Origin of the sequence: Pseudomonas sp. CFBP13528, assembly GCF_005233615.1 — a bacterium.
Taxonomy (GTDB): Bacteria; Pseudomonadota; Gammaproteobacteria; order Pseudomonadales; family Pseudomonadaceae; genus Aquipseudomonas; species Aquipseudomonas fluorescens_AM.
Genome location: NZ_QGAJ01000002.1, coordinates 339503 through 454845, shown reverse-complemented (window position 1 = coordinate 454845; position 115343 = coordinate 339503). Strand labels below are relative to the sequence as shown.

90 protein-coding genes (1 of these 90 cut by a window edge) are annotated in these 115343 nt (G+C 61.7%); 37 read left to right on the top strand and 53 right to left on the bottom strand.

Annotated features, from left to right (window positions below):
* Positions 1-681: 681 nt before the first annotated feature.
* Positions 682-2094, bottom strand: coding sequence for an amino acid permease (locus tag PspCFBP13528_RS05530; RefSeq protein WP_065951775.1), 1413 nt, complete (start codon positions 2092-2094; stop codon positions 682-684).
* A 559-nt stretch (positions 2095-2653) separates the two neighbouring features.
* On the opposite strand from PspCFBP13528_RS05530, the gene PspCFBP13528_RS05525 reads away from it, so the two are divergent.
* The 4 genes from PspCFBP13528_RS05525 (at position 2654) to PspCFBP13528_RS05510 (ending at position 21673) form a co-directional block, all read left to right on the top strand.
* Positions 2654-5752: a transglycosylase domain-containing protein gene (locus tag PspCFBP13528_RS05525; protein ID WP_101218387.1), complete on the top strand. Its 3099-nt coding sequence runs from the start codon at positions 2654-2656 to the stop codon at positions 5750-5752.
* Positions 5753-5938: 186 nt separating this feature from the next.
* A complete protein-coding gene (locus PspCFBP13528_RS05520; RefSeq protein WP_137199776.1) occupies positions 5939-11044 on the top strand; it encodes a DUF6543 domain-containing protein in 5106 nt (1701 codons plus the stop codon).
* 182 nt (positions 11045-11226) lie between these two features.
* Positions 11227-16071, top strand: coding sequence for a DUF6543 domain-containing protein (locus PspCFBP13528_RS05515; protein WP_137199775.1), 4845 nt, complete (start codon positions 11227-11229; stop codon positions 16069-16071).
* A gap of 421 nt (positions 16072-16492) precedes the next feature.
* Complete coding sequence (locus PspCFBP13528_RS05510) at positions 16493-21673, top strand: DUF6543 domain-containing protein (protein WP_137199774.1); 5181 nt, start codon at positions 16493-16495, stop codon at positions 21671-21673.
* A 53-nt stretch (positions 21674-21726) separates the two neighbouring features.
* On the opposite strand, the gene PspCFBP13528_RS05505 is transcribed toward PspCFBP13528_RS05510, so the two are convergent.
* The 5 genes from PspCFBP13528_RS05505 to PspCFBP13528_RS05485 form a co-directional block, all read right to left on the bottom strand.
* Positions 21727-23004: a hypothetical protein gene (locus PspCFBP13528_RS05505; RefSeq protein WP_137199773.1), complete on the bottom strand. Its 1278-nt coding sequence runs from the start codon at positions 23002-23004 to the stop codon at positions 21727-21729.
* A 7-nt stretch (positions 23005-23011) separates the two neighbouring features.
* Entirely contained in the window at positions 23012-23467 is a 456-nt protein-coding gene (locus tag PspCFBP13528_RS05500; protein ID WP_241669064.1) for a CS1 type fimbrial major subunit, read from the bottom strand.
* A gap of 56 nt (positions 23468-23523) precedes the next feature.
* The gene (locus PspCFBP13528_RS05495) at positions 23524-24264 is read right to left on the bottom strand and encodes a molecular chaperone (protein WP_137199771.1); all 741 of its coding nucleotides are present in this window, start codon (positions 24262-24264) and stop codon (positions 23524-23526) included.
* 61 nt (positions 24265-24325) lie between these two features.
* Entirely contained in the window at positions 24326-26845 is a 2520-nt protein-coding gene (locus PspCFBP13528_RS05490; protein ID WP_137199770.1) for a CS1-pili formation C-terminal domain-containing protein, read from the bottom strand.
* Between the two features lie 100 nt (positions 26846-26945).
* Entirely contained in the window at positions 26946-27443 is a 498-nt protein-coding gene (locus PspCFBP13528_RS05485; RefSeq protein WP_137199769.1) for an adhesin, read from the bottom strand.
* 606 nt (positions 27444-28049) lie between these two features.
* Between PspCFBP13528_RS05485 and PspCFBP13528_RS05480 the strand changes: the two genes are divergently transcribed.
* A complete protein-coding gene (locus PspCFBP13528_RS05480) occupies positions 28050-28817 on the top strand; it encodes a siderophore-interacting protein (RefSeq protein ID WP_137199768.1) in 768 nt (255 codons plus the stop codon).
* 59 nt (positions 28818-28876) lie between these two features.
* On the opposite strand, the gene PspCFBP13528_RS05475 is transcribed toward PspCFBP13528_RS05480, so the two are convergent.
* Together PspCFBP13528_RS05475 and PspCFBP13528_RS05470 are read right to left on the bottom strand one after the other, a co-directional pair.
* Complete coding sequence (locus PspCFBP13528_RS05475; RefSeq protein ID WP_137199767.1) at positions 28877-29503, bottom strand: Pr6Pr family membrane protein; 627 nt, start codon at positions 29501-29503, stop codon at positions 28877-28879.
* 4 nt (positions 29504-29507) lie between these two features.
* On the bottom strand, positions 29508-29741 hold the full coding sequence (locus tag PspCFBP13528_RS05470; RefSeq protein WP_024073644.1) for a VF530 family protein: 234 nt from the start codon (positions 29739-29741) through the stop codon (positions 29508-29510).
* Between the two features lie 169 nt (positions 29742-29910).
* Here PspCFBP13528_RS05470 and PspCFBP13528_RS05465 point away from each other — a divergent pair, with 169 nt between their 5' ends.
* Both PspCFBP13528_RS05465 and PspCFBP13528_RS05460 read left to right on the top strand, forming a co-directional pair.
* Positions 29911-31929, top strand: coding sequence for a TonB-dependent receptor (locus tag PspCFBP13528_RS05465; protein WP_137199766.1), 2019 nt, complete (start codon positions 29911-29913; stop codon positions 31927-31929).
* Positions 31930-32399: 470 nt separating this feature from the next.
* Positions 32400-34817 carry a glucose/quinate/shikimate family membrane-bound PQQ-dependent dehydrogenase gene (locus tag PspCFBP13528_RS05460; RefSeq protein ID WP_101218369.1) on the top strand — a complete coding sequence of 806 codons (2418 nt, stop codon included), beginning with the start codon at positions 32400-32402 and terminating at the stop codon, positions 34815-34817.
* A 116-nt stretch (positions 34818-34933) separates the two neighbouring features.
* On the opposite strand, the gene PspCFBP13528_RS05455 is transcribed toward PspCFBP13528_RS05460, so the two are convergent.
* From PspCFBP13528_RS05455 to PspCFBP13528_RS05420, 8 genes are all read right to left on the bottom strand, one after another.
* Complete coding sequence (locus tag PspCFBP13528_RS05455) at positions 34934-36109, bottom strand: PotD/PotF family extracellular solute-binding protein (RefSeq protein ID WP_137199765.1); 1176 nt, start codon at positions 36107-36109, stop codon at positions 34934-34936.
* On the bottom strand, positions 36106-37080 hold the full coding sequence (locus tag PspCFBP13528_RS05450) for a GTP-binding protein (protein ID WP_101218367.1): 975 nt from the start codon (positions 37078-37080) through the stop codon (positions 36106-36108). The genes PspCFBP13528_RS05455 and PspCFBP13528_RS05450 overlap by 4 nt, the downstream gene beginning before the upstream one ends.
* A 112-nt stretch (positions 37081-37192) precedes the next feature.
* Positions 37193-37495 carry a hypothetical protein gene (locus tag PspCFBP13528_RS05445; RefSeq protein ID WP_065951759.1) on the bottom strand — a complete coding sequence of 101 codons (303 nt, stop codon included), beginning with the start codon at positions 37493-37495 and terminating at the stop codon, positions 37193-37195.
* A 13-nt stretch (positions 37496-37508) separates the two neighbouring features.
* Positions 37509-38258 carry an SDR family NAD(P)-dependent oxidoreductase gene (locus PspCFBP13528_RS05440; protein WP_101218365.1) on the bottom strand — a complete coding sequence of 250 codons (750 nt, stop codon included), beginning with the start codon at positions 38256-38258 and terminating at the stop codon, positions 37509-37511.
* Positions 38259-38395: 137 nt separating this feature from the next.
* Positions 38396-39157: an SDR family NAD(P)-dependent oxidoreductase gene (locus PspCFBP13528_RS05435; protein WP_065951757.1), complete on the bottom strand. Its 762-nt coding sequence runs from the start codon at positions 39155-39157 to the stop codon at positions 38396-38398.
* 10 nt (positions 39158-39167) lie between these two features.
* On the bottom strand, positions 39168-40508 hold the full coding sequence (locus PspCFBP13528_RS05430) for an MFS transporter (RefSeq protein ID WP_065951756.1): 1341 nt from the start codon (positions 40506-40508) through the stop codon (positions 39168-39170).
* Between the two features lie 143 nt (positions 40509-40651).
* Positions 40652-41530: a polysaccharide deacetylase gene (locus PspCFBP13528_RS05425; RefSeq protein ID WP_065951755.1), complete on the bottom strand. Its 879-nt coding sequence runs from the start codon at positions 41528-41530 to the stop codon at positions 40652-40654.
* Between the two features lie 11 nt (positions 41531-41541).
* A complete protein-coding gene (locus PspCFBP13528_RS05420) occupies positions 41542-42876 on the bottom strand; it encodes an amidase (protein ID WP_137199764.1) in 1335 nt (444 codons plus the stop codon).
* A gap of 332 nt (positions 42877-43208) precedes the next feature.
* Here PspCFBP13528_RS05420 and PspCFBP13528_RS05415 point away from each other — a divergent pair, with 332 nt between their 5' ends.
* The 5 genes from PspCFBP13528_RS05415 (at position 43209) to cmoB (ending at position 49188) form a co-directional block, all read left to right on the top strand.
* Complete coding sequence (locus PspCFBP13528_RS05415) at positions 43209-44198, top strand: GntR family transcriptional regulator (protein WP_065937203.1); 990 nt, start codon at positions 43209-43211, stop codon at positions 44196-44198.
* A gap of 159 nt (positions 44199-44357) precedes the next feature.
* Positions 44358-46775, top strand: coding sequence for an endopeptidase La (gene lon / locus PspCFBP13528_RS05410; RefSeq protein WP_065951753.1), 2418 nt, complete (start codon positions 44358-44360; stop codon positions 46773-46775).
* Positions 46776-46964: 189 nt separating this feature from the next.
* Entirely contained in the window at positions 46965-47354 is a 390-nt protein-coding gene (locus tag PspCFBP13528_RS05405; RefSeq protein WP_137199763.1) for a protease inhibitor I42 family protein, read from the top strand.
* 137 nt (positions 47355-47491) lie between these two features.
* Positions 47492-48235 (top strand): carboxy-S-adenosyl-L-methionine synthase CmoA, encoded by a 744-nt coding sequence (gene cmoA, locus PspCFBP13528_RS05400; protein ID WP_137199762.1) that lies wholly within the window; start codon positions 47492-47494, stop codon positions 48233-48235.
* Positions 48232-49188: a tRNA 5-methoxyuridine(34)/uridine 5-oxyacetic acid(34) synthase CmoB gene (gene cmoB / locus PspCFBP13528_RS05395; RefSeq protein WP_065951750.1), complete on the top strand. Its 957-nt coding sequence runs from the start codon at positions 48232-48234 to the stop codon at positions 49186-49188. Before cmoA ends, cmoB begins: the two co-directional genes overlap by 4 nt.
* A 142-nt stretch (positions 49189-49330) precedes the next feature.
* Here the strand turns inward: cmoB and tadA are convergent, their stop codons facing one another.
* From tadA to lptF, 10 genes are all read right to left on the bottom strand, one after another.
* Positions 49331-49825 carry a tRNA adenosine(34) deaminase TadA gene (tadA, locus tag PspCFBP13528_RS05390; protein ID WP_137199761.1) on the bottom strand — a complete coding sequence of 165 codons (495 nt, stop codon included), beginning with the start codon at positions 49823-49825 and terminating at the stop codon, positions 49331-49333.
* Positions 49825-51207 (bottom strand): multicopper oxidase family protein, encoded by a 1383-nt coding sequence (locus tag PspCFBP13528_RS05385; protein ID WP_137199760.1) that lies wholly within the window; start codon positions 51205-51207, stop codon positions 49825-49827. Before PspCFBP13528_RS05385 ends, tadA begins: the two co-directional genes overlap by 1 nt.
* A gap of 250 nt (positions 51208-51457) precedes the next feature.
* The gene (pdxJ, locus tag PspCFBP13528_RS05380; protein WP_137199759.1) at positions 51458-52201 is read right to left on the bottom strand and encodes a pyridoxine 5'-phosphate synthase; all 744 of its coding nucleotides are present in this window, start codon (positions 52199-52201) and stop codon (positions 51458-51460) included.
* A 51-nt stretch (positions 52202-52252) separates the two neighbouring features.
* A complete protein-coding gene (gene recO, locus PspCFBP13528_RS05375) occupies positions 52253-52942 on the bottom strand; it encodes a DNA repair protein RecO (RefSeq protein ID WP_057724727.1) in 690 nt (229 codons plus the stop codon).
* Between the two features lie 150 nt (positions 52943-53092).
* A complete protein-coding gene (gene era, locus PspCFBP13528_RS05370) occupies positions 53093-53995 on the bottom strand; it encodes a GTPase Era (RefSeq protein ID WP_005785147.1) in 903 nt (300 codons plus the stop codon).
* Complete coding sequence (gene rnc, locus PspCFBP13528_RS05365) at positions 53988-54677, bottom strand: ribonuclease III (RefSeq protein WP_003188856.1); 690 nt, start codon at positions 54675-54677, stop codon at positions 53988-53990. Before rnc ends, era begins: the two co-directional genes overlap by 8 nt.
* Before the next feature lie 144 nt (positions 54678-54821).
* Positions 54822-55676: a signal peptidase I gene (lepB, locus tag PspCFBP13528_RS05360; protein ID WP_065951746.1), complete on the bottom strand. Its 855-nt coding sequence runs from the start codon at positions 55674-55676 to the stop codon at positions 54822-54824.
* Between the two features lie 5 nt (positions 55677-55681).
* A complete protein-coding gene (lepA, locus tag PspCFBP13528_RS05355) occupies positions 55682-57481 on the bottom strand; it encodes a translation elongation factor 4 (RefSeq protein ID WP_065951745.1) in 1800 nt (599 codons plus the stop codon).
* Positions 57482-57635: 154 nt separating this feature from the next.
* On the bottom strand, positions 57636-58715 hold the full coding sequence (gene lptG / locus PspCFBP13528_RS05350) for an LPS export ABC transporter permease LptG (RefSeq protein ID WP_101218352.1): 1080 nt from the start codon (positions 58713-58715) through the stop codon (positions 57636-57638).
* Positions 58708-59826, bottom strand: a complete 1119-nt coding sequence (lptF, locus tag PspCFBP13528_RS05345; protein ID WP_137199758.1) for an LPS export ABC transporter permease LptF — start codon at positions 59824-59826, stop codon at positions 58708-58710. The genes lptG and lptF overlap by 8 nt, the downstream gene beginning before the upstream one ends.
* Positions 59827-60109: 283 nt before the next feature.
* On the opposite strand from lptF, the gene PspCFBP13528_RS05340 reads away from it, so the two are divergent.
* The 5 genes from PspCFBP13528_RS05340 (at position 60110) to rlmF (ending at position 66869) form a co-directional block, all read left to right on the top strand.
* Positions 60110-61597 carry a leucyl aminopeptidase gene (locus PspCFBP13528_RS05340; protein ID WP_137199757.1) on the top strand — a complete coding sequence of 496 codons (1488 nt, stop codon included), beginning with the start codon at positions 60110-60112 and terminating at the stop codon, positions 61595-61597.
* A 147-nt stretch (positions 61598-61744) separates the two neighbouring features.
* Positions 61745-62173 (top strand): DNA polymerase III subunit chi, encoded by a 429-nt coding sequence (locus tag PspCFBP13528_RS05335; RefSeq protein WP_065894843.1) that lies wholly within the window; start codon positions 61745-61747, stop codon positions 62171-62173.
* Positions 62174-62180: 7 nt separating this feature from the next.
* Positions 62181-62555: a DNA polymerase III subunit chi gene (locus PspCFBP13528_RS05330; RefSeq protein ID WP_065951742.1), complete on the top strand. Its 375-nt coding sequence runs from the start codon at positions 62181-62183 to the stop codon at positions 62553-62555.
* A 211-nt stretch (positions 62556-62766) separates the two neighbouring features.
* The gene (locus tag PspCFBP13528_RS05325) at positions 62767-65613 is read left to right on the top strand and encodes a valine--tRNA ligase (RefSeq protein ID WP_101218346.1); all 2847 of its coding nucleotides are present in this window, start codon (positions 62767-62769) and stop codon (positions 65611-65613) included.
* Between the two features lie 239 nt (positions 65614-65852).
* Complete coding sequence (rlmF, locus tag PspCFBP13528_RS05320) at positions 65853-66869, top strand: 23S rRNA (adenine(1618)-N(6))-methyltransferase RlmF (RefSeq protein WP_137199756.1); 1017 nt, start codon at positions 65853-65855, stop codon at positions 66867-66869.
* Between the two features lie 183 nt (positions 66870-67052).
* Here the strand turns inward: rlmF and PspCFBP13528_RS05315 are convergent, their stop codons facing one another.
* Positions 67053-67334 carry an HU family DNA-binding protein gene (locus PspCFBP13528_RS05315; protein ID WP_005785131.1) on the bottom strand — a complete coding sequence of 94 codons (282 nt, stop codon included), beginning with the start codon at positions 67332-67334 and terminating at the stop codon, positions 67053-67055.
* A 396-nt stretch (positions 67335-67730) separates the two neighbouring features.
* On the opposite strand from PspCFBP13528_RS05315, the gene yejK reads away from it, so the two are divergent.
* Together yejK and PspCFBP13528_RS05305 are read left to right on the top strand one after the other, a co-directional pair.
* Entirely contained in the window at positions 67731-68735 is a 1005-nt protein-coding gene (gene yejK, locus PspCFBP13528_RS05310) for a nucleoid-associated protein YejK (protein ID WP_003171997.1), read from the top strand.
* Positions 68735-69085 (top strand): glutaredoxin family protein, encoded by a 351-nt coding sequence (locus PspCFBP13528_RS05305; RefSeq protein WP_065951738.1) that lies wholly within the window; start codon positions 68735-68737, stop codon positions 69083-69085. The genes yejK and PspCFBP13528_RS05305 overlap by 1 nt, the downstream gene beginning before the upstream one ends.
* Before the next feature lie 135 nt (positions 69086-69220).
* Here PspCFBP13528_RS05305 and PspCFBP13528_RS05300 read toward each other — a convergent pair whose 3' ends face one another.
* From PspCFBP13528_RS05300 to PspCFBP13528_RS05275, 6 genes are all read right to left on the bottom strand, one after another.
* A complete protein-coding gene (locus PspCFBP13528_RS05300) occupies positions 69221-71461 on the bottom strand; it encodes a TonB-dependent receptor (RefSeq protein ID WP_137199755.1) in 2241 nt (746 codons plus the stop codon).
* A gap of 158 nt (positions 71462-71619) precedes the next feature.
* Positions 71620-72597, bottom strand: coding sequence for a FecR family protein (locus tag PspCFBP13528_RS05295; RefSeq protein WP_137199754.1), 978 nt, complete (start codon positions 72595-72597; stop codon positions 71620-71622).
* Positions 72594-73172, bottom strand: coding sequence for an RNA polymerase sigma factor (locus PspCFBP13528_RS05290; RefSeq protein WP_065951735.1), 579 nt, complete (start codon positions 73170-73172; stop codon positions 72594-72596). The genes PspCFBP13528_RS05295 and PspCFBP13528_RS05290 overlap by 4 nt, the downstream gene beginning before the upstream one ends.
* Before the next feature lie 7 nt (positions 73173-73179).
* Positions 73180-73506 carry a DUF3325 domain-containing protein gene (locus tag PspCFBP13528_RS05285; protein ID WP_137199753.1) on the bottom strand — a complete coding sequence of 109 codons (327 nt, stop codon included), beginning with the start codon at positions 73504-73506 and terminating at the stop codon, positions 73180-73182.
* Positions 73507-75081: a PepSY-associated TM helix domain-containing protein gene (locus tag PspCFBP13528_RS05280; protein WP_137199752.1), complete on the bottom strand. Its 1575-nt coding sequence runs from the start codon at positions 75079-75081 to the stop codon at positions 73507-73509.
* A complete protein-coding gene (locus PspCFBP13528_RS05275) occupies positions 75078-75380 on the bottom strand; it encodes a DUF3649 domain-containing protein (RefSeq protein ID WP_065951732.1) in 303 nt (100 codons plus the stop codon). Before PspCFBP13528_RS05275 ends, PspCFBP13528_RS05280 begins: the two co-directional genes overlap by 4 nt.
* 170 nt (positions 75381-75550) lie before the next feature.
* On the opposite strand from PspCFBP13528_RS05275, the gene PspCFBP13528_RS05270 reads away from it, so the two are divergent.
* From PspCFBP13528_RS05270 to fecA, 3 genes are all read left to right on the top strand, one after another.
* Positions 75551-76039: a sigma-70 family RNA polymerase sigma factor gene (locus PspCFBP13528_RS05270; protein WP_065894835.1), complete on the top strand. Its 489-nt coding sequence runs from the start codon at positions 75551-75553 to the stop codon at positions 76037-76039.
* Positions 76036-76977: a FecR family protein gene (locus PspCFBP13528_RS05265; RefSeq protein WP_065951731.1), complete on the top strand. Its 942-nt coding sequence runs from the start codon at positions 76036-76038 to the stop codon at positions 76975-76977. Before PspCFBP13528_RS05270 ends, PspCFBP13528_RS05265 begins: the two co-directional genes overlap by 4 nt.
* 90 nt (positions 76978-77067) lie before the next feature.
* Entirely contained in the window at positions 77068-79404 is a 2337-nt protein-coding gene (gene fecA, locus PspCFBP13528_RS05260) for a TonB-dependent Fe(3+) dicitrate receptor FecA (RefSeq protein ID WP_137199751.1), read from the top strand.
* 385 nt (positions 79405-79789) lie between these two features.
* Here the strand turns inward: fecA and PspCFBP13528_RS05255 are convergent, their stop codons facing one another.
* Positions 79790-80662, bottom strand: coding sequence for a LysR family transcriptional regulator (locus PspCFBP13528_RS05255; RefSeq protein ID WP_137199750.1), 873 nt, complete (start codon positions 80660-80662; stop codon positions 79790-79792).
* 104 nt (positions 80663-80766) lie between these two features.
* On the opposite strand from PspCFBP13528_RS05255, the gene PspCFBP13528_RS05250 reads away from it, so the two are divergent.
* Positions 80767-82278, top strand: a complete 1512-nt coding sequence (locus tag PspCFBP13528_RS05250; RefSeq protein WP_101218329.1) for an MFS transporter — start codon at positions 80767-80769, stop codon at positions 82276-82278.
* A 52-nt stretch (positions 82279-82330) separates the two neighbouring features.
* Here the strand turns inward: PspCFBP13528_RS05250 and PspCFBP13528_RS05245 are convergent, their stop codons facing one another.
* Positions 82331-82741 carry an HPF/RaiA family ribosome-associated protein gene (locus PspCFBP13528_RS05245; protein ID WP_016978251.1) on the bottom strand — a complete coding sequence of 137 codons (411 nt, stop codon included), beginning with the start codon at positions 82739-82741 and terminating at the stop codon, positions 82331-82333.
* A gap of 213 nt (positions 82742-82954) precedes the next feature.
* Positions 82955-83902: a LysR substrate-binding domain-containing protein gene (locus PspCFBP13528_RS05240; RefSeq protein WP_065951727.1), complete on the bottom strand. Its 948-nt coding sequence runs from the start codon at positions 83900-83902 to the stop codon at positions 82955-82957.
* Between the two features lie 137 nt (positions 83903-84039).
* Between PspCFBP13528_RS05240 and PspCFBP13528_RS05235 the strand changes: the two genes are divergently transcribed.
* Both PspCFBP13528_RS05235 and PspCFBP13528_RS05230 read left to right on the top strand, forming a co-directional pair.
* A complete protein-coding gene (locus tag PspCFBP13528_RS05235) occupies positions 84040-85416 on the top strand; it encodes an L-serine ammonia-lyase (protein WP_137199749.1) in 1377 nt (458 codons plus the stop codon).
* A gap of 314 nt (positions 85417-85730) precedes the next feature.
* Positions 85731-86048, top strand: coding sequence for a DUF3509 domain-containing protein (locus tag PspCFBP13528_RS05230; protein WP_137199748.1), 318 nt, complete (start codon positions 85731-85733; stop codon positions 86046-86048).
* Here PspCFBP13528_RS05230 and PspCFBP13528_RS05225 read toward each other — a convergent pair.
* Positions 86045-86533, bottom strand: coding sequence for a phosphate-starvation-inducible PsiE family protein (locus PspCFBP13528_RS05225; protein WP_057724703.1), 489 nt, complete (start codon positions 86531-86533; stop codon positions 86045-86047). The genes PspCFBP13528_RS05230 and PspCFBP13528_RS05225 overlap by 4 nt on opposite strands.
* Before the next feature lie 313 nt (positions 86534-86846).
* Here PspCFBP13528_RS05225 and PspCFBP13528_RS05220 point away from each other — a divergent pair, with 313 nt between their 5' ends.
* Positions 86847-87107, top strand: a complete 261-nt coding sequence (locus PspCFBP13528_RS05220; protein ID WP_065951725.1) for a YebG family protein — start codon at positions 86847-86849, stop codon at positions 87105-87107.
* A 59-nt stretch (positions 87108-87166) separates the two neighbouring features.
* On the opposite strand, the gene PspCFBP13528_RS05215 is transcribed toward PspCFBP13528_RS05220, so the two are convergent.
* The gene (locus PspCFBP13528_RS05215) at positions 87167-88186 is read right to left on the bottom strand and encodes a Glu/Leu/Phe/Val dehydrogenase dimerization domain-containing protein (protein WP_101218327.1); all 1020 of its coding nucleotides are present in this window, start codon (positions 88184-88186) and stop codon (positions 87167-87169) included.
* Positions 88187-88373: 187 nt separating this feature from the next.
* Here PspCFBP13528_RS05215 and PspCFBP13528_RS05210 point away from each other — a divergent pair, with 187 nt between their 5' ends.
* Positions 88374-89177, top strand: a complete 804-nt coding sequence (locus tag PspCFBP13528_RS05210; protein WP_137199747.1) for a transglutaminase family protein — start codon at positions 88374-88376, stop codon at positions 89175-89177.
* On the opposite strand, the gene PspCFBP13528_RS05205 is transcribed toward PspCFBP13528_RS05210, so the two are convergent.
* The 4 genes from PspCFBP13528_RS05205 to hmgA form a co-directional block, all read right to left on the bottom strand.
* Positions 89174-90505, bottom strand: a complete 1332-nt coding sequence (locus PspCFBP13528_RS05205; RefSeq protein WP_065951722.1) for an aromatic acid/H+ symport family MFS transporter — start codon at positions 90503-90505, stop codon at positions 89174-89176. The two genes, PspCFBP13528_RS05210 and PspCFBP13528_RS05205, sit on opposite strands and share 4 nt — an antisense overlap.
* Positions 90506-90657: 152 nt before the next feature.
* Positions 90658-91293, bottom strand: coding sequence for a maleylacetoacetate isomerase (gene maiA, locus PspCFBP13528_RS05200; protein ID WP_065951721.1), 636 nt, complete (start codon positions 91291-91293; stop codon positions 90658-90660).
* 12 nt (positions 91294-91305) lie between these two features.
* Positions 91306-92592, bottom strand: a complete 1287-nt coding sequence (gene fahA / locus PspCFBP13528_RS05195) for a fumarylacetoacetase (protein WP_065951720.1) — start codon at positions 92590-92592, stop codon at positions 91306-91308.
* Positions 92593-92595: 3 nt separating this feature from the next.
* A complete protein-coding gene (hmgA, locus tag PspCFBP13528_RS05190) occupies positions 92596-93879 on the bottom strand; it encodes a homogentisate 1,2-dioxygenase (RefSeq protein ID WP_137199746.1) in 1284 nt (427 codons plus the stop codon).
* A gap of 118 nt (positions 93880-93997) precedes the next feature.
* Between hmgA and PspCFBP13528_RS05185 the strand changes: the two genes are divergently transcribed.
* Positions 93998-94777: an IclR family transcriptional regulator gene (locus tag PspCFBP13528_RS05185; protein WP_137199745.1), complete on the top strand. Its 780-nt coding sequence runs from the start codon at positions 93998-94000 to the stop codon at positions 94775-94777.
* A 1-nt stretch (position 94778) separates the two neighbouring features.
* On the opposite strand, the gene dacB is transcribed toward PspCFBP13528_RS05185, so the two are convergent.
* The 6 genes from dacB to PspCFBP13528_RS05155 all read right to left on the bottom strand — a co-directional run bounded on the left by dacB (position 94779) and on the right by PspCFBP13528_RS05155 (position 101523).
* Complete coding sequence (dacB, locus tag PspCFBP13528_RS05180) at positions 94779-96236, bottom strand: D-alanyl-D-alanine carboxypeptidase/D-alanyl-D-alanine-endopeptidase (RefSeq protein ID WP_137199744.1); 1458 nt, start codon at positions 96234-96236, stop codon at positions 94779-94781.
* A gap of 229 nt (positions 96237-96465) precedes the next feature.
* Entirely contained in the window at positions 96466-98880 is a 2415-nt protein-coding gene (locus PspCFBP13528_RS05175) for a TonB-dependent receptor (RefSeq protein ID WP_137199743.1), read from the bottom strand.
* 119 nt (positions 98881-98999) lie between these two features.
* Positions 99000-99272, bottom strand: coding sequence for a GIY-YIG nuclease family protein (locus PspCFBP13528_RS05170; protein ID WP_065951715.1), 273 nt, complete (start codon positions 99270-99272; stop codon positions 99000-99002).
* A 36-nt stretch (positions 99273-99308) separates the two neighbouring features.
* Complete coding sequence (locus tag PspCFBP13528_RS05165) at positions 99309-99779, bottom strand: nuclear transport factor 2 family protein (RefSeq protein ID WP_065951714.1); 471 nt, start codon at positions 99777-99779, stop codon at positions 99309-99311.
* 91 nt (positions 99780-99870) lie between these two features.
* A complete protein-coding gene (locus PspCFBP13528_RS05160; protein WP_065951713.1) occupies positions 99871-100506 on the bottom strand; it encodes a response regulator transcription factor in 636 nt (211 codons plus the stop codon).
* Between the two features lie 198 nt (positions 100507-100704).
* The gene (locus tag PspCFBP13528_RS05155) at positions 100705-101523 is read right to left on the bottom strand and encodes a response regulator (protein WP_065951988.1); all 819 of its coding nucleotides are present in this window, start codon (positions 101521-101523) and stop codon (positions 100705-100707) included.
* A 406-nt stretch (positions 101524-101929) separates the two neighbouring features.
* Here PspCFBP13528_RS05155 and PspCFBP13528_RS05150 point away from each other — a divergent pair, with 406 nt between their 5' ends.
* From PspCFBP13528_RS05150 to PspCFBP13528_RS05115, 8 genes are all read left to right on the top strand, one after another.
* Complete coding sequence (locus PspCFBP13528_RS05150) at positions 101930-102553, top strand: DUF1120 domain-containing protein (protein WP_137199742.1); 624 nt, start codon at positions 101930-101932, stop codon at positions 102551-102553.
* A 25-nt stretch (positions 102554-102578) separates the two neighbouring features.
* Positions 102579-103199 carry a DUF1120 domain-containing protein gene (locus PspCFBP13528_RS05145; protein ID WP_065951710.1) on the top strand — a complete coding sequence of 207 codons (621 nt, stop codon included), beginning with the start codon at positions 102579-102581 and terminating at the stop codon, positions 103197-103199.
* Positions 103200-103211: 12 nt separating this feature from the next.
* Positions 103212-103829: a DUF1120 domain-containing protein gene (locus PspCFBP13528_RS05140; RefSeq protein WP_065951709.1), complete on the top strand. Its 618-nt coding sequence runs from the start codon at positions 103212-103214 to the stop codon at positions 103827-103829.
* Between the two features lie 3 nt (positions 103830-103832).
* Positions 103833-104516, top strand: coding sequence for a DUF1120 domain-containing protein (locus PspCFBP13528_RS05135; RefSeq protein ID WP_065951708.1), 684 nt, complete (start codon positions 103833-103835; stop codon positions 104514-104516).
* Positions 104517-104550: 34 nt separating this feature from the next.
* A complete protein-coding gene (locus PspCFBP13528_RS05130; RefSeq protein WP_137199741.1) occupies positions 104551-105255 on the top strand; it encodes a fimbria/pilus chaperone family protein in 705 nt (234 codons plus the stop codon).
* A gap of 116 nt (positions 105256-105371) precedes the next feature.
* Positions 105372-107807 (top strand): fimbria/pilus outer membrane usher protein, encoded by a 2436-nt coding sequence (locus tag PspCFBP13528_RS05125; RefSeq protein WP_178084415.1) that lies wholly within the window; start codon positions 105372-105374, stop codon positions 107805-107807.
* Between the two features lie 11 nt (positions 107808-107818).
* On the top strand, positions 107819-108958 hold the full coding sequence (locus PspCFBP13528_RS05120; RefSeq protein ID WP_065951705.1) for a DUF1120 domain-containing protein: 1140 nt from the start codon (positions 107819-107821) through the stop codon (positions 108956-108958).
* Between the two features lie 25 nt (positions 108959-108983).
* Entirely contained in the window at positions 108984-109628 is a 645-nt protein-coding gene (locus tag PspCFBP13528_RS05115) for a DUF1120 domain-containing protein (RefSeq protein ID WP_065951704.1), read from the top strand.
* Here PspCFBP13528_RS05115 and PspCFBP13528_RS05110 read toward each other — a convergent pair.
* Complete coding sequence (locus PspCFBP13528_RS05110; RefSeq protein WP_065951703.1) at positions 109625-110890, bottom strand: CynX/NimT family MFS transporter; 1266 nt, start codon at positions 110888-110890, stop codon at positions 109625-109627. The two genes, PspCFBP13528_RS05115 and PspCFBP13528_RS05110, sit on opposite strands and share 4 nt — an antisense overlap.
* 150 nt (positions 110891-111040) lie before the next feature.
* On the opposite strand from PspCFBP13528_RS05110, the gene PspCFBP13528_RS05105 reads away from it, so the two are divergent.
* Entirely contained in the window at positions 111041-111259 is a 219-nt protein-coding gene (locus PspCFBP13528_RS05105) for a hypothetical protein (RefSeq protein ID WP_342671430.1), read from the top strand.
* Between the two features lie 56 nt (positions 111260-111315).
* Here PspCFBP13528_RS05105 and PspCFBP13528_RS05100 read toward each other — a convergent pair whose 3' ends face one another.
* From PspCFBP13528_RS05100 to PspCFBP13528_RS05085, 4 genes are all read right to left on the bottom strand, one after another.
* On the bottom strand, positions 111316-112080 hold the full coding sequence (locus PspCFBP13528_RS05100; RefSeq protein WP_003171943.1) for an amino acid ABC transporter ATP-binding protein: 765 nt from the start codon (positions 112078-112080) through the stop codon (positions 111316-111318).
* An 11-nt stretch (positions 112081-112091) separates the two neighbouring features.
* Positions 112092-113189: an amino acid ABC transporter permease gene (locus PspCFBP13528_RS05095; protein ID WP_137199740.1), complete on the bottom strand. Its 1098-nt coding sequence runs from the start codon at positions 113187-113189 to the stop codon at positions 112092-112094.
* 10 nt (positions 113190-113199) lie between these two features.
* Complete coding sequence (locus PspCFBP13528_RS05090) at positions 113200-114381, bottom strand: amino acid ABC transporter permease (RefSeq protein ID WP_065951701.1); 1182 nt, start codon at positions 114379-114381, stop codon at positions 113200-113202.
* A gap of 72 nt (positions 114382-114453) precedes the next feature.
* Positions 114454-115343: the 3' portion of an amino acid ABC transporter substrate-binding protein gene (locus PspCFBP13528_RS05085; RefSeq protein WP_016978213.1), read on the bottom strand. Its footprint extends 142 nt past the window's final position; the window shows 890 of its 1032 coding nt (coding positions 143-1032); its start codon lies beyond the right edge, outside the window; the stop codon is at positions 114454-114456.

Genomic DNA, 115343 nt, shown 5'->3' with positions numbered 1-115343 from the left:
TAAACCACGCTGGCCGAACGCAGGCTTGAATTCGTGGGTAACCCGGCAGGACGCCGGGTTAGCCGCCCCGCGCCATGGATGGCGCGTGGCGGCGGCCCACGGATTCAAGCCTGCGTTCGGGCACACCGAGCCTAGGCGAGGTGCCGAGTGGTGGGGCAAGAGCCTTTTTGGTTACTTTTGGCTGGGCCGGCATTCCGGGCTCTTTTCCAAAAGTGACCCGCTGTAAAAGCGGAACCGATAGCAGCCGTTACCGCAGAAACGGATATGTACTCGGTCTGATCCAACATCCTGGTCGGCCCGGAGGCCGCCATCGGGGGCAAGCCCCCTCCCACATTTGAACCGGGATCGACCCAACATCCTGATCGGTCCTGAGGCCGCCATCGGGAGCAAGCCCCCTCCCACATTTGAACCGGGATCGACCCAACATCCTGATCGGTCCTGAGGCCGCCTTCGGGAGCAAGCCCCCTCCCACATTTGAACCGGGATCGACCCAACATCCTGATCGGTCCTGAGGCCGCCTTCGGGAGCAAGCCCCCTCCCACATTTGAACCGGGATCGACCCAACATCCTGATCGGTCCTGAGGCCGCCATCGCGGGCAAGCCCCCTCCCACAGGAGATCTACTGATCGGCATTAGGGCAAGCCTGCTCCCTATTTCCCGGCTCCGGTTCGGCCTAAGGATTCAGGCAACTGAACGCCCCGTCGCCTGGGTCGGCTGCAACTTGAACACGTAATACAACACCGTCAACAGCACCAGGAACGCAGGGCCGACGTACAGCGCCACGCGGGTGTCCGGGAAGTACGCCATCAGTCCCACGACCAGCAGCAGGAACGCCAGCGCCAGGTAGGAACTGACCGGGTACAGCCACATGCGGTATTTGAGGGCCGCTTGCTCGGCCGGGCTCAAGCCCTTTCGGAATTTGAGCTGCGCCAGCAGGATCATCAGCCAGGTCCAGATCGCGCCGAAGGTGGCGATGGAGGTCACCCATACGAACACCTGGTCCGGCACCAGGTAGTTGAGCAGCACGCCCAACAGCAAGGCAAAAATCGACAGCAGCAACGCTTTACGTGGCACGCCATTGCTGGACGTGGTGCCGAAGGTGGCCGGAGCCTGGCCATTCTGCGCCAGGCTGTAGAGCATGCGCCCGGTACTGAAGATGCCACCGTTGCAGGACGACAACGCGGCGGTAATCACCACGAAGTTGATGATACCCGCGGCGGTCTTGATGCCCAGGCGTTCAAAGGTCATCACGAACGGGCTGCCCTGGGTGCCGATTTCATTCCACGGGTAGATCGACAGGATCACGAACAACGCGCCCACGTAGAACAGCAGGATGCGCCAGAACACCGAGCCGATGGCGCTGGGAATCGTCTTCTGCGGGTTGCGCGCTTCACCGGCGGTGAGGCCGATCATCTCCACGCCCAGGTAGGCGAACATCACCATCTGCAACGACATCAATACGCCCTGTACGCCGTTGGGCATGAAGCCGCCATGGGTCCACAGGTTGGAAATGCCCAGCGCCACGCCGTCATTGCCGAAGCCGAAGGCAATGATGCCGACGCCGCCGATCACCATGGCAATGATGGTGACGATCTTGATCAAGGCGAACCAGAACTCGAACTCACCGAACGCCTTGACCGCGATCAGGTTGATGGTGCCCATGCTGATCAGCGCCGCCAGGGCCCAGATCCAGCGGGGGGTGTCGGGGAACCAGACGCCCATGTACACCGCCACGGCAGTGATTTCCGCGACGCAGGTCACCAGCCACAGGAACCAATAGTTCCAGCCGGTGAGAAAGCCCGCCAACGGGCCGAGGTAATCCTGGGCATAACGACTGAACGAACCGGCGACAGGGTTGTGCACGGCCATCTCACCGAGGGCTCGCATGATCACCAGGATTGCCAGGCCGCCAATGATGTAGGACAGCATGATCGCCGGGCCGGCCATTTCAATGGCCTTGGCCGAGCCGAGAAACAGGCCGACGCCGATGCAGGCACCGAGGGCCATCAGGCGAATATGCCGTTCACCGAGTTCGCGTTTGAGCGGGCCGCCTTGAGCGGTCTCGCCAGGGGGCAGTGGTTTGCCAACAGGCATAGGGATACAACCTCGTTTTTATTGGATTTATCCACCGAGCCTGCGGCGTAAGAACGGGGGGTTCAGACACCGGCTTGGCCGAGTTTGCCTCGTGGGCAAACCTACCTGGCGCACGGAGTGGGACAGGTCGGCGGGACGTGCAGTATAAAAAGCTCCCGATAGGGCTTTTCACTCAATAAACAGCAATATTTGGCGATATACCCCGAAAAAACCGGCTGCCACGGAGGTGCGCTAGTGGTCTAGACCGGCCTTCTCGGCGCAAAACGGCGCGGAGTATTGCATACCTTTGAAGGGGTGGGACATGTCGAGCCCGGTGCAGGTGAGAATCCCCGACCACCGTGTGCACACGAGTCATTCACTACCGCAGGCCGCAGAGACAGCCGTCGTCAAATCGCCTCGTGGATCAGCAATCGAGCCGCAGGCGTGCATGACGGCTCCCACGGCACTGCTACCACAGGGCCTTCTGCGCGATCTTTAACCAACAAACCTCATGGCGCAGGCAATCCGCGTCTACGCTTCAGACAGGTCCGATCAATCTGCAAGCATGGATCAATCGACTATGGGCGCTCTGTGGCAAACCGGTCCCGTCAAGGCTGAACTCGACAACGACAGCCCGTCTCCAGCGTCTTTGCCTGCAAAAAAACATCCCTGGCGCCGCCTGGGTTGGCTGATCCTGGTAATGGCCTTGATCGCCCTGGGCTTTGCCGCACACCGGGAAATCCACACCGCCCGCTGGCAGGCGCGCGAATTCAGCCAGTGGGCCGCCACATTGACCTACAGCGTGGCTCCAGGCGCCAGCGATGCGATGGTGTATCCCGGCGCCGGGCCGTTCGACCGACGCCTGGGCTACAGCGACCTTGGAGAATTCCTGCCGCGCTTGCTCAAGCGCAACTACCTGATCCAGTCCCAGGCGCGCTTCTCCGAGGCGCTGATGGACTACAGCCGCCACGGGCTATTTATCCCCTACGCCGAGAAAATCCAGGCCGGGTTGACCCTCACCGATTGCCGCGCCGCACCGCTGTATCAGTTCAACTACCCGACCCAGTTGTATGCGCGCTTCGATGACATTCCGTCGCTGATGGTCAACAGCCTGCTGTTCATCGAAAACCGCGAGTTGCTGGCGCCTGTTCCCGCGCAGGCCAACCCGGCGGTGGATTGGCCGCGCTTTGCCAAGGCCGCGTGGTCACAGCTCGCCCGTCAATTGCACTTGCCTGGGCAGACCGCGGGCGGCAGCACCCTGGCGACGCAACTGGAAAAGTACCGCCATTCGCCCGAAGGCCTGACCCTGTCGGGCAGCGAAAAGATCCGCCAGATGCTATCGGCCAGCGTGCGTGCCTACCAGAATGGCCCGAACACGCTTGTCGCCCGGCAGAACGTGGTGCGCGATTACCTGAACAGCGTGCCTTTGTCGGCCGTGCCCGGGCATGGCGAAGTGCATGGCATGGCCGAAGGCTTGCGCGTGTGGTACGGCGCCGACTTCACCCAGGTCAATCGGGCCCTGCTCGACACGGCATCGACGCCAGCCAGCCTGGACGCGCGTGGCCTTGCATTGCGCCAAGTATTGTCGCTGATGATCGCCCAACGCCGCCCTTCCCATTACCTGGCCAAGGGACGCGACGAACTGGCGCGACTCACCGACAGCCACCTGCGCCTGTTGGCGCAGAACGATCTGATCGAGCCAAAACTGCTCAAGGCCGCGCTGGCGGCGCGTGTCACCTACCGCGACTGGCAGCAACAGCCGACCGTCCAGCCCATCGACACCAACAAGGGCATCAGCGTCGCCCGCAGCCGCCTCGCCGCGCTGCTCAACCGACCGCTGTACGACCTTGATCGCCTGGACCTTTCCGCCACCAGCACCTTGCAGGGCGAGCTGCAAACCCAGGTCACCGACTACCTCAAGCAATTGGCCGACCCGACCTTCGCCGGTAAGACCGGCCTGCTCGGCGAACGCCTGCTGACGCCCGCCAGCACCGCCCAGGTGCGCTACAGCTTTACCCTGTTCGAGCTGACTGCGCAGGGTTCGCGGGTGCGGGTGCAAACCGACAATACCGACCAACCCTTCGACATCAACGAAGGCAGCAAGCTGGAACTGGGCTCCACGGCCAAGCTGCGGGTACTCACCACTTACCTGCAAATCATCAGCGAACTGCATGAGCGCTATGCCGCGCAAACACCGGCCGCCCTTGAAAAAACCGAGATCGCCGAGCAGGACCGTATCAGCCGTTGGGCCTTGGACTATCTGATCCACGCCGCGGACAAATCCCTGAGCCGCATGCTCGCCGCCGCCCTCGACCGTACTTACTCGGCCAGCCCCAGCGAAGGCTTTTTCACCGGTGGCGGCCTGCACCACTTCCACAATTTCCGTCACGAAGACAACGGCCGCAACCCGACCTTGCGCGATGCATTACGGGAGTCGATCAACCTGCCGTTCATTCGCCTGATGCGCGACCTGGAACGTTACGTCACCTACACAGGCCCCAATAACAGCGCGCAGTTGCTCAAGGATGACGACGACCCACGGCGCCAGGAATACCTGGCCCAATTTGCCGACCGTGAAGGCACCACCTTCCTCCTCAAGTTCTGGAGGAAATACCAGAAGAAAGACACCCAGGCACGCCTCGATACCTTTCTCGACAGCCTGCACCCCACGGCGATTCGCCTGAGCGCCGTGCACCGCTACCTGTTTCCCGAGGCCGACCAGGACACGTTCAACCGTTTTGTGCGCTCACACCTGGGCACTGCCAAAACCAGTGACAAACTGACCGACGAACGCTTGCGGCGGCTGTACGCAGACTACGGCCCCGGCACCTATGATTTGCCCGACCAGGGCTATATCGCCAAGGTCCACCCGCTGGACCTATGGTTGCTGGGCTACCTGCTCAACCACCCCGACGCGACCTTTGGCGAGGTCGTCAAGGCCAGCCAGTTCGAGCGTCAGGAGGTGTACAGCTGGCTGTTCAAGAGCCGCCATCAGCGTGCGCGCGACAGCCGTATCCGCACCATGCTGGAGGTTGAAGCCTTCCTGGATATCCACCAACGCTGGCGGGCCGTGGGCTATCCCTTCGATCACCTGGTGCCATCGCTGGCCACCGCCATCGGCAGCTCCGGCGACCGCCCTGCCGCATTGGCCGAGCTGATGGGGATCATCCTCAATGACGGCGTGCGTGCGCGGGCAGTACGCATCGACAGTCTGCACTTTGCCGCCGATACGCCTTATGAAACCCGCGTGATCAACGACCCGGCCGAGGGCAAGCGGGTGATGCCGGTAGAAGTGGCGCGGGCCCTGCGAGGGGCTTTATCCCAAGTGGTGGATGCCGGTACAGCGAAACGCGTGGCCGGCAGTTTCAAACTGGACGACGGCACACCGCTAGCCATGGGCGGCAAGACCGGAACCGGCGACAACCGCATCGAAGCCATCGGCGCCGGCGGTCGGGTACTCAGTTCCAAGGCGATAAACCGCACTGCCACCTTTGTGTTCTTTATCGGTGACCACCACTTCGGCACGCTCACCGCCTTCGTCCCAGGCAGTTCGGCACAAACCTTCAAGTTCACCTCGGCGCTGCCGGTGCAAGTGCTCAAAGGCATGGCGCCCATTCTGCTGCCGTACCTGAAGCCAGGCAGCCAGACGCTGTGCCAGCCCGTGGCCGGGCAATACTGAAAACAGGCGTCGGGCAAAAGGCCGCGCACTCTTCGCCCGGTCGGGCCACCGCGCTAGGAGTGAACGCCTGACGATGCCATGCCAGATTTCTTCGGTGTGATAGAGCCATCGACGCTACAGCCTGCCGGGCACCCAGCATCAATAGACTGTTACTGCCCGGCGCTCCCTTGCGCGAGCCTAATCTGAGTGTCCGCCCCACTGCAGAAATACGCCATGACCGCCATTGCCCCCGCCACACACGAAGATAAGGGCCAGCACTACGACGTCATTCGGGAAGCCTTGCCCGACTGGGTCACCAAGCTGTCGATATCACGCATCAGCGCTTTGAAAGCCAGCCGCAAAACGATTGCGCCCTGGTATAAAAGTGCCTCCTCCCACCAGCATCAATTATTGAAAACCGCGGTTGCCGAACATTGGAAAACCCAAACCCTCGTCGACCAGAAACTCGCCCCGATCACCGATCTCAAAGGCTTCGCCGAGCCGTTGTTAACAGCCGCGCTGAAACAGCAGTACAACCTTGATGTCGATGTGCGCAGTACCTGCCTGCGGCTCTATGCCCCGGCTGACCGGCCATGGTGGGTCATGGATTTTGGCGGTGGCGTGCAAAGCCGTACGGTGTCGCTGCTGGACGCGGCACTGCACAACTTTGCCGACAGCGAGGCGTTCACCGCCGATTCGCAATTTATCACCCTGCCCGACGCCTTGGGTCATTTCGAAGTCCTCCCCCTCAAAGCCCGGCTGTCGATCCAGCAGTTCAAAGCGCTGGTTCGCAACCTGGACATCGGCGCCCAGTACCAACAGCATCTTGAGAACTATCTCGGCCGCACCGCCCCGGTGGTCGAAGGCGTGCTGCGCGCCCGGGTGATGCTCAACCAGCAGGCCGCCCTCACGGTGGCCGCGCGCATGGCGTTGATCAAGGGCGATATCCAGGCGTTGGATCATGCGTTGATCACGGGTTTGATCAAGGGCCAGCAACACCTGATGCTCGACGGCAAGGCCGCGTACTGCCATGACCTCAGCCTGATGGACGCCACCTTGACCGGCGTGGTGCTGATTGCCGCCGACCTGGAAGTCAGTCGCCAGGCAACGCCCGTGATCGCCTATATTCCGGATGACCCGCAGCACCCACTCAAGCGCTATCCCTCGACGGTTGCGTTCATGCAGGCACTGACGGGGCAACTGCGCCAGCCCGACTATCAGCAATTTTTCAGCCGGTTTGTCGAGCATCAGTACCAGGGGCACTTTTTCAGCCAGTTGGACACGCGTTTGAGCCAGGTGAAATGGCATCAGCGCGCGCCCGGCGATCCACAGCCGACCTGGCGTGACACGCCCCTCGACAACCCCAACCTGCAGTTCAGCGGGACGCGTGTGCGCACGCCACTGTGGGAGCATCTGTATCAGCAAAGCCTCAATAAAATCCTCAACGATGCCCGTGAACTTGCGATCGCAACCGCCTACGCGGACCGCATGGCACGTTGGGCCTGGTGGGATAATCTGGAAAAAATCCTCTCGGACATTCTCAACGCGGCGCTGCTAGTGGTGACCCCCTTCGTTCCGTTTCTGGGCGAATTGATGCTGGCCTATACCGCTTATCAACTCGCGGACGAAGTGTTCGAAGGGCTGTTGGATTGGGCCGAAGGCCGAGGGCTGGAGGCCATTGAACATGTGGTCGGGGTCACGGAGAACGTGGTGCAACTGATCGCATTCGGTGCCGCCGGGCACCTGGCCCATCTCAAGCTGTCCGCCTTTGTCGAGGGTTTGAAGCCTGTGACGCTGGCTGATGGCAAAACCCGTTTGTGGCATGCGGACTTGAGCCCCTATGAACAAAAAGCCGTAACCCTGGCCCCCGCCTCGAAACCCGATGCCCAAGGGTTTCACTGGCACGCCGGCAAAAAAATCCTGCGCCTGGAGAACAAACATTACGAGGTCAGCCAGGAACCCGACACTGGCCGGCACCGGATCGCCCATCCACAACGCCCGCACGCCTATCGTCCCGAGGTGGTGCTTAACGGTCAGGGTGCCGTGATGCTGGAGGGCGAAGAACCCAGGGCCTGGGACGACTCACAACTGCTCCAGCGCCTGAGCCCCATCACCGCCACCTGGCCACCTGCACGCCTGCAGCAGTTAGGCGATATCAGTGGCACCGAACCCGGCGCGCTGAGGCATATGTACGCCGAAAACCAGGCACCGCCGCCGCTATTGACCGATACCCTGAATCGCTTCGAACTGCGACAGCACATCGACACGCTCAGTGAACCGTCCGCCGACAACGGTGAAGCCGCTTATTGGTCCGCCGACATGGTAACGCGAATGCCTGGCTGGCCGGCCGATAAAGCCATCGCGGTGTTCGAAGCAGCCGACCTGAGCGGCGAGCCGATGCACCATGGCGCAATGCAGGCAACGCAGGCGTCGACGCTGGCCATCAGCCGTGAAGCGTTATTGGCAGGCCGGTTAACCCCACGAATCGTAGACTTTCTGGACAACGCCGAGCTTACCGCTCTACTCGGCAAGCCCTTGCCCGCCGACAATGAGGCGCGGGCGCAAACCCTGCGTGAACAGCTGAGCCGTTACGTCGCCACACGCAAGGACGATATCTTCGAGCACCTGTACGGTTTCAAACGCCAGTCAAACAGCGCCCACGGGTTGCTGCTGCAACGCCAGTTCCCCGAGCTGCCCGACAGCCTGGCCCGAGTGATACTCAACCAGGCCCGCCCGGCGGAAGTGCAGTTGATGAACGACGAGAAGCGCTTGCCGCTACGGCTCAAGCATCAGGCCAGGGAATTACAGTTCGAAGCGCGAACCACCCACGCGTACGAAGGTTTCTACCCGGGCAACGCGCCCACACCCGATACCGAACGGCTGCTGCTCAACGCGGTGAGAATCCACAGTGACGCGTTCGCCAACCTGCGCCTGAGCATCCGCGAGCAAGTGCCCAGCGGGCACCTGCGTTGCCAGGTCGGTCCGGACGAGGCGGCGACCGATGCGCTGCTGGTACGCACAGCGCCTGGGCAATACGCACGCCATGAAGCCGGCGTCGCTAGCACCTTGGACTTGTATGAAGCCGTGCTACAAGCCCTACCCCGTGGCACCCTGGGCTTCGCGCCGGGTGATGGCGAGGCGTTGCGCCAGTGGCTCACACGCACCCTGCAACCACCTGCCGAACGCCGCACGGTGTTGGCCGAACCGCCGGTCTTCAGCGTCGCCCCCCTAGAGATCCAACATCTGCTGCAAAAGCCGATGTTCAGCGCCCTGCGCCGTAGACTGGGGCGCGCCAGCGTAGACGAGCGCCTCAAGTCGCTGTATCCGACGCTTTGCGAAGAAGATGTAGCGGCCTATGCCCTGTCGCTGGACTCGGCCGAGGGACAGCGTCTGCTCACTGAGCTTGAAACCGAGAAAAAGCACCTGCTCAAGGCACTCAACCATTGGCAGGGGCTGCCGGCTGCCGGCACTCAAAGACGTCGCGCAACACTCCCGGAGCAGTTGTTCAGGAAGCGAGTGACTGCGCTCATACAGAGCAGTTGGGAACAATCGGCCAAGGGGTACGAAACGGATTTCGGCGAACGCCGAGTGGGCAGTGAACTGGACCTGCGTGGAGAAACCATCTACGGGTTTGTGCAAAACTTCCCCCGATTGGACACCGCGTTGAACCACATCACCAACCTCAACCTGGCAGGCACCGACTTCACTGATGCCGACAGCCCGTTCCTGCACAATTTCCCTAACCTGCGTATGCTGGATATCACCGGCAAGCACCTGAAGACTTTTCCATCGGCCATCAGCGGTATGCGTCGACTCACCCATCTGGGCCTGTCCGAAAACCCGATTCGCTGGCGTGCGCAGAACCTGGAACACCTCAGGCAATTACACCACCTGAGGGTATTGATCCTTTCGCACAATGAACACTTGATCACACCGGCGGACATCAGCCGCATGCCGGAATTGCGCATACTGGCGCTCAACAACACGCAAATCCGCGATTGGCCCATAGGGCTGTTCGAGCTGCCCCGCTCTCCCGACTTCAACCTGAATTTGCTGAATACACCGATCACCCAGGTACCGATCGTCGAACCCGGCTCGGCGCAAGCCGAACTGGTGACACGGGCACGCCTGGACAACAACAAGCTGGAGCAAGACGCCGAGGATCGGCTGGTCAGTTACCGGCGCGCCGCGGGCCTGGATCCTTATCGCACCTATCCCCCCCGAGGCAAGCTGGACAGTCAATTCTGGTTCGAACACCTGACACCCGAAATACGCCAGGGATGGCAGGAAATCTGGGACGATCTCGAACGGGAACATGGCTCACAGGGTTTTTTTGAAGTCATCAGAAGCCAGCGACAACCCGCCCCCGACATCGTCCACGACCCGGACGATCTGGCGCGCTACAACCAGAACCTCAGACAATTGCGCACCAATGTCTTGCGCCTGCTAAGGGCCGCCGACAGTGACGAGCAAACCCGTACCGCGCTGTTCAACCTGAGCGCCATGCCGACCCACTGCGCCGATGCGGGCGCCCAGCTGTTCAACGCCATGGGGATCGAAGCCATGAAGCTGGAGGCATGGCGCGAGCCCACTCCTCAAGCCCGCACCGGTGCGCTGGTACGGCTGGCCAGACAAAAGGCGCGGCTGGACAAGGTCAACCAGATTGCCAGACACGATATCCAGACTCGCCTCAACACCCCCGCACTCAATGAGGATGGCAGCGAAGGCCCCCCGTTGCGGCTGACCACCGAAGTCGTCGACGGTGTTCCGGGCACCCTGGATGAAGTCGAAGTGTACAGCGCCTACCAGACCGGCCTGAAGGAGCGCCTGGATCTGCCTTGGTTGGCGGACCACATGCTATACCGCGATGCCGGCGATGTCGCAGCCTGGCAACTGGCCAATGCCTACGACAAGGTCATCGAGGAGGAGCAAGGCGATGGGCTGGTGAACCAAATGCTTGAGCAGTATTTCTGGCGCGACTATTTGCTCAATACCCGTCCCGAGGCGTTCCGACAGATCAAATGCCAGCATGAACAGGCCAGTGAAAGCATCGACGATTTGCGCCTGGCTCAACAGGCTTGGGCCGCCCATGAACAACTGCCACCGGCGCGCAAAAGTTCGACCACCAGCACCGAACTCCGACAGCGTCTGCTCGACCTGGCAGACGCACTGAATGTCGCCCATGAGCAAGTCCTGACCGGCGAGCCTATGACGGAAGAACGGTACTTGAGCCTGTTTCTCAAGAGTTTCTACGACGAACAGGAACTGGGCCGCCGCCTGACTCGTGAGGCCATGGTTGCCGTCGGGTTTTGACCCTCAGCAGGCACCAGGCGTGCCCCTGGTACCTGCAAAAACCTGAACTCAACGCAGAGATGAAAGGCCCATGCAGTGGTTATGTATGGCCGCTGCATTACCCTGGGTAAGTAGTGTAGGTCGAGTCGATTGTTCGATTCACGTGGGGTGCCGTCACCCTCTCTCTACAGGAAACCCAGGTTATGTCGTCACTGCCCCTTCCGCCAACCGAAGACCTGCTACGTCGGTTACCGGTATGTCTCACGGCCATTGAGCATCTGCTCGATGCCCAGCCGGACTTCGCCGCGCTGATGGCCGCCCATTTGCGCCAGGCACTGGCCGACCTTGTGCCCGACACCCCGCTTGATCCCGATGCAGTTTTTCTGAACGAGTATGTGTACGACAGCCCGACGACGGACGCTCCAGACCGCCTCGAACCAAAGCCCCGGGTTACCCGCACGCGTAATCTGACCCAGGTCCTGCAAGAAGCTATTGCCACCGGAAAAATACCGACCGAGCATGCCAAGGAACCGCAAACCGGCGTAGTCGAGCAGGCAGTGGGCTTCTACTCACGCGCTCACGACGCTGGTCGCGACGGCGAACTATCAGCCCTTGAAGTCACGGCCTTCAATCAACTGATCAGCAACCTGCAACACGACAGCCAGGCGCTCTACTTGCGCGAGCTCGACGTGTTCTGGACGTCTGCCCAGGCAACCACCGGCGCCCTCAGCGTGTCCGAAGCCATCAGTCAAAAACAACGCATCGTGTTTGTACTTGAGTCGGATCTGACCACCTACGACGCCCTGCAAGAGGTCGCCCAGGCCGAGCAGGCGTTGCAGGAAAAGCCCACGGACACTCAAGCCCTGACGGACGTTGCCGCAGCCAAGGCCCACCTGAAGGTGTACACCGAGGGCCGGCAGCTGATCGACAACCTGGTGCTCCATGAGACCTCGGGCACCGCCACACGCCCGCAGGTGGTGGCGATCACGTTGTACTCGACGGGCCAGCCCGACTGGTCGGCGGCGCTGAACGGCTGCTTCGTACTCACCGAGCGACTGCACGGCACGCGCCCGACGGTCCTCTACACCCCGCAATTGGGCGTTGAGGTATTCGAGCAGTTCTCCACCATGGAGAACACCCTGCGCAGACGCCTGGTGGCAGGTGCCGAAAAAGGCCGTCTGCTCACCAACATTGCACTCAGCCAGCGGCGCCTTGTGGACGAAGGGTTACGCAGTGGGCAGAACCTGCGCTACACGCCGATCACCGGCCCCGTATTCAGGGCGTGCCTGCAAGCCCAGCGTGACCAGCAAGAGGCCGATATCGATCAAGCCTTCAGCGCCACACCTACCCGGTTTGACACACTGGCGGCCGCGCTGGGCGCCCCCCTGGCACTGCCGCTCAAAGGCAGCCCGAGCTTGAACGCCCGCGTGCCTGCAGCGGTAGACCCGACGACCCTGCCGGCCCTCGCCCACACACCGCCGGACCCTGAACAGCAGGCGCAGTTGATACAGCTTTGGCACTCACTCAACCAGCAGATCGAGTACGTACTGGCCCCCGACAAACATCCTTCGCTGGAGGGTGTGTTGTCAGCCCTGCTCAAGGAGACCTTCCCACAACAGGCCCAAGAAACCGGTTTATATGTCAACCGCTACCGCATCGACGGCGACGGTCAGCGCCATTTTGAATCTTCGCAAAGCCTGTTGGAGGCGCTTTGCGCTTTATTACGCTGGGAGGATGAACCCCAGGAACAAGCGAATCACACCGAAGGTGTCTTCAGCAGCGCCACAGCCTTCAGTGCTGCCGACCAGATCGCGTATACCGGTACACTCACAGCCCTGGCGCAAACCCTGCTGGCCACGTTGAGCGCACACATCACCACTTACTGGCACACGCCCATAGCGCCTGAATTGGCCTGCCCACAAGCCAGATTGATAGAGGTGCACCGTCAAGCCCTGGATGTACAGGCGCGCCTGGGCATGGCCGACAATACGTTGAGCCCGCAGGCCAGACGGTTGATTGATCGCGTGCTGCAATGCCCAACCCTGGCCCGTCGTGAAGCCCGCTTCAGCCACGGAAACCGCCCAGGGGTGTATCAATTAACGCTGAACACCGGTGATGCACAGGGCGTACGCCTGGCCGGCAGCTTCGTCCTGACCTCCAGCGACGGCTCCAGCCCGGTACATCCCCATTGGCCCAATGGTCATAAAAATCTCAGTACCCATAAAGCTGGAGAGGGTACGGTCGTGCTGTTTACCCCGAGCCAGGGCTTTGAAGAATTTGCCACCCTGCAAACACTGCACGACACCCTGAAGGCCCGCATCGATGCCGGTGACGACACGGGCAGATTATTGATCGCCAGCGTGCCGCTGTTGGTACTGCGCGGCAAAACCGGGTTATGGGGCAGTGACCTGCGCAACACCTTTGCACCGATAGCCAGTGATTTTGTCGCCGACAACATTCAAGCGTTACTGGACAAGCAGCAGTCCGACATCGAAGCCATCCTGGGCCTGTCCGAGGGTAAACCCGATCCGCAGAGCAATGGCCGTGTAGAACTGGTCGAGCTGTTGGACATGGCAGAGCCCTTTGTGGCACGCAACCAGCGGCTGTTGGAGCATTGGCGATCGGACTGGGAGAAGCGCCTGAGCCCAGCGGACCAGAAGGCGCTGCAAGACCACCTGCGCAGCGCAGACGAGAAACAGAACGAACTGAGCAAACAGTGGCACGCGCTGATTCCCACACTGGCCGGGTACGCCAGGCAACGGGTGCTGTTGAAGATACGCGCGTTGCTGCCAGACCATCGCGCACAGGACATTGACCCGGACCAGACGATGGTCATCCGTACCACGCGAACCCGTATCAGTGCCGGTGCCGGTTTTGGCTCAGTGCATGAACGAGTGGTGCCAAGTCGCGTCAGCCTGACCAACCTGCTGCTGCAAAACAACAAGCCATGGAGCAGGAGCTTATCCTGGACAGAGGACGACACATTGCAAGCCAACCTGACCACCGCGCAGGGCAACTGGCTGCGTAACGCCCAAGGTGAAGTCATCACCGTGGACAAGGAGCGCCTCCAAGCGTGGGTCAAAGAGCTGAATATCGGTCACGAGTACACCGAGAACATCCTCAAAAAACACCTCGCACCCCACACCGATACGGCCGTGAAAAAAGCCTGGATGGCGAGCCAGGCGGCCGCCCTGGACTATGCAGCCTTGTTGGCTCGCTTGAGTCCGGATGCCTACAGCACAGTATTGGCCAGTGACCCCGTTCAAAACAAAGGCGCCGCCTGGGTGGCGGCCGTACTCGCCGCCACAGACCCCAAGGTACGCCAACCGGTCGACGGGCAGGCAATCGTCGCCAATGCCCTGATGTTCAATCCCGCCAGCGACGCGCCCGAGGGGCGCGGTGGGCAGACCGTGAACGGGGTTTTGATACTCTCCACCGCCGTCGATGAAATGCTGGTGCTTTATACCCCGCATGCGCCCGACAGCGTGGAGCTCAGGGAAGTCGCCAGCGAGGCTGAGCTGATCAAGCTGATGCGCACTTCGGCCTGGCAGGCTTACCTGCTGGCACGTTTACCGGCGAACACGCGCTTGCTCAATCATCGCCTGGTCGCCCATCCAGGCGATGTGCTGGAGGGCTTGTACCGGCAGAATTACCTGTATTTGCTGGACAAAACCGATACTGAAAGCGTGACCAATGAGGAATTGGCCTACCAATCCACGCTTAACAAAGTGATGTTCGGCATTGAAGTCGTCATGACCGTGCTCGGCGGGTTCCCCTGGGGTGGGCATCTGACCTCTTCGGCCTTGCGCTGGGTGGGCCGAATGGGCAAGACCACGGTCCAGGCCCTACGCAAAGTGGGGCAAAGCGTTGCAGGGTTGATTGTACGTCGCGGCGGGAAGGGCCAGGTTCTGTTCGAGTTCGCAACGGCCACCACCACTGTCACTGGCGCCATTCGCACCGCCGGTATTGGTATCAAGCCGTTACAGATGCTACTGCGGCCCGCAAGAAACACGCGCAAGCCCGACCTGACGGCCTATGAGTCAGCCTTCCGACAAGAGTCTCCGGCCCTGGTGGTCAAGGATGGCATTCCGGCCGGCTCATCGTTGTCCGAAGGCACAGGCATCTATCGCACACCGAGCAATCCCCCCACCTGGTTGGTCCGCGCCGCCGATGGGCAGGGTAAAGAGCAGGTATTTCGGATTCAGAATTCGTTCAAGCTCTACGACCCCCATGGGTTGGTGGCCCCGGTACTCACCCCCCGCGCAGGCGTCACGCCTTTCAAGCTGCGTAAACTGGCCAATCAACGCTGGGAGTTGGACACGTTGAACCGCGTGCCCGGCGGAGGGCCAAAAGTCGACAGCACCGTCACCGTTGCTCTTAGGGATTGGAACGCGCAGGTCGTGGCCAATGCCCAGTCAGCCAATCCGCTGACAACGCTCAACCCAGCCGATTTTTTCAAAAGCCGAGCGATCGCAGTCAAGACCTGGAACAAATATGTAAGGCAAAGCGGCGAGATAAACGCCGCGGGTTTAGCCAAAATCGGCCCCGCGCCCGCACAAGGGTACGCAAAGTTTACCGACGACCTTTTCAAGACGTGGACAGGCCTGGGTGATGAAACCTCGCAAGCAGCGCAGGCCTTTGTCAGGGCCCATCATATCAGCCCAACCGTGTGGGCAAGGTACGTGACGAAGGGCGGCAAGTTGACCGAGCCAGGCATGACCCGATCAATAAGGCTGGCCAATCTTCCATCGGGTAAGAGAAGCAAGATCACCGATCAACACCTTCTGGACTGGGACAGGCTGTACCTGCGACCGGAAGTCCCGAGAACCGCGCCCATCACAAAAGCGCAAGTGATGAAATATGCATTTGATAATGGCCTTCACATCGACTCCTGGATGAAATACGTATCCCCCAAGGGAGGCGCTTTCCTCAGGCACAACCCGGCTCAATCGGCGCGACTTGAGCGCCTGGGAATTCCCTCCACTGCGCCGCAGACAGCCCCTCTCGACCTCTCAGCGGCAGGCCCGTCCGCCCAGGCTCCGGCCTGAACGCGCGTGCTTGACCCGCACCTTCACCCGCGCTTTCACCCGCGCTTTCACCCGCACTTTCACCCGCACTTTCAATAGTTACCGCCGACACAACCCGCCCCCACCCCATGCTGATAGTTCACTCCATCAGCATGAGGACCTTGCCAATGAGCACGTCGAACACACCAGCAGCATCACCGACGCCTCAAGAAATACGTACTCACCTGCTTGAAATCGATCCAGCGCTGCGTACTCAAACCCAGGCGCCTGCCGTATTCCCCTCTGAACGGCCTGCACGGCAAAAGCTGAATGCTGCCTGCCTTCTGATCGCTACCCGACGCCTATCGGCTCAAGCGCCACTCGCTGCCAATTTTTCACGTTCATCCCTGCCCGGCCTGAGTGCCGTGCGGCCCTTGGCTGTTCCTCTAAAGGCAACCTGACCATGTTATTCGAGTCTCCTTATCACCACGCTGCAAGCCATGCAGAAAAGGGTATTCACTTTGACTTTATCAAGCGTGCAATACCCGATTGGCTCAGTTCGACAACGCTGGCCCGCGCTCGCGCGGTGCAGGCCGCGAGCCCTTACGTCTATACACGAATCACCTCCATCGACGAAGCCCTGAACAGTGTTTCCAAAGAGGCCATGGCCGCGCATTGGACCTCCAGGAACACCGTGGATGAAACATTCAAGTACGTAAAAGACGTTTATACCTTCGCCGAGCCCCTGCTCAAAAAAGCCTTACGGGAATACGGCAACATTGATGTAAAAAACACCTTTATTCGTCTTTATGCCCCCGCTAAAAACGGCTGGTGGGCCATTGGCGTACGCAAAGGCGTAACCAGCCGGACCGTATCGTTATTGGACGCAGCCCTGCATAATTTTTCTGCCAGTGAGCAATTTTCCGACGTTGCGTTCTTGTCCAAGGCGGACGCTCAAGGCCAGCAGGACATTCTCCAGCTCACCTCGCGCACCAGCGGCCAACCCTTGACCGCACTGGGCTTTAAAAGGCTGTGCCGCAGCCTGAATATCGGCCTGCAATACCAGACGCGGCTATTGAAAGTCCTGGGGTTCAACAATCAGGTGCAGGCCGACAAATTACGCCTCAAGGTGATTGCCTGCGATAAGGCAGCGCTGAAAAACGCCGCCTGTATCGCCCTGTCGCAACAGCATATCCAAGACGATGCCCGGCGCTTGCTCTTCGACATCGCTGAGGGCAAGCCGGCCCCGGCCCTGGGTGGCATTGCGGTGCAGTACTACAACCTGAGCCTGCTGGATGCGCAACTGAGCGGCATTGTGTTGATTGCCGCGCCACAAGGCAGCGATAAACACATCAAACGCTTGATTGCCTATATCCCCGAGGACCCCGAGCATCCGTTGAAGGAGTACGCCTCACCGGTCGCATTCATGAACGCGTTGACGCGCCAATTGCGCGACAGTCCCTCGCCTCAGGATGAAACAGGCCAAACGCCGACCAAGGCCACCTACCGGCAATTCTTCAGTCAATTTATCGACCACAAACAACGCGGGCACTTTTTCGCTGAACTGCAACGCCGCTTGTACACAGTGCAGTGGCATCAGAAGGCACGCACCGACAGCGGCCCCAGCTGGCAAACCCTCAAGGTCGACACGCCGCAGTTGCACTTCAGCGTGCAAGACATCTTTGACGATTACCAGAACCGCCCGCCCTCAGGCCACTCCGAGCCCGATACGCTGTGGCATTACCTGTATCGGGTCAGACTCAACAAGATCGTCAACGATACCCGGGAAATTGCCATCACCACCGCCTATGCAGACCTGATGGCGCGCTGGGCCTGGTGGGACAACCTGAGCAAGATCCTGTCGGACATCTTTAACGCCGCGCTGCTGGTGGTCACCCCGTTCGTGCCGTTCCTGGGAGAGTTGATGCTTGCCTACACCGCCTACCAGGTGGCCAACGATGTGTTCGAAGGTATCGTTGACTGGGCGCAGGGCAAAGGGCTGGAAGCTGTCGGTCACGCCATGGCGGTCGTGGAGGCGGTGGTGCAGTTGGGCGGTTGGGCGGCGGCAGGAACTCTCGGCCAGACCCTCACCCTCAAGCTATCGCCATTCGTCGAGAGCCTGCACCCGGTGGAGCTGGCCAGCGGCGAAAAACGCTTGTGGAACCCTGACCTCTCGCCCTACCTGCAGAACATCAGCCTGCCCAAAGACACCCGGCCTGACGCACAGGGTGTGTATCAACACGCTCGAAAACAATGGCTGGTACACGCCGACAAGCACTACCAGATCGAACCGGACAAGCAACTGCTGCACCATCGCATCGTGCACCCCGGCCGGCCGGAGGCCTATCAACCGAAGGTGCGACTCAATGGCAACGGCGCCTGGGTGCGTGAAGGTGAACAGCCGCGCAGTTGGGACGACACTGCGCTGATGCGCCGTATCAGCGCCACCACTCAGGGGCTCACCCCTGAACAGCTCGAACAGGTGCGTACCATCAGTGGCAGCGAGCCCGACCATCTACGCCATATGTACCTGCGCAACCGGCCGACCCCACCGCTGCTGGCCGATAGCATTGAGCGTTTTCGCGCCGGCCGGTTGGCCGACGAATCCGCCCGCAAGCTGCGCACGGGCCAGACACTGGAGCCGTACTCCTACTGGTTCGAACAGGCCGTCACCGACCTGCCCGGCTGGCCGCCAAGCAAGGCCCTGGAGGTGTTTCACAACAGCGACCTGAGCGGCGAATCGCGCAAGTATGGCGATGCCACCGCCCTGCCGGCCGACACGCTGGCCCTCAGCCTGGCCGACGTAATGGCTGCCAAACTGCCGGAGCGTGTCCTGGGTTTTCTCGACGAACAGCAGGTCAATACGTTGCTGGGCGAAACCTTGCCCAAGGCACAACAGGACCAGGCGCTGCGCAATAAACTGGCGGACTACGTAGACGGCTTTGGCGGGCACATCGCCAATAGTCATTATCAACTGGGCCAAGCCAGCAGCGATCCGCACATCGCCCTGCTGCGCCAGACCTGTCCCGAACTGCCCCTGAGCAGCGCCAACGCCCTGCTCAAACAGGCATGGCCCGAAGAACTAAAGGCAATGACAGACGAACAGCGCCTGCCCCTGCGCCTCAAAACCCTGGCTGGGGAGCTGGACTTCGACACCCAGGCGAGCCGCGCAGTCGAAGGGCTCTACCCGCCGCAGCAACCGTCTGCGCAGAGCGAACGGCTGGTGCTCCACACCCTGCGCCTGCACAGCGATTCGCTCAGCAACCTGAGAATCGACATTCGTGAAAACAGCCCCATCGGCGCCTTGCGCTGCAGCGTCGGTGAAAGCGACGCCTCCCACGCCCGCACCTTGGTGCGCGACGCCCAAGGGAATTATCGGGTGTTCGACGCTGATGGCAAATCGCTGAACCCTGCAGCAGACCTGTACGAGTCCCTTCTCTGGACCCTGGCGCAGGTTCCGGACCGCACCCCGCCCTTTGCCGGCAGCGAAGGCGAGAAGCTCAGGCAATGGGTCATCAACCACAATCAGGCCCCGGCCGAGCGACGCCTGGCATTGGCTGAACCGCCCGTGCGGATGCGGCCCGGCCCCGAGACCGAGGTGCTCCTGGGCGGAGGCGTATCTTGCAAAATGAGCCGAACCGACAGCTATGACAGGCAGCCCAAAACGATTGAGGAGCGCATCAAGCTGTTGCTCCCCAACGTCAGCGACGAGGGCCTGCCACGCTTATCGCACACGCTGTCGACGCTCGAAGGCCAGCAAAAACTGGAGCACATGGAGTCACAAAAAGAACAATTGTTCAAACAGCTCGATACCTACATCAAAGGCCCGACGCGCTGGGAAGGCACGCCCCTGGAGCCCGAAGTGCGCCACCGCCGGGCAGAATTGGCAACCACCCTGTACGACGGCTGGAGCAACAGCCTGACGGTTCACCTGGACGAAAGCTTCGGCCACCGTCGCGGCATCGCCCTCGACTTGTTCAACACCAATATGCCCGATGAGCTACCGACCCTTAGCGTGCCGCTGAACCACATCAGCGACGTGGACCTGCGCGGTTGCGAGTTTGCAGACAGTCACGCCGCCTTTCTCGACAACTTCCCTCATCTGCGCGACCTGGACCTGAGCGATAACCGCATCACCAAGCTGCCCGAGACCCTCGGCAACCTCAAACGCCTGCGGCGCTTGCACCTGGAAAAAAATGCCCTGGTGCTGGATGACTCGGCCATTGCCACGCTCAAGCGCCTCAAGCGCCTCAAACAGCTTGAGATGGCCGGCAACCCATTGGGACAACCCCCGGATATCAGCCAGATGCCGAACTTGACCTTGCTGAACCTGCGCAATACACACATCAAGGATTGGCCTGCCGGGCTCGTGGGCCAATCCCGCCCCCGGGGCTTCCTATTGGACCTGAGCGAGAACCCGATTACCCAGTTACCGCATGTCAGGCCAGGCTCGGATGATGCCCACATTATCGCCCGCACCCGGTTGGACCAGAGCAAGCTCACCTTGGACTTTCAGGACTTGCTTGCTCAATACCGCGAGTCCGCAGGGCTGGACCCGCTGCGTTCCTACGCCCCCAAAGGCGACAGCGCGCCCTGGCTCAGCTACATCAGGCCTCAAGAGAGGGAGCGGCATCGGCAACTGTGGAATGACATTGAAAAGGAACCCGGCTCCCAGGGCCTGTTTGAAGTGATCAAATCCCTCGAAGAGCCGGATGCGTTTCAAACCGAAGGTGATCGCCTGGCCTACCAGAGCAATCACCCTGATTTGAGCCGGCGCGTCTGGCGTCTGCTGAGGGCGGTCGAGGTTGACGCTCCACTGCGTGACCGCGTGTTCAAAGATACCCGCTACCCTGGGTTGTGCCCCGACGCAGGCGCGCAGATTTTCCAGAAACTGGGCGTCGAAGTACTCGCCAGCGAAGCGTATCGCACCAGCACCTCGCCAGAGGAACTCGAGGCCAGGCTGGCGGTACTGGCCCGCGGCGCCGCCCGCGACTCGCTGATGGGCAATGCCATTGGTGAGGATGTCGCCCACCGTCTCAAACCCAAAGAACTGGGTGGGCTCGGTCAACGGCTATGGTCGGTGGTGATCAACGGCGAGCATGGCGAGGTCGACGAAGCCGGCATTCACCTGGCCTATCGCACCACATTGGCCGAGCGCCTGGACCTGCCATGGCTCAGCGACCATATGGTCTACCGCCAAGAAGCTGATGTGACGCTTGAGCAGATCGAAACCGTTGCCAATGCGGTGACCCTGCAGGAAGCAGGCGACGGGCTGGTGAACCAGATGCTGCTGCAAAGCGGTTGGGAGGACTACCTCACGCAGCACAACACTATCGCCTACCGGAACAATGAAACCACCTTCGACCTGAAATTCGCCCAGCTCGACGCGTTGCAAACGCTGCAAGGGCAATACGCAGCCTCGCAGAACCTGCCCGAGGCCGACCTGGCCTCCCTGCGGGTACAACTGCGCAACCTGGCACAGGCGCTGGAGGTGGACGAAGCCGGCGTGTTGTCCGGCAACCCCATGAGTTCGACGCAATACGACACAACGCTCAACGAGCTGGGGTACCGTCACAACCAGTGGCTGCGGGACCTGACCCGCGAGGCGTTGACGCGCGCCGGGGAGCGTAAGAACCGGGAGTAAGTCCAATCGCGGCACCGCCCCTCCCACAGGCGAGGGGCGGTGCCTGGTCATGCCTACACCTCGGAATCCCAGATCACCGTGATGTTGCCCGAGTAGGTCCGCGACTCACCCACCTTGAGCATCTTCTCCACCTCGTCGCGCCCAATCTCGAAATGCAAGGTGCTGGGCTTGCGTTCCACGTACTGGGTCGGCTGGAACAGCTCCGTGCCCACGCCATCGCGGCGCAGCGGCTGACGGCTGACCGGGCGCCCGACCGGGTCGGTGAGACCGAAGGGCAAGGTCACACTGACGTTCACCGGCACCGTCTCACCGGAAACGCTATCGCGAACCCGACAGTCGTTGTCGGCTTCGGCGTACTGGCAATCGAGGCCCATCTTGAAGCGCGAGGAGGCATAGAGGTTAACGGTCTGGTCCCTGAACAACCGGGTCGGTTTGCGGCCCTGGTTCAACCAGGCTTGCCAGCCACCTTGGGGGACCAACTCGATGTTCGTGCCACCGGGTGGGATGTCCACCTTGAGTTCATGTTGCACGTCCAGGGTGAAGTCCAGGGTGATCTGGCCATCACTGGAGGGTGTCATGTTATCGCCGAAGTCGAAATCCGCACCCGCGCCGCCGACGGAGTAAGTGATGCTGCCCACGTATTGCCCGCTCGCCATGCCCAAGGGGTTGGGCGTAATCAATTCGTAGGCGTACTCCATGCTGAAGTAATTGAACCAGGCAATGTCGACTGAGGGCACACGACTGCAGGCGCCGGCATCGCGGGGTACGACCCAGAAAAAAGACGCATAGCTAGCCGATGCAGCCAGATGCCGGGTGCTTAAACAGGGAGTGGGCGCGGTCGACCACTGGCTTCCCCAACTGGCTCCAGGTTGTGCCCATGCAGAAACGCCCGGAGGCCTGGGCATAGTCCAGAGCGACCCGACACCGGCAATACGCACCTGTACGGTTTCCAACTCCCCGGTCTTGGTGTGGCGTACGTCCACATTGCGGAACGATGAGGGCACCTTGAAATAAGCCCCGGCGCGCGGGTCTGAGTGGTTGGCGACAATCGGCACGTGCGAACTGGCTTTAAAGCTATCGAAGCGCAGGCTGAAAATACCCAGCGCCTTGCATTGCGCCGGTATGTGGGCCAGGCAAATAGAGCTTTGCGCGGTGGTGTTGTCGAACTTGTTTTGCATGGGGTTGGCCGGGTTGGGCTTGAACAACGCGGTGATGTACTGAGTATCGGCACTCGCAGGTACCGCGAGTGCCCCCCACAACGTACTCGTCAAACCGACGGCAACTGCCGTTTGCTTCAATGTCTTCAGGGTCATCGTTAATCTAGTCGTCATAGAGACCTCAAGGACTCAACGCATCAAAAATGATGTGCACACTGCCAAAGTACTGGCCCGGTACGTAATCCTTCTCGGGCTGTACGGCGGCGATCAGCAGCGGCACACGTTTACCGGCCTTGGCCTCGTCCGCCGGCACCACCTGGGTATCGTTCTGGTCCAGGCGGTGACCGTTGAAGGTCACCTCCAGGGCGATCAAATCGGTGCCGTTGGACAATACGGGCGCAAACGCTAGGCGCGCATTGATGCCCCCGAGAACGTTCTTCACATCGAAGCTTTCGCGCAACGGGGTGAGGCGTCCGCTCACCGTGTTGTAGTGCATGACCTGCTCGCGCTCGAGAAAGCCCGGATTGACCGGCAGCACGTAAAAGGCGCTGGAGGGCACTTGCACCGAGACATGGAACACCGCTTCTTCACGAGCGGCGAACGCTGAAACACTGAGCAGGCTCAGAATGCTCCACACCCTCACTCGCCACCTTGAGCGCACGCTCCTCAAGCGAGGCTCTCGCATCGCGCTGTTCACCCTTTCACCTCATGATTTTTGTGTGCGTCGCCTTCCACCAACTTGAACCGGTACTCGCGGCCCTGCTCTTTGTCGAAGCTAAAGGTACGCCCCGGCAACACATGATTTTTGGTGGTGGGGTAACAGTCATCGGGCTTGCCGGCCACGCAGCTTTTGAACTCATCGACCTCGATCACGCTGTTGCCGTTATTGCGCACGACATATTTGGGGCCGCCGTTTTCAATCCGGGTGTCAAAACGGGTGTCCCGGGGTCGCACGAAAAACACCGTGCCGTAACCGGCCAGTACGTTGACGCCAGCCTGCAAGGTGTTTTGGTAAGCTTCACGCTCTTGCTCGGAGACAGCGAACGCATCTTCCTTCTCAGGTACCACGGGGATATAACGCACGCGGAAGTAACGCTCTTTGCTCCGCTCGCCCATGTACACCAAGCGTGTACCCTGCATGCCGTTGGCCGGCACGATCAGCCGGGCCGGGCTGGCCATCAATCCATCACGGGCGCTGCTGTCGTTCTGAGACTCAAGCGGCACTTCCTTGGCCACGCCTCGCTCGTTGTAGAGGATTTCCAGAATCTCGACCTTTACGAACGCGGTGCTGGTGCCGCCGTTGAAAATGCGCTTGAGGTAGGTGCTTTTATCACCGTCCAGGTAGTCATATACCACCCCGACATTGATACTGGGGCCGGCCAGGACCCCTGGGGCCAACAGGCAAAAACCAATGACTGACAGCAATCGTTTCATTGTTGTGAACCTCATCGAATAACAGGCGCAGGCGGTCAACCACCTGCTCATTTCAGCACCATCAGCCAGCAGCACCCGGCGCCACCAGGGCATCGGCCAAGGTGTCTTGGCTACAGCGCAAATCACCGATCATCAGCACATCGTTCTCGCTGCGGGCCTTGCTCGGGTCAAGGCGGAACTGGCACAGCAACTCGGTGCCGCGGCGTACTTCCAGGGTCGGCGAACCGGCGTTCATTTCCATGGAGAAGAAGCCGTCTACCTCGCTGACGCCACGGCTGGCGTGGTTGATGATGTGATGGCCCTTGAGCGGCTGGCCTTGAGGGTCGATCAAGCGGCCCAACACAGTCACGGTTCTCATCACGCTGATCTTGCGGTACTCCACGCCGCCCTTGTTCAGGTGGTAGGGGGTTCGCGCGGGCTGGATGACGGCGGCGGGTGGGTGGTTGCCTTCAAAGTCGAAGGCCACCGAGCTGCTCTTGTAGGCGGTAATGGGCACGAAGTTGCGGCCTGGCCGCAACGCCACGCTGAAGCCGCTCATGTCATCGGCGCGCAGGGCGATGTCGTCCACATCGGTCTCCACATCAATGATCATTCCCGAGCCGCTGCCCTGGTACTGACTGGTCATCACCATTTTCTGCGCGCCCACGGCGAGGGTGCTGTTGAGGTTGAGGCCACCGGTCAAATCGCCGTTATAGGACGATCGCTGGGCAAAGGCATCACCCAACAGGGTATCGGTGGCAAAGCTGGTCATGCTTGACAGGCCCACGCCGTAGACATCGGTCAGCGCGGTGATCGAGACGCTCTGCAGAGTGTGGTCCTTGAGGTCTTTGCGGTAAGTCAGCGACGCGTTGTTGTCACGCTGGCCTTCACGTGCGGTACGCGACCCGACACTGCCGGACCAGCTTTCTCCCGGGCCGCCAAGGGACAGGTTGAGGGTCAGGTCGACGCCACGGTTGCGCTTGTCGCTGACGCTCCCAGTGGAAGGACGATCAAACACCGACAGGCGCCAGTTGGCATCGCTGCCGAACAACATGTCTTGACGGGTCCAGCCCAGGTCCAGTCCCACCCCTTCGACATTGCCCTGGCTGTGGGATACGCGGGCGTTCACCGAATTGCGGTTGGCCAGCCGGTGGTTGATCGACAGCGACGAGGTGCTGGTCTGGCCGACAAAGGTGTTGCGTTGGCGAAGGCGAGTACCGTCGGGCAGGGTTTCATAGGTGTTACGGGTATCGAGCCAGCTACGGTTGTGGCTCGCAATCACGCTGCCCATGCCGTAGCTGTAGAGCCCTTGCACGTCCATGCCGGTGCCGTAGTCGCGGGTCTGGTAGAAGTTGGCATAGACACTGGCGCCCTGGGCAATGCTCCAGTCGATGGAGCTGCCCAGTTGCAGACGGTCCTGCACCTGGCGTCCCGACAAACCGAGCACCACGCGCGGATGCAGCAGGTAGTTGACCGAGGCGCCGGCGGTCATGTCGCCCTTGTCGCGTTGCTCCCAGTTGTTGAGCAGCGTGCTTTCACGCCCGGCAAACAGGTTGTAGCGCCAGCGCTCGTCATGGTTGCGCCAGTTATTGGGCTTGTACACCAGCTCCTGGGTGGTGGACGTCACCTGACCGTCTTCGATCAGGCGCACTTGCACTTCATAGATACCGCCCGGCAAAGGCCGCGTGTCGAGGGTCTGCAAGCCGGCCGGCACTGGCTGGGTGTTGATCAACAAACCATTGCGATAGATCTCTACCGAGCCCTGGCGATTGGAGGTGACGTAGATCGGGTAGACGCTGGGCTTGGGGTTGTTCATCGCCAGGCTGTCGGAGCTGCCGACCATCACCCCGACGGCGATGTCCGGTGCCGCGCCGAACGAACGGACTTGGCGGTTCAGTCCTTCGGAGTTGGGGGTGAAATACCCCAGGCGCAGGAACTGGCCCTCGAACTCACGTTGGGCGTAGGCCGAATAGAGTGCGTGGTAAAGCTGGGTGTCCGGCCCGCCAAGGCGCGCCAGTTGAAAATTCAGGGTCTGGCTCCAGTTGCCCAGGCTGCTACTGGCTTCGATGCCGTAACGCCCACCCAGGTCCTGGTTCTGTCCGCCATTGAGGTTCAGCTGGTTGTTGATAATCAGCCCGGTGCTGCCGCCGTCGGGTTGGGTGTAATACTGCTGTGGGGCAGCATCCCGCTCGGCATTTTCGGTGAGAATGGAAACCAGCGAGTTTTCCAGGTTGTAATGCACCGCCAGCAGCTGTTCAGGGCAGTTTTGAGTGCATTGGCCCAAGGGAATACCGGGCGTGAGGTAGTTCTCCCACGTATCACGCTCAGTGCCCGTGATCGGGCTGTCGCTGTGGTCAGTGAACTCCAACAAGGTGATCCGGTCATCGCGGGTCAACACAATCATTGCTTCGCCCACGAACTGTTGATCCCGCTCGACCCGTACCGCCAACGGCACATCAAAGAAATGCTCTTCGAAATCGCTCGGTAAACCTTTGGCCTGAGACAGCAAACTGCGCGGGGTGTAATTGTTATCAGGCGCGGCCATAACGACCGGACAAGTAACCAGCGCTATCGCTGTCACGAGAGGTCTAAAAGGGAACATGAACTCAATTCTCTGTTGACGAACTGCGGATTAATTGAAAGCCGGCTGCGCGAAGCAGCCGGCGCTTTCAATAAGGCATGGCCTTATTTAAACCGAGTGATCAAAACGTGGTGCGCGGTACATCATCAAAGATCACGGTGTAGCTGGCATCGAACCGGCCATTATCGGTGTCCTTCGGCTTGGCCGGGGTAATCACTAGATCGGCCTGGGTACCTGGAGTGGAGGTAGGGTCATCGACCACTTCCTGAGGAGTGTCGGTCAGCACGACACCGTTGAAGGTATTGGTGACTGCGATGCTGCTGGTACCGTTGTACAGCGCTGCAGCACTTGGGCCGCCTTGGATAAAGGCGTGAACCGAGCCAGCCGTGTTCTTCACGTCGAACGTTGCTCGCAGCGGGCTCAATTCACCGCTCACCGGGTTAAAGCCCATGACCTCGGCCTTACCGAAGTTCGGGTCCCGAGGCTGGGCATGGAATTGCTTGGTCGGAATGGTGGCACTGATGTTGATAACGGTGCTGGCATCGTTGGCAGCCATAACAGCCGAAGAACCCAAAACCGCAACTGCCAGAGGGAGTGAAACGGCGAACTTCTTGAACATGATCATTACCTGTTTTTTAGCATGGGTTGAATCACTGTACGTTTGCGTCAAGGGCAAACGCGCAGAGCTAAGCGTCGACTTCCAGTTAACTACTGCAACGCCCCACTATGATCGAGCAATTAAAAAAACCGGTATGCAGGCTACGTCCTTATACAACGTAGCTTATGGAAGAGACACTCGAGTGAAAAAGATGGCTTTTTGCCAAAACTTTAAAAACAGCTGTAAGATCAGTCTTACAAATAGAAACGTGCGAATAATTTCAATCGTAATACTATGATAATGCGCTCTACATTCACACAGACAAACTTAAATACCTGCACGTGTATTGAGCAATCACTCTAACTGAATAACTACTCTAATAACAGGCCAGTTGATCCCTATACGAACGTGCTCCGTCAGGTCGAAAGCCTGTTCGTCGAGGAGGGTCCAGCCTGCTCCGGGTGAATGGGTCATGACGCCGGGCGTGAAAAAAATCTACACATTCGCCCCCACCGTTCGTATCTTCTTAAGTCGAACAGACGGTTACGCCTGAATGGGCAGGGAAGTGAGCGAGCGTTCGCCAACATTCATCAGACGTTGCCCAGCCATTGCCGACGGGAAATTCCAATGAACACTCAAGCCATCCATCGCGTTACCCATGAAATCAAACGTCGCCGCCTGCAAGTCCTACGGGTGGTCGACCTCACGCCGCGCATGCGTCGCATCACCCTGAGCGGGCCGGAGCTGGCAGGCTTTATCAGCCTGGGCAGTGACGATCACATCAAGCTGCTGTTCCCGCAGAACGCCGCCGAGCAGGCGGCGCTGGACAGCCCGACGTTCACCCTCAAGGCCGACGGCCCACAACCTGCAATGCGCGATTACACGCCACGGCGTTTCGACCTGAGCACCGGCGAACTGGACATCGACTTCGTGCTGCACGGCGATGGCCCCGCTTCGACCTGGGCCGAACAGGTGCAGGTCGGCCAGCCCCTGTATGTCGCTGGGCCACGGGGCTCGATGATCGTGCCGGACATCTTCGACAGTTACCTGCTGATTGGCGATGAAACCGCCCTGCCCGCCATTGGGCGACGCCTGGAAGAATTACCCGCCGGGCGCAAGGCGCTGGCGGTGGTTGAAATTGCCGATGCTGCCGAACAACAGTCACTGCAAAGTGCGGCGGATGTTGAAATCATCTGGGTACTGCGCGGCCAGGATGATCTGCTTGAGGTGGTGCGCAACCTGACGCTGCCCGGCGGCACGCTGTACAGCTTTGTCGCCACCGAAACCAAGCTGTCGCGTCAGGTGCGGCGGGTGTTGCTGGATACGCACAAGGTCAATGAGGAGTACCTCAAGGCCGTGGGTTACTGGCGCGCTGAAGGCAGCGACGAAGACTGACCTGGACGCGATCACACTGTGGGAGGGTTCAAGCCCCTCCCACAATGGCTGTGCCCGCCTTAAACCGAGGCAGGTTTGACAAGCCTGTCCAACCCAATCACGGCCAGCGCAATCATCAGGAAACCCAACAGAATCCCCCCGGCATTCACGAGCACCTGTGGGTAACCCAGGCTGCCCACATCCAAAAACGGATATTGATACTGCCCAAGCAAATGCCCGCGCAGCAGCACATAAGCGAAGTACACCAAGGGGTAAATCACCCACCCGGCAATGTGCTTGAACCGCAGGGTGCCCTTGGGCACGCACCGCCACCAATAGATCAGAAACAGCAACGGCATCACGTCATGCAGCAATTCATCGGCGATGAACTGAAAGCCCTCCGGGCTCCATAAGTGCCGCAGCAGCAGGTTGTAGGCCAGGCTCACCAGTACGATGCTGGCGGCAATCGCGCTGCTGATAACCGGCGCGAGGAAAAACCGCTTGCCGGCGGAGTCGCGCTTGACCAGCCAATAGCTCAGCACCACGACGACCAGGGTATTGGTCAACACCGTGAAGAAACTGAAGAAGCTGATCAACCCGCCCAGCAGGCTCGCGCCGCTGGACCAGCGCGAATACAGAATCAGGTATTGCTGGATCGCCAGCCCCACCCAACCGGCGAGTGCGGCCGTCGCGACATAACGCTTCATGGGCTCAGTCCAGCGGGCGTTTGGTGCGCATCAGCTTGACGTACAAGCCTTCGACTTTTTCACGGGCCCACGGGGTCTTGCGCAGGAAGGTCAGGCTTGACTTGATGCTGGGGTCGCTTTTGAAGCAGCGGATATCAATGCGTTCGGCCAGGCCGGCCCATTCGTAGTGTTCCACCAGGGTGGTAAGGACGTGTTGCAAAGTCACGCCATGAAGTGGGTCGTTGCTTGTCGCGGTCATGCCAGGCCTTTTGCGAGAGAGGAAACACAGCCGCGCACCTTAGCCGACGGGGCGTAACGGTGGAAGCACTGCATTGAATATAGCCGTCCGGCAAAAGTTCCTCTTTTCAGTGAAAAAAGAGATGTTATATTGTAACAACTCTTATTGAAGTTCTGCCAAGGAATGTCCGATGTCCCGCTCTTCTCTCTGGCGCTTGTCCCCCCTCGCCGCCGCCCTGTTGATCGGCTCCCAGGCCCACGCCCTGGAACTGCCTCCCCAAGTCGTCACCGGCAACCCGCTGGGCAGCGAACAGCTCGCCTCGCCTACCACCGTGCTGGAAGGTGACGACCTGACCCTGCAACAAAAAGGCAGCCTTGGCGAAACCCTGAACAAGCAGCCGGGGCTGTCGTCGTCGTACTTTGGCCCCGGTGCCAGTCGGCCGATCATTCGTGGCCAGGACGGCGACCGTATTCGCCTCCTGCGTAACGGGGTGGGCGCGCTGGATGCGTCGTCGCTGTCCTACGACCATGCCGTGCCGCTGGACCCGATCAATGTCGAGCGCATTGAAATCGTACGCGGCCCAGCCGCGCTCCTGTACGGCGGCAGCGCCATCGGCGGCGTGGTCAATACCTTCGACAACCGCATCCCCACCGAGGCCATCGAAGGCATCCACGGTGCCGGTGAGTTGCGCTACGGCGGCGCTGACACCACCCGCAGCAGCGCGGGCAAACTGGAGGCCGGCAACGGCACCTTCGCCTTGCACCTGGACGCCAACGCGCGGGAATTCAACGACTTGAAAATCCCGGGCTACGCGCGTAGCCGTCATGCCCCTGCAACCGAGGATGGCCCCGGCAAAAATGGCCGCCTGGGCAACAGCGACGGGCGCCAGGATGGCGGCGCGGTGGGTGGGTCCTACACCTGGGATGATGGCTACGCGGGGCTGTCCTACAGCAACTACGACAGCAACTACGGCTCCCCCGCCGAGCAGGACGTGCGCATCCGCATGCAACAGGAGCACTACGCGTTCGCCTCCGAGATCCGCAACCTGCAAGGCCCGTTTACCTCGGTCAAGCTCGACGCGGGCTACACCGACTACCAGCACCGCGAGATCGAAGGCGGCGAAACCGGCACCACCTTCAAGAACAAGGGCTATGAAGCGCGGGTGGAGGCCCGTCACCAGCCTATGGGCCCGTTCGAGGGTGTGGTCGGCGCACAAGTGACCCGCAACCAATTCTCGGCCCTGGGTGAAGAAGCCTTCGTCCCCCAGACCGATACCAATGCCGGCGCGCTGTTCATTCTTGAGCAAATGCAAGCCACCGAGCGCCTCAAGCTCAGCCTTGGCGGGCGCCTGGAACACACCAACGTCGATCCGGACGCCAAGGGCAACGCGCGCTTTGCCAATGCCGACAAGGCCAGTGACTTCACCGCAGGCAGCCTGTCCTCCGGCGCGGTCTACAGACTGACGCCGATCTGGTCCCTGGCCGCCACGTTGGGCTACACCGAGCGTGCCCCCACGTTCTACGAGCTGTACGCCAATGGTGCCCACGTCGCCACCGGCACCTACGAGCTGGGCGATGCCAACCTGTCCAAGGAAAAAGCCGTGTCCAGCGACCTGGCCCTGCGCTTCGACAACGGCACCCATAAAGGCAGCTTCGGCGTGTTCTACAGCCGCTTCTCCAACTACATCGGCTTGCTCGGCACTGGCCGTACGCTGAACGACGAAGGTGAAGAGGACGCCAGCGGTATTCCCGAGTACACCTATTCCGGCGTACGCGCGCGTTTCGCCGGCTTCGAAGCCCAGGATCACTGGAAACTCGGCGAAGGCGCCTACGGCAAGTTCGCCCTGGAGCTGTCGGGCGACTACACCCGCGCGACCAACCTGGACACGGGCGAAGCCCTGCCGCGCATTGCGCCGCTGCGCTTGAACAGCGGTTTGCTCTGGGAACTGGACCGCTGGCAGGCGCGTATCGACGTGGAACATGCCGCCGGCCAGGGGCGCGTGCCGAGCAATGAAAGCGGCACCGATGGCTACACCACCCTGGGTGCGAGCGCGGGTTACCACTTCAATGTGGGTGGCAGCCAGTGGCTGGCATTCGTCAACGGCGAAAACCTGACCAACCAGACGGTGCGCTACGCCAGCTCGATCCTGCGCGACATCGCGCCGGCGCCGGGGCGCAGTGTGCAGTTCGGCATCCGCACTACCTTCTAACCGCCCCCTCACCCCCCTGTAGGAGCGAGCTCGCTCGCGAAAAACGGCAACGATAACGCGTGCTTCCTGAACACACGCGGCGCCAGTGGTTTTTTCGCGAGCAAGCTCGCTCCTACAGAGACAGAGCCTCCCATCAGGCTATTCAGGCAGCGACTATCTGTCACTGTTACCAAATCTGAAATGATGCATCTTGCGATTCACCCTTCCTCAAACAGCCCCGCCGCATTATCCTTCGCAACAATCTGAAACGCTTCACCTGCCGGCCGCCCCATTTTGCCGAATTTCCCTGTACGAAAAGACAGCGCTGTCTGAAATAGACCTGCGCCTGGGTGGTTATTGCTCGCCTGTGGGTAACCCGGTTATCCACGGAAAAATCCAAAAAAAACGATGAACCAAGCCCGCGCCGAATCGTCATCTACAGTGAGTGAAGCACGGGGTTACATAATTCCAACGTAACGGAGAAACACACTATGAGCACTGATGGTGCCTCAAGCCCAAGCCGCCTGCTGCCCAGGTTGCTAGGCGTCTTGCTGCTGATCATGGGGCTGGCCTTGCTGGCCGGTGGTGTCAAGCTGAGCATGCTCGGCGGGTCGTGGTACTACCTGCTGGCCGGTATCGGCATCGCCCTGACCGGCGTGTTGCTGCTGGCCACCCGCCGCGCCGCGCTGGGCCTGTACGCATTGGTGCTGTTCGCCAGCACCGTGTGGGCACTGTGGGAAGTCGGCCTTGACTGGTGGCAGCTGGTGCCGCGCCTGGCCCTGCTGTTCGCCCTGGGCATCGTCATGTTGCTGCCGTGGTTTCGCCGTCCGTTGCTGCATGGCCAGGCCGCGCCGCTGGGCACCGGCGCGCTGAGCGCCGCCGTGGTGCTGGCGGGCGCTACCGCCCTGGCCAGCCAATTCACCAACCCCGGTGAAATGGTCAAGACCGGCCAACTGAACCGCGACACGGTGGCCGGCATGACCAACACTGCGCCGAGCCAGGCTGACGGTGACTGGAATTCCTATGGCCGCTCGGCCTTCGGTGACCGTTACTCGCCACTGGCCCAGATCACCCCGGCAAACGCGCACAAGCTGGTGCCGGCCTGGACCTTCCGTACCGGTGACATTCCCGGCGCGGGCGATCCCGGTGAAACCACTGCGGAAAACACCCCGCTGAAAGTCAACGGCATGCTTTACGTGTGTACCCCGCACAGCCAGGTGATTGCCCTGGACCCGGACACCGGCAAGGAAATCTGGCGTTTCGACCCGAAGATCAGCACCCAGGGTGCCGAGAACTTCAAGGGTTGGGCGCACATGACCTGCCGTGGCGTGTCGTATCACGATGACGCCGCCTACGCTTCCGAGCAGAAGCCAACCGGCAAGGCCAGCCCGGCCGCCGTACCGAACGCCTGCCCGAAACGCATCTTCGTGCCGACCGCCGACACCCGTCTGATCGCCCTGAACGCCGACACCGGCAAGATGTGCGAAGACTTCGGTGACAAAGGCCAGGTCGACCTGCGCGCCAATATCGGCAGCTTCGCCCCAGGGGGTTACTACTCCACCTCGCCACCGGCCGTGACCAAAAACCTGGTGGTCATCGGCGGTCACGTGACCGACAACGTTTCCGTCGACGAGCCAAGCGGCGTGATCCGTGCGTTCGACGTGCACACCGGCAAGCTGGTGTGGAACTGGGACAGCGGCAACCCGCACGACACCACCCCGTTGGCCGAAGGCAAGACCTACACCCGCAACTCGCCGAACATGTGGTCCATGTTTGCCGTGGATGAAAAACTCGGCATGCTCTACCTGCCGATGGGCAACCAGATGCCCGACCAGTACGGCGGCGACCGTACCGAAGACTCCGAGAAGTACGCGGCCGGCCTGACCGCCCTGGACATCGCGACCGGCCATGTGAAGTGGACCGTCCAGTTCACCCACCACGACCTGTGGGACATGGACGTAGGCGGCCAGCCGTCGCTGATCGACATCAAGACCGCTGCCGGCGTCAGGCACGCGGTGATGGCATCGACCAAGCAAGGCAGCATCTACGTGCTGGACCGCGCCACCGGCTGGCCGATTGTGCCTTTCAATGAAATCCCGGTACCACAGGGCGCCGTCGCGGGCGATCGCACCGCGGCTACCCAGCCCAAGTCCGAGCTGAACTTCATGCCACCGCCCCTCAAAGAGCGTGACATGTGGGGCGTGACGCCGTTCGACCAACTGATCTGCCGGATCGACTTCAAGTCGCTGCGCTACGACGGCCCGTTCACCCCGCCGTCGCTGCAAGGCTCGATCGTGTACCCAGGCAACTTCGGCGTGTTCGACTGGGGCGGCATTTCGGTTGACCCGGTGCGCCAGATCGCCTTCGTGAACCCGAGCTACATGGCGTTCAAATCGAAACTGATCCCGGCGGCCGACATTGCCAAGCAAGGCCCACGCGTCAGCGAAACCGAAGGCGTACAGCCAAACAAAGGCGCGCCGTACGGTGTGATCCTCGAAGCGCTGCTGTCGCCAATGGGCCTGCCGTGCCAGGCGCCGGCATGGGGTTATGTGGCAGCGGTCGACCTGACCACCAACCAGACCATCTGGATGCACAAGAACGGCACCGTGCGTGACAGCTCGCCGATCCCGATCCCGCTGACCATGGGTGTGCCGAGCCTGGGCGGTACGTTCACCACCGCCGGTGGCGTCGCGTTCCTCAGCGGCACCCTCGACCAGTACCTGCGTGCCTATGACGTGAAAAACGGCAAGCAACTGTGGGAAGGCCGCCTGCCTGCAGGCGCGCAAACCACCCCGATGACCTACACCGGCAAGGACGGCAAGCAATACGTGCTGGTCGTGGCCGGCGGTCATGGCTCCCTGGGCACCAAGCAGGGTGACTACGTGATGGCGTTCAAACTGCCGGAATAAGCAAGACTGGCGGTATTAAAAAGGCGGTTACCTTCAACAGGTAACCGCCTTTTCTTTGCGCCACTGAATGCTCGTTCCCTTGCTCCGCGTGGGAATGCATCCCGTGACGCTGCGCGTCAGCCTCGCCGGGCCCGCATGAAATCCCCCCAGCGCCGCACCAGGTAGTTGTGCTCATCCATGACCGAATTCCATACCGCAATATGCCCCATGCGCTGTTCATAGGAGCCGCCGTCGCGCACTTCGCCAATATCGATCAGCGGCAGGCCATCGCTGCCCGGCAGTTGCTCTCGCGCAGGCTTGCCCGCGTACCAGTAATCCCACTCCGCACGGCTCAAGTGATCGCGACTGCGCGCCGGATTACCAATGTAATAGCCCTGCCGAGCCATCACCGCCCCGGGCCAGCCCGACAGCCACCAATTCAAGTAAGCATAGGCCGCATCCAGCACCGCGCCCTGGGCATGGCGCGATAACGACAAGCCACCAAACCAGGCCCGATAGCCTTCACGTGGCACCGCCAGGCGGTATTTCACCCCGGCGCGGTGCAGGCGCATCAAGGTCGGCGACCACAGGCTCTGGATATCGATGCTGGGGCTGAGCATCAATTGCGCGGCTTCTTCGTCATCGGACCAGAACGCCGCAAAGTGCCCTTCCTTCTGCTTGCGCACCAGGATGTCGGCCAGCAAATCGATCTCTTCGATGCTCATGTTGCCAATGTCCTTGAAGCTGGCCAGCCCTGCCCCCTGCACCGCCAGCGCGGCGTCCAGGGCGCCGATGGCGGCGTCGCTTTGCAAGGCCGTGCGCGCACGCCACGCGGGGTCCAACAGCCAGCCCCAGCTTTCATTGCCGTGGCAAAACCCGTCGGGCATACGCTCGGGACGGTAGGCAAAGCTGTCGGCGTTGTGGGTCAGGGGCAGCATGCTGATGCGCTCGGTAACCGTGCTGCCCAGGCTGCCATCGTGCTGCACGAACAACCGCTCGCTGGGCACGCTGCCGCTGCCCAGGCGGTCATCGGGCGACAGACGTCCGCGCTTGGGCAGGTCATTGATCTCGTGCCACAACGCGACGCGCCGGGTGTCGATGGGTTGGATCGCCCGGGCCGGCCACACGAAATCGACATTGTGAAACCACTGGTCGTACAGGTCGTAGCTTTCGGGCTGCATCACCGCGATGCGCTGGGCTTGTTCGACGTCGTGTACCTGATACACCAGGCGGATACCCAGTTCCTGCTCGGCCCGCACGCGCAGGCATTCGAGCAAGGTGACCGACGTGCCGAGGACCCTCAACGTGATCATGCTGCGAACCGCCGCGAGAACACATCAAAGGAGCGGCGCAACAGCGCAGGGTCGAGGCCGCGCAGGATAAACACCAGGCGCGATTGCCGGTCGCTGCCCGGCCACGCAGGCAGATGCACCGGCGCATGCAGGCAGTGCTGCACGCCATGAATGACGATGGGGGTGTGACTGGCGTTCACGTTGAGCAGCCCTTTGACACGAAGGATTCGTTCGCCGTGGCATCTTAACAGCATCGACAACCACACCCCGAAACCGACCCAATCCAAAGGCTGGTCGAAGGTCAGGCTGCACACTTGCGCGGTGCCGTGGCTGGCCGTGGTGGTCTGATGCAACTGCCAGCGGCTGACTTCAATGGCGGGTTCGGCGCTGCGCAGGCCTTCGCCAAGCAGCAGTTGGTCGCCGCTGTGAATGGCATGGGTATCGAGGATCGGCGTGCCGGCATTGAGTGCCCGCAAATGCGCGCGCAGTGCCGTGCAGTCGCCCGCCAGGTCGGTCTTGCTCAACAGCAAGCGATCCGCCGCCGCCACCTGGGCCAGCCATTCCGGGTGCAGGCGTTCCTGCAGCACGGCGTGGCTGGCGTCCACCAGGGTAATCACCAGGCCGATGTGAAAGCGCCCGCGCAGTTGCACGTCGTTGTTCAAGGTGGCGAGGATGGGCGCCGGGTCGGCAAGGCCAGTGGTTTCCAGGATCACCCGCTTGAATGCCGGGATTTCACCGCGCTCGCGACGTTGCAGCAAGGTCAGCAGCGCCTCCTTCAGCTCGCCACGGATCGAGCAGCACACGCAACCGCTGGGCAGCAGCACCGTGTCCGGCGCGATGTCTTCCACCAGCAGATGGTCGATGCCGACGTCGCCGAATTCGTTGATCAGCAACGCGGTGTCGCCCAGGCTTTCACCCTGCAACAGGCGCTTGAGCAAGGTGGTCTTGCCGCTGCCGAGGAAGCCGGTGATGACGTTGAGAGCGATGCTCATTTTTATACCTCCGCCCCTTGCAGGAGCGAGCTTGCTCGCGAAGCACTCAGGGACACCGCGTTTATCCAGGATGCACGCGTTATCGTTGAGGTTTTCGCGGCCAAGCCCGCGCCTACAGTGGGTTGCATTCCAAATGGTCGAGCAGTTTGGGGTCGAGGGGATCCAACGGACGACCGAGCATGTTCTGCGCCGCCTGCCACAGCTGATCCAGGCCGCTGGCCAGTTCCTGTTTGCCAGTGGCGCCCAGCAACAGATACGACGCGCCCTGGAAGTCTTCGACTTTGAGCCGAAACACCGCCAGCACCTGGTTGATCGCCGCGATCCGGCGCAGGCGTTCACGACGCCTGGGCAGCTCGTCGCCCAGGGGGTCGCTCCAATGCAGGTCTTCGCCGAGCAATCCGCAGAGTCCGCACATGATTACACCCCGCTCATGGCATGACATCGCCGGCGTTCGGGCCCAGGGTCTGGCCGACGAACAGATTGCCGCCGGGCTCGCTGGCCAGCAGCACCGCCGTCGGCGCCACTTCGTCGGCCAGCCCGAAGCGGCCCAGGGGCAGCTCCCTGGCCTTGGCCCGCTTCCAGTCAGCGCTGATGCCGCTGACCAATGGCGTCTCGATGGGGCCGGGGGCGATGGCGTTGACCAGCACATTGTCCTTGGCCACTTCCAGCGCCAGGGACTTGGTAAAGCCAATCACGCCGGCCTTGGCGGCGGCGTAATGCGTCAGTTCGGCGCCGCCCTTGATGCCCAGTTGCGAGGCGACATTGATGATCCGCCCCCAACGCTGCGCAACCATGTGCGGCAAGGCGCGCTGGCTGGCGACGAAGACGCTGGTGAGGTCGACGCGCAGCATGTCGTTCCACATCGCGATGGACAGGTCGACGCAGCGCGCCTGGGTGAGCATGCCTGCGTTGTTGACCAGGATATCGATACCGCCCAAGTGCTCGACGCAACAGTCGACACTGGCCTGGGCGCCTTCGACGGTGCCGACGTCAGCCAGGCATTCGAACACCTCGGCACCGAGGTTGCGGCAGGTGATCGCGGTTTCGGCGAGGCTGGCGGCGTTGCGGTCGGCCAGCACCAGGCGTGCGCCTTCAGCGGCGTACGCACGGGCGATAGCGGCACCGATGCCGCTGCCGGCGCCGGTGATGACGGCGCGGCGGTGGGTGAGTTGAGGCATGTAAATAATCTCCCGAATAAACACAGTTGCGATGTGGGAGGGGGCTTGCCCCCGATAGCGGTGGGTCAGTCACAGCTGTTTTTCTGAGCCACAGCCATCGGGGGCAAGCCCCCTCCCACATTTTTGATCCAGTACAGTCAGTCGGGCCAGCGTACGGTCAGGCCACCGTCGATGACGATGCTCTGCCCGGTCAGGTAACTCGATGCATCACTGGTTAAAAACTGCACCAATGAAGCCACCTCATCCGCACGCCCTACCCGTCCCAGCGGGATCGCTTTCGCCGCTTTCGCCAACCCTTCCGGCCCCAGCGAGTTCTTCGCATCCAATGACTGCGGCGTCTCGATCAACCCTGGAATCACCGCATTACAGCGTATGCCCTTTGCCGCCAACTCCACCGCCAGCGAGCGGCACAACCCCGGCACGCCGGCCTTGGCGGCCGCGTAATGCGAATGCTCTTGCCAGCCATACACGCCTCCGGCAATCGACGAAATCGCCACCAACGCGCCGCCTTCGTGCATATGCCGGGTCGCCGCGCGAAAGGTGCGCATGACCCCCGTCAGGTCGACATTGAGCATCTCGTCCCACAGCGCATCGGTCATCTCCAGCAACGGCGCGCGACGCAGCAACCCGGCGTTGGCCACGGCGTAATCCAGCCGACCAAAACGCTGCACGCCCTGCGCGGCCAGTGCATCCACCGAGGCGGTATCGCCCACGTCCAACGGCAACATCAGGCATTCGCCGCCGGCGGCCTGCACCAGGCTGACGGTGGCCTGCGGGTCATGGGGGTCCGCCGGGTAATACCCGCCGACCACCGCCACACCGTGGCGCGCATAGGCCACGGCGAGGGCTTGGCCGATGCCGCTGGCGGCACCGGTAATCAAGGCAACGTTACGGTTCATCATTGACTCCTTACTGAACGGTTTCCGGACGCACATGGCGCGCGGCAAACATCAACAGGCCGGACAAGAAGCACGGCACGGCGCCAAACCACAGCGCGGCGGTCTGCCAGTCACTGCCGGCGGACAGCACCTGGGTTGCACCAAAGCCTGCGACCACCGCACCAATCGGGCCCATGGCATGGATGATCGCGCCGCCAGTGGCGCGGATGCTGGTAGGGAAACTCTCGCTGATAAAGAACAGCGCCGCCGAATATGGCCCGATCAGGAAGAACAGGCCCAGGCTGTACAGCCCGACCACCATCGCCATATTGCTCGGGCCGAACAGCATCCCGGCGAACGCCAGACCACCGAGCATCCAACCCAGGCCGATCACGTTGCGACGGCCGATCTTGTCGCCCATCCAGCCGTGGCTCAAGTAGCCGCAATAACCCACCAGGTTCGACAGCACGAGGATGATCAGCGAGTTCTCGAACGAGATATGGTGCACGCTGACGATCACCGAAGTCCCCAGCACGCTGAACACCTGAATCGCCGCCCAGTTGAGCAACAACGCGGCGCCGATCACCAACGTGGCACGGCGAGCCGGCCCACGGAACGCGGCCTTGAGACCGGCCTTGCTGTGCTCGTCATAGTCCACGCCATAGGTCTGCGCGACGTTCTGCGCGTCGCTCACCGCGCCGCTTTTACGCAGCCGGCTGATGCGTTCGTGGACCTGGAACTGCGGGCTCTCCTTGAGCTTGCGCGCCATGATCGCGATCACCACAGCCGGGATCGCCGCAAAAATGAAGCAGCCCTGCCAGCCGATGATCGGCAGCAACAGCGCGGTCAACCCGGCGGCGATCAACGCGCCGACCGGCCAGCCGCCCTGCACCAGGCTGTAGATGAAGCCGCGACGCTTGGTCAGCCGCGGGTCTTCGGAGGCGCCGTACAGCTCGGTCAGGTAGGTGGCGTTGACGGTTTCCTCGGCATAGCCCAGGCCGCCCAGCGAACGGATCAGGATCAGCGGCGACTTGCCCCACGCCCCGCCTATCGCAGTCAGCGCCGAGCACAACGCGGAACCGGCCACGGTGAAGATAATCCCTTTGCGTCGCCCCAGCTTGTCCACGATCGGTCCGATGGCCAGGGCGACCACGGCGGTGCCCACCGCCACCCAGGTCGCAATCTCGGCCTGCTCCACTTCACCCCATCCAAAGTGCCGGCCAATCTCCGGCAGCAGGGTGCCGAACAGGATGAAGTCGTACACCGCAAACACCCAGGCGAAAAACGCGATCCAGGTGGCGAAGCGCACCTCCCGGGAAGTCAGCTGCCGGGGTTTCCAGCCAGTCAGGTCAAGCTTGTTGTAGATGGACATAGATCGCGCCTCAGGGGGATTGATGGGCCCTGTAGGAGCGAGCTTGCTCGCGAAAAACCGGAGAGCGCCGCGTGCATTCAGGATGCCCGCGTCATCGTTGACGATTTTCGCGAGCAAGCTCGCTCCTACAGGGTGACGCAGGTTCAGGTACGCGGCTGGCGGCGGATGAAGTCATCGGCAATTTCGTCAAAGGTGACGAAGCGCACGCCGGCATGGCTCTGGATGTGTTCGATCAGACGCTCGAGCATCAGCAGCACTTGCGGGCGGCCGGACACGTCGGGGTGGATGGTCATGGTGAACACGGCGTGTTCGTGTTCGCGGTAGACCCAGTCGAACTGGTCGCGCCACATTTCTTCCAGGTGACGCGGGTTGACGAAGCCGTGGCTGTTGGGGGCTTTCTTGATGAACATCATCGGCGGCAGGTCGTCGAGGTACCAGTTGGCCGGGATCTCCACCAGGTCGGTTTCTTCGCCGCGCACCAGGGGTTTCATCCAGGTATCGGGGTGCTGGCTGTAGTCGATCCTGGTCCAGGTATCGCCCTTGCGCACGTAGTAAGGGTGGAAGTCGTTGTGCATCAGGCTGTGGTCGTACTTGATGCCTTTTTTCAGCAGCAGTTCGTTGGTGACCTTGCTGAACTCCCACCACGGCGCCACGTAGCCGGTGGGGCGCTTGCCGGTGACCCGGGTGATCAGTTCGATGGACTTGTCGAGAACGATTTCTTCCTGCTCGGCGGTCATCGCGATCGGGTTTTCGTGGCTGTAGCCGTGCACGCCGATCTCGTGGCCGGCGTCGGCCACGGCCTTCATCTGCTCGGGGAAGGTTTCCATCGAGTGACCGGGGATAAACCAGGTGGTGCGCAGGCCGTAGCGTTCGAACAGTTTGAGCAGGCGTGGCGCGCCGATTTCACCGGCGAACAGGCCGCGAGAGATGTCGTCCGGCGAGTCTTCACCGCCGTAGGAACCGAGCCAGCCGGCGACGGCGTCAACGTCGACGCCAAATGCACAGAGGATGTCTTTAGCCATGGAGTGTCTCCTTAAATTGTCATTACGGATTCAACGCACAACGCTGCGCGCAGCAGGCGTGCGTCTTCTCCCGTCGGGACGCTGAGCAGCAACCCGGTGGGCAGCCCCTGGGCATCGCAGCCGCTGGGCAGGGTGACGCCTGGCATGTCGAGCAAACTGCCGGGCATGGTCAGGCGCAGGGTGGCGAGGTTGGTTTGAACGAACAGGTCATCGTCAGCTTCAAGCGCGGCTAACGGCGGGGCCACGTGGGCAACGGTCGGCGTAATCAGGACGGCGCCGTCGAGATCTTCGATCAGTTGCTGTTGCAGGCGGCGGCGGGAGTCGGTCAGGTGGATCAGTTGGCTGGCCGGCAGTGAACGCGCGGCTTCCAGGCGGCGGCGCACGCGGGGGTCGAGTTGATCGGCGTCGCGGCTGTCGAGCAACGCCTGGTGCAGGGCGAAGGCTTCGAAGGCGCCGAGCCAGCCATGGTGCTTGATCAGTTCCAGTGTCGCCTGGAAGGCCGGGCATTCGCGCGCTTCGACCAGCGCGCCGTGGGCCTTGAGTTGCGCGACCGCGCGCAACAGGTTGTTGCCCACGGCGGGTTCGACGTCCTGCTGCGCCAGCACGAAGCGCTGGCCCTTGAGGCTGCGGGCGATGGAGGTCTGGCTCTGGGTGTGGCTGCGGCCATGCAGCAAGTCGTCGACGGCCAGGGCGTCACGCACGCTGCGGCTTATCGGGCCGAGGCTGTCGAGGCTGTGCGCCAGTGGGAACACGCCATCGCGGCTGTAGCGCCGACTGCTGCTGCGGTAACCCACCAGGCCGTTGAACGCCGAGGGAATGCGGATGGACCCGGCAGTGTCGGTGCCCATGGCGATGGGCACGATGCCGGCGGCAACGGCCACGGCCGACCCCGAGGAAGATCCGCCGGGGATGCGCGGTTGATCATTGCCATGGGGATTGTGCGGGGTGCCGAAATGGGGGTTCAGGCCCAGGCCGGAATAGGCCAGTTCGCTGAGGTTGGTCTTGCCGACGCTGACCATTCCGACACGACACAGCCGGCCGACGGTGGGTGCATCGAGCAACGCGACGGGCGCATGGCGGCGATAGGCGGCGCCCGCCGTGGTGATGCTGCCAGCCACGTCGAACAGGTCCTTCCAGGCCAGCGGCACGCCATCGAACCTGCTCAACGGCTGGCCGGCGCGCCAACGTGCGGCAGAGGCTTGCGCTTCACGACGGGCGCGCTCGGGCGTCAGGCTGATAAATACCGACGGGACCTGGCTGGCTTTGTCCAGTGCCTGTTCGAGGGCTTGCACAGGGTCGCTGCGACCACTGGCGAAGTCCTCGGCCATTGAAGTGGCGTCTGACATCGGGATGACCCTCAAAACGTACATATTAATAAAATGTACATTTTGTAAAGGCAGCTTTCGTGCCAGTCTGTGCTCAACCAATTTTGCGCAGACAGCGGTTTGCGGCCAGAGCCGCGAGGTAGAGGGTGTTTGACCAGGTAAAAAATCTGCGCAGGCGCTTGCTCAGGCGCCTCAACGAAATAATGTACTTTTTAGTAATAAGTACATTTTGGTGCAAAAAGTAACAGGTCGACTTTCCAAGCCCCAAAAACGTGCCGCCGACGTGGCGCAGAGTGACAGGCGCATCTATGAGAGAATCCCCGGTCAACGGTCCCTCCACCTCTGAGAACGCAATGAAAGCAGTGTCCGCCTCGGCCTCCCGTTACGCGATGATTCACAAAGTGATGCGCGACGCGATCGTCAACGGCACCGCCCGCCATGGGCTGGTGTTGCTCGAAGCGCCGCTGGCCGAGTTGTTCGGCACCAGCCGCGTGCCGGTGCGCAAGGCCCTCGACCTGCTGCATGACGAAGGCTTGATCTGCCGCTTCAACGGCCGGGGCTACCTGATCAATCCGCAAGGCCTGGCCATGGAGCCGTTGCGCCTGCCCCTGAGCCATGCGCACCTGGGTCTTAACGGCGAGGACGAGCTAGTGGACACGCGGCCGCTGGGCGAACGCATCGTCGAGGAAATCGGCGCAGCGTTGTCCACCTGCATTGCCTTCGGCCACTACCGCCTGGACGAGCAAGCCGCCGCCGACCACTACGGCGTCAGCCGCGCGGTAGTACGTGAAGCGCTGATGCGCCTGCGCGACCGTGGCCTGGTGGAAAAAGAGCCCTACTCCCAATGGCTGGCCGGGCCTTTGACCGCGCGGGAAGTCACCGAAGACTACGAACTGCGCGCCTGCCTTGAGCCCGAAGCCCTGCGCCAGAGCGCGCCCAACCTCGATCGCGAGCTGCTTGAAGCCATGCTGCAACGCGTGCTGGACGCCCAGGACAGTGCGCAGTGCAGCCTGGAGGCCATCGAGCAGATCGAGGAAGACTTGCACCAACGCTGCCTGGCCGGCCTGCAGAATCGCAAGATCGCGGCGCTGATTCGACAGGGGCAGAGCCCGATGATCATCAGTCGGATTTTTTATCGGTTGCTGGGGATTGGCGCCGATCCGGCGATGTTGGCCGAACATCGACTGATTCTGGAGTTGTTGCTGCACGGCGCGTTTGATGCGGCGGCGCTGAATCTGCGTGAGCATTTGCAAAGGGCCAGTCAAAGGATGTTGCAGCGGTTGAAAGTGTTGTCGGTACTGCCCGAACAACCGCTACCCGCCTACCTGCACAAAATCAGCTGACCCAACACAGACCCAATGGGGCGGGGGGCTTTCCTCCTCCCACACTAGTCCAGCGTCGTTCTGATAATTTCATGCAATATGTTGCTATCTCACCCCCACCATTGAAACCACCACAGCCCTGCCCCATCTAAGCACCATACTTCCTGATGCAGGTGCCCCATGAGCGACCAGCAAGACATCCCTGATTACGACTTGAACGACTACGCCGACCCCGAAAACGCTGAATCCTCGTCCAACACCGGCCTGGCCCTGCCTGGGCAGAACCTGCCGGACAAGGTTTACATCATCCCGATCCACAACCGGCCGTTTTTCCCGGCGCAAGTGTTGCCGGTGATCGTCAACGAAGAGCCCTGGGCCGAGACCCTGGAACTGGTGAGCAAATCCGACCACCACTCCCTCGCCCTGTTTTTCATGGACACACCGCCCGAAGACCCACGCCATTTCGACACCTCGGCCCTGCCGCTGTACGGCACGCTGGTCAAGGTGCACCACGCCAGCCGCGAGAACGGCAAGCTGCAATTCGTGGCCCAGGGCCTGACCCGCGTGCGTATCAAGACCTGGCTCAAGCATCACCGCCCGCCGTACCTGGTGGAGGTGGAATACCCGCACCAGCCGAGCGAGCCGACCGACGAGGTCAAGGCCTACGGCATGGCGCTGATCAATGCGATCAAGGAACTGCTGCCGCTCAACCCGCTGTACAGCGAAGAGCTGAAGAACTACCTCAACCGTTTCAGCCCCAACGACCCGTCGCCGCTCACCGACTTCGCCGCCGCGCTGACCTCAGCCACCGGTAACGAGTTGCAGGAAGTGCTCGATTGCGTGCCCATGCTCAAGCGCATGGAGAAAGTGCTGCCGATGCTGCGCAAAGAGGTCGAAGTCGCGCGTCTGCAGAAAGAGCTGTCCGCCGAAGTGAACCGCAAGATCGGCGAGCACCAGCGCGAGTTCTTCCTCAAGGAACAGCTCAAGGTCATCCAGCAGGAGCTGGGCCTGACCAAGGACGACCGCAGCGCCGACGTCGAGCAATTCGAGCAGCGGCTGGAAGGCAAAGTACTGCCGGCCCAGGCGAAAAAACGCATCGATGAAGAACTCAACAAACTCTCCATCCTCGAAACCGGCTCGCCGGAATACGCAGTGACGCGCAATTACCTGGACTGGGCCACCTCGGTGCCGTGGGGCGTGTATGGCGAAGACAAACTCGACCTGAAACACGCGCGCAAGGTGCTGGACAAGCACCACGCGGGCCTGGATGACATCAAGAGCCGTATCCTCGAATTTCTTGCGGTGGGTGCCTATAAAGGCGAAGTCGCCGGTTCCATCGTGCTGCTGGTGGGCCCGCCGGGCGTGGGCAAGACCAGCGTGGGTAAATCCATCGCCGAATCCCTGGGCCGGCCGTTCTACCGGTTCAGTGTCGGCGGCATGCGTGATGAGGCCGAGATCAAGGGCCATCGCCGCACCTACATCGGCGCCCTGCCCGGCAAGCTGGTGCAGGCGCTCAAAGATGTGGAGGTGATGAACCCGGTGATCATGCTCGACGAGATCGACAAGATGGGCCAGAGCTTCCAGGGCGACCCGGCGTCGGCGTTGCTCGAAACCCTCGACCCGGAACAGAACGTCGAATTCCTCGACCACTACCTGGACCTGCGCCTGGACCTGTCCAAAGTGCTGTTCGTGTGCACCGCCAACACCCTGGACTCGATTCCCGGCCCGCTGCTCGACCGTATGGAAGTGATTCGCCTGTCGGGCTATATCACCGAGGAAAAAGTCGCCATCGCCAAGCGTCACCTGTGGCCCAAGCAACTGGAAAAAGCCGGCGTCTCGAAAAACAGTCTGAGCATCAGCGACGGCGCCTTGCGTGCGCTGATTGATGGCTATGCGCGGGAAGCCGGTGTGCGTCAGTTGGAGAAACAACTGGGCAAATTGGTGCGCAAGGCCGTGGTCAAGCTGCTGGATGAGCCGGATTCGGTGATCAAGATCGGCAGCAAGGACCTGGAAAGCTCCCTGGGCATGCCCGTGTTCCGCAATGAACAGGTACTGTCCGGCACCGGCGTGATTACCGGCCTGGCCTGGACCAGCATGGGCGGCGCCACCCTGCCGATCGAAGCGACGCGCATCCACACGCTCAATCGCGGCTTCAAGCTCACCGGCCAGTTGGGTGAAGTGATGAAGGAGTCCGCAGAAATCGCCTACAGCTTCATCAGCTCGAACCTGAAGTCGTTTGGCGGTGATCCGAAGTTCTTCGATGAAGCCTTCGTCCACCTGCACGTGCCGGAAGGTGCCACGCCCAAAGACGGCCCGAGCGCGGGTGTGACCATGGCCAGCGCGTTGCTGTCACTGGCACGCAACCAGCCGCCAAAGAAAGGCGTGGCGATGACCGGCGAACTGACCCTGACCGGGCATGTGCTGCCGATTGGCGGAGTGCGCGAAAAAGTGATCGCGGCGCGGCGCCAGAAGATTCACGAGCTGATCCTGCCGGAGCCCAACCGTGGCAGCTTCGAAGAGCTGCCGGAGTACCTGAAGGAAGGCATGACCGTGCACTTTGCCAAGCGCTTTGCGGATGTGGCGAAGGTGCTTTTCTGACAGTTATGTAGTGCCTGAGCTGGCCTCATCGGGGGCAAGCCCCCTCCCACACTTGAATGTATTCACAAATCAACATGTGAGAGGGGGCTTGCCCCCGATGCGGCCAGACCTGCCAACACACCCCCTCCTGTCACACCCTGTCTCATCTTCGGTTATGCTCGCCCTTCGTCGTGTATAAACGGAGCCCCCATGACCGCAGCCCGCCTGCTTCTCCCCCTGAGCCTTGCCCTGCTCGCCGCGTGCGCCAGTGCGCCGAAGCAAAACGTCACCGTGGACAACCAGAGCGCCTGCCCGCTCCCGCTTAAAGCCGGACAAAATCTGATCCTCACCCTGCCCAGCAATCCCACCACCGGCTATCGCTGGGCTATCCAGGATTCCGCCGGCGGCGTGTTGCGCGCGCTGAGCCCAGAGGTGTACAGCAGCAGCGAATCCGGCGTGATCGGGGGTGGTGGCCAGTCGACCTGGCGCTTCCAGGCATTCGCCGCCGGCCAGGGCCGTTTGCGCCTGACCTCGCAGCAACCGTGGGAACCGGAAGCCGAACCCGTCGAGATCTTTGAATGCGCGATTACGGTGAACTGATGGGTCAAGGCTGTGGTGACGTGCTGATTCCGGCACCGCGTTCATCCAGAATGTCTGCGTAATCGTTGACGACCATCGCAGGCAAGCCAGCTCCTACGCTAAAATGCCGGCCTTTCCCCTTCGTCGCCGGAACAACCGTGAGCAAAGAACCCGATCGCCTATTCGCCCAGCCCCTGCCCCAGGTGCCGGACTTCGCCTTTAACGAGGACGTGGTGCGGGTGTTCCCGGACATGATCAAGCGCTCGGTGCCCGGTTACCCGACCATCGTTGAAAACCTCGGCGTGCTCGCCGCCCGGTTCGCCCAGCCCAACAGCGTGCTGTATGACCTGGGCTCATCCCTGGGCGCGGTCACCCAGGCCCTGCGCCGCCATGTGCGCACCGAGGGTTGCCGGGTGATCGCGGTGGATAACTCGACGGCGATGGTCGAACGCTGCCGCCAATACCTCAATGGCCAGGACTCGATGTTCGAGGAATTGCTGCCGGTGGAGGTGATCGAAAGCGATATCCTCGCCCTGCACTTCCAACCGGCCTCAGTGGTGGCGCTGAACTTCACCCTGCAATTTATCGCACCCGATGAGCGCCTGGCGCTGCTCGGGCGCATCCGTCAGTCGCTGCTGCCGGGCGGCGCACTGATCCTCTCGGAAAAGCTGCGTTTCAACGATGGCGAAGAACACGCGTTGCTGACCGACCTGCATATCGCGTTCAAACGCGCCAACGGCTACAGCGAACTGGAAATCGCCCAGAAGCGCAGCGCCATCGAAAATGTCATGAAGCCCGACAGCCTCGAAGAACACCGCGAACGCCTGCTGGCGGCCGGGTTCTCGAAAGTCGTGCCGTGGTTCCAGTGTCTTAACTTTGCCTCGTTGATTGCCTTGCCATGATTGATTTGTCTCCCCTCGCCCGCCACCTGGTCGGTACTCCCCTGGCCGTGTGGGCCCAGGGCCTGCAAGCGCAGCTCGATAGCAAGATGGAAAAAGGCCACGGCGACCTCGAGCGCTGGCAGAGTGCCTTGGACGCACTGCCGAAGATCCAGCCCAGTGAAGTGGACCTGTTGAACGGCCTGGTGCTGGACACTGATTGCGACGACGAGACTCGCGCACAGATGCACACCGCGCTCATGGGGCTGAGCCCTTGGCGCAAAGGCCCGTTCCACCTGTTCGGCGTGCATGTTGACACCGAATGGCGCTCGGACTGGAAATGGTCCCGCGTGGCGCCGCACCTGGACTTGAAGGGCAAGCGCATCCTCGATGTGGGTTGCGGCAACGGCTATTACATGTGGCGCATGCTCGGCGCCGGCGCCGACAGCGTGATTGGCGTAGACCCCAACTGGCTGTTCTTCTGCCAGTTCCAGGCGGTGCAGCGCTACCTGTCCGAACCCAGGGCCTGGCACCTGCCGTTCCCGTTCGAAGACTTGCCGGCAAACCTTGAGGGCTTCGACACGGTGTTTTCCATGGGCGTGTTCTATCACCGACGTTCGCCGATCGAACACTTGCTGGCGCTGAAAGACACGCTGGTCAAAGGCGGTGAGCTGGTGCTGGAAACCCTGGTGGTGGAAGGCGATCAGCAGCAAGTGCTGGTGCCGGAAGACCGCTATGCGCAGATGCGTAACGTGTGGTTCCTGCCCTCGGTGCCGGCGCTGATGCTGTGGCTGCGCCGCGCGGGATTCAGCGATGTGCGCTGCGTGGATGTGAGCGTGACCACGGTCGAGGAACAACGCGGGACAGCGTGGATGAAGTACCAGTCGCTCAGTGATTTCCTCGATCCCGAAGATCACAGCAAGACCATTGAAGGGCTGCCGGCGCCGATGCGGGCGGTGATCATCGCCAGGAAATAACGGTGAGTTATCACTGAATATATGGAGATCCAAATGTGGGAGGGGGCTTGCCCCCGATAGCGGTGTATCAGCCATGGATGTGGTGACTGACACTCTGCTATCGGGGGCAAGCCCCCTCCCACACTTTTATCCTCAGTGTTCTTTAGAGTGGAGGCTTGGCCCGGCGAGCCTTGAAGAATTCACTCAACACGGTGCCGCACTCCTCGGCCAGCACCCCACCTTCAAACAGGACCCGATGGTTGAGAAAGCCCTGGGTAAAAAACTGCCCCTGGCTCTGCACGATCCCGGCCTTGGGCTCCAGTGCGCCGTACACCACCCGCGCAATTCGCGAATGCACGATCAGGCCCGCGCACATGCTGCACGGTTCCAACGTCACATAGAGGGTGCTGCCCGGCAGGCGGTAATTGCTGACGGCGTGGGCGGCCGCGCGGATTGCGACCATCTCGGCATGGGCACTGGGGTCATTGCCGCTGATCGGGGAGTTGAAACCGCGGCCGATGATCTCACCGTCCTGCACCAGCACCGCGCCCACCGGCACTTCACCCAGCGCGGCGCCCTGGGCGGCGAGTGCCAGGGCTTCGCGCATGAAGTCCTGGTCGCGGCTGCGGTCGATGATCGCCGGGCGAATCTGGCGCATCACGCCACCTCGATGGCGGCCATCAGGCCGGTTTCCATATGGTCGATCACATGGCAGTGGAACATCCACACCCCCGGGTTATCCGCCACCAGCGCCACTCGGGCGCGTTCGTTCTTGCCCAGCAGGTAGGTGTCGGTGAAGTACGGGATGACCTTGTGGCGGTTCGACGCAATGACCTTGAAACTCATGCCGTGCAGGTGGATCGGGTGCTGGTACTGGGTCATGTTCTTCAGTTCGAAAATATAGCTCTTGCCCTTTTCGAGCCTGGCGATGGGCCGGTCGGCGCAGGTCTTGTCGGTGATGTCCCAGGCCTGGCCGTTGATCTGCCACAGGCTCGGCGGCTTGCCGTTGTCGACGTTGACCGACACCGAACCGACCCATTCGAAATTGAAGTTGAGTTTCTCGGCATTGGCCAGGTCCGGTTCGGCAACCGGGTTGGCCGGCAGCGCCGGGGGCCATTCGGTGGGCGCGTCGGTGTTGGCCACCGAGCGGAACGTGCCCAGGCGCACCGGACCATTGCGGATCGACAGCTCTTCGCCGGCGGGCGGCGCCTTGATCGCCAGGCAGATACGCATGCCAGGGCCCAGCCAGTATTCCTTGCCCAGCGGGCGCGGCTCGATGGGGTTGCCGTCCAGCGCGTAGATCTGCGCGTCGACATCCGGAATGTTGATGCGATACGTCAGGGTGTTGTCGAGGTTGAGCAGGCGCACACGGGTAATCTGCCCGGCCGGCAGGTCGATCACGGCCTGGGACACACCATTGATGGTGGATAAACGCCCCGCCGTACCGCCGCGCGCCGCCTCACGGGGAATGCTGAAGGCGACAAAGGCGCCCTCTTCGTCCACGTGCCAGCTTTTCAGGCTGAGGGTACGTTCGTGCTTGAAACCGGTGGGCTCGCGCTCCTCGATGATCAGCGGTCCGACCAGACCACGGCCGAGTTCTTCGCTGCTGTTGACGTGCGGGTGATACCAGTAGCTGCCGGCGTCGGGCACACGGAACTTGTAGTCGAAGTATTCCCCGGGCAGTACCGGCAATTGCGAGACGTAGGGCACGCCGTCCATTTCCAGCGGCAGGCGGATGCCATGCCAGTGGATGGTGGTGGCGACCGGCAGGTGGTTGATAAAACGCACCCGCAGCCACTCGCCCTGGCGTACCCGCAACTCGGTGCCGGGCGCCGAGGGGCCGAACGCCCAGGCCTGGGTGGTGTGGCCCGGCACCAGTTCCACGTCCAGAGGGGCGGCAATCAGTTGGTAGTCGCTTCCTGCGTTGGCATCGGCGACCTTGCCCAGCCAGTAGCGATAGGCGCCACCCGCGCCCACACCGACTACTGCCAGGCCGGCAAGGCCACCGAGAATCTGTCGACGGGAAAACGATTGGGACACAGCAACCTCACGTATCTACCGCAGGCCAAGGCCCGCAAAGGGCAGATACGATACACCTGCGGGGCCTAAACAGTAAGGGTTCGCATTGCCGCACAGCGAAATTGCGGAGGTTAATGAAGATCAAAAATGTGGGAGGGGGCTTGCCCCCGATGGCAGTGTGTCAGTCAGCCTATTCTTACCTGATACACCGCCATCGGGGGCAAGCCCCCTCCCACATTTTGAACTCCACTGAGTCTTAGAGTGTGTTCGCTCAGGTTCTGGCGGCCGCCAGAATCAGGGCCTTCATCTCGGCCACGGCGCCTTTGAAACCGACGAACAGCGCATGGGCCACCAGCGCATGGCCGATGTTCAATTCGTTGATGCCCTTGATCGCCGCCACGGCTTCGACGTTGTGGTAGTGCAGGCCATGGCCGGCGTTGACGATCAGGCCTTGGCCAAGCCCGCAGTTCACGCCGTCGATGATGCGTTGCAGCTCTTCAGCCACTTCGGTCGGCGTGGTGGCATCGGCGTAGCGGCCGGTGTGCAGTTCGATGGCCGGGGCGCCGACGCGGCGTGAGGCCTGGATCTGACGCTCGTCGGCGTCGATGAACAACGACACTTCGCTGCCGATCTTTGACAGGCGCTCCACGGCGGCCTTGATCCGCGCTTCCTGGCCGGCCACGTCGAGACCGCCTTCGGTGGTCAATTCCTGGCGGGTTTCCGGCACCAGGCAAATGTGCGCCGGGCGGATGCGCTCGGCGAACTGCATCATTTCTTCGGTGACGCCCATTTCGAAATTCATGCGGGTCTGCAGCACATCCTTGAGCAGCAGCACGTCGCGCTCCTGGATGTGGCGGCGGTCTTCGCGCAGGTGCACGGTGATGCCGTCGGCGCCCGCTTCTTCGGCGTCCAGCGCGGCCTTGACCGGGTCAGGGTAACGGGTGCCCCGAGCCTGGCGCAGGGTGGCGACGTGGTCGATGTTGACGCCAAGAAGAATGCGATTGCTGGTGGTCACGGAAGCGCTCCTGAAAAGGGAAAGAATCGGTGCACAGCATACACGGGGATGTCAGGGCTTTCGAAACAACTCGCGACTGACCAGCGGCCGTCCGCCCAGGTGTACGGCCAGCGCCTGGCGCATCAGGCGCTTGGCGGCGGACAAGGCACCGGGGGCGGTCCAGTCCGCTTCACTCATGGCCAACAACTCGGCGCCCTGGAACAGGCCGGGTTGCAACAGGTACACGCGCTCAAGGCCCGCGTCCACTTGCAGGCGATACAGGCCGTCGGCGGCGACAGGGTCACCGTGCAGGTCGTTGTGCAATTCAAAACCGTAGCCCAGGTCATCCAGCAGGCGCCATTCAAAGGCCCGCAGCAGCGGCTCCAGGGGGCGGCCTTCAGCGAGCGCGAGCAAGGTGGCGGCGTAGTGATCGAAGACGGCCGGGTGCGGGTCTTCGGCGGGCAGCAGGCGGATCAGCAGCTCATTGAGGTAGAGCCCGCTGAACAGCGCATCGCCATTGAGCCAGGCGGACGTGCCGACGCTTTCCAGGCGGCCGACGTTCTTCAGCTCGCCCTTGCCGCGAAATTCCACGTCCAGGGCCACGAACGGCCGCGCCAACGTACCGGCCTTGCCCCGCGCGCTGCGCAGAACCGCGCGCAGACGGCCCTGAGGCGTGAGGAAGTCCACCAGGGCGCTGGTCTCACGGTAGGCGCGGCTGTGCAGCACGTAGGCGAGCTGGCTGGGAGGTGGGGATTGCGACATGAGTTCTCGATTTTGAAAACAACATCAACCTAATGTGGGAGGGGGCTTGCCCCCGATGGCAGTGTGTCAGTCACTTATCTATTCACTGACCCACCGCTATCGGGAGCAAGCCCCCTCCCACATTTTTCAGCCCTGCGGTGCATTCAAGCCTTACAGGTCGCCGTAGCCCAGGGAGCGCAACGCGCGCTCATCATCGGACCAGCCACCCTTAACCTTCACCCACAGGTTCAGCATGATCTTGGAATCGAACAGCAATTCCATGTCCTTGCGCGCCTCGGTGCCGATGCGCTTGATGCGCTCGCCCTTGTCGCCAATGATGATTTTCTTCTGGCCGTCACGCTCAACGAGGATCAGCGCATGGATGTGCAGGGTTTTGCCCTGCTGCTTGAACTCTTCGATTTCAACGGTGATCTGGTACGGCAGCTCGGCGCCCATCTGGCGCATGATTTTCTCGCGCACCAGTTCGGCGGCAAGAAAGCGACTGCTGCGGTCGGTGATCTGGTCTTCCGGGAAGAAATGCTCGTTCTCCGGCAGGTACCCGGCGATTACGCGCTCCAGGGCTTCGAGGTTGTGGCCGTGCTGCGCCGAGATCGGCATGATCTGGGCATTCGGCAGTTGTTCCTGCAGCCAGGTCAGGTGCGGCATCAGTTCGGCTTTGTCTTCGATACGGTCGGTCTTGTTCAGCGCGACGATCAATGGGCCGGTGACGTACTGCACGCGTTCGAGGACCATCTGGTCTTCGTCGGTCCACTTGGTGCGGTCGACCACGAAGATCACCACGTCGACGTCTTTCAACGCCGCCGAAGCGGTCTTGTTCATGTAGCGGTTAAGCGCCTTTTCACCGCCCTTGTGCATGCCCGGGGTGTCCACGTAGACCGCTTGGACGTTGCCTTCGGTCTTGATGCCCAGCATGTTGTGGCGGGTGGTCTGCGGCTTGCGCGAAGTGATCGCAAGCTTCTGGCCGAGGATGTGGTTGAGCAGCGTGGACTTGCCCACATTGGGGCGGCCGACGATGGCAACATAGCCACAGCGTGTTGCGGTTGAATCAGTCATGGCCATTCTCCACGCCCAGGGCAATCAGTGCTGCAGCGGCCGCTACCTGTTCGGCAATACGACGGCTCACACCCTGACCTCGGCTTTTTTCGTTCAGTAAGGTGATTTCACATTCCACGAAGAACACGCGGCAATGCGGCTCGCCCTGGATATCCACCACTTCATAGCGTGGCAGTTCGCAACCGCGCGACTGCAGGTATTCCTGCAGGCGGGTCTTGGGATCCTTGTTGGTGTCGACCAGCGTCAGGCTTTCGATTTCCGAAGCCAGCCAGGCGACCACGCGCTCCTTGGCCGTCTCCATCCCTGCATCGAGGTAGATCGCACCGATCAAGGCTTCCAGGGCATCAGCCAGGATCGACTCGCGACGGAAACCGCCGCTTTTCAACTCACCGGAACCGAGGCGCAGGTACTCGCCCAGGCCGAAACCGCGGGCCAGCACGGCCAGGGTCTCGCCTTTCACAAGGCGGGCGCGCAGGCGCGAAAGCTGGCCTTCGCGCGCTTGCGGGAAACGCTCGAACAGCGCCTCACCGGCGGCGAAATTGAGGATGGCGTCACCGAGGAATTCCAGGCGCTCGTTATTGCGCCCTGCAAAGCTGCGGTGGGTGAGGGCAAGGACCATCAATTCCTGGTCCTTGAAGGTGTAGCCGAGCTGGCGCTCGAGACGACTGAGAGAAACGGTCACGGTTTATCCATATCTAGTTGGTGGCACCGGCGGCCATCGACGATTGACGCAGTGTTCAAATTCAAATCCTGATGGGTACCGGGCATGGGAAAATGTCCTAGCCCCAGAAAAGCATTCGGCGCTGTGATCACAGCGCCGCCTGTATTACTTGATCAGCCCCACCCGCGAGAAGTTCGGCAGGTGGCTGAGCTTGGGTTCCGGCCAACTCATCCAGACCGCGAAGGCTTTGCCGACGATATTCTCGTCGGGCACCATGCCCAGCAGGTCCTTGGGAATATTGGGGTCGTCCCAGTAGCGGCTGTCGTTGGAGTTGTCGCGGTTGTCGCCCATCATGAAGTAGTGCCCGGCCGGCACTTTCCACTGGCCATCGGGCATCGCGCGGTAGCGGCTCATTTCCTTGCGGATCTGGTGCTCAACCGCACCGAGTTTTTCCTGGTACAGCTCGGCGCTGCCCAAGGTGTTCGGCTCGGCGCCCAACAGTTGTTCGGCCACCGACTCACCGTTGATGAACAGGCGCTTGTCGCTGGTGTAGCGGATCACGTCGCCCGGCAGGCCGACCACACGCTTGATGTAGTTGACGTTCGGGTCGCTCGGGTAGCGGAACACCATCACATCACCGCGCTGCGGGTCACCGACTTCAATGACCTTCTTGTCGATCACCGGCAAGCGGATCCCGTAGGAAAACTTGTTCACCAGAATGAAGTCGCCCACGTCCAGGGTAGGCTTCATCGACCCCGAAGGGATCTGAAACGGCTCCACCAGGAACGAACGCAGCACCAGCACGATGAACAGCACCGGGAAGAACGATTTGCCGTATTCAACCAGCAAAGGCTCTTTGTTCAGCTTCTCGACCACCACGGCATCGGGCTGGCTGACGCTGCCCTGATAGGACGCGATAGCGGCACGCCGACGCGGGGCGAAGAACACCAGATCGAGCAACGCCAGGAAACCACAAACGGCAACGGCGATGACCAGCAACAGCGGGAAATTTAGCGACATAGGACCTAACTATCCAACCTGAGCACCGCAAGGAAGGCTTCTTGTGGAATTTCCACATTGCCCACTTGCTTCATGCGTTTTTTACCGGCCTTTTGCTTCTCAAGCAGTTTGCGCTTACGGCTGACGTCGCCACCGTAGCATTTGGCCAGTACGTTCTTTCTGAGTGCCTTGACGGAGGTCCGCGCAATGATCTGCCCGCCAATGGCGGCCTGGATCGCAACGTCGAACATCTGACGCGGAATCAGCTCTTTCATCTTCTCGGTCAACTGGCGACCTTTGTAGTGCGCATTGTCCTTGTGCACGATCAGTGCCAGGGCATCAACCTTGTCGCCGTTGATCAATACATCCAGCTTCACCAGATTAGCCGACTGGTAACGGTCGAAATGGTAGTCCAGCGAAGCATAGCCGCGACTGGTGGATTTGAGACGATCGAAGAAGTCCAGGACCACTTCGTTCATCGGCAAATCGTAGGTCACTTGCACCTGGGTGCCGAGGAACAGCATGTCGTGCTGCACGCCACGCTTTTCGATACACAGGGTAATGACGTTGCCCAGGTGTTCCTGCGGTACAAGGATATTGGCGCGTACGATCGGTTCACGCATGTCTTCGATCGAAGACAGATCTGGAAGCTTGGAGGGGTTATCGACGTAAATCGTTTCACCGGTTTTCAGCGCCAGCTCGAAAATAACCGTTGGCGCGGTGGTGATCAGGTCCAGGTCGTATTCGCGCTCCAGGCGCTCCTGGATGATCTCCATGTGCAGCATGCCGAGGAACCCGCAACGGAAGCCGAAGCCCAGGGCGTCGGAGCTTTCCGGGGTGTACTGCAACGACGAGTCGTTGAGGGTCAGCTTTTGCAGGGCTTCGCGGAAGTCTTCAAAGTCGTCGGAGCTGACCGGGAACAGACCGGCATAGACCTGTGGCTGGATGCGCTTGAAGCCAGGCAGCACGTCGACATCCGGCGTGGAGCTCAGGGTCAGGGTGTCACCGACCGGCGCACCGTGGATGTCCTTGATACCGGCGATGATGAAGCCTACTTCGCCAGCTTTCAGATCAGTGGTAGCGGTGTGCTTGGGGTTGAACACGCCGACGCTGTCCACCAGGTGGATCTTGCCGGTGGACTTGACCAGGATCTTGTCGCCCTTCTTCACGCGGCCATGGCGCACGCGCACCAGGGAGACAACGCCCAGGTAGTTGTCGAACCAGGAGTCGATGATCAACGCTTGCAGCGGATCGTCGTAGTTGCCGGTCGGCGCGGGGATGGTCTTGACCAGGCGCTCGAGCACTTCATCGACGCCCAGGCCGGTCTTGGCGCTGCACTCGACGGCGTCGGTGGCGTCAATGCCGATGATTTTTTCGATCTCTTCCTTGACGCGGTCCGGATCGGCCTGTGGCAGGTCGATCTTGTTCAGCACCGGCATCACTTCCAGGCCCTGCTCGATGGCGGTGTAGCAGTTGGCCACGGATTGGGCTTCAACGCCCTGCCCCGCGTCCACCACCAGCAGCGCGCCTTCGCAGGCGGCCAGGGAACGGCTGACTTCATAGGTGAAGTCAACGTGGCCCGGGGTGTCAATGAAGTTGAGCTGGTACTTGATACCGTCTTTGGCGGTGTAGTACAGAGTGACGCTGTGGGCCTTGATGGTGATCCCGCGCTCGCGTTCGAGGTCCATGGAGTCCAGGACCTGGGCTTCCATTTCACGCTCGGCAAGGCCGCCGCACATCTGGATGAATCGATCGGCCAGCGTCGACTTACCATGGTCAATGTGGGCGATGATGGAGAAATTGCGGATATGACTCAAATCACTCACGGATCAACACTCAAAAAGGCTGCAGGCAGATTGCCCGCTGAAAAATAGCCGGGAATTGTACCTGATGCTCGGGCCAGACGTCATCTTTGCTGACGAACACAAAAAAGCCCCGTTTCCACGGGGCCCAATGTTGTAGGAGCGAGCTTGCTCGCAATCAGCCGGCTCGGCGCAGCAACCAGAACCCGGCCACGGCGCAGATAAAGGTCGGCACCAGCACCGCAAATAACGGCGAGAAGCCGAATACCAGGCTCGACGGCCCCAGCAGGTCCTGGGCGATGCGGAAGGTGAAGCCCACCAGCACCCCGGTGAATACCCGCTGGCCGAGGGTCACGGAACGCAACGGGCCGAAGATAAAGGAGATCGCCATCAACACCAGTGCGGCGGTGACCACCGGTTGCAGCACCTTGACCCAGAACGCCAGCCAGTAGCGGCCATTGTTCAGGCCCTGGTCCTTGAGGTAGTGGATATAACTCCAGAGACCCGAGATCGGCAAGGTTTCCGGCACCATGATCACCGTATTGAGCAGCTCCGGCTTCAGCGCGATATCCCAGGTCTGGGTGGGGGCATTGACCACTTCGGTACTGGCACTGAACCCCTGGCCCACATTATGGAACAGCGTGGTGGTGACCTCGCTCAGCTGCCACTGCGCGCCATCGTATTGTGCGCGTTTGGCGAAGCTGGAGCTGAGCATGTGCCGCTCTTTGTCAAACGTGTAGCGCGTCACCCCGATCAACAGCCCGCCGGGCTGCACGGCGTTGATGTGGATGAACTGGTCGCCCTGGCGGTGCCACAGGCCGTGCTTGGAACTCTGCGCATCGCCCGAACCCTGGGCCAGGGCGCGATTGGCCTGGGCGGTGGCTTCGGACGGTGGTGCGACGTATTCGCCGATCAGCACGCTGCACGCCATCAGCAGCAGCATCGGCTTCATGACGGCCCAGACGATCCGCCCGATGGACACGCCCGCCGCGCGCATGATGGTCAATTCGCTGTTGCTGGCCAGGGTGCCCAGGCCGATCAGGCAGCCGATCAGGCCGGCCATCGGCATCATGTCGTAGAGACGACGCGGCGCGGTCAGCGCCACGAAGCTCAGTACGTCGGTGACGGTATAGGTATCGGTGACGTTGCCCACTTCATCGATGAAGGCAAACAGCGAGGCCAGGCCCAGAATGATGCCCAATACCGCCAGGATGGCGATCAGTACGCTGCTACCAATGTAGCGATCGAGCTTAGCCACGAGCCAACTCCTTCAGGCCACGACGGCTCTTCATTTTCAAACGGATAGGCTCCCAGTAGAGCAGCCCCAGGCCGATCACCAGGAAAATCCCGTGCACCCACCACAGGCCCAGGGCGGGCGGCAGCTTGCCCTTCTCCAGGGAGCCACGGGCGGAGATCAGGATGGTCAGGTAAGCCATATACAGCAGGATCGCCGGCAGCAGCTTGAGGAATCGGCCCTGGCGTGGGTTGACGCGCGACAGCGGCACCGCCATCAAGGTCACGATAAACACCAGCAGCGGCAGGGACAGGCGCCATTGCAGCTCGGCGATGGAGCGCAGTTCCTGGCTGCCGAACAGCGATGCGGTGGGCAGCGCGTCGCGGTCGGTGACTTCGTCGCTGATATCGGGTTTGGGCAGCATGACGCCGTAGGAGTCGTATTTGATCACGCGGTAATCGGCCAACCCAGGGCTGCCATCGTAGCGATAGCCGTTGTCCAGGATCAGGTAGCGACTGCCATCGGGACGCACTTCCTGGCGGCCACCGTCGGCCACCAGAATCGAAATACCACGGTCTTTCTGGTCCTTGCCGAGGTTTTTCTGGGAAATGAACACGCCGCTCAGGTTGGAACGGTCTTCGGTCATTTCTTCGGTATAGGTCACTCGCGTACCGTCGTTGAGTGCCTGGAAGCGCCCGGGCTCGAGGGTATCGAACTCGGTCATCGCGTCCTGCTTGTTCAGCAGCAACTGGAACTGCATGGCGCCCTGGGGTGCCAGGCTCAGGCTCAACCAGGCCACGACCAGGGCAACGCCGGCGGCCGGCACCATGGTCATCGCCAGCAGACGCTGCTGGCTCATGCCGGTGGCCGACAGCACGGTCATCTCGCTTTCGAGATACAGCCGGCCATATGCCAGCAGAATGCCAAGGAACAGGCCGAGCGGCAGGATCAGTTGCAAAAAGCCCGGCAGGCGAAAGCCCATGATCAGGAACAGAGAACCCGGATCCAGGGCGCCCGAGGCCGCCTGCGCAAGGAATTTGACGAAACGACCACTCATGATGATGACCAGCAATACCGCACTCACGGCACTCAGGGTCAACAGGACTTCGCGGGATAGATAACGGAAGACGATCAAACCAGACACTCCAGGGTTGTCAGGCTAAGGCGGCCAAACAAGCAAGCATACCGAGTCGACCCGTTTGCGCGGGCCGGCTAAAAAGATGGCGCATTATCCTGTGATTGACCGCGCCTGTCACTGCGCAACCTCATGCGCACGCACAAAGCGTGCTTCGAGGGTTGTCAGGCTTCGCCTGCGAGGTTCAAACTGCGGCCTTTGTCGCTGGCGGTTTACAAGGCTGCCACGCTTTAAAGCCTGGGTACAAACGCCAGGCTCACCGACCTTTATAAGGGACCCGAAAATGGAATTGGTTGTAAAAAGCGTTAGCCCCGAAACGTTGAAAACCGCCACCCTCGTGGTCGCTGTCGGCGAAGGCCGCAAACTCGGCGTTGCCGCCAAGCAACTGGATGAACTGAGCGGCGGCGCCATCAGCGCCGTGCTCAAGCGCGGCGACCTGGCCGGCAAAGTCGGCCAGAGCCTGCTGTTGCAGAGCCTGCCCAACCTCAAGGCCGAGCGCGTATTGCTGGTGGGCGTGGGCAAGGACGCCGAACTGGGCGACCGTCCGTTTCGCAAGCTCATCAGCGCCATCCTCACCACGCTTAACGGCCTGGGCGGCAGCGACGCGGCACTGGCACTCGATGAAATCGTCATCAAGGGCCGTGACAGCTACGGCAAGACCCGCCTGCTGGCCGAAAGCCTGGTGGACGGCGGCTACGTCTTCGACCAGTTCAAGAGCCAGAAGGCCGAACCCCGCGCCCTGAAGAAAATCACCCTGCTGACCATCAAGGCCGCGCAGGCTGAAGTCGAGCGCGCCGTGACCCACGCTACCGCGATCGCCAGGGGCATGTCGTTCACCCGCGACCTGGGCAACCTGCCGCCGAACATCTGCCACCCCACTTACCTGGGCGAACAGGCCAAGGCGCTGGGCAAGGAGTTCAAGGGCCTCAAGGTTGAAGTGCTGGACGAGAAGAAGATCAAGGAACTGGGCATGGGCTCGTTCTATGCCGTGGGCCAAGGCAGCGACCAGCCGCCCCGCCTGATCGTGATGCAATACAACGGCGGCAAGAAGTCCGAGAAGCCTTACGCCCTGGTGGGCAAAGGCATCACCTTCGACACCGGCGGCATCAGCCTCAAGCCGGGCGCCGGCATGGACGAGATGAAGTACGACATGGGCGGCGCCGCCAGCGTGTTCGGCACCCTGCGTGCCGTGCTGGAACTCAAGCTGCCGATCAACCTGGTGTGCATCCTGGCCTGCGCCGAGAACATGCCGAGCGGCGGTGCCGCCCGTCCAGGCGATATCGTCACGACCATGAGCGGCCAGACCGTGGAAATCCTCAACACCGACGCCGAAGGCCGCCTGGTGCTGTGCGACGCCCTGACCTACGCCGAACGCTTCAAGCCGCAGGCGGTGATCGACATCGCCACCCTGACCGGCGCCTGCGTGGTTGCCCTGGGCGCCCACACCTCGGGCCTGCTGGGCAACAACGACGAGCTGATCGAGCAACTGCTCAGCGCCGGCAAGGCGGCCGACGACCGCGCCTGGCAGTTGCCGTTGTTCGATGAGTACCAGGAGCAACTGGACAGCCCGTTCGCCGACATCGCCAACATCGGCGGCCCGAAAGCCGGCACCATCACCGCAGCCTGCTTCCTGTCGCGGTTCACCAAGAACTTCAACTGGGCGCACCTGGACATCGCCGGCACCGCATGGGCCAGCGGCAAGGACAAGGGCGCAACCGGCCGTCCGGTGCCCCTGCTGACCCAATACCTGCTGGACCGCGCCAAGGCCTAAGCGGCCCCCGCGCCCTTTGTAGGAGCGAGCTTGCTCGCGAAGATCGCCAACGATAACGCGCACATTCTGGATGAGCGCGGTGTCCTCAGGTTTTTCGCGAGCAAGCTCGCTCCTACAGGGGCAACCAGGCCAGCACCAGGAACCGCAATGACCCAAGTCGACTTCTATATATTGCCCAGCGCCGACCCGTCCGCGCGCCTGGACTTTGCCTGCAAGCTCACTGAAAAGGCCTGGCGCATGGGCCATCGCATTTACCTGCATTGCAGCGATGCCGCCCAACGTGAGGACCTCGATGCCCGTCTATGGCGTTTCAAGGGCGAAAGCTTCGTACCCCACGGCCCCGCTGAATCGGAACCCGATGGCGTGGTAGTGCTGGGTTTGGGCGACAGTTGCGGCGACCACCATGACCTGCTGGTCAACCTTGACCTGAAAGTACCGGCCTTCGCCAAGGCATTCGCCCGCGTGGCGGAAGTGGTGGTGGAAGACCCGGCTATTCGTCAGGCCGCGCGGGAGAGTTTCCGTTTCTACCGCGAACAGGGCTATCCTCTGCAGGATCACCGGCTACAACGACTTTGAGTACATGATGGACACGCCCAACCCGCTGAAAAAAGACGACCACCTGCTGGACGACCTCGAGTCGATCCGTCAGTTGCTGGGTGATGATGGCTTGCAACCGCCGCTGTTGACCGAAACGGCCGACGGCGAGGTACAGATTCCGCTGTTGTTCGACATGGTCGGCAACAAGCCTGCTGCGCCGGAGCCAGCCATTACCGAGCCCGCCCCCGCTGCCCAAAAAGCCCCCGACGCCCTGCTGCTGCACCTGGACAACGAACTGCGCGCCGCCGCGCAATTGATCATGCAGGACGTGATCGATGATTTTTCGCCGCATATTGAAGCCGAGATCAAACGGCGCATGGATGCGCGGATGGAGCGGCTGCTCAGCCAATACCAATCCTGAACCAAACCGACATCCCCTGTGGGAGGGGGCTTGCCCCCGATAGCAGTGCGTCAGCCGTCTATTTGAAGCTGACCCACCGCCATCGGGGGCAAGCCCCCTCCCACATTTGGTTGCATACACCTTAAGCCCTGTCTTCGCCTCGCCCTGCGCTCTATCCCCCGTTATACTTGCCGGCTTTCCTGAATAAATGCCAACTAGGGTCCCGCCGCGCATGGATAAGACCTACCAGCCCCACGCTATCGAAACTTCCTGGTACAACACCTGGGAGTCCGAAAACTATTTCGCCCCACAAGGTGCGGGCGACTCGTACACCATCATGATTCCGCCACCGAACGTCACTGGCAGCCTGCACATGGGCCATGGCTTCAACAATGCAATCATGGATGCGTTGATCCGTTTCCGCCGCATGCAGGGTCGCGACACCCTGTGGCAACCGGGTACCGACCACGCCGGTATCGCCACCCAGATGCTGGTGGAACGCCAGCTGGAAGCCACCGGCCAGAGCCGTCATGACCTGGGCCGCGAGAAGTTCCTCGAGAAAATCTGGGAATGGAAAGACCAGTCCGGCGGCAATATCAGCCGTCAGATCCGTCGCCTGGGTTCGTCCGTCGACTGGAGCCGCGAGCGCTTCACCATGGACGACGGCCTATCGGAAGCGGTGAAGGAAGCCTTCGTGCGCCTGCATGAAGACGGCCTGATCTACCGCGGCAAGCGCCTGGTCAACTGGGACACCAAGTTGCACACGGCGATTTCCGACCTCGAAGTGGAAAACCACGACGAGAAAGGCTTCCTGTGGAACCTCAAGTATCCGCTGGCTGACGGCGCCAAGACTGCCGAGGGCAACGACTACCTGATCGTCGCCACCACCCGTCCGGAAACCATGCTCGGCGACGCTGCCGTTGCGGTTAACCCGAACGACGAGCGCTACCAGGCACTGATCGGCAAGTTCGTCGAGCTGCCACTGGTCGGCCGCCGCATCCCGATCATCGCTGACGACTACTGCGACCCTGAATTCGGCACCGGCTGCGTGAAAATCACCCCGGCCCACGATTTCAACGACTACGAAGTCGGCAAGCGTCACAACCTGCCGCTGCTGAACATCTTCGACAAGAATGCCGCCGTGTTGCCGGCCTGCCAGGTGTTCAACCTGGACGGCACGCTGAACGACAGCATCGACGGCAAGATCCCGGCCGAATACGCCGGCCTCGACCGCTTCGAAGCGCGCAAGCAGATCGTTGCCGCCTTCGACGCCGCCGGTTTGCTGGTGAGCGTTGACGACCACGGCCTGAAAGTGCCGAAGGGCGACCGCTCCGGCACCGTGATCGAGCCGTGGCTGACCGACCAGTGGTACGTGTCCACCAAGCCGCTGGCCGAGCCGGCGATTGCTGCCGTGGAAGACGGCCGCATCCAGTTCGTGCCCAAGCAGTACGAAAACATGTACTTCTCGTGGATGCGCGACATCCAGGACTGGTGCATCAGCCGTCAGCTGTGGTGGGGCCACCGTATTCCGGCCTGGTACGACGAGTCGGGCAAGGTGTATGTAGGCCGCGACGAAGCCGAAGTGCGTGCCAAGCACAACCTCGGTGCCGACATCGCGCTGCAACAGGACAATGACGTACTGGACACCTGGTTCAGCTCGGGCCTGTGGACCTTCTCGACGTTGGGCTGGCCGCAGCAGACCGAATTCCTGAAGAAATTCCACTCCACCGACGTGTTGGTCACCGGCTTCGACATCATTTTCTTCTGGGTTGCCCGGATGATCATGCTCACCATGCATTTGGTGAAGAACGAAGACGGCACCCCGCAGGTGCCGTTCAAGACCGTGTACGTGCACGGCCTGGTACGTGACGGCCAGGGCCAGAAAATGTCCAAGTCCAAGGGCAACGTCCTGGACCCGCTGGACATCATCGACGGCATCGACCTGGAAACCCTGGTGCACAAGCGCACCTCGGGCCTGATGCAGCCCAAGCTCGCGAAAAAGATCGAGAAACAGACCCGCGACGAGTTCGCCGACGGCATCGCCAGCTATGGCACCGACGCCCTGCGCTTCACCTTCTGCTCGCTGGCGTCCACCGGTCGCGACATCAAGTTCGACATGGGCCGCGTCGAAGGTTATCGCAACTTCTGCAACAAGATCTGGAACGCCGCACGCTACGTGCTGGATAAAGGCGAAGACTGCGGCCAGAACGGCGAAGCCTTCGAGCTGAGCCTGGCCGATCGCTGGATCATCTCGCAGCTGCAGCGCACCGAAGCCGAAGTGACCCGCCAGCTCGACCAGTTCCGCTTTGACCTGGCCGCACAGGCCTTGTACGAGTTCATCTGGAACCAGTACTGCGACTGGTACCTGGAACTGTCCAAGCCGGTGCTGTGGGACGAAAACGCGCCGGTCGAACGCCAGCGCGGCACCCGTCGCACCCTGGTGCGCGTGCTGGAAGTGGCGCTGCGCCTGGCGCACCCGTTCATGCCGTTCATCACCGAAGAAATCTGGCAGCGCCTGGCGCCGCTGGCCGGTATCGAAGGCAAGACCATCATGCTGCAGCCTTGGCCGGTGGCCAATGAAGCCCGTATCGATGAGGCCGCCGAAAGCGATATCGAATGGCTCAAGACCCTGATGCTCGGTACGCGCAACATTCGCGCCGAAATGAACATCGGTCCGGGCAAGCCGCTGGCCGTGTTCGTCAAGAACGCCAGTGCCGAAGACCAGCGTCGCCTCAGCGAGAACGATGCGCTGCTCAAGAAGCTGGCAAAGCTGGAGTCCATCACCGTATTGGCCGATGGCGCCGAAGCACCGCTGTCGGCCACTGCATTGGTCGGTGATATGGAAGTGCTGGTGCCGATGGCCGGCCTGATCGACAAGGGCGCGGAACTGGCCCGACTCGACAAGGAAATCGCCCGCCTGCAAGGCGAAGTGCAACGCGTGGGCGGCAAGCTGTCCAACGCGGCGTTCGTCGACAAGGCGCCGGCAGAAGTGATCGACAAGGAACGCGCCAAGTTGGCCGAGGCTGAACAGGCCTTGGGCAAGCTGGCGGAGCAACATGCGCGGATTTCCAGCCTGTAAGGCTTGAGTCGCGTAAAAAAGAGACCTTCGGGTCTCTTTTTTTTGCCTGATCGTTCCCCGATGTCCTGCTGGCAATGCAGTCAATGTGGGAGGGGGCTTGCCCCCGATGGCGGCGGGTCAGTTAACAGATAATTGACTGACACACTGCCATCGGGGGCAAGCCCCCTCCCACATTTGACCGAGTTGTCCTCGGGAATGTGTGACAATGGCCGCCACTTTGAGCCAACACCAGAATCAACATGACCGCCCCTAGCACACCCAAACCACCGCGCAAGAAGCCTAAAACCGCTGCCACGGCCAAACCCGTCGCACCACGCAAAGAGGCGACCCTGCACCCGCGCAACCGCCACACAGGCCGTTACGACTTCCAGGCGCTGATCAAGACCACGCCGGAACTGGCGCAATTCGTGATCATCAATCCTTATGGCAAAGAGAGCATCGACTTCGCCAGCCCGGACGCGGTGCGGGTGTTCAACCGGGCGTTGCTCAAATCGTTCTATGGCATCCAGCATTGGGATATCCCGGCCGATTACCTGTGCCCGCCGGTGCCGGGGCGCGCCGACTATGTGCACTTCCTCGCCGACCTGCTGGCCAGCGTCAACGACGGCAAGATTCCGCGCGGTTCCATCGTCAAGGTGTTGGATATCGGCATGGGCGCCAACTGCGTCTACCCGTTGATTGGCTACATGGAGTACCGCTGGAACTTCCTCGGCTCTGAGGTCGACCCTATCGCAGTGGCCGCCGCCAAGGCCATCGTGCAGTCCAATGACTTGAGCAAAGTCATCCAGTTGCGCCAGCAGCCCAATCCCAAGCACATCCTGCTGGGCCTGCTGGAGCCTGCCGAACGCTTTGACCTGACCATGTGCAACCCGCCGTTCCACGCGTCCATGGACGAAGCCACCAAAGGCAGCGAGCGCAAGTGGCGCGCCTTGGGCAAAGCCGATCCCAAGCGCAAGTTGCCGGTGCTGAACTTCGGCGGCCAGTCGGCCGAACTGTGGTGTGAAGGCGGCGAAGCGCGTTTTGTGACGCAGCTGATCGCCGAAAGCGCGCATTTTGCCCACAAGGTGCTGTGGTTCAGCACACTGGTGTCAAAAGCGTCAAACTTGCCCGCGATCGAGACGGCGTTGAAAAAGGCCGGCGTGCTGGAAAGCCAAGTGGTGGAAATGTCCCAGGGGCAAAAGCAAAGCCGGTTCGTCGCCTGGACCTTCCAGACCAAGAATGAACAGCACATCTGGCGCCAGCGCTGGGTTCGTTGAACCCAGCCCCCTGTAGGAGCGAGCTTGCTCGCGAAGGACGCCAACGATAACGCGTGTATTCTGGATAAACGCGGTGATTGTGGGTTCTTCGCGAGCAAGCTCGCTCCTACAGTTACAAACAAAATCGCAGGCAACAAAAAACCGTGCCCGGATCACTCCGGAGCACGGTTTTTTTACTGCGTCTTACTTGTTAACAGCGTCGGTCAGGCCTTTGGCCACAACCAGCTTGATAACTTTCTTGGCAGCGATTTCGATGGCAGCGCCAGTCGAAGGGTTACGACCGGTACGGGCAGGACGCTCGGTCACTTTCAGCTTGCCGATACCTGGCAGAGTGATTTCGCCGCCGTTTTCCAGCTGATCGGCAACGATCTGGCCCAGCTGGTCCAGCGCTGCGCGCGCGGTGGTTTTCGGCGCGTCGATAGCTTCAGCGATATCAGCGATCAGTTGGTCTTTAGTCAAAGCCATTGTGGTGTTCCTTCCCTATCAAATTCATATGGATTGCAGAGTGCAGTGTCAGCCGTCGAGCCCGACCGTGTCGGCCTGGCGCCCCGGCTATAACCTTGGAGAACGGGGTTATAGATGCTTGAAACGGGGATTGGTTCGACCTGACAAATGCTGAATGCACGCTTAACGCCGAGACTTGGCGTAAGACGGGGCAAAACTAGCACAGAGACGGGGAAATATCCGCCTCAACATACCCATTTGGTCAGCTTTATCGCTCTAAAGCGTGAAAAAACCCCATATGCACGGTGGGAGAACATCCAAACCGCCCTTCCAGGCGCGTCTTGACCAACGGGTGCGGTACACTGGGCAACTTTTTGGGGGAGGCTCACCGCTCCCCTTCAACCAGCCGAGAAGCCTATGCCGATCCGTCATTGCATCGTCCACCTGATCGACAAAAAACCCGACGGCACACCCGCAGTTCTGCATGCCCGTGATTCGGAGCTGTCCGAATCGGCCGCCATCGAGAACATGCTTGCCGACCTCAACGAGAGCTACAACGCCAAACAGGGCAAGGCCTGGGGTTTCTTCCATGCCGAGTCCGGCGCGCACCCGTTCAGCGGCTGGTTGAAGGAATACTTTGACGGTGGCCAGGATTTCACCACCTTCAGCCGTACCGCAGTGGAACATCTGCAGAAGCTGATGGAGGAGTCCAACCTGTCCACCGGCGGCCATGTGCTGTTCGCCCACTACCAGCAAGGCATGACCGACTACCTGGCCATCGCCCTGCTGCACCACAGCGAAGGCGTGGCGGTGACCGACGAGCTGGACGTGACGCCCTCGCGCCACCTGGACCTGGGCCAACTGCACCTGGCCGCGCGGATCAACGTGTCCGAGTGGCAGAACAACAAGCAGTCCAAACAGTACATCTCGTTTATCAAGGGCAAGAACGGCAAGAAGGTCTCGGAGTACTTCCGCGACTTTATCGGCTGCCAGGAAGGCGTCGACGGCCCGGGCGAAACCCGCACCCTGCTCAAGGCGTTCAGTGACTTCGTTGAAAGCGAGGACCTGCCGGACGAGTCGGCCCGCGAGAAAACCAAGACCCTGGTGGACTACGCCAGCAGCCAGGCCAAGCTCGGCGAGCCCATGGGATTGGAAGAACTGTCCGGCCTGATCGATGAAGATCGACCCAAAGCGTTCTACGACCACATCCGCAACAAGGACTACGGCCTGTCGCCGGAAATTCCTGCCGACAAACGCACCCTCAACCAGTTCCGCCGCTTCACCGGCCGCGCCGAAGGCTTGTCCATCAGCTTTGAAGCCCACCTGCTGGGCGACAAGATCGAATACGACGAAGCCGCCGGCACCTTGATCATCAAGGGCCTGCCGACCCAACTGACCGACCAGCTCAAGCGCCGTAACTGATGCTTGGCGGGGTCTTGAAGAAAGTCCTGCTGGTGTTGCTGGTGGTGGTGGTGATTCAGAACTGGGGCAAGCTCGAGCGGCTGTTCAACCCGTCGCAGGTGGTGTCCGAGCAGATACGCGCCTCGGCGCGCGTGGTGCTTTACACCACCGAGTGGTGCGGCTACTGCAAGCAGATCCGGCGCTTTCTGGACCAGAAGGGGGTTCCTTACCAGACCTTCGACATCGAGAAAGATGCCCAGGCGCGCAAGGCCTATGAAGCGTTGGGCGGCGGCGGGATTCCGTTTGTGGACGTCAATGGCACGTTGATCCGCGACTACAATCCGGATGCGATCATGGCCGCCCTGAAATAACCCGGCCCTCGAAAACACCGCAGATCAAATGTGGGAGGGGGCTTGCCCCCGATAGCAGTGTGTCAGCCAGCCTATCTGTCGCTGATCCACCATAATCGGGAGCAAGCCCCTCCCACATTTGGTTTTGTGGTGACCTTAGAAGTTGGCTTCCAGGGACACCATCGCCGTCCGCTCTTCCCCCACGTTGTAATACGCCGTACTCGGTGCCAGCCCATTGACCGGTGCCGAGTTGAACGCCACGGTACGCGCCGAGCTCAAGTACTCTTTGTCGAACAGGTTAAGCATCGAAAACCGCAACGCGGCCGACTTGATGACCTTCTTGTCCACCGGCAGATAAATACCCGCGTTCAGGTCGAACACCGTGCGGCCCTCGATCTTTTCCTTGTTGGTCAAATCGCCATAGAAGCTGCCGACATACTTGCCCGCAATATTCCCGTAGAACCGCGAGTCGTCATACCCGAACACCAGGTTGAACATGTTTTGCGGCACGTTGGCCAGTTGCTTGCCCGAGGTGGGCAACAACACATTCTTGCTGAGCAAATCGTCCTTCTGCTCGGACTGGGTGTAGGTGTAGGACGCGTAGTAGTTGAAGTGGTTCGGCAGCAAACCACTCCACTCAAGTTCCAGGCCTTTGTTAGCGACACTGCCCACGTTGAGCACCATGTAGTCACCGCTGGCGTCGGTGGTCGACACCTGGCGATCCTTGAAACTGATGTAGAACAGCGTCGCGCTCAGTGCCATGTCGTCTTCGCTGTAGCGCCAGCCCAGTTCCTGGTTCCAGCTCAGTTCGGACTTGAGGCTCACCGAGTCGCCTTTGTTGTACAGCACGTAGTTGGGCGGGGTGCGCATATTGCGGGTGAGGTTGTAGAACGCCTGGTTGCGCTCGTCCACCTGATACTTGGCGCTGAAGTTGGGCAGGAACTGGTGGTAGCGGGTGTTACGTTTCTCCGGCTGGTCGTAGAGGCTGCCGAGGTTATTACCGTCACGCTCGACGTACTGATAGGCCACACCGCCGACAAAACTCAGGTCCGGGGTGGCCTGCCAGCTGTCCTGAACCCAGAGTTTCTGTGCCGGAGTGACGGTGTAGTAGTGACGGCCTTGTACAGTCTTGCCGTTTTTATCGACCACCTGGCCACCGTCGTTGTAGTCGCCCCACACCTCATCAGGCGCGCCTTCGCCGTTGATCCCGATAAACGGCTGGGTCTGGCGCTGGCGTGCGCGTTCGTACCAGTAGCCGTAGTCCAGGCTGTGTTCCTCGTTGATGTCCCACTTCATCTTGGCGGTGAAGCCGGGACGCCAGGTCTCGGTCCATGAAGGGCGGTAATAGTTGGCCGATTGCAGGTTGCCCAGGTCGTAATTGCCGGCCTTGTCGGAGCGCGGCCCCAGGTTTGACGCGGTCTGGCCGCTGAAGCTGCCACCGTTGGCCCAGTAGTAATACGGCGTGAGCGTCAGCGACAGGTTGTCTTGCAGTTGCCAGCGCTGGGTCAGCGTGGCGTTGACGCTTTCAAAGGGGTTGCGGTTGAGCTTATAGGACGCAGATAACAAACCGGCCTTGTACACCGGGCTTTCGGCGTAGTCCTTGCGTCGTCCTTCAGTGTCGAACTGTGCCTTGCTCAGGCTGTTGTAGTTGTAGTTTTCCTGCTTGTTGTACTTGACCGTGGCCAGCGTGGAATTGCCATTATCCCCTTCGAACAGGCTGCTCCACTCGACCTTGTCGCTGCGCAGGGTGCCCTTGCCGCGCCATTTGTCGCCCTCCAGGTGAGACGCCGAGACCCAGGTCTTGAGGCCGCCGAAGTCACCGGTGTTGGCACGTACGAAGGTTTTGCGCAGCGCATTGGCACCGACGATCTGCTTGGCGAACACCCCGGCGTCCTGGGTCGGCCGAATCGTGATCATGCCGATATTGCCGCCGCTGGAGCCGATGTGCGGGCCATCCGCCTCGGAAGACCCTTGAGTGGCAAACACTTCAGCGAGGTTTTCCGGATCGCCCAATTGGTTGGAGTAAACGCTGTAGTTGCCCGAATCGTTGATCGGTACGCCGTCGACCGACACCCCAACCTGGTCGGAGCTCATGCCGCGCATGGTGAACGTGGTACCGCTGGTGCCGCTGGCGTCGTCGCTGGAAACGTTGATACCCGGCGTGTATTTGAGCTTGTCGATGGCGTTGGCGGTCGCCGACATCTCGTCCATGGCCTCCTTGGTCACCGTCGACCGTGCCTTGGCGCTTTCCTCGCGGATCATGTGACCGTTGCCCAGGGTCTGCTTGCCGGCCACATTCACCGAACCGACGTCCTGGGAATCGTCCGCCAGACTCAGCGGCGCAAAACCGCCCAGGCCCGAGGCCAGGAACAGGGCATAGAGTTTGTTGTAGTTCACGTGTAGATCCCTTACTGACAATGCCCTGTTGAACGGGCAGATGTAGGTCGCTTCCTGACCATTTGTTCAGGAAACCCAGGATGATCCACGGCACGTGTAACCGTTTGGTGACAGGTTTTGGCGATTGCGATGAAGCTTCGGTGAACGGCGCGATGCGGCTAGCGCACTACGATCACGCGCCCCAACAGCGTGTGCTGCTCGAAGCCGAGGACCGCTTGCAAGGCCTTCAATACGGCGACAGGGTCGTTGCTTGGAAAGCTGCCGCTGACGCGTCTGGCGCCCATCTCATCATTGAGCAGGAGGATTCGGCCCGGGTAGTAACGCGCGAGGTCCCTGACCACCTCGGCCAGCGGCGCCTTGTAGTAATTGAGCCAACCCTCGCGCCAGGCCAGGCGTGATTCGCTGTCCACCGGATGCAGCGGCTCGGCTTGGCCGTCGGCGTAGGCCACTTGCTGGCCTGCCGTCAGAATTTGCTGCGCCCCCTGTGCGGACGGCGTTACGCCAACCCGGCCGGACAGCACTGTCACCTGGGCCCCCGCCGGTTGCAGGCGCACTTCGAACTGCGTGCCCAGCACCCGCGTTTCTCCATCGCCCGCCTCGACCACGAAGGGCTGGCCGGTGTGGACAACGCGGAAAAAACCGGCCCCGCGACGCAACTGGATATGCCGCTCGCCGTGGCTGAAATCCACGGCAATCGCGCTGTCGGCGTCGAGGGTGACGTGGGACTGATCGGCCAGGGTGACGGTCCTCACCTGCCCCGGCGCCGTCACGTAATCGGCGCCAAGGTCATCGACCCAACGAAACGGCTGCCAACCGGCGCCCATCGACACCATCAGCAACAAGCAGGCCGCCATGGCCAAGGCGCCGGCCCCGCGCACCAGGCGCGAGCGGCTGGAACGGCTCATCGCATTGAGGTAGCCCTGCAAGGCCTGTGCGTCTTCGCCGGCCAAGGTGCGTGCCGGGACTTCGCTCAACTCCCACAGCACCTGGGCCTGGGCGTAGGCCTGGATATGGGCGGGGTCGGCCCGCAGCCATTGGCTGAAGGAGGCTTGATCGCCGCTGCCGGGCTGGTCGTGCAGCCGGCTCAACCAGTCGAGCGCGGCCTGTTCCTGGGCGGGCGTGGGGGTGACGTTCACGGTGCTTTCCCTGGCGTACGTGGGACTGACGGTTCGCGCAGGCTCGCCTTGCACGCTTGCAGGGCACGCATCATATGTTTTTCCACGGCGCTTTGGGACAGGCCCATGGCCTTGGCGATCTCTGCGTATTTGCGCCCGTGAATGCGGTTGAGCAGGAAAATCTGCCGAGTGCGCTCGGGCAGACTGCGCAAGGCGGCTTCGACATGCCGCAGGTCATTGCCCGCTTCGAGAGCCGCCTGGGGTTCGCAGCCCTGGTTGTCCTGTTGCTCCGGCAACCAGCCCTCATTGCTGCGCACGCGGGCGCCTTCGCTGCGCAAATGGTCGATGGCGATATTGCCGGCGCAGCGCAGCAGGTAGGTGCTGAGCTCTTCGACCTGCACCAGCGGGCGGCGCCAGAAACGCAGGAACAGGTCCTGTACCAGATCAGCCGCAGTGGCGCGGCAACCGACGCGGCGGCTGACTAATGCCTCCATCTGTGAACGCTGGGACAGGAACACCTGCAGGAAATGCGCACGTCCACCGGCCGCGTCCGGGTGCGAACTGTCTTGGGGTCTGGGCGGGGGACTGATGGTCATGGGCAGCTCAGAACAGGCCGAATGCCGCGAGAGGGCTGGCCAGCAGGCCGACGCCCGCGAGGACCAAGGCCAGCCGTGGTCGGTACGGCAACAGCAGCACCAACATCAAGGCGCTGAGCATCAACACCGCGCACCACTCCACCAGGCCCCGGCCCCAACCGGTGGCGGCCACCGCCGGCCAGACCGACAGGGTCAGCAGCAACCAGCCGGCCGCACGCAAGCCCAGGCGCCGTGCAGGCGTCGGTTTGCTGCGCAGCAGCTCGCCGTGGTGACGGTCGGTGGCCAGGCACAGCGCGGTAAACCCGGCGTAGCACAGCAGCAGCGCGAGCAGCATTCAGCCGGCCTCCTGCTTGAACGCCAATGCACGCGCACGCTCTGCCTTGGGCTGCAACGCGGCGCGGCGCTGCATCTTCCAGGCTGCCCATCCGAGGAACAGGCCGCTGGCCAGGCACGTCAGGTCGAAGCCGGCCATGGCCCAGTCGCCGCTCATCAGCGAAGTGCCCAAGTGATACGGCGTAGTCAGCGCGTTAATCAGCGGGATGGCCACAAACAGCAGCGCGCCCAGGCCCAACTGCTCTACCCAGCCCTGACGACCGCGCCGCAACGTGGCATGGACCAGGCTCAGGCCCCAGGCAATAAAGAAGCCTCGCACTTCCCAGTCGGAACGTTCGGCCACGCTCACCGGCAACAGTCGATTGGCCCAGAAAAACGCCGCGATGGCGATCATCAGCCCCGACATGCTGGCGATATTCAGTACCTCCACCAACCGCAGTTCAAAGGGCATCACACCGGTTTTTATGTGTTTGAGCTGACGCTTGCCCAGCCATATCACCAGGCCTGTGCCGATCATCGCCGTACCTGCCAGGCCGCAGATGAAATACAACCAACGCAGCACCGGGCCGGCGAAATGGCCCATGTGCAAGCCGTAGAAACTGCCACCGATAACCGACGGCAAGGACGGCTCACCACTGACCCGCAGCAACTGGCCCGTGGTGCCGTTGAATGAAACGGTGCTGCCGAAATCATGCACCACGCTGTCGGAGCCGGCGCGGAATATATTCACCGAGGCGTTGACGTCGCTTGGATTATTCACCGCCAGGCGCCCGACAGGCCCACCCGCCCACTGCTGCCGCGCCTGCTGGTACATCGGCCACAACGGCAGCAACGTGCCCGGCTGGCCGAGTGCGGGCGCATTATCGGAACTGGGAAATACTTCATTGAAGAAGGCACGGCTGTCATTGCCATAGGAGGCCACGATCGGCGCCGGCATCACCATGCTCATGAAAATCACCAGGCTGCTGTAGGTGATCATCAGGTGAAACGGCAGCACCAGCACGCCCACCGCGTTGTGCCCGTCCAGCCAGGAGCGCTGGCCTTTGCGCGGGCGGAAGGTGAAGAAGTCCTTGAAGATTTTCTTGTGGGTAATGATGCCGGTGATCAGCGCGACGAACATCACCATGGCGGCGAGGGTCGACAGCCAGCGGCCCCATGGGTAAGGCATTTGCAGTTGGAAGTGGAAGCGGTAGAAGAATTCACCGCCCATGCTTTCGCGGGCCTGGACCGCTTGGCCGCTGACCGGGTCGAGGACTTTCTGGATGAAGTTGCCGCGCTTGCCGGGGTCGATCTTGTCCTGCCACATCACCGACAGGCCGGGGTCGCGGCGGGTGGGCAAGGTAATGAACCAGCGCGCGGCAGTGGGCGCCTGTTGCTGCAGGTAGTCTTGCGCCACGGCGAGGCTGCGCGCGTCGTCCATCGGATGGGCCTGGACTTCGGGCTGCATCCAGTGGGTTATTTCATCCTTGAAATAGGCCAGGGTGCCGGTCAGGAAAATCGCAAACAGCAGCCAGCCGAAGATCAACCCAGCCCAGGTGTGCAGCCAGGCCATGGCTTGGCGAAAACCCTCTTTCATGTGCGCACCACCCAGAACCCAATGCCCGCCAGCGTGGCCAACAGCGCGCTCGGCAGCATCACCCCGGCCCACGCGCGCCACGCGGTGCGGCAGGCAAAACACCAGAGCACCGCCAGCAGGTAGAACACGAATGAACTCATCATGCCGACGATCACCGCGTCGGCGCGCGCCGTCGGCAGCCACAGCGCAAGACAGATAGCGGCCAGGGAGGCCATCAGATAACCGCCGACCACAGCCGCCAATACGCGCGAAGTAACGGCAAGGCGATAAGAGGCGGGCAGTGAGGTTTTGCTTTTCATGCGGCAGGCGCCAAGTTCATCAGCGCGCAATATTAATGATAAATATTCTCATAAGCAAAAGAGAACGGATGAATCACCTGCTCGGGTCGATTGCCGAACCGTGTTTGCGGCCCTACAATGCGAACAATTCTTGTTCTCTAAAGCATGCCGATGCTGATGGAGTGATCACGTTGCCGCCGTCCAACACCGTCGAAGTTCTGTACAACGACCATCACCACTGGCTCACCGGCTGGTTGCGACGCAAGCTCGGCTGCCCGCAAAGCGCCGCCGACCTGGCGCACGACACTTTCATCCGGGTGCTCAGCGCGCGGGAAGCGCCAACGCTGATCGAACCGCGCGCCTTTCTCACCACGGTCGCCAAACGTGTGCTGTTCAACTACTACCGTCGCCAGGACCTGGAACGCGCCTACCTCGACGCCCTGGCGCAAATGCCCGAGCACGTGGCGCCGTCGGAAGAAGACCGCGCAATCATCCTGCAAACCCTGGTGGAACTGGACCAACTGCTCGACGGCCTGCCGGTCCAGGTCAAACGCGCCTTCCTGCTGGCCCAGCTTGATGGTCTGACCTACGCGCAGATCGGCGCGCAACTGGGCATTTCCATCGCCACGGTCAAGCGCCACCTGCATAAAGCCGCCCTGCGCTGCTACTTCGCCCTATGAACGTCTCGACCCAGGTTGCCGAACAGGCCGTGCACTGGTTGTTGCAAATGCAGCAAGGCACGCTTGACCCACGCCAACAGGCGGCCTGGCAACAATGGCTGCAGGCGCACAGCGAACACCAGCGCGCGTGGGACCAGATCCAGCGCGTCAACCAGCGCCTGCGCGGCCTGCCTTCGCCCCTGGCGCACGCAGCGTTGAATGCACCGAAGTCCACCAGCCGGCGTCAGGCGCTGAAGCTGCTGTTGATTCTCGGCGCGGGTTCGGCGGCAGCCTGGAGCCTGCGCCAGCAACACATTTTGCCGCCGTTGACGGCGGACTACCGCAGCCCTGTCGGCCAGCGTCGCAGCGTGCCGTTGGCCGACGGCAGCCAATTGCAGCTCAACACCGGCAGCGCGGTGGATGTGCATTTCGATGGCCAGCAGCGACTGATCCGCCTGCTCGAAGGTGAAATCCTGCTGACCGCCCGCGCAGGTGCCACGCCGCTGCGCGTGCTGACCGGCCAGGGCTTGCTCAGCAGCCAGGCGGCGCGCCTGAACGTGCGTCAGTTCAATGACCATACCCAATTGGCAGTGCTCGATGGCCGTGTCGACGTGATGCCCAACAGCTACAGCGGCCTGCCACTGATCGTGAACGCCGCGCATCAGGTCAATTACACCCGCAAAGGCTGGGACAGCCCGCGTCCTGTCGACGCCAACAGCGGCGCATGGGCCGACGGCATGCTGGTGGCCGCGCACATGCGCCTGGAAGATTTCCTCGGCGAACTCGGGCGCTACCGCCGTGGCCAGCTCAATTGCGACCCGCAGGTGGCAAACCTGCTGCTGTCCGGCAGTTATCCGCTGGATGACAGCGAACGCATTCTCGACCTGCTGGAAGTCAGCCTGCCGGTAACCGTGCGGCGCTTTACCCGCTATTGGGTGACGGTTCAGGCCCGTGCGTGAAATGGTTTGAAAAACGCTGAGCCGTTTTCCAACCCTCGCGTGACAGAGAAGGAAAGCCACCTTGATCCTTCCTTCTCAGGACACCCCTTCATGCCCCTGCAACCGACCCTTCTTGCCCGTACCCTGCGCCAACTCCTGCTCGGCGCCAGCCTCAGCCTGGCGGTGCTGCCCCCGGTGATGGCGGCCGACACCAAGGCCTATCACATCGCGCCGACAAGTCTGGAGGCGGCCCTGAACCAGTTCGGCCGCGAAGCCGGGGTGCTGGTGTCCTTCGGTTCCGAGGTCACTGCCGGTTTGCAAAGCCCCGGTTTGGCGGGCAACTACAGCACCGCCGAAGGCCTGAACACACTGCTGGAAGGCAGTGGCCTGCAAGCCCGCGCCGAGGGCGACAATGCCTACAGCCTGCAACCGGCCGGCGTCCCGGCCACCCTCGAGTTGCAAACCTCCAACGTGGTCGGCGACTGGCTCGGCGATGCGGCGCAGACCAACGTGTTCGAGCATCCCGGCGCCCGTGACGTCATCCGCCGCGACGAATTCGAGCGCCAGGGCGCGACCCAGGCGCGCGACGTGCTCAACCGCATCCCCGGCGTGAATGCCCCGGACAACAACGGCACCGGCAGCCATGACATGGCGCTGAACTTCGGCATTCGCGGGCTCAACCCACGGCTGGCATCACGCTCCACGGTGTTGATGGACGGCATTCCCGTGCCCTTCGCACCCTATGGCCAGCCGCAACTTTCGTTTGCACCGATCAGCATGGGCAACATGGACGCGGTGGACGTGGTGCGCGGCGGCGGCGCGGTGCGCTACGGCCCGCAGAACGTCGGTGGCATCGTCAACTTCGTGACCCGTGCGATTCCGGATGCGCCCACCGTCAAAGGCGGGCTGCAGACCGAAACCAGCCCGTCCTCCAGCCACGATGGTTTCAAGACCACCGGCAACCTGCTGGCCGGCGGCACCGCCGACAATGGGCTGGGCGGCGCACTCTTGTACTCCGGCACCCGTGGCGGCGACTGGCGTGAAAACAGCGACACGCGCATCGACGACCTGATCCTCAAGGGCAACTACCAGCTGGATGACGCCAACAGCTTCAACGCCATGGCGCAGTACTACGACGGCGAGGCCGATATGCCTGGGGGCTTGAGCGTCAAGGACTACAAGGCCGACCCGTACCAGTCGACCCGCCCCTACGACAAGTTCTGGGGCCGCCGCACGATGTTCAACGTCGGCTACCGCTACGAGCAGGATCGCCGTGAATTCACGGTCAACAGTTTCTTCACCAAGACCCTGCGCAGCGGTTACCTCGATCAAGGCAACTTCCTCTCGCTGTCACCCCGCGAGTATTGGGTACGTGGCCTGGAAACCCGTCTCGCCCAAGGCTTCGACCTCGGCCCCACCACCCACGAAGTCGGCGTCGGTTACCGCTACATCAACGAAGCCGGCCACGAGTTGCGCTACCGCACGCCGATTGCCGCCAACCAGCAACTGCCGACCACCGACAGCCGTAACGACCGCGACACCCGTGGCGGCACTGAAGCCAATGCGTTCTTCATCGACGACCGTATCGATATCGGCAAGTGGACGATCACACCGGGCATCCGCTACGAAATGATCAAGTCCCAACAGACCAACAACCTGAGCAACGTCAACTACAAAGGCGACTACAACACCGCGCTGCCGGCGTTGAACGTGCTCTATCACCTCACCGACGACTGGAACCTCTACGCCAACACCGAAGGCTCGTTCGGCAGCGTGCAGTACAGCCAGATGCCCAACCGCGTGAACAGCGGCGAAGTGAAGCCGGAAAAAGCCCGCACCTGGGAGCTCGGCACGCGCTATGACAACGGCAGCCTGCGCGCGGAAATCGGTGCGTTCCTGATCAATTTCGACAACCAGTACGACAGCAACCAGACCAACGACACGGTGATCGCCCGCGGTGAAACGCGGCACCAGGGCATCGAGTCGAGCATCAACTATGCCCTCGACGGCGTGAGCCCGGCGCTGGCGGGCTTCGATGTGTACGCCACCTATGCGTATGTCGACGCGACCATCCGTGAAGACGGCCCGAACAAAGGCAATCGCGTGCCCTTCTCCTCCCGGCACAAAGGCACCCTCGGCGTGGGTTACACCGAAGGCCCGTGGAAGCTCAACCTGGACAGCAGCTACCAGAGCAGCCAGTTCGCTGACAACGCCAACACCCAGGCCGAAAGCGCCGACGGCGCGAACGGACGCATCCCCGGCTACATGCTGTTCAGCAGCCGCGCAGCCTACGACTTCGGCCCGCAGCTGTCGGACTTGAACGTCGCGGTCGGGGTGAAGAACATCTTCAACAAGCAGTACTACACGCGCTCGTTCGACGATAACAACAAGGGCAAGTACGTGGGTGAGCCGCGCACGGTGTATGTGCAGACGTCCATCGCGTTCTAGCTGTGAGCCTTGAAATTACAGACCACAACCAATCCAAATGTGGGAGGGGGCTTGCCCCCGATTGCGGTGGGTCAGCTAAAAATATACTGACTGACACTCCGCCATCGGGGGCAAGCCCCCTCCCACACCGATCCTCCGTGTGTCCAGGATTCGGGTTCTAACTGCCGGCCAGGCAATACGCGGGTGAGCCGCGCACGGTGTGTGTGCAAACGTCCATCGCGTTCTAGCTGTGAGCCTTCAAATGACAGGTCACAACACATCCAAATGTGGGAGGGGGCTTGCCCCCGATTGCGGTGGGTCAGCTAAAAATATACTGACTGACACTCCGCCATCGGGGGCAAGCCCCCTCCCACATTTGATCCTCAGTGTGTCCAGGATTCGGGTTCTAACTGCCCGCCAGGCAACTGGGGGTGGCCGCGACCAGCGCATCGATGGCGCACCGTGTCTTGGCCGGCATGTGCGGCGCCGTCGGCCAGATCACGTGGATGGGGGCCGGCTGCTCGCGACAGCCAGGCAGCACCGCCTCCAGCTGCCCGCGCAGCGCATAGTGGGCAATCAACCAACTCGGTAACCAGGCCAGGCCCACGCCTGCAATCGCCGCATCGGCCACAGCCTGGAGGTCGTCCAGCACCAGGGGCGTGACCAGGCGCGAGCGCTGGGCGTTGTTGCTGCGGTAAGCAATGCCGCGATGAGCCGCCAAGTCCTCGATACATTCAATTGGCCCCCTGCGCTGCAAATACGCCGGTGACGCCGTCAAACCCATGACCTGCTCCCCCAGACGCCGCGCACTCAGACGGTCAGTATCCGGCAACGGGCCGATACGCACGGCAATGTCGAAGCCTTCCTGCGTCAGATCGGTCATGCGGTCGGAGAAGCAAATGTCGATCTCGAGTTGCGGATAACGATCCATCAAGCCCCACAGGGCAGGCCCGGCATAGTGGTGACCAAACGCCAGCGGCAAACTGGCGCGCAAGCGCCCGCGTGGCTGCTGACGGCCGCTTTCCAGCACGGACTCGGCCGCCTCCAGCTCCGCCAGCGCGCGCAGACAGTGCTCGTAGTACGCCTGCCCATCCTCGGTCAGACGCTGGCGGCGCGTGGAGCGTTGCAACAGGCAGGTGCCCAGGCGCGCTTCAAGCCGCGCCAGGCCCTTGCCCACCGCCGAGCGCGTGAGGTTCAGCCGCTCGGCGGCGGCGCTCAGGTTGCCGCTTTCGACGATGTGCAGAAACAGTTCGACGCCATCGAAACGTGGGGTGGACATGGTGGATTGTCGCCTTTTAATCCCCTATCAAGGGAAAAGTTATCGCAAATAAAGAACCCTATTCCCGAGAGAATACCCCCTCCCCCTCTCTTAAGGAACTGCGTATGCCACCTGTCGCCGCTCTATCGGCCCTCAGCCCGGCGCATGCCGCCAGAAACGGCCTGGCGCTCACCGCCGTGTGTCTGGTGGCCCTGATGTTCGGCCTGGAAATTTCCAGCGTACCGGTCATCCTGCCCACCCTTGAACGCGAATTGGGCACCGGGTTTCAAGATGCCCAGTGGATCATGAATGCCTACACCCTGGCCTGCACCAGTGTACTGATGGCAGCGGGCACCCTGGCCGATCGCTTTGGCCGCCGACGCGTGCTGGTGCTGTGCCTGTGGGTGTTCGGCCTGGCCTCGCTGGCCTGCGGGCTGGCCAACGACGCGTCAATGCTGATCGTGGCGCGCTTCGTCCAGGGCATCGGTGCCGGCGCGATGATGATCTGCCAGTTCGCGATTCTGTCGCACTTGTTTCGTGAACCGGCGGCACGCGCCCGGGCCTTCGCAATCTGGGGCGTGATTGCCGGCGTAGGCCTGGGATTCGGGCCGATGGTCGGCGCGCTGATCCTGGCAGTCGCGGATTGGCGCTGGGTGTTTCTCGCGCACGTGCCGCTCACCCTGTTCACCCTGGTGCTGTTGCGCATCAGCGTGCAGGAATCCCGCGACCCGGCCGGCCATCGCCTCGACATAGCCGGCATGTTGACCTTGACGCTGTCGGTGTTCGCCCTGGTCTACTTCATCACCCAGGGCACCGAGCACGGCTTCGCCACACCGGCCATGCTCGGCTGGGCGGGCCTGGCGCTGGTGGCGTTGCTGCTGTTCATCGTGGTTGAAAAGCGCAGTGCCCATCCGATGTTCGATTTCTCGGTGTTTCGCATCCAGCGCTTCAACGGTGCACTGATGGGCTCGATCGGCATGAACTTCAGCTTCTGGCCATTCATGATCTACCTGCCGCTGTATTTCCAGGCGGGCCTGGGCTACGACACCCTGACCACCGGCGGCGCCCTGCTCGCCTACACCTTGCCGACCTTGCTGGTGCCACCGCTGGCAGAACGCCTGGCCCTGCGCTACGGCGCCGAACGCATTATCCCGGTGGGCCTGGCGACCATGGGCGCAGGGTTTCTGGCGATGGCCGCGGCCAATGTCGCCGCCCAGCCACTCACGCTGCTGGTACTGCTCAGTTGCGTGATGGCAGGCACTGGCCTGGCGCTGACCAACTCGCCCACCACCAACACCACCACCGGCGCCGTCTCGGCTGATCGCGCGGGCATGGCCTCGGGCATCGACTTCAGCGCCCGGCTGATCACCCTGGCGCTCAATATCGCGCTGATGGGCCTGGTGCTGTTACTGGGGATCGGCCATTACCTGGCCGAGGTACTGCCGCCAGGCACGGCAATGGATTGGCCGGCCCTCAGCCAGCACCTCGCGGCGGGCAAGCTGGACGCACGGGGATTGGCGTTCAGCGATGCCCAGGCAGCTCTGCGCAACGGCGCCGGCTGGGCCATGCTCTTTGCAGGGTTGGGTGCTTGCGGGCTGGCGATGCTTAGCGGGTTTTTCTTTCGCCAGCGCAGGTAAACGAAAACGGGCCTGCTCGCGCAGGCCCGTCTTCAATGAAAGTCAAAAACCGTCAGCCGTTGAATACGGCACGTTCTTTTTCCAGAAACTCCTGTTCAAGCTCATCTTCATTGACTTTGGTGGTCGGCTGGTTTTTACCGGCAGCGCGGGGCTTGCCTTGCAGTTTGCCGAACAGATGTTCCAGCGCGTGATCGAGCTTGGTGGCTGCGCCATCGATCGCTTGTTCCAGCGTATCGGCCTTGTGTAGCACCGAAAGCGGTTGGTGGCCTTTTGGCCGAGCCTCCAGACGGCAACTTAAATCGTGGGGACCGGGCTTGTCGCCGTTCTCATCCCGCAGGTAGACCTCCACACGGGTCAGGTCTTCTTCATAACGTTCGAGCGTGCTCTCAATGGTGGTACGTACCCACTCCTCCAGTCGGATGCTGCTTTCAATATGGTTATCGCTATTGACTTGGATTTGCATAGTTCTTCCCTTATTTCAGCTAGCTCGCCAGAGATCACAAACTGCAACACCGGGGTGGTGAAACCATGACCTCTTGATTACACAATTGAGCACCTGCTGAAACATTTCAACCCCTTTGCAAAGATAAATCCCACATTACAAATTAACCCTGACGACGGGCAAAAACGCTGGTAGGGTGGGGAGTTAGTTACAACTTCTTACGTCCAGTTTTCCTCAAGATTGCCCCGCTCCCAACGGGTGCAGGGCGCGAAAAATCCCCGCTTCTTCCACCAGCCAGTCGTGCACCGCCCGCACGCCGGGGTGACTCAATGCACCCGGCGCATACAGCAGCACGTAGCGTTTATGGTTGGGCACGGCCAGGCCAAACGGCACGATCAGCGTGCCGCGTTCCAGCTCATCATTGAGCAAGGTGCGCCGTGCAATGGCCACACCCATGCCGGCAATGGCGGCTTCGATGGTCAGGTGGTTGCGGTTGAAGGTGTGCCCGCGACGCACATCGGCATCGGGGTAACCGATGGCATTCAGGTAGAACTCCCACTCGGCATACTCAAAACTCCCACGCCAGGCGGTGATGTCGTGCAGCAACGGAAAGTGGGCAAGGTCGGCGGGGCCATGCAATGGCGGCCGGCCACGCAACAGGCTGGGGGCGCACACCGGAAATATCTGCTCATCCAACAGGGCTGTGGATAACAAGCCGGGATAGCTGCCATCGTTCAAGTCGATGGCCAGGTCGAAGTCGCCCTCATGCAGCGCGACGCTGCTGTCTTCGGCAACCATGCGCAACTGAATGTCCGGAAAGCGTTGCTGCAAGCGTGGCAGGCGCGGGGTCAGCCACTTGCCGAGAAACGACGGGATCGAGCGCAGGCGCAAGGTGCCACTGATCATCCCCGCGTCCAGACGCTGCAATTCGGCGTCGATGCTGCCATAGGCCTCCCCTACCACTGTCGCCAGGCGCTGCCCTTCGGCGCTGAGCTCCACACCCCGTGCGCGGCGGTGAAACAGTCTGAAGCCCAGGCGCTCTTCCAACTGACGGATCTGCTGACTCACCGCGCCCGGCGTGATGTGCAATTCCTCGGCGCAGCGGGTGAACGAAAGGTGCCGCGCAGCGCAAGAAAAAACATGCAGCCAGACATAGGTCTGGCCATGAAGGGGCCGGGTCATAGCGTTTAGTCCTGCTAAAAGGTGTCTTAGGATAATTCGTTGGTCAGCGCCGATCCAGAGGCTCAGTATCGCGCCAACTCCGCCTGCGCTACAAAACATGGCAGCGATGTCCACTCCATTGCTTGTAAGGCTTTAGCATGGCTATCAGCGTTTTCGATCTATTCAAGGTGGGCATCGGCCCGTCCAGCTCTCATACCGTCGGCCCGATGCGGGCTGCCGCGACCTTTGCCCAGGCACTGGCCGACCAGCAGTTACTCAGCCAAACCCGGCGCGTCGAAGTGCGCTTATACGGTTCGCTGTCCGCGACCGGTGTCGGCCACGCCACTGACCGCGCCTGTGTGATGGGTTTGATGGGCGAATGGCCGGATCAGGTCGACCCCACCTCGATCAACGCGCGCATCCAGCAACTGCGCGAGTCCGGCCAGTTGTTACTCGCCGGCCGACAGGCCATTGCCTTCGACTGGCACACCGACCTGCTGCTGCTCGATGAAAGCCTGCCCTACCACCCCAACGCCATGTCCCTGCACGCCTACGGCGACGGCGGTCTGTTGAGCGAGCAAACCTACTATTCGGTGGGCGGTGGTTTCATCATCGAAGCGGCCGAAGCCGCATCGGGCATAGCGCCGACCAGCGATGTGCAATTGCCCTACGACTTTTCCAGCGCCGTTGAACTACTGGCCTTGTGCAACAAGCACGGCCTGCGGGTTTCGGAATTGATGATGGCCAACGAACGCGCCTGGCGCAGCGACGAAGCCATCCGCAGCGGCCTTCTGCATATCTGGTCGGTAATGCGCGAGTGCGTGGAACAGGGCCTGCGCGATGAGGGCATTCTGCCCGGTGGTTTGGACGTGCCGCGTCGCGCTGCGAAATTGCACCGCAGCCTGCTGGAAATCGCCAAGCCCAATGTCATCACGTCAACCTTGTCGGCCATGGAGTGGGTCAACCTGTTCGCCCTCGCCGTCAACGAAGAAAACGCCGCCGGCGGGCGTATGGTCACCGCACCGACCAATGGCGCGGCGGGGATCATCCCTGCCGTGCTGCATTACTACATGAAATTCAATGCCGACGCGTCTGACGACGACGTGGTCAATTTCTTCCTGGCCGCCGCCGCCGTCGGCATCCTCTGTAAAAAGAACGCCTCGATCTCCGGCGCCGAAGTCGGCTGCCAGGGCGAAGTGGGTTCGGCTTGCGCCATGGCCGCTGCAGGGCTGGCGGATATCCTTGGCGCCACCCCCGAACAGTTGGAAAACGCCGCCGAAATCGGCCTGGAACACAACCTCGGCCTGACCTGCGACCCCGTCGGCGGCCTGGTGCAGGTGCCGTGCATCGAGCGCAACGCCATCGCGGCCGTCAAAGCGATCAACGCCACGCAAATGGCCCTGCGCGGCGACGGCAAGCACTTCATTTCCCTCGACCGGGTGATCCGCACCATGCGCGATACCGGCGCCGATATGCATGACAAGTACAAAGAAACGTCGCGGGGCGGCCTGGCGGTCAGCTGGGTGGAGTGCTGATCGGGCTGATTGCGCTGTCTGCGATCGTTTTCTCCGTGCTGCCCTGAAACAGGTCACTTCCCCCAAGCACAACGCAGTTCAAATGTGGGAGGGGGCTTGCCCCCGATAGCAGTCTTTCAGCCAAGTATTCATTGGCCGATGCACCGCCATCGGGGGCAAGCCCCCTCCCACATTTCGAACCCCGCGACTGTACGGCACGCCCCTTGCTGTAGAGCTTTTGAGGAAAACGGACTTTGGCCGGTGGTCAGGCAACGCGAACTATTCCCGACACCGGTCGTCAATGACTGCACGTTCTTATCAGGCGGTAACGCACCATGGACAACCCTTTTCAGATCATCACCGACACTTTCAGCCCACAATACCGCGTCAACCTGAGCATCCAGCGGCTGGACGGCAGCATCATGCTCACCCTCTCCGATGACGGCGGCGTAGTGGCCAAGCGCATGATCAGCGCCGAACAACGCAACGACCCGCAACGGCTCAAGCGCCTGGTGCAAAGCATCCAGTTCGGTATTGCCATCGAGCAGGGTCACAGCGCCATGGAAATCCTGGCGGTGATGACGGATGGGGACAATCACAAGCTGTTGCAGCGGCCGCCCGCCCGTCATCTGCCGTTCAGCGTCGGGCTTTAAAGCTCGCCCTTCTCGGTTTCCAGGCTCGCCTCGCCCTTGCGACGCGGGCCTTCGACTTTCACCGAAGGGAACGCCGACGACGCATAGCGCACCACCAGAATCGCGAAGGCCAACAGCAGAATCCCGCCGCACAAGTAGATAATGCCTACGTCAGGCGGGTTGTGATGGGACACGTTGGAAATCAGCAGCCGCGTCAGCGCCGTGATGGCCACGTAGATCAGGAAGCGCACGGGCATGTGGTTGGTCTTGAAGTAAATCCCGACCATGGCGCCCAATTCCAGGTAGATGAACAGCAGCAAGATGTCATCGATCTTGATGTGCCCGTTCTCCAGCATCCCCAGAAATTCCATCACCGCCGCCCAGGCGGTCACTGCACCAATGGCAAACAGCGCCAGGTAATGGAACGACTCCACAAACAGATTGCCCAGCGACTCGGCCAGCCCATGGACTTGCTGGCGCAGCTTTTCGGCCCAGTTGATTTTCACGATGTTGCTTCCTTAGGTCGGTGCGACCGGATAATGCGGGGTGGAGGTGACGGTTGTTCTGCTTGCAGGAAAAAGGCCAGCGCTGGGGAATAAGATGGTGGCCGTCTGACACGAGGCACTTATTTCACCCAGCTCGTTCCCACCCTCCGCGCGGTAATGATCGAACCGGTTAAATTTCCGGTGTAGCAACCCCCCATTTCCCAACTACATTAAAAACCTGCTATCCAAACCCCGGCGTTTGGCTTATGCTTTTAGCTGTATATAAATACAGTAGTCGAAAAGACAACTATCGTGAAGGCATGTGAGGTGGTGAATGGCCGTCGAAGTGGTATACCGCAGCAGCCGAGATCAGGAGCGTTTGTTCATGAATAAAGCCGAAGCTGACGCTCATGACAAGATGCTTGAACTCGCTGAGTTGCTGGCAGAAGTGTTGCAAAAAGCCGTGCCGTCCTTGAGCGAGCAGCAGGTGGAAGAAGCCGGGATCTATATGGCGAAGAACCGCGATGTGTTTGCCAAGGCGTTCAAGAGCCAACCGGACGCGCTGTCCGAGTTGTTGAACGCGGTGGCGGAATAAAGCCCGAATTGAACAGGCCCTGAATCATCGACTCAGGGCCTTTTTAATTTAAGGCCGGGTCATGGGTAGAGCAGGCGCTCGGCGAGTTCGTCCGCGACACGTGCCGGGGAGCGTTTTTCAGCCTGGGCATGGGCGTAGATTTCGGTCAGGCGCCTGCCGATGTTGGACAGGTGCGCGGTGATGCTGGGCAGCTCGGCGCCGTTGTGTTTGAGGGCCACGTAGATCAGGCCGCCGGAATTGATCACGTAGTCGGGAGCGTAGAGGATGCCGCGGCCTTCCAACTGATCGGCAATGTCCAGGCGGGTCAGTTGTGCACTGGCAGAACCGGCAACGGCGGCGCAGCGCAGTTGGCCGACGCTTTGGCGATTGAGCACCGCGCCCAGGCCGCACGGGGCGAGGATGTCGCAGGGGGTGCTGAGCAAGGCGTCGTTGGCGATGGGGTGGGCGCCCAATTGTTCCATGGCCAGTTGCACCTTGCCGTGGTCGATGTCGCTGACGAGCAGTTCGGCGCCCGCCGCATGCAGTTGTTCGGCCAGGGCGTAACCGACATTGCCCAAGCCCTGCACCGCCACGCGCAGGCCTTCGAGGTTATCACTGCCCAGGCGGGCCATGGCGGTGGTGCGAATGCCGGCAAACACCCCCATGGCCGCATGGGGCGCCGGGTCGCCGGCGGCGCTGGTGCTGGTGACGAAGCGAGTGTGTTGGGCGATGCAATCCATGTCGGCGACCGAAGTGCCGCTGTCGATGGCGGTAATGTAGCGCCCGCCAAGCTGCTCGACACAGCGGCCGAAGGCTTCAAACAGCGCGGCACGGCTCTCCACATGGCCCGGGCGCAGGATGACCGCCGTGCCGCCCCCCACCGGCAGGCCGGCCAGGGCGGCTTTGTAGCTCATGCCTTGGGCCAGGCGTGCGGCGTCAGCCATGGCCGTTTCATCGTCGGGATAGGCCAGGTAGCGGCAGCCGCCCAGGGCAGGGCCCAGGCGGCTGTTGTGGATGGCGATGATCGCCTTCAGCCCGGTCACCGGGTCGACGCTCAGGTGCAGCGATTCCAGGCGGGTGCTGTGCATGAGCGCAAACATCGTCGTGCTCCCGAATCACTTCTGGTAGTGGCCCAAGTATAGGCTGGCGGCAGAAAAGTGCTGGATTGCACTGGAATAAGCCGCCCAATTTCGTGAGTTCTGTGACATAAGCGAGTGGGATATTTCTTATGGTGCTGGACGAAAATTCACAGCAAGGCTAAAACGAGAGCATCCGCCGGAGAATGCAATGAATCCCCGCACCGCTTTTTTCGCCTGCCTGGAGCGTTCACCCCCCGCGCTGTTCGAAGCCGCGCTGTGGATTGCTGCCGAACACGACGCCACCGTACAGCCGTTGCTGATCCTGCAGGCATTCAGCCTGTTGCAACAGCAGGTCAGCCTGGGCATGCCGGTGCTGCCGTCCGATGAGCTGGGTCAACCGTTGCTGCGGCGCATGAACGACTTGGGGTTTGCCCAGGATGATTTCACCCCGTTGCGCCCCGCCGCCGCCTTGTTGGACAAGGTGTTGCAGCGCAAGCGCGGGCAACCCCTGGCCATGGGCCTGATCGCCCTGGAACTGGCGCGGCGCCTGGACATCCCCATGGTGGGGGTGAATTTCCCCGGCCACTTCCTGCTGCGGGTGCCCGGTGCCGATCACCTGCTGGACCCCTGTGGTGGCCGACGCCTGTATCCCAACGACTGTCGCGAACTGCTGCATCGCCAATATGGCCCGAACCTCAAATTGCAGGCCGAGCACCTGCACACCGCCGAGCCTCGCTCGATCCTGCAGCGGCTGTCACGTAATCTGCGCCAACTTTACCTGGCCAACGACGAACCGCTGGCCGCCCTGGTGGATGCCGAGCGCGTACTGGAACTGGGCAATGCCAGCGCTGCCGATTACCTGGCACGCGCCAGCCTGTATCAGCGCCTGGACTGCCCGAGCGCCGAGCGCTTTGACCTGGAACACGCGCTGATGCTCAGCGAAGACCCGATCCAGCGCCTGCGCCTGACCGAGCGACTCGGCCATCTGCCGCCCAACGCCATCGTGCATTAACGCACCTTCAAGCGGGCCACCGGCGAGCGCACCTGAATAATCAACAACGCGGCAATCACCGCTGGAATCCCACAGAAAAAGAAAATCTGCTGCACCGGGATATGCATCGCCAGCAACATGCTGCCGAACAACGGCCCCAGAATCGACCCGAAACGCCCCACGCCCAGCGCCCAGCCCGTGCCGGTGGCGCGTACGTGCGCCGGGTAGAAGTTGCTGGCGAATGCATTCAGGGTCAGTTGCCCGCCGATAATGCAGAACCCGGCGGCAAACACGCAGGCCACCAGGTAGCCAGGGTTGTCATGATTCAGGCCCAGCAACACCGTGCACACCGCGGCCGCTGCCAGCACGCCGGAGAGCAGACGCACCTTGCTTTTCAACCGATCGGCCAACCAGGCCATGCCAATCGCGCCCAAGGTGCCGGCGAACAGGAACATCGAGGTCACCAGATTGGCCTGGTTCAGCGCCAGCCCGCTTTCGAGCAGCAGCGAAGGCAACCAACTGATCATGAAGTACAGCAGGATCAGGCTGACGAAAAAAGTCGCCCAGATCAGCAACGTCGGGCGTGCGTAGCCATTGCGAAACAGCTCCAGCACCGTCAGTTGGCTGCCCTGCTCCTGGAGATTTTCGGCTTCGCTGGCAGGCGGCGGTTGCCAGTCGGGCAACATGCGCGCGGTGACTTTGCGTAGACGCAGATAAGGCGGCGCATCCCGCAGCAAACGCGGCAGGGATTCGGGCAGCAGCCACAGCAGGAACGGGAACAGCAGCAACGGCGTCACCCCACCCGCCAGAAACACCGCCTGCCAACCAAAGCCATCAATAAACCCGGCCGCCACGAAACCACCCGCCGCACCGCCGAACGAGAAACCACAGGCTGCCAGAGTGACCATCAACGTGCGCATGCGGGGCGGTGAATATTCCGACATCAGGGCCATGGCGCTGGGCATCGCGCCGCCCATGCCGATGCCGCAGATGAAGCGTGCGGCCATCAATGTGGTCAACGAATCGGCAAACACCATCAATACGGTGAGGCTGGCGTAGATCAGCACACAGCCCAACAGGATACGCCGCACGCCGAACCGGTCCGCCAGCGGTGTCACCAGCAGCGAGCCCAGTGTCAGGCCGAGCAGGTTGGCGCTGAACACCGGCCCGAACGCGGCTTTTTCCAGGCCCCAGTCCTTGGCCAAGGCAGGGACTACATAGCCCAGCACCTGGGCGTCGTAGCCGTCGGTCACCAGCAGCAATGCCAGCAACAGAAGAATCAACCACTGGTAGCGCGACACCGGACGGGCGTCGAGTGCCGCGCGGAAGCTGGCAATCTGATTGTGCATCGCAAGGGACCTTTATTTTTATTAGGTTGGCACGCTCACTGTGGGAGGGGGCTTGCCCCCGATTGCTGTGCATCAGCAATACATTTATCAACTGACACACCGCTATCGGGGGCAAGCCCCCTCCCACATTTGGAGCCCTGCAGTTTTGAGCGCTATGGGGTGTCAGGTTGGTGGGCCGGGTGAGCCTGCACGAACGCCGGATGCTGCGCCGCCAACGCCGCCACTCGGCCGATGCGCGGGTACGCACCCAACGGCACCTTGAAACGTTCGGCGGCATACAGCTGGGGAATCAGAAAGGTGTCCGCCAAGCCCGGCTGCTCGCCAAAGCAAAACCCTGTGTCGCCAATCAACTGCTCCACCGTGCCCAGGCCCTGGCTGATCCAATGCCCGATCCACTCCAGCAATTGCCCCTCATCGTGGCCCCACTGGCGCAGCAGGTTCTGAGTACTGGAGTTATGCAACGGGTGGATATCGCAGGCGATGATCGAGGCCACCGCGCGTTGATGGGCACGGGCGGTCAGGTCCTTCGAGAGCAGCGGTACCTGTGGATAACGTTCCTCCAGGTATTCGATGATCGCCTGGGATTGAAGCAACAATTGCCCCTCATCGCTGCGCAAGGCCGGCACGCGCCCTTGCGGATTGATCGCCAGGAACTCGGGCTGGCGATTGGCGCCGCCCGCCGGCACCAGCAGATTGACCGGTATCGCAGTGAAATCCAGGCCCTTGAGGGCCAGGGCGATGCGCACCCGGTACGACGCGGTAGAACGGTAATACGTATACAGTTCCATGACCCTGCCCTCTCAGCGTGCGGCGACTACGGTACCGCGGCATTCACCGAAACCGATGGAGGCGAAGCCTTCACGATTGCAGCGGGCACGCAGGATGATTTCATCGCCGTCTTCAAGAAATTTGCGCACCTCACCAGAAGCCAACTCAATCGGCTTTTTGCCGCCTTCGGTGATTTCCAGCAGGCTGCCGAACTGCCCCGGCTGCGGACCGGACAAGGTGCCCGAACCAAACAGGTCACCGGCTTGCAACTGGCAGCCGTTGACGCTGTGGTGCGCCACCATTTGCGCCACGGTCCAGTACATATGTTGGGTGTTGCTCAAGGTCAGGCGATGGGCCGGCAGGTTCTGTTCACGCATCGACGCCGTGGTCAGCAGCACTTCCAGTTCGATATCGAAAGCGCCCGCCTTCTGATCGCGAGGGTCCAGCAGGTACGGCAATGGCTGCGGATCGCCTTCGGGGCGCGGCGGTTGCGCCTTGCGAAATGGCTCCAGCGCTTCGGCCGTCACCACCCATGGCGAGATGCTGGTGATGAAGCTCTTGGACAGGAACGGGCCGAGCGGCTGGTATTCCCAGGCCTGGATATCCCGCGCCGACCAGTCGTTGAGCAGGCAGAAGCCGGCGATATGTTCGGCCGCGTCGCCTATGGCAATCGCATCGCCCATGGCATTGCCCTGGCCGATCCAGATACCCAGTTCCAACTCATAGTCCAGGCGTGCGCAGGGGCCGAACGTCGGCTCGGCTTGGCCGGCGGGCAAGGTCTGGCCTTTGGGGCGACGGACCTCGGTGCCCGAGGGGCGAATGGTTGAGGCACGGCCGTGGTAACCAATCGGCACGTACTTGTAGTTGGGCAACAGCGGGTTGTCGGGACGGAACAGTTTGCCGACGTTCTGCGCGTGTTCGATGCCAACATAGAAGTCGGTGTAGTCATTGATCCTGGCCGGCAGGTGCATCCGGCAATCGGCAGCACGGTGCAACACCTGCGCCTCACGGGTTTGCAGCGGGCTGCCTTCGGCCAGCAATTGCAGCAGGCGCTCGCGTAACGCCACGCGGGGGCCGCGGCCAAGTTCGAAAAAGGCATTCAATTGGCCACCGGCGGTCGCTTCCACTGCTCGCCGGGCTTCACCGTCAAACTGGTCCAGCGCCGCGTGCAGGTCGAAAACCGCGTCGCCAATCGCCACGCCACTGCGCGGCGCCGAGCCATTGAGGCTGAACACCCCCAGCGGCAGATTTTGCAGGGGGAAGTCCGCGTGACCGTTGGCCGAGGCCACCCAGCTGCGGGTCTGCGTTGGTTGAGTCATGGGCTATCTCCGATTCGGGTTGAAGGTGGCGGGCAGTGCGGCCCAGCACGCGTCGTAAGAGGGCTGCAGTTGCGGGCATTGCAAGGCGAACTGTGTGGGCCGCAGCACTTGGCTGGTCTCGAACATGAAGGCCATGGTGTTGTCGATCTTGTGCGGTGCCAGCTCGGCATTGATTGCCCTGGTGCAGGTCTCGCCATCCGGTCCATGGGCGCTCATGCAGCTGTGCAGCGACGCGCCGCCGGGCAGGAAACCCTCGGCCTTGGCATCGTAGGCGCCCTGGATCAGGCCCATGTATTCGTTCATCAGGTTGCGGTGGAACCACGGCGGCCGGAAGGTGTTCTCGGCCACCATCCAGCGCGGCGGGAAGATCACGAAGTCGAGGTTGGCCAGGCCATGCACGCTGGTGGGCGAGGTCAGGACGGTGAAGATCGACGGATCCGGGTGATCGAAGCTCACCGTGCCGAGGGTGTTGAAGCGGCGCAGGTCGTATTTGTACGGCACGTTGTTGCCGTGCCAGGCGACCACATTGAGCGGCGAATGGTCGAGTTCGCACGCCCACAGCTCGCCGAGGAACTTCTGCACCAGGGTGGTCGGTTGCTTGAGGTCTTCGTAGTGGGCGACCGGCGTCAGGAAGTCGCGCGGGTTGGCCAGGCCGTTGCTGCCAATCGGGCCAAGCTCCGGCAGGCGCAGCGGCGCGCCATGGTTCTCGGCGACGTAACCGCGTGCCTGGGCGTCGAGCAGTTCGACGCGAAATTTGAGCCCGCGTGGCAATACCACAATTTCCAGCGGCTCGACTTCCAGCACGCCAAGCTCAGTGGTGATACGCAAACGGCCCTGTTCGGGCACGATCAACCATTCGCCGTCGGCATTGAAAAACACCCGCTCCATCGACCGATTGGCGCGGTAGTGGTAGATGCTGATCCCTGAGGGTTTTTCCGACCCGGAATTGGCCACCATTGCTGCGAGCCCGTCGATAAAGTCGGTCGGCTCACCTGGAACGTCCAACGGGTTCCAACGCAACCGATTGGGCGTCACCGCGCCCAGTGGCCCACCGGCCAATTGCCGCTCCAGCTTGATAAACGCCGGGTGATTGGCCGACGGCTGGATGCGGTACAGCCAGGTACGCCGCGCTTCGCTGCGCGCCATGGTGAACGCGGTGCCGGAGAACAGTTCGGTGTACAGCCCGTAGGGCGCTTTCTGCGGCGAGTTCTGGCCAACGGGCAGTGCGCCAGGCAAGGCTTCGCTGGCAAATTCGTTGCCAAAGCCCGACAGGTATTCGAGGTTCATGCAGCGTCCTCTGGGTCAGTTGTTTTTATCGTAATCCAGTTACGCATAACGTAATTTGATCGCCAGGGAGCGTCAAGCTATAAAGACGCCCACTCATCTCTCGGATTCTCGCTCTCCCATGGAAAAGCCCCGCGACACCGGTAAACAGAAAGTCCGCTCGGCTGAGGTGGGCACCGATATCCTCAAGGCCCTGGCGCAACTGTCGCCCTCCACGTCATTGTCGCGCCTGGCCGACCATGTGCAGATGCCGGCGAGCAAGGTACACCGCTACTTGCAGGCGCTGATCGCGTCGGGCTTTGCCGAACAGAACACGGCCACCAACCACTATGGCCTGGGCCGCGAAGCGTTGCGCGTGGGCCTGGCAGCGCTGGGCAGCATGGATGTGTTGAAGGTCGGCGCACTGCCGCTGGCGGACCTGCGCGATGAGTTGAATGAAACCTGCTTTCTGGCGGTGTGGGGCAACCAGGGGGCGACCGTGGTGCAGATCGAGCCGGCGGTGCGCGCCGTCACGGTGGTGACGCAGTTGGGGTCGGTATTGCCGCTATTGAGTTCGTCCACCGGGCTGGTATTCAGCGCCTACCTGCCGTCGCGGGAGACCGTGGAATTGCGCGAGCGCGAAATCCAGGCCGGTATCGCCCACGCCCTGGCAGACGATTCGGCCTACGCCACCCTCTGCGAACAGATCCGCAGCCGTGGCCTGCACTTTGTGCATGGCTTGCTGATGCCCGGCGTGGATGCGTTATCAGCGCCCGTGTTCAACGCAACCGGGCACGTGGCGGCGGTCATGACCGTGGTCGGCCCCACCTCGCTGTTTCACGCCGATGAGGACGGCCCGGCGGCGCAGCATTTGCTGGCGGCGACCCGGGCCGTGAGTTGGCGCATGGGCTATCAGCCCTGAATCATGGGGCCCCGCGCGACAGCGCCACTGCCACGCGATCTTCCAGCGTCTTGACCTGCGCGCCGGCCACCACGTAGTGGTTGCTCAGCATCGAGAACACCAACTTGCGCCCTTGGGCGTCGGTCACGTAGCCGCTCAATGACGAAACACCGGTCATGGAGCCGGTCTTGGCGTGCAGATTGTTTTCGGCCGGGGTGCCGCGCAGGCGATAGCCGAGGCTGCCACCGGTCATGCGGTCGGTGTTGCCGGCAATCGGCAGGGCGTTGTACCAGGCGTTGAACCACGGCTGTTTGCTGGCGACCAGCAGCAGCTCGGTGAGGGTTTGCGACGACACCAGGTTGCGCCGCGACAGGCCGGAGCCGTCGACCTGGCTGAACGTGGTGGTGTCCAACCCCTGGCGTTTGAGAAACCCGGCCACGGCCACCGCGCCCGCCGCGGCTGTGCCGCTGTTGGCCGTCTGGCGTCCCATGGCCTTGAGCAAGGCTTCGGACATGTTGTTGTTCGAGAGTTTGAGCAGTGGCGTGATCAACGCCTGCAACGGCGCCGATTGGTGCTCGGCGAGCACCGTCACCGCCGCCGGGCTCGCCCCGCCCATCACGCGACGCCCCTGCACCGTAATGCCCTGTTGCGCCAAGGCGTGTTCAAACAGATTGGCTACCAGTTGCGTCGGCTCCCAGACGCTGATCAGTTGCTGGCTCTGCCGTCCCGGTGCCACCGCGCCGCTGAGCTGCAACAGGTTAGTGCCATGCCGGCGATTGATCCCATAGCTGTTGCCCGGCCCACTGACGGCGCGGTTGTTCAGTTGCAGGTAGTCGGTGGGCGGAAAGATGTCGACGCTGACAGGCTGACCAACTTGCACCGGCGCCTTGGCGGTGACCAACACGCTGCCGGCATCAAAATCGCTATTGGGCGACACCGTCAGCGCTGAAATCTGCGCGCCGTAGTAGGTGGTTTCATCATCATGGGACCAATCGACCCCCAGCCGCTCGGCATCGAACCAGGTGTCGTCGAATACCAGGTCGCCCTGCACCTGGCGCACGCCCTGACTGGCCAATTGCGCCGCCAGTGCCTGATAGTCGGCGTACTGAAGGGTCGGATCCCCCAGGCCGCGCAGGTAGAGATTGCCGGTAAGACGATCGCCCTGGCGGATGCCATCGCTCAACAGTTGCGTGGCGAAGCGGTATTGCGGGCCCAGCACATCCATCGCTGCGGCGGTGGTCAGCAGTTTGAGGTTGGAAGCGGGCACCAACCGTGTACGGGGGTTGTGCTGGTAAAGCGTGGCGCCAGTGCGGGCGTCGCGCACCATCAGCGAGACGGTGGCGCCCTGCAGCGCCGGGTCGGCCAGCAGCTTGTCGAGCGTTGCGGGCGTGGAGGTCTGTGAAACGCCGGCGCAGCCGCCCAGTAAAAGGCTCAAGCCGACCAGCAGGGTGCGGGTGTGTAACCATTTTCCAAAATACATCAGTCGCGTTTTCCGTAAGCATCCAATGCCCGCAACGCTAACAGCTCAGGTGTCATTGTGGGAGGGGGCTGGCCCCCGATAGCGGTGTGTGAACCAACATCAGTATTTGCTGACACACCGTCATCGGGGGCAAGCCCCCTCCCACATTTGATCTTCGCTGCTTTAAGCATTTCGTTCGCTTAACTGACTGGCATCAGGGCAAGCCCCCTCCCACACAAAGCGAACCGCGTCAGAAAGTCAGGGTGCTGGACACCGATACCTGCCGTGCATCACCCATGGACACGAACTGCGTGTTCACCGAAGAGGTGTAGTAGGTGCGGTCAAACAGGTTCTTCACATTGAGCTGGAACTTGACCTTCTGTCCGTCAAGCCGTGTGTCATAACTGGCGAATACATCGGCCACGGTATAACTCGGCAGTTCGAAACTGTTGGCCGCATCCCCTGCCCGCTCACCGACATAACGCGCGCCGGCGCCGACGCGCAGTTGATCACCGCCCAGGATACTGCCGAAGTCATACACCGCCGACAGCGAGCCGGTGCTTTTCGCCACGTTCTGCAGGCGATTGCCTTTGAGGCTCGGGTCTTCGGTGACCTCGGCATCGGTGTAGGCGTAACTGCCGATCAGGCTCCACTTGTCGGTCAACTGACCGCTGGCATCCACTTCCAGCCCACGGGATCGCACCTTGCCCGCCACACTGTAGACCGAGGTCAAACCGTCGCCAACCTGCACCAGCACATTGCGTTTATCAATGTTGAACAGCGCCGCGCTCGCGGTGATGCGCCCCGGCAGGTCGAACTTGGCGCCCACCTCCCACGCCTTGGATTCTTCAGGCTCCAGGCTGCCATCCAGTACGGTCTTGTTGGCCAACGGCGCGATGGTGGAGTTGGGTTTGAACGACTCGGTATAACTGCCATAGAACGACAGCTCATCGGTGTAGCGATACACCAGCCCGGCACGCGGCACCCATTTCTGGCCGTTGCCATCGGTGTTGGCGGTGAACGGCACGCCTTTGCCGGCGTATTGGTCGTACATCTGGTAGCGCGCGCCGCCGACCAGGATCCACTGGTCATTGAGGTGGATCGCGTCCTGGAAGAACAGCGAGTCGCTGCGCAGCAGGTCGGTCTGGTTGCTGTCCGGGGCGCTGACTTTGGAACCCGCCACTTCGTTGCCGTACACCGGGTTGTTGTAGTCGAACGCGCCACGCGGCGTCTGGCGGATCAGGTCGGCGCGGTAGATTTTGCGGTATTCGTCGTCCAGGCCGAACACCAGGTCGTGCTGCATACCCGCCACATCCACCTTGCCTTCAAGGCTGGCGGTGGCGAAGCGGTCGGTGGTCAGCGCGCCCTGGGTGCCATCCATGCTGCGGGTCAGGGTGCCGTTGGTGTTGACCTTGACCACGCGTACCTGGCTGGCATCGTAGGTTTCGCGGTTCCAGCTGTAGCCGACGTGAGCTTTCCAGTCGTCGTTCAGATCGTGATCGACGGTGAGGCGGTACAGATCCGAGCGGCCCTCCATGTTGTTGAACAGCTCATCCAGACGGCGGGTGGCGGGGATGTTCAGCGGGTGGTTGGTTTTGGGATCGATGGCGGTGCCACGGTCGAACGGCGAAAGAAATTCGCGGTGCTCATAGGCCAACACCACTTGGGTGGTGTCGCCGTACCATGCCAGCGAGGGCGCCACCAACGTCTCGCGGTGGGTGCCATAGTTGCGCCAGTAGTCTTCATCTTCATGGTCGACGATCAGGCGATAGGCCAGGCCGCTGTCACCCAGCGGGCCGGTGGTGTCCAGGTTACCGCCGCTGCCGTTCTTGCCGCTGCCAAACGTCGAGCCGCGCGCGGTCAGGGAGGTGGACTGCACCAGTTCGGGCTTTTTACTGACGATATTGACCACGCCGCCAGGGTCCTGGATGCCATACAGCAACGACGACGGGCCCTTGAGCACTTCGACACGCTCTGCCGTCGCGTTCAACGCACGGCCCTGCACCACCGGCATGCCGTCCTTCATGATCGAGCCGTTACGGTTGTCGCCAAAACCGCGCAACATCACTGCGTCCTGGGTACTGCCGAGGGTGTTGGACTGGGTGATACCGCTGATATTGCCCAGCGCGTCATCCAGATTGCGCGGTTGTTGATCGCGCAGTACTTGAGCCGGGACCACGTTGACGGTCTGCGGGGTTTCCAGCAGCAGGCCACGGGAGCGCATCACTGAGCTGGTCGGCGGCGGCTGGTAGCTGGTGCTGTCCTGGGCGAGGTTGGCGCCGCTGATGGTGGTGGCGCCGAGATTGACCGCGCCGTCCGTTGGCACAGGCTCCAGGGCCAGGGTGCGGGCGTCGATCTGGCGGAAGGTGAAGCCGGAGTGGCTCAACAGGCGTTGCAGGGCTTGGGTCGCACTCATCGGCCCGCTCAGTGCCGGAGCATTGAGCCCATAGGGTGCGTCATCGGTATAGATCACGCTGATGCCGGTCACCCGGCTGAAATCGCTCAGGGCCTGGGGCAGCGGTTTGGCTGCCAGGTCAAAATTGAACTGGGCGCTTTGCTGCTCCTGCGCCTGCGCCACCGCCAGGGGCAGCAATGCCAACCCCGACACCATCAGTACCGAGGCTCCCAGCCACTGTTTGACCCAACCGCCCGCCGTAGACTTCATGCTGTGAGAACCTGTGTAGAAAGCGCTGTTAATGCGAATAGATCGCAGTTTCATGCACTACACGGATGGGCCGCGGGTTTACCTCACCGAAATCGAAAAATAATGTCGAGTATCCGCCGTTAAACCGATAAGCCACTCGCCGCCAGGCACTCCTTGGCGCTCTTCTTCAATTTCTTGATCAAGCGCTCCTGGCGCAACGCTTCAGCTTTGCTCGCGCATTGCTCGGTGTACACCAGCGCTATGGCCGGGCTGGACAGGAAAAACCGCGCACCCTTGCCGCTTTGGTGCGAAGCGAATCGGCGCACCGGGTCGTTGCTGACGCCGCAATACAGCGCGCCATTGGCGGCGCGCACCAGGTAGACGTACCAGGGCTTGGGTTCAGGCGTGCTCACGGACGGATTCGGCAAGGCAAAGGGGCGCGCAGTTTATCAACGACTGGCCTGGAATGCCTTCAAGCCTTTGTTCGCCTGGGCGCGCACGGCGTTTCGCACCAGCGGTGTCCACCCCAGCAGCAGGCCCTTGGTGCCCAACGCCTGGCGCGACCAGCGCCACAGGTCGAACTGATCGTGGTGCTCGCAGATCTTGCCATCGCGAAAGACGAAGCGCGCTTGAATATCATTGACCACCGTATTGCCGGTCGCGCTGAACACATAGGTGGCCACCCAGTGTGCACTGCCGGTGCGTTCGTCACTGCTTACCTGGTTGAAGGTCAAGGAAAAATCCTTGGCCCGTGTGGTGAGCATCCGCCACATATCCCCCGCGTCACGGCCTCGCAGTTCACCAAAGGCCGGATCGCTGAACACCACGTCATCGCTGTAGCAGGCGACCATGGCTTCGGCATCCAGACGCTGGAAGGCGCTGTAGAACCGGCTGATCAAGGCGTTGTGGGCATCACTCATGGGCAGGCTTCCGCAGGGGTCAAAAGAGTAGGCGCACGATAAGCTGCCCACGCCGCCATGGCTACTGTCATTCGCCAGGCAAATGGGCGGGCTACGGCGCTATGCCTGTACTGCGGGCGTAGGCGAACAAGTCAACGTCGGTGGAAATACTCAAGCGCTGCATGGCCGTGCTCTTCTGCTTGCTGATCGTGGAGACGCTGCGGTTGACCTGGGCTGCGATCTGGCTGACGGTCATGCCGCTGGCCAACATGCGCACCACCTCGCGCTCCTTGCCCGACAGCTGAGGTTCCTGGGACTGGTCACCGGTGCCGGCCTCCACCAGCTGCATGCGCAGGCATTCGCTGACGAAGGTCTGTCCGGCCTGTATCGCCTTGATCGCCAGGGGCAACTCCTTGGCCGACGCGCTTTTGGCGACCACCGCTCTCGCACCATGGGCAAAGGCGGCGCGCAAGGTGGCGACATTGGCGAACATCGTCACCAGAATCACCGGCAAGTGCGGATACTGGCGGTGCAGCAGGCCCAACAGGCAATAACCATCGGCCTGCTGGCCGCCGGGCATGGCGAAGTCTGTGACCAGCACGTCGCACGGTGTATGACTCAGCACGCCTAATAGCTGATCGGGGCCGTCAGCTTCACCGACCACCTTGCACTTGCCATTCGCCTCGATCACGACTTTTTGCCCGACTCGGACAATGGGGTGATCGTCAGCAATAATTACTCGAAGCATAGGCACCCACGAATGATGGCAACTTGAATCCGCGCAAAATACCTCTGCCTGCGGTCATCAACAACTGCTAACAAAGAGCTGCTTGAGGCCGAACCCAATGTTCAGTAGCGGCTGCTTTTTGGACTACAACACAATAGGAAAGCACCTACAGTCAAAACAAGATCTGTGCATAGATGAAGTGCTCTGCATCAGCATTCTTCAAACGTCGGACAAGTAGTCGAGATAGGTGCACAGCTGTGCCTCGAACCCTTCCAACTGCGCCTTATGTGCAGCAACGCCATCGGACTGGACCTGCCTGATCACGCTCACGGCGCTGGTTTCCAGGCCCGTACCCCCCAAGAACACCAGGCTGCCGATCAACCGATGCAAATGCTCGGCGGTCAGTGATGCGTTCAACGTCGCACGCGCATGACGTAACACACGCAGGTCTTCCCAAGCCTCCACCAGCAGGCTTTCCAGCAATTGGTCGACAATAACGTCGCTGCCAAACGTGGCGACAAGCGAGGCACGGGTCGGCCAATTCATAACCGGCACTGCGGCTTCTTTTCCGGTGCGAGGGCCGTCATCGCCCGGCAACCAGCGCACCAGTACGGCGTGCAATTGTTCAAGCGTCAGTGGCTTGACCAGCCAGGCATCCATACCGGCCTTGCGGCAACGTTGCGGGCTGTCGTTTTGCAGATTGGCGGTCAAGGCGATGATCGGCACTCGCTTCAACCCGTTTTTGCGCTCGTGCCGGCGAATGGCGCTGGCCATGCTGTAACCGTCCATGAGGGGCATCCGGCAATCGCTGATGACCAGGTCGAAGGGCCTATGGGTAAAGGCGTCCAACCCCATGAGGCCATCGGCGGCCAACTGATGGCCGAGTCTCAGCTTTTGCAGCAGCCAACCCAACAACAGGCGATAAGCTGAATGATCCTCCACGACCAGGACATTCAGGTGCTGCCAATGAGGCGGGGGGGCAAAAGGCGGTTTGACTGTGCGGTTCGCTCCTGCGGTTGAACCTCCTGGCGAACCCATCAGTACCTCTTCGTGGTGGTTAATTGGGCAGCCCTTTGCGGCATTGACGCAGTCGCCAGGGCGGCCTGTCATGCAGCAGCGCCAGACATACTCTTTCGAAGGTTATCGACACAAAACCTATAACCTTTCAAGTACATTCAAGCCGATACAACAACTACGAAAAGCACCGCGAAACAGCGCTCCGAATAGCGTGCCGGCCTCGCCTCGCCAATGTCGTATTAGTTGTATTTCCCCCTCGCAGCCCGCTCGCTAAATTGTGCCCACCCCAAAAAGAGGGAAGGTTTGCCACTCCCCGGCAACCGCAAAAAACATCGAGACCGCCGCCAAGCCAACCCCTCGCTCATTCAAGACCGGGCGTTGACCTGCACGCGTTTCAATCTGCCGGACTGCAATGGAATGATTTGAAATGAAAACCCCTGTATCCCTGTTGAGCAGTGCCCTTCTGCTCGCCATGACCTCCTCGGTGTTCGCCGCCAGCAGCGTCGACCTGAGCGTCACGGGTTTGATCACCCCCAGCGCCTGTGCAGCCAGCCTGCCGGGCGATGTCGATTTTGGAAAGATCGCGGCAAAAGATCTGAATCTCGACACCCCCACACAGCTTGAACGCAAGACGCTGCAACTGAGTGTGAATTGCGACGCGGCAACGCTGTTCGCCATCGACCTTATCGACAACCGAGCAGGCTCTTCCATCTATAGCTATGCCTTCGGCCTGGGTTTGATCAACGACAACCAGAAACTTGGCCAGTACAGTTTCACGTTCAACAACCCCATCGCCGAAACACCGTCCACCCTGCTGGCGATGTACAACAACGACGGTAAGTGGATAAACATTTATCCGGACGATGGTATTGGGCCAGGTGAGTTTGTCGCACTGGGCAGTCGTGGCGATAACGGTTGGGCGCCGCACCCGGTCAAAGACGCAACGATGGACATCACCCTATACGGCTCCATTGCGCCTGCAAAAGACCTGACCTTGACCAGCGAAGTGGCCATCGACGGCTCCGCGACCTTTGAAGTGAAGTACCTGTAACCCCCAACCCCACAGGATGTGACTCATGGTTAGCCCCCTCACTGCCCTTACCGCGACATTGTTGCTGATTGGCGCCGGCCCGGTCTTGGCCGCCAGCAGCCAGGACCTGAGCGTCAAGGGGAGCATTACCCCCAGCGCCTGCGCACCCGTAGTCTCAGGTGGCGGCACCATCGATTTTGGCAAGGTATCGGTCAAGGACCTCAATACCGACACCTACACCGATCTGCCCAGAGAAACCATGCTGTTGAGCGTGCGTTGTGAAGGGCCGACCATTTTTACCCTGAACACCATCGACAACCGCGCGGGCACCGCCGCCAGCCACTTCACCTGGCATGGCCTGGGCGTGACACCCAACGATGAAAAAGTCGGCGATGCCGGGCTCGGCCTGTATCTGCCAGTGGCCGATGGCGTGCCGGTACGCACCATCACCTCCAGGGATGGCGGCGTGACCTGGATGCCCTCGGTGATGCTCAGCCATACCCTGTTGACGGCGGTCGCCGACAACGACGGCCTGGCGCCGATTGCGGTGCAGGCGCTGGACGCCGAAATACGCCTGATCACCCACATCGCCCCCGCCAGCAACCTTACGCTGACCGACGAAGTGCCCATCGACGGCCACGCCACTGTGCAAGTCAATTACCTCTAAGGAGCTCCCCCGATGAAAACCCGATTGACCGCCCTGGCCGCCAGCGTGCTGCTGCTTAACTCGGCCACCACCTTCGCCGCGTCCAGCGTGGACCTGACCGTCAAGGGCCTGATCGTGCCCAGCGCCTGTACGCCGAGCCTGTCTGGCGGTGGCGTGATCGACCATGGCAAGATTTCCGCCAAGGATTTGCACCCGGACAGGGCAACGGCGATCGGCTTGCATACCCTGTCGATGAGCGTCAACTGTGACGCGCCGATCCAGTTCGCTCTGCACCCCATCGATAACCGCGCTGCCTCGGGTCTGACCACGGACTTCGGCCTGGGCTTTATCAACGAAACCCAGAAGCTGGGCCACTTCTCCCTTACCTGGCGCGGCATGGTTGCCGACGGCGTGACCGCTCAACCCATCGCATCGACGGACCAGGGTAAAACCTGGTACGCCGAGAAATTCTGGGAGCCGAGCATGTACATGGCGGCGGCATCGATGAGCGACGACACCCAGCCGCTGCCGATCAAAGACCTGAGCGTCGATCTGGAAGTGCTCACTATCATCAACCCCGCAGACGGCTTGGACCTCAGCAATGAGGTAACCATCGATGGCTCGGCCACCCTTGAAGTGAAGTACCTCTAACCCATGGCCGCCCATCCTTTGACCACCGGCAGGCATGGGCTGCGCCTTACGTTGCCCGTGCACTGTAGATGGATGCGCATCTTCATCACCGGGCTTTGCCTGGCCACGATGACCGGTGCCCACGGGGCTTCGGTCGTCGATCTGACGGTCACCGGCCGGGTAACCCCGGATGCCTGCAATATCGTGCTGAGCCATGACGGCACCGTCGATCACGGCAAGATTGCTTCCCACAGCCTCAATGCCGACGAGTTCACCGTGCTGCCGATCCAGACGCTCGAACTGCGCGTGCAGTGCGCCAGGCCCATGCTGTTTGCGCTGGTGGGCATCGATAATCGCGCCGACTCGTCGTCGGCTCCCGATTATTTCTACGGGCTCGGCAGGAACATCCACGTCCCCGAAGAGCGCCTGGGCTCGGTGGCGCTGGCCTATCGCAATGCGGTGGGCGATGCGCAGCCCATGCAGGTATTGGCCTCCACCGACAACGGCGAAACCTGGTCGCAAGAGCCCAATGCCTACCCGCGTACCCATATGGCCTTTGCACCGACAGGTGACCGTCAACCCGACTTCATCAGCCAGTTGATCGTCCAGCTTCAAGTGAGCACCGCCATCAACTTCTCGCGTTACCTGACCCTGGACCAGGAAGTCCCGCTCGACGGAGCCATCGTTCTGGACCTGCGCTACCTCTGATCGATCCTCCTTTTCGGCCTAATGGAAACCCGTCATGACGACGACATTCTCAAACACCGCTGTGGGCCTCATTGCCTTGTTACTCGTGCTCGGCAATCAGGTAAAGGCCGACGGCATGGTCCCGGACACCTCCGTGGTGATCGTGCATGAAGAAGACGGCGAAGCGTCCGTGTCGGTGACCAACACCGACAGCCAGCTCGCCCTGCTGCATGTCACCTTGCAGGATATTCCGGAGGACACCGAACCGCTGCTGGTGGTGACGCCGCCGCTGTCACGGGTCGAAGCGTCCAAATCCCAACTGGTGCGTTTCATTTTGCAAAACCAGCAGCCACTGCTCACCCAACGGCTTAAACGCGCGGTGTTCGAAGGCATGCCCCAGGGCCGCGCAGCCACCGCCGCCGGGCATGCCCGCGTGGGCGTGACCGTGCGCCAGAACCTGCCGGTGATCGTGCACCCCAAGGGCCTGGCACCCAATCGCACCCCCTGGACCGACCTGACCTGGACACTGCGCGACTGCCAGTTGCAGGTGCGCAACGACACGCCGTATGTGGTGCGGCTGGCGCAGGAGCTGCAACTGCTGCCGGGCGACGGCAAGGCCATACTGCCGCGCACTTACGTACTGCCGGGCGAAGCCTTGAGCGTCCCGGCCAGCGGTAGCCAGGCCCGGACGGTAAGGCTGCAACCGGCCACCGTGTACGGCTTTGCGGTCAAGGCCTACGACGCACCGATCAGTTTCTGACGGAACACCCAGGCGGCATAACCCACCGCCGCCTGAGTAACGCAGTGACAGCTCATTGAGCGTCACCAGAACGCCTGGACCACAAGCCCCGGGCGTTCACCACTCGAGTACCTTGCGTGAAAACAGTATTGAGTTACCGTGACGGCGAAGCCGTGCCCGATCCCTCTGCCAGCGCGGCCCTGCCGCTGGTGCTGCTGCTGTGTGCGCTCCTGCCCGCCAAGGTGTGCGCCGAGGATTCGAGCCCGTCCGGCTTCGATGCACAGACCTTGCATCAACGTGGCATCGATCCGCAGTTGGCCAGACTGTTGCTGGCCGCACCGCGCTACGCGGCCGGGCAACATACCGTCAATCTGCGCGTCAACGGCCAGCGCCGTGGCCGGTTGGCGGTGAATTTCGATCAGCAGGGCAATCTGTGCTTCGACCGCACCTTGTTGGACGCCGCCCACCTGATGAGTGCCGATGACGCGGCCGGGTGCGAGGATTTCCTTGCCCACTATCCGCAAACCCTGGTGGAGCCGGACCCGGCAACGCTGACGGTGTCGCTGGTGGTGCCCACCGAAGCCCTGCGTCCCATGCAACAGGATATCTCCGGCTACGAAACCGGTGGGTTTGCCGGACTGCTCAACTACGACCTCAGCGGCTTCTACAACCGCTTCGGCGATGACGCCAGTCGCTTTGGCTCGGCCAATACCGAGGTGGGGTTCAATGCCGGCGACTGGATCGTGCGCAGTCGCCAGGTGCAGACCTGGCAGGATGGCCTGTCACGCAGCACCCACGTGCAAGCCTATGCCCAGCGCACCTTTGCCAGCCACCAGGCGGTGCTCCAGGCCGGGCAAATCAACCTGTACAACCCGGTGCTGTCCGGCGCGCAGATCACCGGCGTGCAGGTGCTCACCGAGCACGCCCTTCAAGAACAGGGCCAGGGCGCGCTGATCCAGGGCATCGCCAACAGCCCGGCCCAGGTGGAGGTGCGCCAGAACGGCGCGTTGATTCATTCCACCGTCGTGCCTGCCGGGCCCTTTACCCTCACCGATGTACGTCGCTTGAACACGCGCTCGGACGTCGAAGTCACGGTCAAGGAGAGCGTCGGCGGCGAGCGGCGTTTTACCGTGCCAGCGGCGATGCTCGGGCTCGGGCTGCCAGCGCCGGGTTACTCCGTGGCGGCGGGCCGGGTGCGCAATGTGGGCGATGCCAAAGGCGACGATCCGTGGGTAATCAGTGGCGGCTGGACCGGCGCCCTGCATCCGCAGTTGACCCTGGGCACGGGCATGCTGGCGGCCAGTGAATACCGTTCGGTGGGCGCGAGCCTGGGCTGGTTGCCCTGGGTGGACAGTCAGATTCAGTTGTCCACTCAACTGTCCAACGCCCAGGCACGGGAAAAGGTGTCCGGCCTGCAGACCGACCTTTCCTGGTCCCAGCGCCTGGGTGAGCAATGGTCGATCAGCGTGGCCAATTCGTGGCGCAGCATCGGCTACCGCGAACTCGAGGAAAGCACTTACGCGCGCGACGACAGCAACCGCGATTCGCGCTACCGCGACCAGCAAAGCCTCAACCTGGGCTGGTCCCATCCACAATTGGGTGCATTCAGCGCCGGGGTGTCGCGCTCGGCCAATTTTGCCGGCGACAGCAGCAGCCGTGCGCTGGCCTCCTGGGGCACAAGCCTCGGCGCAGTGTCGTTGTCAGCCAGTGCCGAGTGGCAAATGGGCGGTCGCCAGCAGCAGGACAACACGGTTTACCTGACTATCGGCGTGCCGTTGGGCGAGAGTCGCCGGCTACGCAGTTGGGTGCGTAATTCCGGCGGCGAGAACCGCACCGGCCTGGGCGTCACGGAACAGATCGACGACCAACTCAGCTATCGCGTCAGCGCCGAACACGACAGCAGCGACCATCAAGTGGAAACCACCCTGGGCGTGTCGGCATTGCCGCGCTACAGCCAGCTCGACGTGAGCTACAGCCGCTCCGATGCCGAGCGTTCCAGCTACCAGGGCAGTGCGCGCGGCGGCGTGGTGCTGCACGGCGGCGGCGTGACCTTTTCCCCCTACCCGGTGCGTGACACCTTCGCCCTGGTGTCGGTGGACGCCATGAGCGGCATCAAGCTCAGCACCCCCAGCGGCCCGGTGTGGACCGACTGGCAAGGCCAGGCCGTGGTGCCGCAAGTGGCTGCCTACGGTCGCAGCCCGGTGGAGGTGCAGACGCGTTCATTGCCACGCAACGCCGATATCAATAACGGCCTGGCAATGATCTCGGCCGGACGCGGTGCCGTGGAACGCGTCGAATTCGGCGTCGGCCTGACCCGCCGCCTGTTGCTCACCGTCAGCACAGAGCAGGGCACACCGCTGCCCGCAGGCGCCTCCGTCAGCAACGCTAACGGCGAGTTCATCACCCTGGTGCAGGAAAGCAGCCAAGTGTTCCTGCCCAATGTGCTCGCCCCATCGACACTGTGGATAACCACGCCCCAAGGGCGCCGTTGCCAATTGCGCTATTCACTGCCGGAAAAAGCCGACCCCTCGGTGTACTTCGAAACGGCCCCCGCACGCTGTCACGCACCTTGAGGATTCCCGCCATGCCCTTTGCAACCTGCTTGCGTCAACTGTGCCTGTGGCTGTTGATCGGCGTCGCCGGCACTGCCCAGGCCGTGGACGAATGCCAACTGAACGTCAGCGAACCGGTGCTGGACTTCGGCCTGATGAGCCGCCTGGCACAAAAAGACAGCGCACCGCTGCGCCTGCTCGGCGAACGCCGCCTGAGTGTGACCGTCAACTGCCCGCAGGCCGAGGACCTCAGCCTGTTCTACCGTGCGCAGGCCGCCAGCCCACAGCGCCTGCAGTTTACCGAGCACGGCAGCTATGCCATTGAGGTCGGTAACGCCCTGCTCGATGGCAGGGCGGTGGAGCTGGGTTTGCTGCCCGCCGTGGGTCAGGCACCCGCCGCCAATGGCAGCGTCGTGCAATGGCGACCCGGTCATGGCATCGCGCCGGTCGAACAGGGTGCTGTGCTCATGGGAAAAACCCTGGCGCTGCAATTGACCCTGCGCGCCTGGGCTGACCCTGCCGCCACTCAAGTGCGCGATGCCACCACCTGGGAAGTCTCCGGCCTGCTGTACGGCGCACGCCACGGCCGCTACCGGGAACTGACACTGCGGGCGCACTTCGCCCCCATCGCCTGCCTGCCAACGTTATCCGACCAGGGTGTGGTGGACTACGGCACTTTGTATGCCAAAGACCTCAACACCAGCACTGAAACCCCCTTGCCCACCCGCACCCTGCGCCTGAACGTGACGTGCGACGCGCCGATCCGCTTCGCCCTGCGCATGAAGGACAACCGCGAAGGTTCGGCCACCGGCGGCACCGATGAAACCGCCTATGGCCTGGACCTGGATGCGAGCCGTGGCAAGATCGGGCGCTTTTACCTCACCCTCGATCCGGCGGAGTTCAGCGCCGATACCTTCCCCACGTTGTACCGCACCGACTCCACCAGCAATGGCGTGGCGTGGAGCAGTTCCACCGCGCGGCAAATCCCCATGGCCGCCAACAGCATCATGGGTTTTACCGATAAAACCGGCGTCATCACCGGGCCAGTGGCCCTGCAAACCCTGACCGGCACGATGCGCATCAAGACTTACCTGGCGCCCATGCAAACCTTGGACCTGAGCGATGTCGTGCGTATCAACGGTTCCGGCACGCTCGAAATCGTCTATCCCTGAGCCTTCACTGTGAGGAGTTCGTCCCATGAAAACCCGCCTCTTTTCCAGCCTGTTGCTACTGGTCAGCGCCCCCTCGGTGCTGGCCGCCTCGACTGTGGACCTGAGCGTGCACGGCCTGATCACTCCCGCCGCCTGCGTACCGCAGCTTTCCAGCGGTGGCCTGATCGACTACGGCAAGATCGCCCAGCAGGACCTGAACCTGGAAACTGGCACGCGCCTGCCACTGAAGACGCTGCATATGGGCATCGCCTGCAATGGCCCCGTCCGCTATGCCTTGCGCATGCGCGACAACCGTGACGGTTCAGCCATGGTCAACAGCGAGATATATTACGGGCTGGGGTTCGATAACAGCGGCAATCGCCTGGGGGTTTACTCCATGACCTTCGACCCCAGGCAAACCCAGGCCGGCAACACTGCGCAGGTCTATGGCACCGAATCCACCACCGGTGGCCTGGCGTGGCGCACCTCCAATCTCAACCCCATTGATATCGGCTCCAGGAGCTACCTGGGCTTTACCGCCATCGAGGGCAGCGTCAGCGGGCCTACGGCCATCGATAGCCTGGCCGGCATCGTCACGGTGCAGACCGTGATCAATGCCCGGCAGAACCTGGACTTGAGCGTGGAGACCGCGCTCGATGGATCGGCCACGCTGGAAGTGGTGTACCTCTAGACTTGCTCGCTGGTGACGTGCACGTAGCGCGCACGCCCGGCCCCGAGGCCGGCGACGATGGCGCCCAGGCCGATCACGGCGAAGATCCAGCCGATGGCCGTCCAGCCGCCGGTCCAGTCATGCACCAGGCCGACCGCGAAAGGGCCGAGAGACGCCAGGGTGTAACCGATGCCCTGGGCCATGCTCGACAGGTTGGCTGCAACGTGGGAATCGCGCGAACGCAACACGATCAAGGTCAGCGCCAGGCTGAAGGTACCGCCCTGCCCCAGGCCCAGCACAATCGCCCAACCCCATAAGCCATCCAGCGGGGCGTAGAGACAACCGAACAAACCGCCCAGGGTCAGCAGCATCACCACCACGATTGCCAGGCGCTGATCCTTGCCGCGGGTGGCGAGCCAGGGGGCGGCAAGCGAGCTGAGCAGTTGCACGATAATCGAGCCGGATAATGCCAGCCCGGCCTCCGTGGCACTCAAGCCGCGACCGATCAGGATCGACGGCAACCAGCCGAACACAATGTAGGCCAGCGACGATTGCAGGCCCATGTAGAGCGTGACCTGCCAGGCCAATGGGTCGCGCAGCAAACCCTTTACGCGATAGGCAACGCGGTGGGTGCCATGCTGTTGGCCGACCTGCGGCAACCAGACCAACGCCGCCGCCAGCGCCGGCAGCATCCAGAAGCCCAGGCCCATGTTCCAATTGTCACCAAAATAGTGGCTCAACGGCACAGTAGCGCCCGCTGCCATCGCGGCGCCCAGGCACAACGCCATGGTGTAGACCCCGGTCATGGTCCCGGCCTGCCTGGCGAAATCACGCTTGACGATGCCCGGCAACAGCACGCCGATAATGCCGATGCTCGCACCGGCAATCAGGCTGCCGACGAACAGGCCCACTTCGCCGAACGAACTGCGCAAAATGATCCCGGCGGCCAGGGTCAACAGAATGCCCAACACCACGCGCTCGGCGCCAAAACGTCGCGCCAGCATCGGCGCGGTCGGCGCGAAGAGGCCCAGGCACAGCACCGGCAAGGTGGTCAACAAGCCGGCCTTGGCGGCCGACAAGCCCAGGCTGCTGGAGACTTCAGCCAGCAGCGGCGACAGGCTCGACAACGCCGGGCGCAGGTTCAGCGCCACCAGGACCAGGCCGAGCAACAGCAACCAGGGTCGAGCCACGCTCGGTTGCGCGTGTTGCACAACCTCGTCGTCGGCCTCGGCGTCAATCAGCAGCTCTTCAAGTTCAGTCTTGCGTTGAGTTTCAGGGTTCATTGATCAACTGCCGGCAGAGGGATTTGGCGCGTTGCGGATCTTGCCGAGCGCAGTGCCTGCAAATCGCCTGCAGTACGGCCAATCATGGGATGAATTTCCACAGGCTATTCGCAGCTGCCTACAAAGGCAACGCGTCAGGTGTGCAAGGAGGTGGAATTCGATTACGACGATGACAGCGCAGAACGTTATGCCGATGCCAGCGACCAACTGTCAATTGATGCCAGGGCAATCATCGCCGCAGAAATGAAAAGAATCCGCCGAAAGCTGCACCTGCTGGCCGAGATACAGGCCCTTGATACAGGCGAAGACCTGAATCGATTGCGCATGGCAAAAGACGAACAACCATTTGCGCCTCAATCCTGCGCATAAAACCAACAGGCAAAAATAAACCCGGCACCAGGCCGGGTTTATTTTTCACCCATCGATCAATGCAAAATCTGACTCAGGAACAACTTGGTCCGATCATTCTGCGGATTGTCGAAGAAGTCATTCGGCGCCGCCTGCTCCACGATCTCGCCCTTGTCCATGAAGATCACGCGGTTGGCCACGGTGCGCGCAAAACCCATCTCATGGGTGACGCACAACATGGTCATACCGTCTTCGGCCAGGCCGATCATGGTGTCCAACACCTCCTTGACCATTTCCGGGTCGAGTGCCGAGGTCGGCTCGTCGAACAGCATGATTTTGGGCTTCATGCACAGCGCGCGGGCAATCGCCACGCGCTGTTGCTGGCCACCTGAAAGCTGCCCCGGAAACTTGTGGGCCTGCTCCGGAATGCGCACGCGTTCCAGATAGTGCATGGCAATTTCCTCGGCCTTGCGCTTGGGCATCTTGCGTACCCACATCGGCGCCAGCGTGCAGTTCTGCAGGATGGTCAGGTGCGGGAACAGGTTGAAGTGCTGGAACACCATGCCGACTTCACGGCGGATCGCTTCGATCTGCTTGAGGTCGTTGGTCAGCTCGACACCGTCGACAACGATGCGGCCCTGCTGGTGCTCTTCCAGGCGGTTGAGACAGCGGATGGTAGTGGACTTGCCCGAACCCGACGGGCCGCACAGCACAATACGCTCGCCCTGCTTGACGTTGAGGTTGATGTCTTTCAACACGTGGAACTGGCCGTACCACTTGTTGACGCCCTGCATCTGGATAATGCCTTCAGGGCTCACAGGCTGTTTGATCGCTTCGCTCATAACAACAACTCCTAACGCTTGTGGCCTGTGTCGAGCTTGTGTTCCAAATGAATGGAATAGCGCGACATACCAAAACAGAAAATCCAGAACACCAGGGCGGCGAACACGTAGCCTTCGGTGGCCATGCCCAACCATTTCGGGTCGGCGGCGGCTTGCTTGACGCTGTTGAGCAGGTCGAACAGGCCGATGATGATCACCAGGCTGGTGTCCTTGAACAACGCGATGAAGGTGTTGACGATGCCGGGGATCACCATCTTCAGGGCTTGCGGCAAAATCACCAGGCCCATGCTGCGCCAGTAACCTAGCCCCATTGCTGCGGCCGCTTCGTACTGACCTTTGGGAATCGCCTGCAACCCGCCGCGCACCACTTCCGCCACATAGGCCGACTGGAACAGGATCACGCCGATCAATGCGCGCAGCAGCTTGTCGATGCCCATGCCTTCAGGCAGGAACAGCGGCAGCATCACCGAGGACATGAACAGCACGGTGATCAACGGCACGCCGCGCCAGAACTCGATGAAGGTCACGCAGACCACTCGAATCGCCGGCATGTTCGAACGCCGCCCCAACGCCAGCATGATGCCCAGCGGCAACGCGCCGGCAATGCCCACGGTGGCGATGACCAGGGTCAGCATCAAGCCGCCCCATTGGCTGGTGGCCACGTTGGTCAGCCCGAACGCGCCGCCGTGCAGCAGGAGGAACGCGATGATCGGGTACAGCACCAGAAAGCTCAGGCCATAGACCGCCTTGCGTTGAAAACGCGAGATGAACAAGGGTGCCACGCCAACAATCGCCAGCCATACGGTGAGGTCTACGCGCCAGCGCAGGTCGCCAGGGTAGTAGCCGTACATGAACTGGCCGAAGCGCTGTTGGATGAATACCCAGCAGGCGCCTTCCTTGGTGCAATCGGCACGCGTGGTGCCAACCCAGTTGGCATCGATGATCGCCCAGCTGAGAATCGGCGGCACTACCAGGTAGATCAGGTAGAACGCCAGCAACGTCAGCAGCGTGTTGAGCCAGCTGGAGAACAGGTTGGCGCGCATCCATGCCATCGGCCCGAAGACTTTGTTCGGCGGCGGCATATCAGGTTTGAACGTATGTGAACTCATGGGCGTTTCCTCACCGCTCGATCAGCGCAATGCGCTTGTTGTACCAGTTCATCAGCAGGGAAATGCTGATGCTGATCGCCAGGTACACGCTCATGGTGATGGCAATGACTTCGATGGCCTGACCGGTCTGGTTGAGTACCGTGCCGGCAAACAGCGAAACCATTTCCGGGTAACCGATACCGGCCGCCAGCGAGGAGTTTTTCGCCAGGTTCAGGTATTGGCTGGTCAGCGGCGGAATGATCACCCGCAGGGCCTGCGGGATGATGACCTTGCGCAGCGTTGGCCCAGGGCGCAGGCCCAGGGAACGCGCGGCTTCGGTCTGGCCGTGGCTGACGGACTTGATGCCCGAACGCACGATCTCGGCGATAAACGCTGCCGTATAAACGGTCAGTGCCAGGGTCAGTGCCAGCAGTTCGGGGATGAGTACCCAGCCGCCGACAAAGTTGAAGCCCTGCAGCTTAGGCATTTCCCAGTGCAGCGGTGCACCGAAGATCAAGGCGCACAACGCCGGGATCACGATGATCAGCGCCAGGCCCGCCCAGAATTTGTGGAACGGTACGCCGGTCGCTTCAAAGCGCTTGTTGGCCCAGCGAGCCATCAGCACGATTGCGACAATCGCCACCACCCCACTGACCACAAACGGCCAGAAACCGTCGGCTGCAAGCGCTGCCGGCATGTTCAGGCCACGGCTGCTGACAAAGAAGGTGTCGCCGAAATTGTGGCTGTTACGCGGCCCCGGCATGGTCAGGAACACCGCGAAATACCAGAACAGGATTTGCAGCAGCGGCGGAATGTTGCGGAACACTTCCACATACACGGTTGCCAGCTTGTTGATCATCCAGTTCGGCGACAGTCGCGCCACGCCGATGATGAAGCCGAGCAGGGTCGCCAGGACCACACCGATCACGGTCACCAGCAAGGTGTTGAGCAAACCGATCACAAACACCCGGGCATAACTGTCCGACTCGGTGTAATCGATCAGGTGCTGCGCGATGCCGAAGCCGGCACTGCGCTCAAGAAAGTCGAAACCCGAGGTAATGCCCCGGTGCTGCAGATTGGTCTGGGTATTGTTGAAGAGGTACCAGCCCAGCGAGACCACCGCCACAATCGTGATGATCTGGAAGAGCCACGCACGCACTTTGGGATCGCTGAAGCTGAGCTTCTGCTTGGGTGCGCCGATTTGATTTTGCATGAAGTGCCCCGAAAAGAATGGAACAGAACATCACCCGGCGGTTGGCCCACCGGGTGACAGAACCATCAGCGATCAGCGCACAGGCGGTGCGTATTGAATGCCGCCGTTGTTCCACAGCGCGTTCAGGCCACGGTCGATTTCCAGCGGGGTGCTCTTGCCCAGGTTGCGCTCGAACACTTCGCCGTAGTTACCGACTTGCTTGACGATCTGTACGACCCAGTCTTTCTTCACTTTCAGGTCTTTGCCGTATTCGCCGTCAGCACCGAGCAGACGAGCGACGTCCGGGTTCTTGGTGGACTTGGCTTCAGCTTCGACGTTTTTGGAGGTGATACCGGCTTCTTCAGCGTTGAGCATGGCGTAGCCCACCCAGCGTACGATGGCCAGCCACTCGTCGTCGCCGTTACGCACGACCGGGCCCAGGGGCTCCTTGGAAATGGTTTCCGGCAACACCACGTAGTCCTTCGGCGCGGCCAACTTGCTGCGCTGGGCGAACAGTTGGGACTTGTCGGAGGTCAGCACGTCGCAACGCCCGGATTCCAGCGACTTGGCGCTTTCATCGGAGGTGTCGAAGGTGATCGGGGTGTACTTGAGGTTATTGCCACGGAAGTAGTCGGAAACGTTCAGCTCGGTGGTGGTACCGGCCTGGATGCAGATGGTTGCACCGTCCAGCTCCTTGGCACTTTTCACGCCCAGCTTGTTGTTTACCAGAAAGCCGATGCCGTCATAGTAGGTGATGAAGCCCGGGAATTTCAGGCCCATACCCGCATCGCGGGAGCTGGTCATGGTGGTGTTGCGCGACAGGATGTCGACTTCGCCGGACTGCAGCGCGGTGAAACGCTCCTTGGCGTTCAACTGGCTGAACTTGACCTTGGTCGCGTCACCGAAAACGGCGGCGGCTACGGCGCGGCACACGTCAGCGTCGATCCCGAGGATCTTGCCGCTGGCATCCGGCACCGAGAAAC

Coding starts and splice junctions, on each gene's coding strand:
- PspCFBP13528_RS05530 (WP_065951775.1), bottom strand. CDS start 2,094: ATGCCTGTTGGCAAACCACTGCCCCCTGGCGAGACCGCTCAAGGCGGC.
- PspCFBP13528_RS05525 (WP_101218387.1), top strand. CDS start 2,654: ATGGGCGCTCTGTGGCAAACCGGTCCCGTCAAGGCTGAACTCGACAAC.
- PspCFBP13528_RS05515 (WP_137199775.1), top strand. CDS start 11,227: ATGTCGTCACTGCCCCTTCCGCCAACCGAAGACCTGCTACGTCGGTTA.
- PspCFBP13528_RS05510 (WP_137199774.1), top strand. CDS start 16,493: ATGTTATTCGAGTCTCCTTATCACCACGCTGCAAGCCATGCAGAAAAG.
- PspCFBP13528_RS05505 (WP_137199773.1), bottom strand. CDS start 23,004: ATGACGACTAGATTAACGATGACCCTGAAGACATTGAAGCAAACGGCA.
- PspCFBP13528_RS05495 (WP_137199771.1), bottom strand. CDS start 24,264: ATGAAACGATTGCTGTCAGTCATTGGTTTTTGCCTGTTGGCCCCAGGG.
- PspCFBP13528_RS05490 (WP_137199770.1), bottom strand. CDS start 26,845: ATGTTCCCTTTTAGACCTCTCGTGACAGCGATAGCGCTGGTTACTTGT.
- PspCFBP13528_RS05485 (WP_137199769.1), bottom strand. CDS start 27,443: ATGTTCAAGAAGTTCGCCGTTTCACTCCCTCTGGCAGTTGCGGTTTTG.
- PspCFBP13528_RS05480 (WP_137199768.1), top strand. CDS start 28,050: ATGAACACTCAAGCCATCCATCGCGTTACCCATGAAATCAAACGTCGC.
- PspCFBP13528_RS05475 (WP_137199767.1), bottom strand. CDS start 29,503: ATGAAGCGTTATGTCGCGACGGCCGCACTCGCCGGTTGGGTGGGGCTG.
- PspCFBP13528_RS05470 (WP_024073644.1), bottom strand. CDS start 29,741: ATGACCGCGACAAGCAACGACCCACTTCATGGCGTGACTTTGCAACAC.
- PspCFBP13528_RS05465 (WP_137199766.1), top strand. CDS start 29,911: ATGTCCCGCTCTTCTCTCTGGCGCTTGTCCCCCCTCGCCGCCGCCCTG.
- PspCFBP13528_RS05460 (WP_101218369.1), top strand. CDS start 32,400: ATGAGCACTGATGGTGCCTCAAGCCCAAGCCGCCTGCTGCCCAGGTTG.
- PspCFBP13528_RS05455 (WP_137199765.1), bottom strand. CDS start 36,109: ATGATCACGTTGAGGGTCCTCGGCACGTCGGTCACCTTGCTCGAATGC.
- PspCFBP13528_RS05450 (WP_101218367.1), bottom strand. CDS start 37,080: ATGAGCATCGCTCTCAACGTCATCACCGGCTTCCTCGGCAGCGGCAAG.
- PspCFBP13528_RS05445 (WP_065951759.1), bottom strand. CDS start 37,495: ATGTGCGGACTCTGCGGATTGCTCGGCGAAGACCTGCATTGGAGCGAC.
- PspCFBP13528_RS05440 (WP_101218365.1), bottom strand. CDS start 38,258: ATGCCTCAACTCACCCACCGCCGCGCCGTCATCACCGGCGCCGGCAGC.
- PspCFBP13528_RS05435 (WP_065951757.1), bottom strand. CDS start 39,157: ATGAACCGTAACGTTGCCTTGATTACCGGTGCCGCCAGCGGCATCGGC.
- PspCFBP13528_RS05430 (WP_065951756.1), bottom strand. CDS start 40,508: ATGTCCATCTACAACAAGCTTGACCTGACTGGCTGGAAACCCCGGCAG.
- PspCFBP13528_RS05425 (WP_065951755.1), bottom strand. CDS start 41,530: ATGGCTAAAGACATCCTCTGTGCATTTGGCGTCGACGTTGACGCCGTC.
- PspCFBP13528_RS05420 (WP_137199764.1), bottom strand. CDS start 42,876: ATGTCAGACGCCACTTCAATGGCCGAGGACTTCGCCAGTGGTCGCAGC.
- PspCFBP13528_RS05415 (WP_065937203.1), top strand. CDS start 43,209: ATGAAAGCAGTGTCCGCCTCGGCCTCCCGTTACGCGATGATTCACAAA.
- lon (WP_065951753.1), top strand. CDS start 44,358: ATGAGCGACCAGCAAGACATCCCTGATTACGACTTGAACGACTACGCC.
- PspCFBP13528_RS05405 (WP_137199763.1), top strand. CDS start 46,965: ATGACCGCAGCCCGCCTGCTTCTCCCCCTGAGCCTTGCCCTGCTCGCC.
- cmoB (WP_065951750.1), top strand. CDS start 48,232: ATGATTGATTTGTCTCCCCTCGCCCGCCACCTGGTCGGTACTCCCCTG.
- tadA (WP_137199761.1), bottom strand. CDS start 49,825: ATGCGCCAGATTCGCCCGGCGATCATCGACCGCAGCCGCGACCAGGAC.
- recO (WP_057724727.1), bottom strand. CDS start 52,942: ATGTCGCAATCCCCACCTCCCAGCCAGCTCGCCTACGTGCTGCACAGC.
- era (WP_005785147.1), bottom strand. CDS start 53,995: ATGACTGATTCAACCGCAACACGCTGTGGCTATGTTGCCATCGTCGGC.
- lepB (WP_065951746.1), bottom strand. CDS start 55,676: ATGTCGCTAAATTTCCCGCTGTTGCTGGTCATCGCCGTTGCCGTTTGT.
- PspCFBP13528_RS05340 (WP_137199757.1), top strand. CDS start 60,110: ATGGAATTGGTTGTAAAAAGCGTTAGCCCCGAAACGTTGAAAACCGCC.
- PspCFBP13528_RS05335 (WP_065894843.1), top strand. CDS start 61,745: ATGACCCAAGTCGACTTCTATATATTGCCCAGCGCCGACCCGTCCGCG.
- PspCFBP13528_RS05330 (WP_065951742.1), top strand. CDS start 62,181: ATGGACACGCCCAACCCGCTGAAAAAAGACGACCACCTGCTGGACGAC.
- PspCFBP13528_RS05325 (WP_101218346.1), top strand. CDS start 62,767: ATGGATAAGACCTACCAGCCCCACGCTATCGAAACTTCCTGGTACAAC.
- rlmF (WP_137199756.1), top strand. CDS start 65,853: ATGACCGCCCCTAGCACACCCAAACCACCGCGCAAGAAGCCTAAAACC.
- PspCFBP13528_RS05315 (WP_005785131.1), bottom strand. CDS start 67,334: ATGGCTTTGACTAAAGACCAACTGATCGCTGATATCGCTGAAGCTATC.
- yejK (WP_003171997.1), top strand. CDS start 67,731: ATGCCGATCCGTCATTGCATCGTCCACCTGATCGACAAAAAACCCGAC.
- PspCFBP13528_RS05305 (WP_065951738.1), top strand. CDS start 68,735: ATGCTTGGCGGGGTCTTGAAGAAAGTCCTGCTGGTGTTGCTGGTGGTG.
- PspCFBP13528_RS05290 (WP_065951735.1), bottom strand. CDS start 73,172: ATGACCATCAGTCCCCCGCCCAGACCCCAAGACAGTTCGCACCCGGAC.
- PspCFBP13528_RS05285 (WP_137199753.1), bottom strand. CDS start 73,506: ATGCTGCTCGCGCTGCTGCTGTGCTACGCCGGGTTTACCGCGCTGTGC.
- PspCFBP13528_RS05280 (WP_137199752.1), bottom strand. CDS start 75,081: ATGAAAGAGGGTTTTCGCCAAGCCATGGCCTGGCTGCACACCTGGGCT.
- PspCFBP13528_RS05275 (WP_065951732.1), bottom strand. CDS start 75,380: ATGAAAAGCAAAACCTCACTGCCCGCCTCTTATCGCCTTGCCGTTACT.
- PspCFBP13528_RS05265 (WP_065951731.1), top strand. CDS start 76,036: ATGAACGTCTCGACCCAGGTTGCCGAACAGGCCGTGCACTGGTTGTTG.
- fecA (WP_137199751.1), top strand. CDS start 77,068: ATGCCCCTGCAACCGACCCTTCTTGCCCGTACCCTGCGCCAACTCCTG.
- PspCFBP13528_RS05255 (WP_137199750.1), bottom strand. CDS start 80,662: ATGTCCACCCCACGTTTCGATGGCGTCGAACTGTTTCTGCACATCGTC.
- PspCFBP13528_RS05250 (WP_101218329.1), top strand. CDS start 80,767: ATGCCACCTGTCGCCGCTCTATCGGCCCTCAGCCCGGCGCATGCCGCC.
- PspCFBP13528_RS05245 (WP_016978251.1), bottom strand. CDS start 82,741: ATGCAAATCCAAGTCAATAGCGATAACCATATTGAAAGCAGCATCCGA.
- PspCFBP13528_RS05240 (WP_065951727.1), bottom strand. CDS start 83,902: ATGACCCGGCCCCTTCATGGCCAGACCTATGTCTGGCTGCATGTTTTT.
- PspCFBP13528_RS05235 (WP_137199749.1), top strand. CDS start 84,040: ATGGCTATCAGCGTTTTCGATCTATTCAAGGTGGGCATCGGCCCGTCC.
- PspCFBP13528_RS05230 (WP_137199748.1), top strand. CDS start 85,731: ATGGACAACCCTTTTCAGATCATCACCGACACTTTCAGCCCACAATAC.
- PspCFBP13528_RS05220 (WP_065951725.1), top strand. CDS start 86,847: ATGGCCGTCGAAGTGGTATACCGCAGCAGCCGAGATCAGGAGCGTTTG.
- PspCFBP13528_RS05215 (WP_101218327.1), bottom strand. CDS start 88,186: ATGTTTGCGCTCATGCACAGCACCCGCCTGGAATCGCTGCACCTGAGC.
- PspCFBP13528_RS05210 (WP_137199747.1), top strand. CDS start 88,374: ATGAATCCCCGCACCGCTTTTTTCGCCTGCCTGGAGCGTTCACCCCCC.
- PspCFBP13528_RS05205 (WP_065951722.1), bottom strand. CDS start 90,505: ATGCACAATCAGATTGCCAGCTTCCGCGCGGCACTCGACGCCCGTCCG.
- maiA (WP_065951721.1), bottom strand. CDS start 91,293: ATGGAACTGTATACGTATTACCGTTCTACCGCGTCGTACCGGGTGCGC.
- fahA (WP_065951720.1), bottom strand. CDS start 92,592: ATGACTCAACCAACGCAGACCCGCAGCTGGGTGGCCTCGGCCAACGGT.
- hmgA (WP_137199746.1), bottom strand. CDS start 93,879: ATGAACCTCGAATACCTGTCGGGCTTTGGCAACGAATTTGCCAGCGAA.
- PspCFBP13528_RS05185 (WP_137199745.1), top strand. CDS start 93,998: ATGGAAAAGCCCCGCGACACCGGTAAACAGAAAGTCCGCTCGGCTGAG.
- dacB (WP_137199744.1), bottom strand. CDS start 96,236: ATGTATTTTGGAAAATGGTTACACACCCGCACCCTGCTGGTCGGCTTG.
- PspCFBP13528_RS05175 (WP_137199743.1), bottom strand. CDS start 98,880: ATGAAGTCTACGGCGGGCGGTTGGGTCAAACAGTGGCTGGGAGCCTCG.
- PspCFBP13528_RS05165 (WP_065951714.1), bottom strand. CDS start 99,779: ATGAGTGATGCCCACAACGCCTTGATCAGCCGGTTCTACAGCGCCTTC.
- PspCFBP13528_RS05160 (WP_065951713.1), bottom strand. CDS start 100,506: ATGCTTCGAGTAATTATTGCTGACGATCACCCCATTGTCCGAGTCGGG.
- PspCFBP13528_RS05155 (WP_065951988.1), bottom strand. CDS start 101,523: ATGGGTTCGCCAGGAGGTTCAACCGCAGGAGCGAACCGCACAGTCAAA.
- PspCFBP13528_RS05150 (WP_137199742.1), top strand. CDS start 101,930: ATGAAAACCCCTGTATCCCTGTTGAGCAGTGCCCTTCTGCTCGCCATG.
- PspCFBP13528_RS05145 (WP_065951710.1), top strand. CDS start 102,579: ATGGTTAGCCCCCTCACTGCCCTTACCGCGACATTGTTGCTGATTGGC.
- PspCFBP13528_RS05140 (WP_065951709.1), top strand. CDS start 103,212: ATGAAAACCCGATTGACCGCCCTGGCCGCCAGCGTGCTGCTGCTTAAC.
- PspCFBP13528_RS05135 (WP_065951708.1), top strand. CDS start 103,833: ATGGCCGCCCATCCTTTGACCACCGGCAGGCATGGGCTGCGCCTTACG.
- PspCFBP13528_RS05130 (WP_137199741.1), top strand. CDS start 104,551: ATGACGACGACATTCTCAAACACCGCTGTGGGCCTCATTGCCTTGTTA.
- PspCFBP13528_RS05120 (WP_065951705.1), top strand. CDS start 107,819: ATGCCCTTTGCAACCTGCTTGCGTCAACTGTGCCTGTGGCTGTTGATC.
- PspCFBP13528_RS05115 (WP_065951704.1), top strand. CDS start 108,984: ATGAAAACCCGCCTCTTTTCCAGCCTGTTGCTACTGGTCAGCGCCCCC.
- PspCFBP13528_RS05110 (WP_065951703.1), bottom strand. CDS start 110,890: ATGAACCCTGAAACTCAACGCAAGACTGAACTTGAAGAGCTGCTGATT.
- PspCFBP13528_RS05100 (WP_003171943.1), bottom strand. CDS start 112,080: ATGAGCGAAGCGATCAAACAGCCTGTGAGCCCTGAAGGCATTATCCAG.
- PspCFBP13528_RS05095 (WP_137199740.1), bottom strand. CDS start 113,189: ATGAGTTCACATACGTTCAAACCTGATATGCCGCCGCCGAACAAAGTC.
- PspCFBP13528_RS05090 (WP_065951701.1), bottom strand. CDS start 114,381: ATGCAAAATCAAATCGGCGCACCCAAGCAGAAGCTCAGCTTCAGCGAT.